The organism is Ensifer sp. ENS06, assembly GCF_014852205.1.
Classification (GTDB): Bacteria; Pseudomonadota; Alphaproteobacteria; order Rhizobiales; family Rhizobiaceae; genus Ensifer; species Ensifer adhaerens.
The window spans coordinates 954,948-1,065,707 of sequence record NZ_JACVBC010000001.1 but is presented as its reverse complement, the minus strand read 5'-3'; the positions used below and the strand labels follow the sequence as shown (position 1 = coordinate 1,065,707).

Below are 110,760 nucleotides of genomic sequence, written 5' to 3'. Positions count from 1 at the left end.
TTCGACTACGACATGGCGACGCGCGCGCGCACGCTCTTGAAAACCCAGGAAGTGCCTTCGGGCCACAACCCGGACGACTATGTCACCCGCCGCGTCTTCGCGCCGTCCTGGGATGGCACCGAAGTGCCGGTGACGCTGCTTTACCGCAAGGACACGCCGCTCGACGGTTCGGCGCCCTGCCTGCTCTATGGCTATGGCGCCTATGGCATCACCATTCCAGCCGGCTTCAACACCAATTGCCTGTCGCTGGCCGATCGCGGCTTCGTCTATGCCATCGCCCATATCCGCGGCGGCAAGGATCGCGGCTTTGCCTGGTACGAAGACGGCAAGATGGCCAAGAAGACCAATACCTTCAAGGATTTCATAGCGGCCGCTGACTATCTGAATCAACAGAAGTTCACGTCCTACGCGAAGATCGTCGCAGAAGGCGGCTCCGCCGGCGGCATGCTCATGGGCGCGATCGCCAATATGGCGCCGGAGAAGTTCACCGGCGTTATCGCGGCCGTACCCTTCGTCGACGTGCTCAACACCATGCTCGACGACACCCTGCCCCTGACCCCGCCGGAATGGCCGGAATGGGGCAACCCGATCGAGAGCCGCGAGTTCTACGACATCATCGCCGGCTACTCGCCCTACGACAATGTCGAGGCGAAGTCCTATCCCGCGATCCTGGCACTCGGCGGTCTCACCGATCCGCGCGTCACCTATTGGGAGCCGGCGAAGTGGGTCGCGCGGCTGCGCGAGAAGACGACGGGCAGCGCGCCGATCCTGTTGAAGACGAACATGGACGCCGGCCATGGCGGCGCTTCGGGTCGCTTCCAGCGGCTCGAGGAGATCGCCTTCGAATACGCCTTTGCCATCAAGGTCGCCGGCAAGATGTAAACGGATCGGGATGAGGAAACCTGTTTGCGTTTTTCTCATCCCATTGCCACCTGATGTGAAAGGTCCCGCCATGCCCGTCCACGTCGCCCTGCTGCGAGCCGTCAATGTCGGTGGTACGGGATCGCTTCCAATGGCCGACCTCAAGGCGATCTGCGAGGGGCTCGGCTTTGCCGACGTCAAGACCTACATCCAGAGCGGCAACGTGCTGTTCCGCTCCGATCTGCCGGCGGCAGACGCGGCGGCAATGCTGGACAGCGCACTTCAGGAAAAGCTCGGTAAGGCGCCAGGCGTGATGATCAGGACCGGCGCGCAATTGCAGGCGATCGCCGATCAGGCCCCCTTCCCGGACGCCAAGCCCAATCTGCTGCTTGTCGTTTTCCTGCGCGAGCCGGCACCATCAGACGCGCTCGACAAACTCGTGGCACCCGATGGCGAAGAAGCCCAGGTTGCCGGAGCTGAGATCTATATCCACTTCCCGAACGGCTCCGGCCGTTCGAAGTTCAAGCTGCCGGCCGCCAAGCCAGGCACCGCGCGCAACCTCAACACGGTGCGCAAGCTTGCTGCCTTGGCGCTTGAGATGGAAGGTTGACGCACCGCAAGGCGCCATTCCGGACGGAAAACCGCGCCACACTTTTCCTGGAATTGCTCAGGCTGCCGGCTGGAACAGCAGCCGGACGAAGGATCGGAGCACGAGCAGCTGCTGCGGCAGGCTTTCAGGCTGCTTCAGCGCCTTCGACAGGATGATGCCGCCTTCAAGCACGGTCGAAACCATATCGGCCAGCTGGTCGACGTCGAGCGGCTCGCGTGGCCGGTAGACTTGCATGATCGCCTCGAACATCGTGCCGAAACGCCGACGCCACATCAGCGCCGCCTGCCGGTTGATCTCCTGGATCTCGCGATCGAAAGCACGCTCCTGCGTGCACATCACCGCGACCAGGCAGCCGGGATGGCCGTTCGGCAGGTCAGCGAGAATTTCCGACAGCATCTTCAGTCCCAGAAGAAAAGCCTGCAGCGGGTCGTCTGACAATTGATGGGCGCGGCCGAAGATCTCGTCGTAGATGCGCTCGTCGTTCTCGATGTAGCGCTCGAGCAGAGCCCGCGCGAGTTCGTTCTTGTCGCGGAAATGGTAGAAGAATCCGCTCTTGGTGATGCCGGTCTCGGCGATCAGCTCGTCGATCGAAGTCGCGCCGAAACCCTTTGCAAGCACCGCCGCCTCGGCGACGTCGAGGATTCTGGCGCGCGTTTCCTCACCCTTTCGCATTAGCTGCTCCCTACCATTGGTACGGTTTCCAGCAATTACTCGGTGGCCAGCTCCTAGCGCAGCGGCGGCTGCAAGCCAGTAAGTCACTGATTTTTCGACAATAATTTAGTATATTAGCAATAGTATACCGCAAGTCGTCTAGTTTAGAAGATGATCATAAGGCAGAAATTTACTTGGTTCTGCGGTGTTGGAGGCATCCGCGGGCCCTTCAGCCAAGACTGAACCGGTGGAGACCGATATGGCCAAATACAGACGCAGCCTGCCGCTCTTGAAGGGTGGACTGTTCCTGAGTGACGGTGGCATCGAAACGACGCTGATCTTTCATGAGGGCATCTCCCTCCCGCATTTTGCCGCCTTCGTGCTCATTTCGACGGCGGACGGGCGCCGGCGCTTGCTCGACTACTACAAGCGATATCTCGCAATTGCACAGCAGCACGGCACCGGCTTCGTGCTCGACACACCCACCTGGCGCGCCAGCGCCGATTGGGGCGTGAAGCTCGGCTATGACGCCGCGGCCCTGGCCGAGGTCAACCAGAACGCCATCTACATGCTGGCGGAACTGCGCGCCGAGTACGAACGTCCGCAAGCGCCGATCGTGCTTAGCGGCGCCATCGGGCCGCGCGGCGACGGCTATCGCCTGGGCCGCATGAGCGCGGATGAGGCCGAGGATTATCACGGACCACAGATCTCCGCCTTTGCCGCCAGTGACGCCGATATCGTCGGCGCCTATACGCTGACCAGCATCGACGAGGCGACCGGCATTGCCCGGGCCGCCCAGAGCCATGGCATGCCCTGCTCGATTGCCTTCACGGTGGAAACCGACGGCCGGCTCCCAGACGGCCGAACCCTTCAGGCCGCGATCGAGACCGTTGATGCGGCGACCGGCGGCTATCCGCACTACTACATGATCAACTGTGCCCACCCCGATCATTTCGAGACCATCCTCGATACAGGGAGCGCCTGGGCGCAGCGCATTGCCGGTATCCGAGCCAACGCTTCCAGGATGAGCCATGCCGAGCTCGACAACAGCGAAATCCTGGATGCCGGGGATCCCCTCGACCTCGGCCAGCGTTATCGAACACTGACGACGCATTTGCCACGATTGCGCATTCTTGGCGGTTGCTGCGGCACCGACCATCGCCACATCGCGGCAATCTGCGAGGCCTGCCTTCCACCGACGGCGCTTAGCGCCTGAGGCGCGGGGCCTCGCCCTCCCGGCCCTCTCGCAAGCAATTGCGGGAGGGCGCCTTCTCGTCGCCACCCTCGCGAAAGCCACAGTGTTTGTGTAGACTTGAACGGAAAGGACGGCAGCCGGACATCCCGGCAAAGGCCGTTGACCGCCCTGTCATGAATTACGCTCCCGCCTCGCCGACCGGAAATGCCGAAGCCTTTGCCTTCGACAACAGCTACGCGCGCCTGCCGCAGCAGTTCTTCGCGCGCGTCGCGCCCACTCCGGTGGCGGAGCCCTGGCTGATCAAGCTCAACAAGCCATTGGCCGAGGAGCTCGGTCTCGACGTGGCGACGCTCGAACGCGAGGGCGCCGAGATCTTTTCGGGCAACCGCCTTCCCGCCGGTGCCGATCCGCTTGCCATGGCTTATGCCGGCCACCAGTTCGGCACCTTCGTGCCGCAACTCGGTGATGGCCGGGCGATCCTCCTTGGCGAGGTGATCGACCGCAACGGGAAGCGGCGCGACATCCAGCTCAAAGGACCGGGCCAGACTCCCTTCTCACGGCGCGGCGACGGGCGCGCGGCACTCGGTCCAGTCTTGCGCGAGTACATCGTCAGCGAGGCGATGTACGCGCTCGGCATTCCGACGACACGGGCGCTTGCCGCCGTCGTCACCGGGCAACCGGTCTATCGCGAACAGATCCTGCCGGGCGCCATCGTCACGCGGGTCGCGGCAAGCCATATGCGCGTCGGCACGTTCCAATTTTTCGCGGCGCGCGGCGATATGGAGTCGGTGAAGGTGCTTGCCGACTACGCGATCGATCGCCACTACCCTGAGGTCAGGGACGCTGAACGGCCCTATCTTGCCTTCTACAAGGCGGTTACCGCGCGCCAGGCGGAGCTGATCGCGCGCTGGCTGCACGTCGGCTTCATTCATGGCGTGATGAACACCGACAACATGACGATCTCGGGCGAGACAATCGACTTCGGCCCTTGCGCCTTCCTCGATGCCTATGATCCCAAGAAGGTGTTTTCCTCGATCGATCAGATCGGTCGTTATGCCTATGCGAGCCAGCCGGCGATCGGGCAATGGAACCTGGCGCGTCTGGCAGAAACCCTGGTGCCGCTCTTCGACGACAACCAGGATACGGCAGTGGAACTGGCCAATGATGCGCTCGGCGAGTACGGCGCGATCTTCCAGCGCCACTGGCTGGATGGCATGCGGCGCAAGATCGGATTGGCCATGAGCGAAAAGGGAGATCTCGACCTGTTGCAGGCGCTGCTGACGGCCATGCATCAGGGGGAAGCGGATTTCACCCTCACCTTCCGGCGGCTGTGCGACAGCGCCCGCGACCCGGCCGCCGATGCGGTGCTCGCCTCGACCTTTGCCTCTACCGGGGCAATCGGGCAGTGGCTGCAAGAGTGGCGTCAGCGTCTCAGCCGCGAGAAGGCGACGCCGGATGAACGCGCGACCGCGATGAGGGCGGTCAACCCGGCCTTTATTCCGCGTAACCACCGGATCGAAGAGGCGATCGCGGCCGCGACCGAGGATGCGGACTTCTCGCTCTTTGAGGCCCTGGTCGAAGTTACCGCCAACCCCTATACCGACCAGCCGCAGTTTGCCCGCTACCAGGCTCCGCCGAGCCCGGGAGAGGAAGTCCAGCGCACCTTCTGCGGCACATAGCCGTCTCGGGAATGCGGCATTCCGGTGCGACGTATTTCCGCGACCTTGCGCTTCTGCTGCCAGGCCGATTCATCAAATCGTTCTATGCCGCTGTTTTTACACGGTGACGGGCAACTGGCCGCCCTCAGCCAACGCGCCGCCAGCGGCGCTTGAACGCACCGGTCGTCCACGTTCGGTCGCCTTGACCGCAACTTTATTGCGGGCCTGCGAATATTTCCGCGTTGCGGAATGTGGCTATTGAAAGGCAGAGACGGCGCGTTAGGTGCTAACAGGACAGGCGCTCTGCGCCTTCCCTGACCGGGCGGCCGCGACAGGCTTGCGACCGCCGCTTCGAAGCCACCTGTCTCACGCGGTCCCGGCGACGGACCGCCGCAATGGAAAGAACCGTGCCACTGCACCGTTCTTCGATGCGGGAGTTCCCATCATGCTCGTTCTGACGGCCATCGTCTTTGCAATTATCGGCCTCGCGCTTGGCGGCGGCGGCGCCAAGCTGCTGATGCTTGGCGGCAGCCCCTATTACCTCGCAATAGGCATCGGCTTCCTGCTGACGGCGGTGCTGCTGTTCATGCGGAAATCGGCGGCGATCTGGCTCTATGCGTTCATGATCCTGGGCTCGCTCGGCTGGGCGGTATCTGAGGTCGGTTTCGACTGGTGGCAGCTTGGCCCGCGTGGCGGCGTCATCGTCCTTCTGGGGCTCTGGCTGATGTTGCCGGCCGTGCGCCGGCCGCTCGGCTTCGAAAGCCCGACGGGCGAGCGTTATGCCGTGAGTGGCTGGCCGCTGGCATTTGCGGTGCTGGTATCGGTTGGTGTCGCGGGCTACGCAATCATGCAGGACCCGCACGACATACGCGGCGATCTGCCGAGCGATGTCGTCGCTGAAAATCCACCGCTCGGCGGCTCGGTACCGCCAGACGAATGGCACCAGTACGGGCGCACCGCCTTCGGCCAGCGCTACTCGCCGCTCGATCAGATCACGCCTGAGAATGTCGGGGGGCTGAGGGTTGCCTGGCAATATCAGACCGGCGACATCAAGAGGCCCGACGACGTGGGCGAGACGACCTATCAGGTGACGCCGCTCAAGATCAAAGACACGCTCTATGCCTGCACACCGCACAACTGGGCGATCGCGCTCGATGCGGCAACCGGCGAAGAGAAATGGAAATATGACAGCAACTCGGGCATGAACCCGGACCGCCAGCACCAGACCTGCCGCGGCGTTACCTATTGGGCCGACCCGGCTGCAGCCCCGGGCAGCCCCTGCGCCGAACGGGTGTACCTTCCGACCTCCGACGCGCGGTTGATCGCGCTCGATGCGGCGACGGGGTCCGTCTGCACCAGCTTTGCCGACAATGGCGTCCTGCATCTCGAAACGGGCATGAAATACAACCCGGCCGGTTACTATTATTCGACGTCGCCGCCGGTTGCTGTCGCCGGCAAGCTGATCATCGGCGGTGCGGTCAACGACAACTATTCCACCCAGGAACAGTCCGGCGTCGTCCGCGCGTTCGACATCAACACCGGTGCGCTGATCTGGAACTGGGACAGCGGCAACCCTGATGTGACGGCACCGCTCCCAGAAGGCCAGACCTACACCACCAACTCGCCGAACAGCTGGTCGGTCTTCAGCTATGACGAGGGTCTCGGCCTCGTCTACATCCCCATGGGCAACCAGGTGCCCGACCAGCTCGGCATGGGCCGCAGCGAGCACGTCGAGAAATATTCCTCCTCGATCGTCGCGCTCGACATCAATTCGGGCGCGGTGCGCTGGGTTCGCCAGACCGTACATCACGACCTCTGGGACATGGACGTGCCGGCGCAGCCGGCGCTGCTTGACATCACCAAGGAGGACGGCACCGTCGTGCCAGCTTTGGTCGGACCGACGAAACAGGGCGACATCTACGTGCTCGACCGCAGGAGCGGCGAACCGATCATCCCGGTCGAGGAGGTGCAGGCGCCGGGTGGCGCGATCCCCGAGGACTTCACCGCCCCGACCCAGCCGGTCTCCGGCCTCACCTTCATGCCTGCACCGCTACAGGAAAAGGACATGTGGGGCGTCACGCTGTTCGACCAGCTTGCCTGCCGCATCGCGTTCCGCTCGCTGAAATATGAGGGACGCTACACGCCGCCGTCGATCGAGGGCACGCTCGTCTATCCCGGCAACTTCGGCACCTTCAACTGGGGTTCCGTCGCGATCGATCCGGAGCGGCAGGTGATGTTCGGCATGCCGACCTATCTCGCCTTCACCTCGCGGCTCGTGCCCCGCGACCAGGTGCCGCCGAAGGGCCAGGACGAGAAGGGGTCGGAGCAAGGGCTCAATCGCAACGATGGAGCGCCCTATGGCGTCTTCATGGGCCCCTTCCTTGGACCGCTCGGCATTCCCTGCCAGGCGCCGCCGTGGGGTTACGTCGCTGGAGCCGATCTCAGGACCGGCAAGATCGCCTACAAGCACAAGAACGGCACAGTCGAGGACATGACGCCGTTGCCGCTGCCGTTCAAGGTCGGCGTGCCGGGCATCGGCGGGCCGATGATCACCAAGGGGGGCGTCGCCTTCCTGGGTGCCGCTGTCGACGATTATCTGCGCGCCTATGACCTCACGACCGGACGCCAGCTCTGGGAGGCGCGCCTTCCCGCCGGCGGCCAGTCGACGCCGATGAGCTATGCGGTCGGCGACAAGCAATATGTGCTGATCGTTGCCGGCGGCCACGGCTCGGTCGGCACCAGGCCCGGTGACTACATCATCGCCTACACTCTGCCTTGACGCGCGCGAAGCATCCCTAATTCTCGCTAGAAGGTTGCAAAAGTAAGCTCCGCGCAAGCCCGCGACAGCAGCTTCCCCCGGACGACAGATTCCGGGGGATTCCCATGAAGATCGACAACAGCATCTCAAGCTACTACTTCTCCCAGCGCCGCCAGCAGGCGGGCACTATCGCGCCGATCGAGGAGAGCGGCGGTGATGCGCGCCCGCGCCAGGCCCCGACGATCGCGCCGCCTTCGACCTCGAACGCCCTTTCCAACGCGCTGTGGATGACGGCGGCGCGCGACGGCGAGAGCACGGCTTCGATTTCCGCCAAAGAAGGCCCTGCGGCCTCGGACGGTTCGGTCAGCGACGAGTTTCTGAAGGAAGCGAAGAAGAGCCTGGTTGAGAAAATCCGCGAACAGGTCCTCAAGGCGATGGGCCTGACCGAAGCGGATCTCAAGGAGATGCCCCCCGAGCGGCGGCAGGCCGCCGAGGAAGAGATCCGCAAGGCTGTCGAGCGCGCGATGGGTGTCGAGCAGCAGCGCGACGTGGCGACCGCCGATCTCGCCAACGGCGGCGACGACATCCCCTGAGAGGGCGGTTTGCGCCGATCGGCTTGTCTCGGTCGGACAATCGATGATATCCAGCGATCCTCCAAAGAGGACCGAGATCCATGCGCCTGATCCGTTAGCGACGTTCGCCGGCAGAAAACGACCGACGCCACAGCCGCCCTTCGGCGGTTTTTGGCATGGCTTTTTTTCGGCCGCCTGAACGTCCTGACACGAACATGACCGTTCACCGGCCATCGCTAGGATCATCCTCATGACCACCAAAGACGGATTTGTTTCCGAAGCCGGCAGCCTTGGCGCCGGCCCCTTCGACCTCGGCTATAGGATCGAAGGCAGTGGCACGCCGCTGCTCGTCATCGGCAGCGCCGCCTACTACCCCCGCACCTTCTCCCAAGCGCTTCGCGAGAGGTTGCGGCTGATCTTCATCGACCACCGCGGCTTCGCACCGGCGCGGACCAACTATGCCGCTGGCGACATCGGCTTCGAGTCGGTGCTCGATGATATCGAGCGAATGCGGGCGCATCTGGGGCTCGAACGCTTCGCCATTCTCGGACACTCCGACCATGGCTATATGGCCCTCGAATATGCCAAGCGGCACCCGGAGCGCGTCAGCCACGCGATCATGGTCGGCACCGGTCCGAGCCATTCGGCTCGTCATATGGCGCTCGCCGACCGGATCTGGGAAGAAACAGTGTCGCCGGCCCGAAAAGCGATCTTCGCACGGGAGATGGCCAAGCTTGGCGACGACATCACGGCGCGGCCTGAGGAACGTTTCAAAGCCCTGCTGATCCGGCTCGGCGCGAAGAGCTGGCATCAGCCGGACTTCGACGCAACGCCTCTTTGGCGAGATGTCACTGTCAACAACGCGGTATTCGACCATCTCTGGGGCGAGGTCTTTCGCGATATCGATATCCGCAAGGGTTTGAACAGGCTGGCAGCGCCGGTGCTGCTTGCGCTCGGCCGCTCGGACTATCTCGTCGCCCCGGCCTTCAGCTGGGACGAGTACCGGGCGGACTTCACGGACCTGACGGTGCGGCTCTTCGAACAGAGCGGGCATACGCCGCAGTTGGAAGAAAGCAATCTCTTCGACGAAGCCCTGCTCTCGTTCCTCGAAAACGACCGCGGCTAGGACAAGCCGCCCTCGCAGCGTCCAGCGTTCGGAGGGGCCGAGACCGGCCCCTCCCCTTCCCAACCATTGACACTTGGCCGCGCCCAACTATCTATTGCTCCAGAAGCTATAGGTTTGAGGCGAACATGTATTCCATCGGCGATCTCTCCCGGCGCACCGGCGTCAAAATCCCGACGATCCGCTACTACGAGCAGATGGGACTGATCGCAGCGCCCGAGCGCTCCGAAGGCAATCAGCGGCGGTACGAGAAAGGCGAACTTGAGCGACTGGCCTTTATCCGCCATGCGCGCGACCTCGGCTTGTCGATCGATTCGATCAAGGATCTGCTCGCCCTCAGCCAGCATCCGGAGCGACCTTGCGGCGAAGCCGACCGCATCGCCAGCGAGCACCTGGCAACGGTGCGCGAGAAGATCGCGCGATTGAGGAAGCTGGAGCAGGAACTGGAACGCATCGTCGCCTGCGACGGCAATCACACCGTCGGCGACTGCTACGTGATCCGGGCGCTCGCCGACCATTCCATGTGCGAGAGCGAGCACTGAGGCGGCAGCTTAATTAGTCGCCTTGAAAAATCCCCGTTGACAAAATCACGAAAACAAACAATCTAGCGCCCATGATCAAGAACGCACCCATTTGCCGCGTGTATTTTTGGCTGTTCCGATAGGAGCGGCCTGCTGATCATATTCAACAAGGCCGCCATCAGGCGGCTTTTGTTTTTCCGGCTCCTGATGGCGAGAAAACCCGAGGAGCCCAGACATGCTACAGACCGCCATCCCCACCCTTCATGCGACACCGGCGACGCGCCCGCCGATGGTGACGATCCGTTGCGCCAAGCAGCGCGACCTGCCGGAACTGCGCGACATGATCACCGAACTTTCGGCCCATCACGGCGACGCCGCCCCGATCACGCCCGAACAGCTGGAGCGTGACCTTTTCGGCCGTACGCCGTGGATTACGGCGCTCGTCGCCGAGGCCGGCAACCGGCTGATCGGCTACGCGATCCTCGTGCCGATCTACCGGGCCGCCGAAGGCGCACGCGGCATGGAGCTGCATCACCTCTTCGTTCGCCCGGAAAGCCGCGGCACCGGCATTGGCCGCCACCTGGTCGCCAAGGCGCGTGAGCAGGCGAAGATGGCCGGCTGCGACTTCCTTTCGGTCAGCGCCGCCACGGGCAACTTCCAGGCACACCATTTCTACGAATCCGAACGCTTCGTCCCTCGCCCGGTGACCGGCATGCGCTATATGCAGAAGCTTGGCTGAGGAGCTGCCGATGCGTCTTGCAATCGTCCTGTGCGAAGGCTTCGCCGATTGGGAATGTGCGCTGTTGATGGCGGCGGCGCGCACCCATCTCGGCGTCGATATCGAGGTTGCCACCGTCGACGGCGCGCGTGTCACCTCGATGGGCGGCCTCGACGTCTCGGCGCATCTCTCCGTCGATGCCCTCGACCCGGCCGGCTTCGACGGACTGGTGATCTGCGGCGGCGCAATCTGGGACACGAACGAGGCGCCCGATCTCTCCTCGACGATCCGTGCCTTCGATCGCAACAAGCGTGTGGTCGCAGCCATTTGCGGCGGCGTCCATGCCCTTGCGACATGCGGCCTTCTCGACCGTGTCGACCACACCGGCAACAGCGCCGAAAGCCTTGCGGCGCTGACCGGCTATCATGGTGCTTCGCACTATCGCGATCAGCCGCAGGCGATGCGCAGCGGCCACGTCGTCACCGCCGCCGGCACCGCGCCGATCAGCTTTTCCGGCGAGATCCTGCATGGCCTCGGTCTCGGCTCACCGGAGCTCGACGGATTTCTTGCACTCTACGGGCGGGAGCATCGGCCCGACGACAGCGGCAGCATCGGGTAAGCCGCCTTCCATTTCGGTGCAGAAAGCGGCCTCTCCACTTTTGGCAACAGGCCTAGAGCCAGTTGGAAATCTGATCGAGGGGCTTCTTCACCTTGCCGGCCACCGGCACGGTCGCATCCGGGGCTGGATAGCCGGCCACCAGAATCAGGAACGGCTTTTCACTGTCCGGCCTGCCGCAGATCTCGTTGAGGAAATTCATCGGCGCCGGCGTATGGGTCAGTGTCGCAACGCCCGCGTGATGCAGCGCCGTGATCAGGATGCCGGTGGCGATGCCGACGCTTTCGTTGATGTAGTAGTTCTTTTTCAGGTCGCCCGGATTGGGGCCACCGCGCTTCTGCGAGAAGACGACGACCAGGTAGGGAGCGGTCTCAAGAAAGGGCTTGTCTTCGTCGGTGCCGAGCGGCGCCAGCGCGTCGAGCCACTCCTGCGGCGCCTTGTCCCGATAGAAGATACGCTCCTCCTCTTCCGCCGCGTGGCGCACCTCGGCCTTGATCCGGGGGCTCTCGATCACGGTGAAATGCCAGGGCTGATGGTTGGCGCCGCTCGGCGCCGTGCCCGCCGCCTTCAGACAGGTTTCGATGACCTCACGCGGCACCGGACGATCGCTGAAGTAACGCGTGGTGCGGCGGCGGTTGACCTCTTCATAGAAGTCCGCAGCGCGGGCCACCATCTCCTCGGGGCTGCGTTCGATCCACTGGTCGTAGGGCGCGGTTTCGTGTGGGCGCATTCAGTCTCCTCCTCGTTATGAAGCCGAGTTGAGCGCGCCTTGCTACGAAGATCAAGCGTTAGAGCGCTGGTACCGCCTTCAGGTAGGCGGCGATCGCCTCGCGGTCGGCCGGCGTCAGTTTTGCCATGTTCTTCTGCACTTCCACCATGGAACCGCCGACGGAATCGAACTCCGGCGTGAAGCCGGTTTCCAGATAGGAGGCGATATCAGAGGCGCTCCAGCTGCCGATGCTCTTGGAGCCGGGCGTGATATCGGGAATACGGCCCTCGCCTTCCGGGTTCGGCGCGCCTGCGAGCCACTGATCCGGCTCGAAGCCTCCGAGCGCGTTTCTCGGCGTGTGGCATTCGCCGCAGTGGCCAAGCCCCTCGACGAGATATTGCCCGCGGGCGAGCTTCGGGTCGTTGGCGTCCACCGCGGCGCGTGGCTTGTCGGTCAGGAACAGCAGCTTCCAGCCACCCAAGGCTATCCGCATGTTGTAAGGGAATGGCAATTCGTGCGGCGGCGCCACCTCGGTGCTCTTCGGCAGCGTCTTCATGAAGCCCCAGAGGTCGTTGACGTCCTTGGCCGCCATGCGCGCATAGGAGCCATAGGGGAACGACGGATAGAGATGCTCGCCGTTGCGCCCGACGCCGCGGGTCATGGCGTTGCCGAACTCCGCGAGCGTCCAGGCGCCGATTCCGGCCGTTTCGTCCGGAGAGATGTTCGGCGCGTGGAAGGTGCCGAACGGACTCTTCAGCGGCGCGCCACCCGAAAGCGCCAGACGCGCGTCACCTTCGGCGCCCTTGTTGGCATGACAGCTGACGCAGCCGCCGGCCCAGAAGACCTGTTCGCCATTGGCAAGATCCGGTTCTCCGAGGCCCTCCCAATGGGAGGCGCTCCAGGGTGCCGGCTTCGTCAGCCACCAGAACGCGGCACCGCCGACGACGCCCAGCACCACAAGACCCGATATCAGCTTTCTCGCCCGACGACCCATAGTCTCCCCTCATGCCCTGCCGCAAACAGTGTGCTCAATACGAGTGAAGGCACGCGGCGGGACGTCGCGTGCCTCCTCTTTCAGCCGGATAGGACGTTGCCGCCGGTCAATTCTTCTTCAGGCGGTAGCTCTCATGACAGCTGCCGCAGTCCTTGCCGATGCCCCCGAGGGCCGCGCCAACGGCCGCCTGGTCAGCCGGCAGCTGCGCCAGAACCGCCTCGGCATCGGTGCCGAGCTTGGCGGCCTTGGCCTTGAAGTCATCCAGGTTTTCCCAGATCTTCGGGCTCGCCTCGGTCTCGTGGCCCGCTTCCGAGCCGGCCGGGAAATGGTCCGGGAAGGTCTTCATCGTCTCGCTGATCGTCGTCAGCGATGCCTTCACGACCTCCGCGTCATAGGGCTTCTCGCCCTTGGCGATGCCGGCAAGCGCGCCAGTCGCAGCGCCCACCTTCTTCATCGCCTGCTGGCGAACCACCTGCGGCTCGTCGGCTGCAGTCACGGCAGTAACACCCAGGCCCGCAAGAGCGGCAGCCAACATGAGTGCGCGTATTTTCATCAGGATCTCCCGGTCAATGAAATCTATTCGGCGAATCTGCCTGCCTGGCCTTCATGCCCAATGCGGCCGCATGATGTCATCTTGAGTATTCGACGGAAGTAACATTTTTTTGATGTGCTTGTTAGGACAAGGGAATTTCCGTCGGCCGGCGTAATTCCGGGATTTCAACAGGCCCGCCAATAACATGACTTTAAAATTCATGTTTATACTTTAGAGAAACCGGGACAGCTTCACTGTGCCGACCAGCCCTGCCACACAGTGAAAGCCGCGACCAGAACGAGCACCGCCCCGGCGGCCCGGCCGATCCACACGGTCGTCTCGGGGCTGCCGACCAGAAAATCCCGGCCGCGGCCGGCGGCAAGGGCAAGGCCGCCATAGACAGCGAGCTGCGTCGCCGCAATCATCGCGGCCATGACCAGGGCCTGCGACCAGATCGGCCCGAACTGCGGCTTGAGGAACTGGGGATAGACCGCCAGCATGAAGAGATAGGCCTTCGGGTTCATCAGGCTCGTCAGCGCGCCCTGGCGAAAACTCGCCCAGCGCGACAGCCGGTCCGCGCCGTCGATGCCGCCGATGGTGATCGAGCTTTTGACCAGGGAAAAGCCGATCCAGGCGATATAGGCAGCACCCGCGACGAGCAGCACGTTGAAGAGGCCGGGCACCAGATGCAGGATGACGCTGACGCCGAGTGCCGCATAGAGCGTGTGCAGCACGCCGCCCGCCATGATGCCGGCCGTCGCCGACAGACCGGAGGCCCGCCCTCCCGTCAGCGAGTTCGCCAGGACGAAGACCATGTCCATACCCGGCACGATGATGATGCCGAACAGAAGGGTGAAGAAGAGCCAGAGGTTTTCCGTGTAGGTCATGTCAGTTGTCCGTCGTGCGGGTTTTCACTTCTCAAACGAATTGCTGTTTTTTCAATCCGTTGGCTGATGGTATAAATCCGGTCAACTGACAAGGTAGTGTCAGGAGCGTTGACGACGGGGGAGGTTTTCGATGCGCAAGGCGGCACGGCTTTTCGAGATCATCCAGATCCTCCGGCTTGCGAGAAAGCCCGTGACCGGCGCGCAAATGGCCGAGACGCTGGAGGTGACGGTGCGCTCGATCTACCGCGATATCGCGGCACTCCAGGCGATGCGCGTGCCGATCGAAGGCGGCCGCGGCATCGGCTATATTCTTAGGCCCGGCTTCGACCTGCCGCCGCTGATGTTTTCGATCGAGGAAACGGAAGCGATCGCCTTGGCTCTGGCGCTGCTGGCACGAACCGGCGACGAGGAACTGAAGGCAGCCGCCGGCCGCGTCAACCAGAAAATCACTGCAGCCGTGCCCGAGCCGCTGAGACTGGCCTTTCGTTCGCGGGCGCTGCACGCCTGGGGAACGATCGCCCCCTCGCCCGCCGGCATCGATCTCGCTCTGGTACGCCGGGCGATCCGCGACGAGCAGAAGCTCGAACTCGACTATCGCGACGAACTCGGCCGCGCCACAGAACGCACGATCCGGCCGGTGGCGCTGATCTACTATTCGGAAACTGCCAACATCGTCGGCTGGTGCGAGTTGCGCCAGGCGATCCGCAATTTTCGCGCCGACCGTGTCGAGCACTGCGAGGCGGTCGGCGCCTATTTTCCAGGCGAGGGAAACCGCCTCAGGGAACTCTGGATCAGCGGCTGGAAGACCACCTGAGCCTGGCCTCATCGGTACCCAGCACAAACGAAAAGACCCGGCGCAAGCGCCGGGTCCAAACGTCATGCATCGAAGACGGGCAGCTTACTTGGAAGCCGCTTCGTACATTTCGAGCACGTAATCCCAGTTGATCAGGCTGTCGACGAAGGCTTCGAGGTACTTCGGACGGGCGTTGCGGTAGTCGATATAGTAGGAGTGTTCCCAGACATCGACACCGAGGATCGGCGAGGCGCCGTGAACGAGCGGATTTTCGCCGTTCGGGGTCTTGGAGATTTCGAGCTTGCCGTTCTTGACCGAGAGCCAGGCCCAGCCCGAGCCGAACTGGCCGGTGCCGGCGGCGATGAAATCGGCGCGGAACTTGTCGTAGCCGCCGAGGTCGGACTTGATGGCCGCGTCGAGCTTGGCCGGCAGGCTGGTGCCGCCGCCGCCCTTCTTCATCCACTTCCAGAAATGGATGTGGTTGTAGTGCTGGCCGGCATTGTTGAACAGCGGCTGGTTGGTGCCGTAGGACTTCTTGACGACTTCCTCCAGCGACAGGTCGGAGAGGCCGGCCTCTTCAGCAAGCTTGTTGCCGTTGGTCACGTAAGCCAGGTGGTGCTTGTCGTGGTGGTACTCGAGCGTCTCGCGCGACATGTAGGGCGCCAGCGCATCGTAGTCATAGGGAAGGTTCGGCAATTCGAAAGCCATGTGGGCATCTCCTCTTGGCATGGAATTTCGTCGGGAAATCCGTGAACGGGAACATAGGCACCGACCCTCATGGAGGCAACCGATGCAATGCCAATTTTTCCTCAACCCACGGAATATACTTTCAACATCATTTTGAAAGCATGACACTTTCAAGCACATTCATGCCACGGTTTGGCTGCAGCTTCGCGACCGTTGCAACCATGCATAAAGGACAGTCCATGCCGCAGCGTCTCATCCCTGCCCTCGCCCTTTCCGCCATCGCCGCTTTTGCTGCGTCCAGTGCAGCAGCCTCTTCCGGCGACGCGTGGGAGACATTCCGGGCAGAGGTTTCGAAGAAGTGCCTCGCCGCCGCCACCTCGCTGCAAAAACCCAGCGTCGTCGTCGACCCCTTCGGCTCGCAGAGCTTCGGGCTGGCGCTGGTGATCGGCACGCCCAAGGGCTCCAAGGTCGCCGTCACGCAGATCTGCGTCTTCGACAAGCAGAAGAAGACGGTCGAGCTCGGTGGTGAGCTTGCACCCGACGCGGTCAAGGTGGGCGTGCCGGCAAAGAAGATATAGCGCGCGCGACCCGGCGCAAGCCGTCCAGTTGCCGTCCACGTCGGCCCCGGTCACTGCATATGTGGACTGCTCCTCACTTGAGCTTCGACCGACCGGTTGATAGATCTTGCTCATGGTGAGCGATACTTCCGAACGAATCCTGGACGCAACCGAACGCCTGATGGTGTCGCGGGGCTACAGCGCGTTCAGCTACGCGGACATCTCGGCCGTGGTCGGCATCGGCAAGGCGACGATCCACCATCACTTCCCGACCAAGGCGGACCTGGCCGCAGCCGTGCTTGCCCGCTACCGCAAGAACAATCGCCGCAGCGTTGAAGGACTGCTAGCAGCTGTCGGCGATCCGGCGGCCCGGCTCGAGGCCTATGTCGGCTTCTGGGAAGAATGTATCGCCAAACGGGACATGCCCTTCTGTATCGGCGCCCTTCTGGCCTCGGAAATACCTTCGCTTCCCGATATTGTCGTCGCGCAAGTGCGCGGTCATTTTGCCGACCTTTCCGGCTGGCTCGGAGCCGTGATCGAGGATGGCGTAGCGAAGGGATCCCTGAGGACCGCTCACGGCCCCAAGGCGGCCGCCGAGGCGCTCATGGCGACGGTCCACGGCGCAATGCTCGCGGCCCGCGTCGCCGGCTCGGATCAAGCCACGTTTTCGGCGATCGCACGGCCCGCCTTGGCACAACTTCAGGCGCCAAGCGATGCCTGACCCCGAAGCTCCGACCCTTCGAAGCGACACCGGTCGAAAAAGACAGTTGTTCCCGTGGGAACGGCGGGCCACATTTGCGAGCACTAGAAATCAAACCGAACGGACGCGATGGCAGGTGAAATCATCGCGTTTCTTTTTCGAACACATCCCGACCAACTAGTCGGTTGAATGAAGGAGGAAAATCATGGCAAATCCGCTTTCCACACTCGGCATCATCCATACCGTCATCAGCCTCGCCCCCGTCGTGGCGGGCCTCTATGGCTTTGCCCGGTATGGTGCGATTGTTCCCGGCACGCGCTCCGGCAAGCTTTACCTCGCCGCGATCATCCTGGCGGTGCTGACGTCCGCGGGGCTTTCGAGCACCGGCGGCTTCAACGCGGGCCATGCGCTCGGGATCGTCACGCTGCTCGTCATCGGTGGGAGCCTTGCAGCACAAAGGCTCGAATTTTTCGGCCGCCTGCGCCCCTACCTGGCAACGCTTGGCCTTTCGTTCAGCTATTTCCTGCTGATCGTGCCGGCGATCGCCGAGACGTTGAAGCGCCTGCCCGCCTCGCAGCCACTTGCCAGCGGCCCGGAATCGCCGATCGTGCAGACGACGCTGCTTGCCTGGCTGGTGATCTTCCTCGCAGGCCTCTCCGTCCAGGCCTACCTGATCCACAGGCGCGCCGTGGTCGGTGCGCGCGCGCGCCGCTCGCGCTGAGTGCCTGAACCGAGGGCCATCTTGCCCCGGCGCAGCGGGTACGACCGTGCGCCGGGGTTTTGCGCGCGGTTCAGACGTCGCGGGCCGCGTGCGCCCAGTCCATATAAAGATCGCGCGCCTTGGCGGCGACCGGGCCGGCCTGCAGGTCGCGGCTTTCGAGACGCGTCACAGGCAGCACCTTGGAGTAGTTGCCGGACGTGAAGATCTCGTCGGCCGCTTGGAAGTCCGCCATCGTCAGCGTCGCCTCGACCACTTCGAAACCGGCTTCGCGCAGCAGCGTCATGACGCGGAAGCGGGTGATGCCGGCAAGGAAGGTGCGGTTGGCGGCCGGCGTAAAGACGACACCGTCCTTGACCAGGAAGACGTTGGAAGAACCGGTCTCGGCGATGTTGCCGAGCATGTCGCGCACCAGCGCATTGTCGAAGCCGCGCGAACGGGCCTCGGTCAGGATGCGCGCGTTGTTGGGATAGAGGCAGCCGGCCTTGGCGTCGGTCGGCATCGATTCCAGTGTCGGACGGCGGAAGGGCGACAGCGTCAGCGACGAGCCGCCGTGGCCGTTGCCCATCGGCGCCTCGAACAGGCAGAGCGCAAAACGGGTCGATTCCGGGTCGATGGCGACGACACCGGCCGCGCCGTGCTCGGCCCAGTACATCGGCTTCACATAAAGCGCCGTCTTGCCGTCGAACTTCTTGGCGCCTTCCCAGGTCAGCGCCTCGATCTCTTCCGCCGCCATCGTCGGCTTCAGGCCAAGCGCGGCGGCCGAGCGGTTGACGCGCTGGCAATGCAGGTCGAGGTCGGGAGCGACGCCGTCGAAAACGCGGGCGCCGTCGAACACCGTCGAGCCCAGCCACATCGCATGCGAGGTCGGGCCGATCAGCGGCGGATTGCCCGAGAGCCATTCACCATCGACATAGGTCCAGGTCACTGAGCGGGGGGATGTATCGACGGCCATCTGCGTCTCCTTGAGGTTTTTATTCTAGTCTTTCCGCATACCCCGAAAAAACAGCATCGGGGTGAATGGGTCTATCAAAAAATGTCATGTCGGCCGTTCTGGTACCGCGAAGGCCTCTCGCTTAGTCTCTTCGCCAAAGAAAAGGGAAAGCCGTGCGCATCAAGCATCTCGACGCTGACGACGTGGACATCTTCCGCCGCATCAGGCTGGAAGCGCTCAAGCGCGAGCCGCAGGCCTTCGCCTCGACAGCGGCCGACTGGGAGCGCCTTTCGGCTGAGGAATGGCGCGCGCGGCTAACCGCCAACGCCGTATTCGTGGCCTTCGACAGCGATGAGCCGGTCGGCATCATGGGCCTGATGCGCGAGCGTGCGAGCCGGCTGGCGCATCGGGGCACGATCATCATGGTCTATGTGTGCGACGAGGCCCGCGGGTCCGGCGTTGCGCGGCAGCTGCTTGCGCAACTGACCGACCATGCGCGCTCGGCCGGCATCCGACTGCTCGAACTCGTGGTGCGTGCCGACAATCCGACGGCGATCCGCTTTTATGAACGTGCGGGTTTCTACAAGATCGGGCACGTTCCCGGCGGCATGCTCGACGGCGACCGGGAGGTCGACGAATTTCTGATGGCGCGCCACATCGACGGCCGCGCCCCACCCATTGAGACATTGCAAGGAGCGACCCGATGAAAGCCATGTATTACGACGCCTTCGAGAAGATGCCGGAAATCCGTACCCTTCCCGATCCGACACCGACGGAGAACGGCGTGGTCATCAAGGTCGAGGCGACAGGGCTTTGCCGGTCCGACTGGCACGGCTGGATGGGCCATGACGCCGATATCCGCCTGCCGCATGTGCCCGGCCACGAGCTGGCGGGCGTGGTGACCGCCACCGGCCGCGGCGTCATGCGCTACAAGGTCGGCGATCGGGTGACCGTGCCCTTCGTTTCCGGATGCGGCCGTTGCGGCGAGTGCCGCTCCGGAAACCAGCAGGTCTGCGAGGCGCAGTTCCAGCCGGGCTTTACCCATTGGGGCTCGTTTGCCGAATATGTCGCGCTCGACTTTGCCGACCAGAACCTCGTGCATCTGCCTGAAAGCATGGACTTCACCACGGCTGCGAGCCTCGGCTGCCGCTTCGCAACGTCGTTCCGCGCCATCGCCGACCAGGCCAAGGTCAAGGGCGGCGAGTGGGTGGCGGTGCATGGCTGCGGCGGCGTCGGCCTCTCGGCAATCATGATCGCGGCGGCCCTCGGCGCCCAGCCGATCGCGATCGACATCGCCGAAGACAAGCTCGCCTTCGCCAAAAAACTCGGCGCGGTCGCTGTCATCAATGGCCGTGACGTGGAGGACGTGGCAGCGGCGGTAAAGGATATCACCGGCGGTGGCGCCCATGTCTCGATCGACGCGCTCGGCAATCCCGTGACCTGCTTCAACTCGATCAAGAACTTGCGCCGGCGCGGCCGCCACGTCCAGGTTGGCCTGATGCTCGGCGACCAGGCCACGCCACAGATCCCGATGGCGCAGGTGATCGGCCACGAACTCGAAATCTATGGCAGCCACGGCATGCAGGCCTGGCGCTACGACGCCATGCTGGCGATGATCGCCGACGGCAAGCTGAAGCCGCAGCAACTGATCGGCCGGGAAATTTCTCTTGAAGAGGCGATCCCTGCCCTCGTCGCCATGGACCGCGCCACCGATCTCGGCATCAGCGTCATCACGCGCTTCTGACGGCCACGGCAAGCCGTGAGCGCCGCAGCCGGCAGGCAATATGATGACCGCCCATTCCGACTCACCATCCGCATGCGCTAGCCTTGTCCCCAATCGGAGGCAAGGCAGATGACCATTGCGAGACGGCGAAGACTGATCAAGCGGCAGCGCACCGGCACGGCGCTGGCCGTCGCCGCGACGATCTCGTTTCTCGCCGGGATGACCGACGCGATCGGGCTCTTGAGCATCGGTGACTTCGTCTCCTTCATGAGCGGCAACACGACGCGGGCGGCGATCGCGCTAGGCGACGGCGACTTCACCGGCGCCCTGCTGCTCGTCGGCGCGCTTGGAGCGTTCATCATCGGCAACGCGCTCGGCGTGATTGCGGCCGCACGCCTCGGCGTCGTCGGCGTCCTCTCGATGGTCAGTTTGGTGTTAATGCTCTGCGCCGGCTTCGGAACCTCGATGCCAAAGCCCTTCTATTTCTACGGCATCGTGCTTGCCATGGGCCTGGTTAATGCCGCCGTCGAGCACATCGAGGGCCTGCCGATCGGGCTCACCTACGTGACTGGTGCCCTTTCCCGTTTCGGGCGCGGCCTCGGCCGCTGGCTGCTCGGCAACACAAACCGCCAATGGCTCATGCAGATCGTGCCCTGGCTTGGCATGTTCTCTGGCGCTGTCGCCGGCGCCGTCCTGCAGCGCCATTTCGGCCCGGCGTCTCTTTGGGCTTCCTTCGCGCTTAGCGCCGGGCTCACGCTGGCCACCATTCTGGTGCCGTCGCGCTGGTCGAAGCGCTACATCCATCCGGGCTGATCCCGCTCCGGCCACAGCTTTTCGCCTCCCCCCAAGATTTTGCCCTTAAGCCCGGACGGGTTTCAGGGCAAAATCCGCGCTGAAGAATCACAAGCGAGGTCCTGCCATGGCGCTTGCGGCAGCCGTTACTGCGGATGAACTTTACCATCCCATCCTCAACGCCAATTCGGCGCATCCGGCCGGCTGGCCGATCCGGGTCATCGTCAGCTCGCAGACCGAGGCGCGGCACAATCGTGCACTTTGGGCGCCGACGCATCTCATCTCCATGCGCGCGCCCGGCAGCCGGCTTTTGTCGATGATCGAGCTGCCGCCGGAAAACCACCTGGAACTCTTTTTCGGCGACACCACCGATCCTGACGAACCGGATGCGGCGCGTCCGCAGGCGATCGACGCCGCCTTCGCTTTCATCGACCGCTTGCCCGAGGACGCGCATCTGCTCGTCCATTGCCTGCGGGGCATTGGCCGCGCGACGGCGCTGACGCTGGGCATTCTGGCACGCTACATGCCGCCGGAAGAGGCAGCCGCGGCCCTGCATGCGCTTCGCCCGGAAGCCAAGCCGAACCGGCATGTGGTCAACCTGTGCGACACGGCGCTCGGGTTCAAGGGCAAGCTCGCCAAGCAGGCGCTACGCTTCCCGGCAAAAGTCTGGAAACCGGCCAAGGGCTAAGGCAGGAAACCTGCCTTTGAGCGGCCGGCCGTTGTGCGACGCACAAATATTTGACATGATCCGCGTAAAGAACGGTGACAGCGGGCTGTCCGATCGGGCGTGATGCTGTAAGCCTTTGTTTTCGGATAGGCTTTGACGTGGCATGTTCGCCATGTCAGCCGGCACCGAAGACAACTGACGGGAGGAAACGATGTCCCACGCGGCCTATGTGTTTGACGCCTACGGCACGCTCTTCGACGTGCATGCGGCCGTCAGACGCCACGCTGAGGAGATCGGTCCGGACGGACAGGCTTTTTCCGAACTCTGGCGCGCCAAGCAGCTCGAATATTCCTGGGTGCGCTCGCTGATGGGCAGCTACCAGGATTTCTGGAAGCTGACCGAACAGGCGCTCGACTTTGCCTTCGCGCGCTTTCCCTCCGCCGACCCGAAGCTGCGCAAGCGGTTGCTGGACGCCTACTGGACGCTCGACTGCTATCCGGAAGTGCCGGCCGTTCTGAAAGGTCTCAAGGAGCGCGGGGCGCGGATCGCCATCCTCTCCAACGGTTCGCCGGCCATGCTCGCGTCGGCCGTGCGCAACGCCGCACTCGATATCGTCATCGACGACGTCTTTTCGGTCGACGCGGTGAAGGCGTTCAAGACGGCGCCTGCCGTCTACGATCTCGTTACCACCAGCTACCGGCTCTACCCGCACGCAGTCTCGTTCCAGTCGTCGAACCGCTGGGACATTGCCGGGGCGACGAAATTCGGCTTCCGCACCGTGTGGATCAATCGGGCAGACATGCCGGACGAATACCGCGATCATGGGCCTGCCTTGATCCTGCCCTCTCTCGAAAGCCTGCAATTCGGTATCTGAAGGAGTTCTTTGATGGTCTGGTCGCCCGCGCAGTATCTCAAGTTCGAAGACGAACGCACCCGACCAGCCAGAGACCTTCTCGCCCAAGTGCCTGACCTGCCAGAAGGCCTCGCCTTCGACCTCGGCTGCGGCCCGGGGAACTCGACCGAGCTCATCCGCGACCGGTTTCCCTGGACCACGCTTTCCGGCCTCGACAGCGACGAGAACATGCTCCTTGCCGCCGCCAAGCGGCTTCCCGGGGTATCCTTCGAAAAGGCGGATCTTGCGGCCTGGGTTCCTCCCGCCGGCGCCTCGCTGTTTTACGGCAACGCGGTCTTCCAGTGGCTTCCGAACCATCTCACTATCTTCGAAAGGCTGATGAAGGCGCTTGCCTCCGGCGGTACGCTCGCGGTGCAGATGCCGGACAACCTCGGAGAGCCGAGCCACCTCCTGATGGAAGAGACCGCGCGCAGCCCGGCTTTCGCTGAAACCTTTGCCGGCAAGGCTATCCGCCGCAACCCGATGCCGCCGCCGGCAACCTATGTCGAATGCCTGGTTCCGTGGGCAGCGCGCATCGAGGTCTGGCATACGATCTACTATCATCGCCTCGCCAATGCCGAAGCGATCGTCGAGTGGGTAAAGGGGACCGGCCTCAGACCTTATCTCGATACCTTGCCCGAGGACCGGCGGAGCGCCTTTCTCGCCGATTACACCGACCGGATACGCGCGGCCTATCCGGCAACGAGCGACGGCAAGGTACTCTTGCGTTTTCCGAGGTTCTTCATCGTGGCGGTCAAGGCGGGCTGAGTTCGTCTGCCCGCCGGGCGCTTACATGCGCTCCGCCAGAAAATCGATAAAGGCGCGGATACGGGCAGCGAGATGCTCGTGGCCGGCATAGACGGCGTAGACCGTCTCGATCTCGCCCGACTGATAGTCCTCGAGCAGCGGCACCAGCGTTCCAGCCTCGAAATCCGGCTCGACATGGAAACGACCGATGCGCCCGATGCCGACGCTGGCAAGGCAAAGCTGGCGGACGATCGAACCGCTCGATACCTGCATATTGCCGGAGACGGTTCGGTGCGCGATCTGAGACTGGCCCGGCCCGCGAAACGCCCACTCGTCGACGCTGCGTCGGAAGTTGAAGCGAACGCAGTTGTGGCCGTCGAGATCGTCAGGGGTTTGCGGGATCCCATACTTTTCAAGATAGGCGGGCGAGGCGATCACCACCGGCCGGGTTTCCATCAGCTTGCGCGCCTTCAGGGATGAATCACGCAGCGGTCCGGTGCGGATCGCCACGTCCGTGCGTTCGCCGACGACATCGATCATGCTGTCGGTCAGCGTCAGGTCGAGCTGGACCTCCGGGTATCGCGCCAGGAACTCCGGCGCGAGCGGCATGATGTAGCGCTCGCCGAAGCCGACGGCGGCGTTCACCCGCAAGAGCCCACGCGGCGCCATGCGTCCGCCGGCGGCAACGACATGCTCGGTCTCGGCGATATCTCCGAGGATCCGTTGCGCCCGCTGGAAATAGACTTCGCCTTCCGGGGTCAGCTGCAAGGTCCGGGTCGAGCGCACGAGCAGGCGCGTGCCAAGCCGGTCCTCGATGCGGGTCACCAGCTTGCTGACGGCCGACGGCGACAATTTCAGGCGCCGCGCCGCAGCGGAGAAGCTGCGGGTCTCCGACACGGCGACAAAAACCTCCATCTCACCGGCTCGGTTGTCCATGCGCTTCCCTTTGAACTCAATTCACAAACGTTTGTCTGATTATGCGTATTATCGTGATGAGTGCAAAGGCTCATATTCCACCCGACTTCAACAACAACCACACGCCCGGTGCTCCCAGCCGGGTGGGAAAGGTCTCGTCGTGCCTATTGCCATACTTGCGCTGACGATCGCGGCCTATGCGATCGGAACAACGGAATTCGTGATCGTCGGCCTCCTGCCGACGGTAGCCACCGACCTCAATGTCACCCTGCCGCTCGCCGGCCTGATCGTCAGCGTCTACGCGCTCGGCGTCACCTTCGGCGCGCCAGTTCTCACCGCGCTCACCGGCCGGATCGAGCGCAAACCGCTGCTGATCGGCCTGATGGCGCTGTTCATCGTCGGCAATGCCGCCGCAGCATTGTCGCCGAGCTATGAACCGCTGCTCGTCGCCCGCGTCATTTCTGCCTTTGCCCATGGCGTGTTCTTCTCGGTCGGCTCGACCATTGCCGCCGACCTCGTACCGGAAGACCGCCGCGCCTCGGCCATTGCCATGATGTTCATGGGCCTGACCGTCGCGATCGTCACCGGTGTGCCGCTCGGCACCTGGATCGGCCAGACCTTCGGCTGGCGCGCCACCTTCTGGGCCGTCACCGGTCTCGGCGTCGTCGCTCTTGTCGCGATCGCAGCCCTGTTGCCGAACACGCTGTCCAAGGCGCCGCCGGCAAAGCTCATCGACCAGGTGCGCGTGCTCGGCTCCGGCCGCCTGCTGATCGTCTTTGCCATGACCGCGCTCGGCTACGGCGGCACCTTCGTCGCCTTCACCTTCCTGGCGCCGATCCTGCAGGACATCACCGGCTTTTCGGAAAGCGCCGTCAGCCTGATCCTGGTGCTCTACGGCATCGCGATTGCCATCGGCAACATTGCCGGCGGCAAGATCGCCAACCGCGACCCGGTCAAGGCGCTGGTCGGCCTGTTCCTGGCGCAGGCGGCGGTGCTCGTGCTCTTCACCTTCACGGCCCCCTCGCCGGTGCTGACGCTGGTCACGCTTGCAGCCCTTGGCTTCCTGTCCTTCGCCAATGTGCCGGGCTTGCAGCTCTATGTCGTGCAGCTTGCTAAGCAACATCGTCCGGGCGCCGTTGATGTCGCCTCGGCGCTCAACATCGCGGCCTTCAACCTCGGCATCGCCGTCGGCGCCTGGCTCGGTGGCGTCATCGTCGCCTCGCCGCTCGGCCTTGGCATGACGCCCGTGATCGGTGCCCTGCTCGTCGCCGCAGCCCTGCTGCTCACGCTCCTGAGCGGCGCCCTTGATCGTCGCACCGGGGCGGCCTACCAAACGGCTTGAACCGCCGTCTGCGAGGACCACCTATAGCCTCATTCCTTTTTCGCCCGGCTAGGTGGCCGGGCGCTTATCAAGCATAACATGCCCAGTACAAGGAGTTACCCACGATGCATTCCGTCAATTCCAACGGCGCCAACATTCCGGCGCTCGGCTTCGGCACTTTCCGCATGCCCGGCGCCGATGTGCTGCGCGTTCTGCCGGAAGCCCTGAAGCTCGGATTCCATCACGTCGATACGGCGCAGATCTACGGCAACGAGGCCGAAGTCGGCGAGGCCATCCATAATTCCGGCGTGTCACGCGCCGATATCTTCCTCACCACCAAGGTCTGGGTCGACAAATATGCCCATCGCGACTTCCTCGCCTCGGTCGACGAAAGCCTGAAGAAGCTGCGGACCGACCATGTCGACCTGCTTCTCCTGCACTGGCCGGGCGGCAGCGACGTGCCGATGGCCGAGCGCATCGGCGCTCTCAACGAAGTGCACAAGGCCGGCAAGGTTCGCCACATCGGCGTCAGCAACTTCAACACGGCGCAGATGGAAGAGGCCGTGAAGCTGAGCGACGCCCCGATCGCCACCAACCAGGTCGAGTACCACCCGTATCTCGATCAGACCAAGGTGCTTCAGACCGCCCGCAAGCACGGCATGTCGATCACCGCCTACTATGCGATGGCGAACGGCAAGGTGCCGAGCGATCCACTCTTGAAGGAGATCGGTGCCCGCCACGGCAAGACGGCCGCGCAAGTAGCGCTGCGCTGGCTCGTGCAGCAGAAGGACGTGATCACCCTTTCAAAGACCGCGACGATCGATCGCCTGAAGGAAAATTTCGCGATCTTCGACTTTGCGCTCGGCGACGGCGAAATGGCCGAAATCCACGCCCTTGCGCGTGCCGACGGCCGCATCGTCAACCCGGAAGGCCTTGCCCCCGTCTGGGACAAGGCTGCTTAACGAACGCAATCATTTCGCCGCCGGCCAATTCCCTGCCGGCGGCGGATACGATATGGACATCGCCTCAAGGACACGGATCGTAGGGAGGGGGCGATGTCGTTGCACGAGGCACAGGCGAGCGATTTTGCTCCCGACTGGCCGGCGATTATCGCCGTCGTTCTCGGTGTCACCGCCTTCTCGGTGGCGCAGGGGCTCACCTATCCGCTGATCTCGCTTTCGCTTGAGAGCCGCGGCGTTTCGGCCGGCATGATCGGCCTCAATGCCATGGGCTTTGCCGCCGGTCTCGGTGTTGCGACGCTTATTCTCGGGCGGCTGACGCGACTCGCCTCGGCCGACAAGCTGATCATCGCCAGCCTCATCGGCTGTTCCATCTGTCTCGCGACACTTGCCTCGACGTCGGAACTCGTCATCTGGTTTATCGCCCGCTTTGCCCTGGGTTTCTTCGTCAGCATGGTCTTCATGCTTGGTGAAGCGTGGCTGAACACCGCCTGCCCGGACCGCCTGCGCGGCCGCGTCTCCGGCCTCTATGGCGCCGGCATGTGCGGCGGCTTTGCGGCCGGTCCGCTGGCGATCCCGTTGCTCGGCACCAGCGGCGGTCTCGGCTTTGCCCTCTTGGCGATCTATATCGCACTCGTCGCCTTCCTCACGGGGCTGCTGACCATGGGCGCCCGCACCCGGCCCGAGCCGTCCTCGACGCGGGACCTCTTCGCCTTTTTCGGGAAGGCGCCGATGCTGATCCTGATGGTGCTGATGTTCGGATTTGCCGATATCGCCGCGATCTCGGCGATGCCGGTCTATTTCGTCAAGACCGGCCACAGCCAGGCCTTTGCCGCGCTGAGCGTAACGGCGCTGGCGATACCGACAGCTGTGGCACAGCCTTTCATCGGCGTGCTTCTCGACCGCCTGCCGCGCCGTCGGGTGGCGATCTCGGCGGCCGCGGTCGCTGCCAGCGGCTATCTGCTCGTGCCGTTGCTGTCGTCCGATATCGCTCTGCTCCTGACCTTCGCCTTCATCGGCGCGGCGAGCTTCGCGCTCTATACGGCGGCGCTCACCATGCTCGGGGAAGAGTATCGCGGCAGCATGCTGGTTGCCGGCAGTGCCGCCTTTTCGCTCGCCTATGCCGCCGGCAGCGCGGCTGGCTCCGGCGCGACCGGCGCGCTGATGAACTTCATCAACCCGATCGCTGGCCCGATCGGCGTGGGCGTCGTGCTGGTGGTCTTCACGCTTGCCTTCGCGCTCAACGGCCGACGCTAGCCCTCCGCGCAGATCCGGGCGAGAGCCTCGTTGAAGACGCGGGCGGCCGGCCCGAGCGGCTCGTCGATCCGGTGAACGAGATAGGCTTCGGCCCCCACCTGGCTGTTGCGGCCAAGGGCGGCCGTCGGCATGCGCACGAGCCGGCCTTCCGCAAGGTCGCGCTCCACCTGCCAGAACGGCAATCGACCCCAGCCGAGGCCCGAGCGGATCATCGCATGTTTCGTGTCCTGGCTGCTGACACGGCAGGTTTGCGGCGAGAGCACGCCGAAGTCGCGCCCGACCGTGCGCTGCGACTGATCCGACAGGACGATCTGCAGATGGTCTGCAAGCTCGGCGTTGTCGAGCACGTCGCCCCCCGCGAGGAGACCTAGAGGATGATGGGCGGCAACGACCGCAACGAGTTCGACCGTCGACAGTGCCCGGCGGGCGATCGCCGGATCGCGGAAATCCTCGCCGACGGTGATGCCGAGCGTGAAACGGCGATCGACTAGCCCATCGAGCGGACCACCCAGCGGCAGGACCGCGAGGCGGATCGACACGTCGGGATAGGTGCCCCGCATCTCTTTCAGCGCCAGGCCGACCGTCTCGATCGGAAACAGCGTATCGACGACCAGAGAAAGCTCAAGCTCGATGCCTTCGCCGAGGCCGCGTGCCCGGGCGCGCATCGCGTCCACCCGCAACAGGATGTCGCGCGCATTGGCGAGCAGCGCATGCCCTTCCGCCGTCAGGACCGGCCGGTGGCCGGACCGGTCGAAAAGGCCGACCCCCAGTTCGGCCTCCATGTTGGCGATGGCGTGGCTGACGGCCGATTGCACCCGTGAGAGCCTGGCGGCGCCGGCGCGGAAGCTTCCGCTTTCGGCGACGGTCACGAAGGTCCGCATCTGATCGAGAGTAAGGGCATCGAGCATGATCGATTCCATAGATCATCTTGATGAAAATTATATCACTCCAAGAGATCGAGAAAAGCACCCATCTTTTCAGTGAACGGCAATGCCGCCCACAAAAAGGAAACCGAAATGACCAAGGTGCTCGTGCTCTACTATTCCTCCTACGGCCACATCGAGACCATGGCGAAGGCCGTCGCCGAGGGTGCGCGCACCGCCGGCGCCACCGTCGCGCTCAAGCGCGTGCCGGAAATCGTCCCGGAAGCCGTGGCCGTCAAGGCCGGCTACAAGCGCAACCACGATGCGCCGGTGGCAACAATCGCCGAACTGCCCGATTATGACGCGATCATCATCGGCACGCCGACACGCTTCGGCAACATGGCCGCCCAGATGAAGAACTTTCTCGACCAGGCGGGTGGGATCTGGGCGCGCGATGCCCTGGTCGGGCGCATCGGCAGCGTTTTTACCTCGACCGGAAGCCAGCATGGCGGCCAGGAATCGACGATACTCGCGACGCATACCGTGCTGCTGCATCTCGGCATGGTGATCACCGGCCTTCCCTACAGCTTCAAAGGCCAGATGCGCATGGACGAAATCACCGGCGGATCACCCTATGGCGCCTCGACGCTGGCCGATGACGGCAACGGCGGCGACCGGCAGCCGAGCGCCAACGAACTGGAAGGCGCACGCTTCCAGGGGCGCCACGTGGCGGAACTGGCAACAGCGCTGGTTGCCGGACGCACCCGCGTTGCGGAGATCGCCTGATGGCCATGGCCGCAGCCTTTGTTCGCGAAAGAACCGATTGGTCGGGCGTGATGACCGTTGTTGCGGCCGGCGTGGTCGCGGCGATGCAGGTGGGCAAGGGGCTGATTGCCGGCCCGCTGCTTCAGTCCGATCTTGGGCTCGACCTCTCCGCCCTCGGCTGGATCACCTCCGTCTTCGCCGTAGTAGGTGTCGTCGGGGGCATGGCAGCCGGCGCGTTCGTCACAGCTGTCGGCGACCGGCGCCTGCTTGGCATCGGCATGGCGCTGCTGGCGTTCGGTTCCTTTGCCGGCGCGGCGAGCCCAGCATTCACGCTGCTTCTGCTGTCGCGCATCATCGAGGGCTTCGGCTTTCTGCTTGTCGTCGTCGCCGGCCCCGCCATCCTCATGCGTCTGGTGACGCAGGAGCGCCGCGACCTCGTCTTTGCGCTCTGGAGCTGTTTCATGCCCGCGGGCATGGCGATCGCCATGCTGACGGGGCCTGCCTTTGCCGGTTGGCAGGCGATCTGGTGGAGCAATGGGCTGCTCACGCTTGTGAGCCTCGCCTCCATCTTCCTGGCCGTGTCGCCACCCCGGCAAACGCCCCGTGTCGCCACCCGCTTCCGGGATGATGCCGCGGAAACGCTGACGAGCCGCGGGCCCGTGCTGCTCTTCGCGCTGTTTTCGCTCTACAGCCTGATGAGCTTCACGCTTTCCAGCTTTCTGCCGATCCTGCTGATCGAGCGCCTGCAGGTCTCGCTTGGAACCGTTGGCCTGTTGAGCGCCATCATCACGCTGGTGAACGTCTTCGGCAATCTGGCCGCCGGCCATCTTCTGTCCCGCGGTTTCGCCCGCGGCAGACTGGTCGCAAGCGCCGCGCTGCTGACCGGCGTATCCGGCCTTTGGATCTTCCTGAGCCCTTCAGGCGGACATCTGATCCTGGCGCTCTGCCTCCTGTTTTCCGCGATCGGCGGGCTCATTCCGGCGACGCTGATCTCATCGGTGCCGCTCCTGTCGCCACGTCCGGCGCTTGCGCCGATGGCGATGGGCCTGCTGATGCAGGGCAGCAATCTCGGGCAACTCGTCGGCCCCGTCGCGGTCGGAACCGCGATCGAACGCTACGGATGGACATCGGGTGCGGCTTTTATCGGCGCCAGTGCCGTTCTTTGCATCGGGCTGACGCCCACACTCGAACGGACGCTACGGGAAAGCAGGCCGGAACGCTGACGGCCGCCGCAGGCAACAAAAAACCCACCGGCAGACGCCGGTGGGCTTCGTTTTTTAGATTCGAGTTGCCGGTATCAGACGAACTGGCTGAGACCCGGAACCGAAGCGACGACTTCGTCGACCACGTCTGCGCCGGCCTTCTCCTTGGCGAACGCGATGGTTTCCTTTGCAAGTCCGGTGATTTCACCCATGCCGAGGCCCTGGCTCATCAGCTGCTGGCCGAGCGCCATGACGCCGCCACCACCGATCGCCGACATCAGACCGCCGAGCAGGCCGCCGCCGCCGGTGCCTTCGCCGTTGTACTGAGCGATCAGTTCGGACGCGCCCGGGATCGCTTCAATCATCTGGGCAACCGGACCGTCGGCGGCTTCGCGCTGCAGGAAGCCGAGGATCATGCCGACAGCCTTTTCGGCGGTTGCCGGCTCGATGCCGACATTTTCAGCAACGCGCGTGACCAGTTCATTCATGGAGAAACTCCCTCATTTTGGATTTTTGACGTTGACGTCAAGGTAAATGATCGCCCACCAAATAACAAGCCGTGAGCCGTGACTATCGACCTATCGATATCGCCGCATTCCGGTCGCGGATAGGCACAGCCTTGTTGCCGGGCGCAACCGCACCACCTATAACAGAAATCCAGGCACATTTCGATGACGGCGCGCCCCTGCGACACTGCGAACCGCCCGCTTTCATTGATGAAACGGAGATGAAGCCCACATGTTGGAAGAAGGCAAGCTCTTTATCGGCACCAGCCGCAAGCCTGATGATTCGATCAACAAGGGCGAGTATCTGGAGCTCAAGTTCGGCAATCGACACGGCCTGGTCACCGGCGCCACCGGCACCGGCAAGACGATCACCCTGCAGGTGCTTGCCGAAGGCTTTTCCAACGCTGGCGTCCCGGTCTTCTGCGCCGACGTCAAGGGCGACCTCTCCGGCATCGGCGCGATCGGCGAGGCCAAGGATTTCATCCTGAAGCGTGCCGAACAGATCGGCCTGCCGACCAATCCTTACGAGTTTCAGGAATTCCCGGTCATCTTCTGGGATATCTACGGCGAGAAGGGCCATCGCGTTCGCACCACCATGTCGGAGATGGGCCCGCTGCTCCTGTCGCGGCTTATGAACGCGACCGACGCGCAGGAAGGCGTGCTCAACATCGCCTTCAAGATCGCCGATGAGGGCGGACTGCCGCTGCTCGACCTCAAGGATCTGCAGGCGCTGCTCAACTACATGGGCGACAATGCCAGCACGCTCTCCAATCAGTTCGGTTTCATTTCCAAGTCCTCGGTCGGCTCGCTTCAGCGCGAGCTGCTGATCCTCGAACAGCAGGGCGCCGAACATTTCTTCGGCGAGCCGGCGCTGAAGATTTCCGACATCATGCGCACCACCAATGACGGCCGCGGCGCGATCTCGGTGCTGGCGGCCGACAAGCTGATGATGAACCCGCGGCTCTACGCCACCTTCCTGCTCTGGCTACTGTCGGAACTGTTCGAGGAGCTGCCGGAAGTGGGCGACCCGGACAAGCCGAAGCTGGTCTTCTTCTTCGACGAGGCGCATCTGCTCTTCAACGACGCGCCGAAGGCACTGATCGAGCGCGTTGAACAGGTCGTGCGCCTCATCCGCTCCAAGGGCGTCGGCGTCTATTTCGTCACCCAGAACCCGCTCGACGTGCCCGACACGGTTCTCGGTCAGCTCGGAAACCGCGTTCAGCACGCGCTGCGCGCCTATACGCCGCGCGACCAGAAGGCGGTGAAGACCGCCGCCGACACCTTCCGCCCGAACCCGGATTTCGACTGCGCCACGGTGATCACCAATCTCGGCACCGGCGAGGCTCTGGTCTCCACGCTCGAAGGCAAGGGCGCGCCCTCGATGGTCGAGCGTACGCTGGTGCGACCGCCACAGTCCCGCGTCGGTCCCCTGACGGAGGCCGAACGGAAGAAGGTCATGGACGTCAGCCCGGTCCGTGAGCTTTACGATGAGGATTTCGACCGTGAATCGGCCTACGAAATTCTGGCAGCGCGCGCCAAAAAGGCAGCCGACGCACAGGCCGAGGCACAGTCTCAGGCCGAGCAGCAGACGAGCGAGGCGAGCACCGGCGGCAGCCGCTGGACGCTGCCGGGCTTTGGCGACGACGATCAGGCGGCACCGGCCGGCAAGCAGGCGCGCCCGCGCAGCTCCGGCTACCAGCGCGAGACGGTCGTCGAAGCGGCGATGAAATCGGTCGCCCGCACAGTCGCGACCCAGGTCGGCCGCGCCCTGGTGCGCGGCATCCTCGGCAGCCTTAGCCGACGCTAACCAAGACCGGCCGACGCGGCCCATCCATTCCCACGCGCCCTGACCAAATCAGGGCGCGTCGTCATTTCTGGAACATCCGCATGGATGTGAAGGATTCAATCGGCGCCATCCTCAAGGACGGCGACAATGTCACCCTGATCAGAGACCTGAAAGGCAAGGGAACCGCGACGACGCTGAAGCGCGGGACGATGGTCAAGCGCATCCTCCCCCGATGAAGTCGAGTGCCGCGTCGAAAAGACCAAGGGTCGGGTGATGCGCACCGAATTTCTGAAGAAGGCTTAAGGCCCGCGCGGGATGCCGGAACGGCACGGCGAAATGACTCGACGGCCCGCCGTGCCGATCAATGCCGTGTCTTGTCAATGCCGTGTGTTGGGGAGGGTGAAGCGCTCAAGCGGCGCCCGCTCACCGCAACGGCGGCCCGCTGGGTGGCGGCGTATTCGTCCGTCAACTCCAGCAGAGCCAAGGCGATCTCGTCCCAATGCCACCCTACCCGCTCGGCGAGATCCGTCAGCAGTTGGAACTCCTCGCGCAATGCGGTCGCGCATTCGAGCTCTCGCTGCGCAAGCGCGCAGGTTCTGGTTTTCGGCCTGGCGATCATCCTATTTTACCTCCTGCTCATCAACTCCTCAGCCCGAGCATAGGTTCCAGCAGCTCCCAGTCGAAGCATAGGTTCCCGCGCCGCGGCAGGGGAACCAATCGGTCGCCGGACCGTTGGCTAGGGACAGGAGGTACTGTCATGAAGAAAATCATCCTAGCCGGTTTTGTGGCAAGCCTTGCCTTTTCCGGCGTCGCCCTGGCTCAGACCACGACGGTCATCGTTCCCGGCGAGGTCAAAACCTACGTCCTTCAGCAAACCAGCCCATCCGTGACCTATGACGGCACTGTCGTCGTGGGCGAACCCCTGCCCGACACGGTCGAGGTCTACCCGATCCCGCAGCAACCGACCTACGGCTATGTCGTCGTCAACCAGCAAAGGGTGCTGGTTGATCCGCAGAGCAGGCGGGTCATCGAGGTTTTGCAGTAGACCGGCACAGCATGCCTGAAAAAAGAAGCCCGACGGAGACCGCCGGGCTTCTTTCAACAGGGGATCTGAGAGAACTCAATCTGAGAAACTCACGCGACGGTCAGCTTGACGTCGATGTTGCCCTTGGTTGCATGGCTGTAGGGGCAAACGATATGCGCCTTCTGGACGAGATCTTCGAGCACGGCCTTGTCGACGCCCGGCGAAGTGATTTCGAGCGCAGCATCGATGCCGAAGCCGGTGCCATCCTCGCGCGGACCAATGCCGACGGTTCCCGTCACCGTGGTGTCTTCCGGAAGCTTTACCTTCTCCTTGCCGGCCACGAATTTCAGCGCGCCGAGGAAGCAGGCCGAGTAGCCGGCTGCAAAGAGCTGCTCGGGATTGGTGCCGCGGGCGCCGTCGCCGCCAAGTTCCTTCGGAACGGTGAGCGTGACGTCGAGCACGCCGTCGGCGCTTTTGGCCTGGCCGGCGCGGCCACCGGTTGCGGATGCAGTGGTGCGGTAAAGAATGGGCATTGGCGGGGTCTCCTTTGCGTTTCCTGAGTGAATGCGATTTAGATAGCGCAAAATTCAATTGTACGCAAATTAATTTTGCAAATTGCATTTCGAGCGTCTTTTTGCGACAATGGCGCATGACGAACAAGGCGGCACATAGCGACACCATTCCCGAGGAAGCACTCGCGCTCGGCAAGCAGCTGTGTTTTGCGGTCTACTCTGCGGCGCATGCATTCAACCGCGCCTACAAGCCGCTGCTCGATCGTTTCGGCCTCACCTATCCCCAATATCTCGTGCTCCTGGCGCTCTGGCAACAGGACGAGATGACGGTCAAGCGGATCGGCGAGGAGATCGGTCTGGATTCAGGCACGTTGTCGCCGCTTCTCAAGCGCCTGGAGGCAGCCGGTTATGTCGGTCGCCAGCGCGACCCGAGCGACGAACGTCAGGTGATCGTGCGGCTGACGGACAAGGGCCAGGACCTGAAAAACGAGGCCTTCGGCATCCTGATCGGCATCAGCAAGGCCTCGGGATGCAGCCTGAAGCAAGCAGAAGACATTCGCGAGACGCTGCATCAGCTGACGCGGCAGCTCAATGCCGGCCCCGGCGAGGATTGACCGACCTGCCTTCCGCTCCACGCGGTGGGTGCTGTGCGGAAACGTGAGGGGCGGATATCCGTCCCTGACCGTCATCAGATAACGAGGATCGGCGCCTTGCCGCGGACGCGATCGTAGAGATCCATGACATCCTGGTTGAGCATGCGCACGCAGCCCGACGAGACCGCCTTGCCGATCGACTTCCATTCCGGCGTGCCGTGAACTCGGTAAAGCGTGTCCTGGCCGTTCTGGAAGATGTAGAGCGCGCGCGAACCAAGCGGATTGTTGAGGCCTGGGGCCATACCGCCGTTCTGGGCCGAATAGGGCTTTAGCTGTGGCTGGCGGGCGACCATGCTGTCCGGCGGGGTCCAGCGCGGCCACTTCTGTTTCCACTGGATGACGCCGCGACCCGACCAGGCAAAACCCTCGCGACCGAGGCCGACGCCGTAACGCAGCGCCCGGCCACCCGGCTGGATCAGATAGAGGTAGCGGTCGCCGGTATCGACGACGATCGTGCCCGGCTGCTCGCCGAAGGGATCGCTGACCTCCTGGCGGTAGAAGCGCGCGTCGATCTGGCGATAGGGAATTTCCGGCACCTGATAGCCACTGTCGCTCACAGAGGCATAGATGTCCGAGACATAGAGGCCCTGCGGCGGAAGACCGGTTGGAACTGGCCCTGGGCCATCCTGCCTTTCATAGATGCCTTCGGCGCGCGGATCGGTAAACCGTCCCTCGACCGCTGGATTGCGGAACACCGGCGCCGTCTCATAGCGAAAGACATCCGTGTTCATCGACGAAGTGCAGCTCGCAAGACCGGCGGAGGCGAGCGCCACGCCGGACGAGCGAAGAAACTGGCGACGGGAGAAAAGGACTGAAGAGGACATCGAACTCTGGGGGCTTGAGTGCGGCATGAGGAGTGCTGCATGAATTTGCTTAACGAAATGCTACGCACAGCCCCCACGGATTGGGGCGATGCTTGCATTTACGGCTGGAACGAAGCTTGCGTCGCGAGGGTGGCAGGGCTCAAACGCTGTGGATACTGAACCGCGGCTGCAGCATCAGCGCCTCGAAATCCGGAGCCGAGAGCGGCCGGCTGAAGAAGTAGCCCTGAATTTCGTCGCAACCGCTCTGGCGCAGGAATTCCACCTGGGCCTGGTTTTCCACACCCTCGGCAATGACACGAAGGCCGAGGTTCCGCGCAAGCGAAATGATCGCGGCGGTGATCGCGTTGTCGTCGAGATCCGTCGGAATGTCGGCGACGAAGGACCGGTCGATCTTCAGTCGGCGCACCGGGAAGCGCTTGAGCGCGCTCAAGCTCGAATAGCCGGTGCCGAAATCATCGATCGCCAGGTGCACCCCGATCGCCTGCAGCTCGTGCATGGTGGCGATCGCGCCAGGGACATCCTGCATGATCAGGCTCTCGGTCAGTTCCAGTTCGAGGCAGAACGGGTCAAGCCCGGTCTCTGTGAGAATTGCCGCGACATGGGCGGCCCAGTTGCGCTCACGGAACTGGCGCGCCGAAACGTTGACACTGATGATCAGCGGCGGCAGGCCGGCATCCTGCCAGGCCCTGGCCTGGCGGCAGGCCGCGCGCAGCACCCAGTCGCCGATCGGCACGATCAGCCCGGTTTCCTCGGCGAGCGGAATGAACGCCGCCGGCGAGACCGTGCCGCGTTCGGGGTGGCGCCAGCGCAGCAAGGCTTCGGCCGCGAAAACGCGGCCAGTCGCCAGATTCATCTGCGGCTGGAACTGCAGGAAGAACTCTTGCCGCGCGAGCGCCTGGCGCAGCTCCTCCTGCTGCTTGAGCTTCTCATGCGCCTTGGCGGCCATCTCTTCGGTGAAGACCTGCAGGTTGTTGCGGCCGAGCTCCTTGGCCCGGTACATCGCCATGTCGGCATTGGCGAGCAGTTCGCCGACCGTCTTGCCCTGATTGGGAAAACAGGCGACCCCCATGCTGCAGGTGACCTGCAGGCTGCGGCCCTCGATCTGCATCGGCGCGGCGATCGCTCGCCGGATATCCTCGAGCCGAGCCAGCACGATATCGCGCTCGCAGGGAAGCCCGTTCAAAAGCAGGATGAATTCATCGCCGCCGACCCGCACGACCATGTCGGACTTACGCACCGAAGCGCGCATGCGCGAGGCCGTGACCTTCAAGAGTTCGTCGCCGGCGGCGTGGCCGAGCGTATCGTTGACCAGCTTGAAATTGTCGAGATCGAGGAAGGCGAGCACCGCCCACTGGCCGCTGCCGCGCAGGGCTTCCAGCGCCTCGGCGACCTGTTCCTCGAACTGTGCGCGGTTGGGCAGACCGGTCAGCGCGTCGTGGTGCGCCATGAAGCTGATGCGATCGTCCGCCTGCTTGCGCTCGATCGCGATGCCGGCGAGATGCGCCGCCATGGCGATCAGTTCCTTTTGTCCGTCGTCGGGCACGCCGACGACATCGGAATAGAGCGCGAAGGTGCCGAGCACCTTGCGCTCACGCGAATGGATCGGGGTCGACCAACAGGAGCGGAAGCCGTAGGGAAGCACCAGCTCGCGATAATCGTCCCAGAGCGGATCGACCTGAATATCCGAGACGATCACCTGCTCGCCGCGCCAGGCGGCCGTGCCGCAGGAGCCCATGCGCGGGCCGATCTCGACGCCGTGGATGGTCGCGCAATAGGCCTCGTCGAGGCTTGGCGCTGCGCCGTGGAAGAGATAGCGGCCATCGGGCGACAGCAGCAGCACCGAGCCCTTGATGCCCGGCATCAAGGCTTCGATCAACAGGATCATGTCGCGGAAGAAGGCGTCGAGCGGCCGGCCGTTGGCGATCATCTCAAGCAGGCGCGCCTGCCCTTCGAGCAGCCGCTCGGCCGCCTTGCGGTCGGAGATGTCACGCGAAACGCCGACGATGCCGACGATCTTGCCGCTCTTGTTGCGCAGCGGCACCTTGGAGGTCATCAGCCAGCGATCGCGGCCCTTGCTAACGATGGCCCGTTCCTCGATGCCGAAGATCGGCTCGCCGGTTTCGATGACGCGACGCTCAATGTCGGCAATCGCCTTGGCCATCTGCGGCGGATGGAGATCGAAATCGGTCTTGCCGACGATATCCTTCATGGCTTCGAGCCCGTTGTCGGCAACCGTCACCTGATTGGCGATCAGGAACCGCCCCTCCACATCCTTGGCGTAGATGTAGTCCGGCACGTGGTTGATGATCGTCTCCAACCAGTAGTGGCGATCGGCGATATCGGGTTCGCTCGGAAAGATGCGCGCGACCTCCTCGGCCAGCCGATTGCTGGCGTCGATCAGGCGGCGCGTTTCCGCGTTGCCGCCGGCATTGAGAGCGGCATATCGCGGATTGCGGGACGTGTTCTTCGCCAAGCAAGGCCTCCCGACGCTCTTCGCCGCGTCGCTGGTCGATCTTTCCCCACTTCACGTTAGACGAGCAAGAGTTAGCTCTTCCTAAATAACTGTAGAAAAATCGTGTAGAGGTTGCAACGGTCAAGTTGCAAGAGGCGATAGAAGGGGTGGATGACGCCACCCCTTAATGCCCGTTCAGGACAACCGTCGGCGCACCGGTGCAACGCGCATCAGCAATTGATCGACGATCACCATGACGACGATCGCGATGCCCGTCAACGGAAACGCCAGCCCGAAGACAATGGCCATGAGCCACAAGCCCACATAGACGCTGCGCCGCGGCGGCATCGGGGGCACGCCGATGCGTCCCGCCGGGCGCCGCTTCCACCACATGATGACGGCGGAAAGGGAAACGAGCACGATAGAAATGCAGGCGGCCAGCATCAGGAGCTGGTTGAAGCGCCCCCATTCCTGCCCCTTGTGCACGTTGATGCTCCATTCGATGGCCTTGCCGAACGCCGGGTAATCGCCAAAGGAAATGTCGACGAGCGGCTTGCCGGAATATTGATCGATATGGATCGTGCGCTCCCGCGCAAGGTCGGCGGGAAAGATGGCGGCCGTATAGACGGCAGTCTCGTCGAGCGGGATCGCGAGCTCGTAGCCGGGCAGCATGCCCTCAGCATCCGCGATCGCGACGGCGCGATCGATCCCGATCGGCTCGCCCGCGCCACCGCTGGACGCCGGAACCGGCGCGTTTTCCATCAGCCAATTGGCCCTGGGCAGCACGTCGGTCGACACCTTGCTGGAGGTCGGGACCTCATCCCAAAGCGCTGCCGGATAGCCGAGCCCCATCGCCGTCAGCTTGCCGTTGACCGTTGCACCCCAATAGCCGGACCACAGAAGCCCGGAGAAGGCGAGAAAGACGATCAGCAGGCCGGCGCCGATACCGGTCACCGCATGGAGATCGCGCCAGAACACCCGGCGTGCCGGCGTGCCGCGCACGGTCAACACACCGCCGGTCTGCTGGCGCGGCCACCAGAGATAGATGCCGGTGAAGACCAACAGGATGGCAAAGCCCGCAACGATCTCGATGCTTGTTTCGACCGACTTGCCGAAATAATCGAGGCTGTGCAGGTCCTCGACCACCTGGTTGAACTCCTCCGATGGCGCGACCCGGTCGAGGATCGAGCCGGTGTAGGGATCGACGAAGACCAGCATGCGCGCCTTGCCGATGCCGACGGTGACGCGTGCGGAGCGATCCGCACCGGCCGGCGTGCGATAGGACACGGCAGCGCTGCCCGGCACGGACTCCACCGCCGTCGCGACGATCGCCGAGGGCGACATCCGTTCGGCGCCCACTGGCACGACGTTGCGGTAGGCAAAGACGGTATCGTCGATCTCGTCGTTGAACAGATAAAGCCCCCCGGTCAGCGCCAGGCTGATCATAAAGGGGATGACGAGCAGGCCGGCAAAGAAGTGCCAGCGCCAGATGGCACGGTAGAGCGAGATGCCGCGCTCTGTGGCCGCGGGGCTGTCCACGGCATTGGTGAAGGATGCGGTTGTCATGGTTTTCTCCGGGAAGGACCGTTTGCACGGCTTCGCCTCTTGGTAATCGGGACGACCGCCGATCACGGCAATGCGCGTCGAAGAGCGACGCCCCAAGGCCAATCAGCTGTCGTTCAAGCGCGTATCAGGCGGAGAAAACCGTTGGTGGCGCCCTTGGCCCTGCTCCGGTTAAGAGCACCGAGCGAACGAAACCAAAATCGCCGGCCGGAACGGAAAGCGGGCGCGCGCGGGCTTGCGACGGCAAGACGATCGGGTAAGGCGCCGGCAGGTCGGCGGGCGCAACCAGGCAGCAGGACTGGCAGCCGTGGCCCTTCGTGCCACCTTTTCCATCGGGATCGTCGTGGCCAGAGAGGCAAAGATCGGCAAGGCTGCCATCCGGGAGGACGTAGGCGATCGCATCCGGCGACCGCGGCATGGCGGCGGCCGGTTGCTGGATCAAGGCCGAAACGACGAGGACCAGCGCGCAAAGCATGCGCGCCGCCAAGTTCGTCAACCGATCCCCTAAAAGCCTTGCCAAACGCATCCCCAAATCGACGTGCGACAGCTAAAGATCTGCGTCCGCAAACGCAAGTCGGCAAAGCGCCGCACGGACCATCAAAAGATTTCATGTGTGCTATCAGCGCCGCCCGCTTCCGTCACTCCCGGTGCTTGCCTAAGACAGGCGACAACACAGGACGGGAGGAACACGGCATGCTGACGATCTATGGGGTTTATCGCTCGCGCGCATCGCGCAATTACTGGATGGCGCGGGAACTCGGCATCCCTTTCCAATCGGTACCGGTCATCCAGGCACGCCGCGTCGCCGATCCGTTGGCTGCTGATGCGCCGATCAACACCAAGTCGCTCGCCTTCCTCGCCGTCAATCCGATGGGGCTGATCCCGGCGATCGAGGATGATGGCGTGGTGCTGACGGAATCGCTTGCCAACAATCTCTATCTCGCGCGCAAGTATGGCGGCCCACTGGCGCCTGCCGATATCGCCGAGGAAGGCTTGATCGGCAACTGGACGATGTGGGCGGCGACCGAGGTCGAGCCGCACACCGTCGAGATCATCCTGACCTACGACTACGGCGCCGAGAACACGGATGAAGGCAAGGCGATGATCGCCAGATGCGTGACGTCGCTCGACAAGGTCTTTGCCCGCATGGAAAGCCACCTCGACGGACGCGACTATCTCGTCGGCGATCGCTTCACCGTCGCCGACCTCAATCTTGCGGAGGTCTTCCGCTACGCCATGAGCCAGACGCAGCTGTTCGACAAGCATCCGCGGGTTTCGGCCTGGCTTGCCCGTTGCCATGCCCGCCCGGCCTTCAAGGCGATGATGGAAGAACGCCTGAAAGAACTGGCGGACTGAGCGGTCAATAAGGGGGGGCCTCCCTGCGATCAGCCCATGGTCGCCGCGTCGAAGCGAACGCGCGGCGCCTTGATGTCGAGCAGGCGCATGCCCTCCTCCACCTCATCACGAACCCAGCGCTTGAACGCCTTGGCGGCCTTGCTTTCGCGCCGTGACGGCGCGCTGACGAAGTAGTGGCCGAAGCCCGTCGGCACCCGGATGCCGAACGGTACCACAAGGCTGCCCTGCGCGATCGCAAAGCCGGCGAGTGTCTGCCAGGCGAGCATCACCCCCTGGCCGGAGATCGCGGCATCGAGCACCAGCGACGCCTCATTGAAGGTGTGGCGCACGTTCACTTCCGCGCCCGAGAGCCCGACTTCGCGGAGCCACACCTCCCAGCTGAACATCGAATGGCCGTCAATAACAGCGGGCAGTTTTAGAATATCTGCAGGCTTCCGAAGCCCTTCGGCCATGGCCGGCGAACAGACCGGAAAAACCTCCTGCTGCAACAGCGGCTCGGATTTCACGCCCGGCCACTCGCCCGTACCAACGCGAATGCCGACATCCATATCCGACGTGTCGAGATTGACGAGCTTTGTGGTCGCGTCGATGCGCAGGCGAATGTCGGGATGGCGTTCGGCAAAACGGTTGAGCCGATAGACCAGCCAGCGGGCGGCAAAGACCGGCGCGACCGAGATGGTCAGCACCGACTCGTCGCGGCGGCGCGCTGAAGCCACGGCCTCTGCCAGCTCGTGAAAGGCGTTGCTGATGCGCGCGAGGAAGCGCTGGCCGAAATCGGTGGGCACGAGGCCGCGCGGGGTGCGCTCGAACAACACGCGGCCGAGCTGGGCCTCCGCCTTGGCAATCTGCTGGCTGACGGCGCCAGGGGTCACGCCCAATTCGTCCGCCGCGGCGGCCAGCGATCCCAGCCTGCCGGCAGCCTCGACGGCGCGCAGCCCGTTCAAATGTACCGTGTTCAAATCTCTCATATAGTTTTTCTAAACACGATCTCTGCCATTCTCAATTGAAAAGATGACAGGACAGGCGGATCATCCAAGCATCGAAAGGATGGTCCGCCATGTTGAGGCTTCTCTCGAAACTGACGCCGCTCAAAACATCCGACGACCGAAAGGACGACGCGCCGCTCGCCTGGGCGCGCGATCCGCTGCAGCATCCGGATCTCGAACGGATGGATGGGCGCGAACTCGGTGACCTGCCCTTCCCGGGCTGGCCGTGGCCACGCATGGCGGACTGCACCGGCAGCCGCCTCTAGGACCTGCGGCTTTGAAGCTGCACTATGATATGCTGGCCGGATGAGCGACGATCTCGAGCGCAACTTCATCCGTGTCGTCAGGCTGGCGGAGGCCGCAGGCCTGCCCGAAGTGACGATCGGCACGTCCTACGGTACGCCGGCGCTGCTGGTGAAAGACAAGAGTTTTGTGCGCATGAAGGATGGCGAGACGCTGGTCGTCATGTGCGCGCTCGAAGAAAAGGAAATGCTGCTGGAGCTCGACCCGGGGCTCTACTTTCAAACGGATCACTACAAGGGCTGGCCCGCTATGCTGGTGCGGCTTTCGGAAATCGACGACCAAAGCCTAACCGGGCGGCTGGTTGCCGCCTGGCGCGAGAAGGCGCCAAGGCGGCTCGCCGCGAGCTTCCTCGAGCCAGGTCAGGCTCTGCCGCCGACCTTGTAGACCAGGCAGACCTTGCCACCATCCAGTCGCTTCACGTTATCGAGCTGCACATGATGGCGCTCCGCCACGGTGTCGAACAGCGCCTTGCCCTTGCCGACCACGAGCGGGTGGATGGTGAGACGCAGTTCGTCGATCAGGCCGTGGTCCATCAGGCTCGACACCGTGCGCGCGCCGCCGACGACATAGATAGTGCGGCCCGGCGCCTGCCTGAGCGTCTCGATTTCGGAGACGTCGCGCACGATCCTGGCGTTTTCCCATTCGACGTCGGAACGGGTTTTCGAGAGGACATAATGCTGCGTGCCAAGCGCAAAGTCCGCGTATTCGATTTCTTCGGGCGTCGGCAACTGGCCGGTGAACTCCAGCGGCGCATGCGGGTCGCGCTTGATCGCGCTCCAATACTGCTCGTAGCCCGAATACATGCCGTTCCCCAGGACGCAGGCGTCGATCTCGGGCAGGACGTCGAACGTATCCGACCAGGAATCGACCCAGTCCGTATAGCCATCCGGCCCGTCGATCAGACCGTCGATGGACATCTGCATGCCTGCAACCACCTTGCGCATCATCATTGTCTCCCTGTTGGCGTTACACGCCAAGGACGCGCGGCAGACAGGAAGCCCGACATCCCAGGCAAAATAATCCTGGCTACGCGGGGGACGTCGCCCAACGGACGGCTCTTCCATTTCCAAGCCAGCGCCTATACCGGTTAAGCGAACAGCCGGACAGGTATTTCCATGATCGTTCGCAACCGCCCCACCCTTTTGAAACTCTTCTTCATCCTCCGGGGTTCGGTCATCCAGCGGATCTTTCCGCAAGTGCTGTTCGTCTTTGCGCTCTCCGCCTTCGTCGTCTGGGCGCACCGCGTCGATCCCGGCCTGGTGCCGAGCGTCAGCAGCGGCCCCTTCGCGTTGCTCGGCATCGCGCTCTCCGTGTTTCTCGGCTTCCGCAACAATGCCTGCTACGACCGCTGGTGGGAGGCGCGGAAGGACTGGGGACAGTTGATCTTCACCGCACGCGACCTCGCCCGCCAGACGCTGATCCTTGCCGGAACCGAGCGGCAGCGCCTGCTCGACATCACGATCGCCTTTGGCCACGCACTGGTCTGCCATCTGCGGCCGGGAAGCGATGTCGGCAGACCGCTAGCGCGGCTGCCGACAGATCTCGTTGCCGGCTACAAGGCAAGCCGCAACGGACCGGACTTTCTGCTGCGCGAAATGGGCGGCATTCTCGCCGGACTGCACGGAACCGGCACGATCAGCGACTTTCAGTGGGCGCAGCTGGATGGCACGCTCGGCAAGATGTCGGCCATGCTTGCGGCCTGCGAGCGGATCCGCAACACCCCCGTGCCGTTCGGCTATACGCTGCTCCTGCACCGCACCGCCTATCTCTTCTGCTTTCTGCTGCCCTTCGGCTTTGCCGATGCGCTCGGCTGGGCGACGCCCTTCGTCACCGCGCTTGTCGCATACACCTTCTTCGGCCTCGACGCGCTCGGCGACGAGCTGGAGGAGCCGTTCGGCGTGTTGCCGAACGACTTGCCGATCGTTGCGCTTGCCGAGACCATCGAAATCAACCTGCGCGAGGCGCTGGGCGAGACCAACCTTCCACCTCTACCGCAGCCGAAGAACTACATCCTGATGTAGCCGCAACTGCCGAGGCGTCAGACCTTCAGCATCGCCAGCACCCGGGCGACGGCTGGACGTGCGGTCATGCGGTTGCGATGATCGACGATTTTTGGGAAGCGCGCGGGATCCACACCGTCCGACTCGATCCAGCCGGCGACGGTGAAGAGATAGGGATCGGCGATCGAATAGCTGTCGCCAAAAACGAACGGCCCTTCGAACATCTTGCTTTCGATCAGTTCGTAGCAGGCGGTCATGTTGGAGGCGACCTTGGCCTTCATCGCCTCATGCGCGGCCGGATCGTCGGCCCAGCGTGCGCCACGGCGGCCATGGGCGTGGGCAATATGCACCGTCGAGCAGAGGTAATTCAGAAACGACTGCAACTGCGCGAAGGCGAAGGCGTCGTTCGCCGGAGCGAGCTTCGCAGCTGGAAAGGCCTGCGCGATATAGGTCAGGATTGCCGGCGTTTCGGTGATGACGCCCCTGTCGGTCACGAGCGCTGGGACCCGCGCCTTCGGGTTCACCGCGAGATAGTCGGGCTTGGTCTGCTCGGCTGTCGAAAAATCGACACGGCGCGCCTCGTATTCGGCGCCCGCTTCTTCCAGCGCGATATGCGAAGCCAGTGAACAGGTTGCGGGGGCGTAGAACAGTTTCAACACTTTGAGCTCTCCTCTGCGATCATGCGGACCGGTTGACGTGATGTCGATGGACCGAACCGGCTCTGTCAATTCCATGGATAGAAGCGGCATGCGCGCGGAGAACCGCACGCTTCCTGCCGTGTCGCTCCAAAGCAAAGACCGGCTGCAGAAGAAAGGAAGTCACCCCGATTGACAAGCAGAAGTGGCAAGGCGCCACAGATCGCTGCCGTCCGCCGTCGTTTAGGGGTGCCCGGCAGGCTACAACTGCCGGGCCTGCACGTTCACGCGACCAGCGGCTCGCTGCAGCCGGGTACGTCCTCCAGGCGATAATAGACGGGAATGCCGCGCTCGCGGGCAATGCGCACGTCGTTATCGGCCCCCTTGCTGTCGCCCGGCAGGCGCAGAACCGCCTCGCAAAGCGCCAGCAACCGGCCCGCCACAGGATGAAAAATCTCCTCATAGAGATCGTCACCGATCCGCGCACCGCCAGCCGCATGCCACACCGGCAGCGCCACCCACTCGCCGATCATCGGCACGTGGCCTGCCTTGAACAGCGCATAGGACGGCTCTTCCAGCCGCTTCAGGTTGGCGGCCATTTTCGCCGGGTCGTCCCCGGTTCCCGAACGATAGGGGCCTGCGATCAAGATCAGCATTTTCTCTCCCGAGATGCTATGAACGATCCAGATTATTCTGGAATAATCGTGATATTTCGTGCAATATCGTGAAGAGTCAAGGAGACATTTCATGCTGACGATACAGAGGCGGGCTTTGATTTCGGCGCGGCTGGCGCGAGATGGCGAGGTCGTCGCCAAGCGCATGGCTGACGAGTTGGACCTGTCCGAGGACACGATCCGGCGCGATCTGCGCGAAATGGCGGCGGAGGGACTGCTGAAGCGCGTGCACGGCGGCGCGCTGCCTCTGGTGCCGCCGCTGCCCAACTTTGCGGCGCGTCAGGAGATCGCCGGCGACGTCAAACGCCGGCTCGGACGAAAGGCGGCTGCGATGATCGAAGCCGGTCAGACAATCTTTCTCGATGGCGGCACCAGCAATGCAGAGATTGCCCGGGCGATGTCGCGCGACATGCGGCTGACCGTCGTCACCCACAGCCCGACGATCGCCGCCGAACTCGAGCGCCACGAAGCGGAGGTTATCCTGATCGGCGGGCGGCTCTACAAGCATTCGATGGTCGCGACGGGAGCAGCAGCGCTTGCAGCGATTGCCGGCATCCGAGCCGACCTGTTCTTCCTCGGCGTCACCGCCATTCACCCGGCCCACGGTGTTTCAACCGGCGACTTCGAGGAGGCGGCCGTCAAGCGGGCGATCCTCGGCCAGGCCGCGGAAACCTACGTGCTCGCAACGGTGGAAAAATTCGATGCGGTCTCGCCGCACCACGTGGCCGCGATCCCTGAGCTCTCGGGCTTCATCGTTCCCAACGAGATCAGCGACGGCATGCTCGCCCCTTATGACGGCACGGACATTGCGATCATCGGCGCTTGATGGCGCACTGCGCCGACAGCGGAACGTCGGGAAAGTGAGCGGGCCGAGACGGCCCGCCACAGTTCAGGCGGCGAAAGCGTCGGTCACTCTGACGTCGCCGACATGGATGCCGTTCCAGTTGTGCATGGAATGGTTGGCCTGCGCCATCAGCGCCGCGTGCAGCTCGGGCTCGTCCCTGAAGAAGCGGGCAAGCGTTGCCGCGACCATGGCTTCGGCAGCCCGGGTCGTACCATCTTCGCACTTCAAAGCGATCGCGATGCCTTTTTCCGGAATGGCGGCGCAGAACACACCTTCCGCCCCGGTCTTGGCAAAGATGCGGCCGGGCGCCGTCTTCATCAGCCGCGTGCAGGCGCGCTTGGTGCCAGCAACGAAGAAGGGTTCGGCCATGCAGGCCTCGATCAGCCGCCGCGAGACGCGGGCGCGCTCGGCTTCAAGGCCGACGCCGGTCGCCATCTTCGCGAAACCGTGTGCGAGCCCCTTCAGCGGCACCGCATAGGTCGGGATCGAGCAGCCGTCGACGCCGCAATTGTCCTTGGCAAGGATCGCGCCCGTCAGGCTTTCCATAGCGCCGCGGATTTCGCGCTGCAGCGGATGGTCGTAGCCGACATAACCCTTCACCTCCGTGCCCGAATGGCAGCAGGCACAGATGAAGCCGGAATGTTTGCCGGAGCAATTGTTGTGCAGCGCCGTCGGCGCTTCCAGGCTGCGGGCCTGGCCGATCAGGGTCTTCTGGTCGGACGACCAATGGGCGCCGCATTCGAGCGCCGAGACATCGCGGCCTGCGGCGGCCAGCATCTTGGCGGCCAGTTCCACATGTTCCGGCTCACCGGAATGGGACGAACAGGCAAGCGCCAGTTCCCGGTTGCCGAAGCCGTAGGCGTCGGCCGCGCCGCTTTCCATCAGCGGCAGCGCCTGCATCGCCTTGCAGGCCGAGCGCGGGAAGACGGCGCTGTCGGTTTCGCCCAGCGAGAAGACGGTCCGGCCGTCGCCGTCGACGGCAATGACCACGCCGCGGTGGCGGCTTTCGACGAGGTTTCCGCGGGTAACTTCGACGAGAACGGGATTTGACATGCCTTGCCCTCAAATATCCGAAATTGCTCCGTGCATTTAGCAGGATTTTACCGGCAAGGAACGGAGTTTTCATGAAATTCGCCCGCAGGCTGGCCGCTGCTTTTCTCGTCATCTACCTGCTGCCGGCGTTGGCCTCGGCCGGCTGGTGGTACATGCAGGACCGGCCGCAAAGCTGGCGCGACGCCGATTGGTCCTCGGCCGGGATCCTGCCGAAGGCAACGGAAAGCGCGGACGCGGCGATCTACGTGTTCTCGGCGACCACGGGCGGCATGAAGGGTGCTGTCGCGAGCCACGCCTGGATCGTGACCAAGAATGAGGGCGCTGCCACCTACGATCGCTACGACAAGGTCGGCTGGGGCAAACCGATCCGCAGGAACGGCTATCCGGCGGATGCACGCTGGTACTCGAACGAGCCGCGGCTGGTCGTCTCGGTGACCGGCGCTGACGCCACGCGGCTGATCCCGAAGATCGAGGCGGCGATCGCCAGCTACCCTTACGCTTCGCCTGGCGGCTACCGGATCTGGCCCGGCCCGAACTCCAACACCTTCGTCGCCCACGTGCTGCGAACCGTACCGGAACTCGGCGCCGTGCTGCCGCCGGACGCAGTCGGCCGCGACTATCTGCCGGAGGGAAAGCTGTTCCAGATCGATGCCGACGGGCGCGACCTGCACGCGACGCTCTATGGCCTGGCCGGTATCTCCGCGGGTGTTCGCAGCGGCCTCGAGCTGCATTTCTTCGGCCTTGTCGCCGGTTTCGACTTCGCCAGTCCCGGCATCAAGGTTCCGGCGATCGGACGCATCGGCATATGATGGTCCAGGCTTGACGGGCCATCGCTTAGGTTGAGCGCCGGTGGTTTGCATTGCATGGTGCGCCGGTCGAATCAGGAGGACGCGCCCGCATGCATGAAATACCGATCAGGAGCTTTGCTGTTTCGGTTGTCGTTCTCCGCCCGGCTGGGAGCACCTTCGAGGTTCTCCTTCTCAAGCGCACCGGAACACTTGCGGGAACCTGGTGCCAAGTCGCCGGCGCGATCGAAGCGAATGAAACGGCCTGGCAGGCGGGCCTGCGCGAAGTCGAGGAGGAAACGGGCCTGCGGCCCGACCGTTTCTATTCCGCCGACATCTGCGAGCAGTTTTACGAGGCCGACCGCAATGCCATCAGCCTGCTGCCCGTCTTCGTCAGCTTTGCAGCCAAGGGCGCCACGGTCCGGCTCAATGCCGAACACAGCGCGTTTCGCTGGGTGAGCTTTGACGAAGCGCTCCGCATGGTGCCCTTTGCCGGGCAAAGGAAAGTGCTGAAGCATATCCGGGACGAGTTCGTCGACAACGAACCGAACCCTTGGCTGCTGATCCAGGAAACGGCGCCGGTCGGATCGGCCGGTTAGGCGAGGCTTGATGCTGAGCCAAGTGCTAAAAATGGAAAAGGGCCGCGCGAGGCGACCCTTCCATGAGTTTTGGCCGTATGACTGGCCCGGGCTTCCAGACCCGAAGGAAGGCGGGGATTATGCCGAGGGCTGCCTCGACACCTTCACCTCTTCCATGCCCTTCACCAAGACCGAAATCTCATTAGACATTGGACCACCTTCCTTTCTGTTCGTTGCTGATGATTTGAAGGTAAGCGATCCACCAGCGATTACAAGGGCGACGATGGTCGAAGACGTTTTCCTCTTCGCCGCCGATCACAGGCCTGACGATCGTTCCGATCACAGGGACATGATGATCTTGCCGACATGGTCGCCCTGCTCCATCTGGCGATGGCCGTCGGCAACCGCGCTGAAGGGCAGGACGGAATGGATGACCGGCGCGACCTTGCCAGTTTCCAGCAGCGGCCAGACCTTCTCAACCAGACCGTCGCGGATCGCCTGCTTTTCCGCCGCAGTGCGCGGACGTAAGGCCGAGCCCATGACATGCAGCCGCTTGGTCAGGATCGGCGCGATGTTCGCCCCTTCAACCTTGGCGCCGCCGAGGAAGGCGATGATCGACAGACGGCCGTCCTTGGCGAGCGAACCGATGTTGCGGTCGAAATAGCGGCCGCCGACCATGTCGAGAATGACATCGACGCCACGCCCGCCGGTCTCTTCGAGAACGACCGTCTTGAAGTCCTCGTCGCGATAGTTGATCGCGCGCTTGGCGCCGAGCGCTTCGCAGGCGCGGCATTTCTCGGTGCTGCCGGCGGTGACGAAGACCTCGGCGCCGAAGGCCTTGGCGAGCTGGATCGCCGTCGTGCCGATGCCGCTGGAGCCGCCATGGATGAGGATGGTTTCGCCCGCTTTCAGCCCGGCCATATCGAAGACATTGGCCCAGACGGTGAAGAACGTTTCCGGCAGGGCGGCCGCCTTCACGGCGTCATAACCCCTAGGCCAGGCGAGCGCCTGGGTCGCGGGCACCGCCGTATATTCCGCATAGCCGCCGCCATTGGCGAGCGCGCAGACCTTGTCGCCGATCCGGAACCCTTTAGCCCCCTCGCGGAGCGCCACGACTTCGCCCGCCACTTCCAGGCCGAGGATCGGGCTTGCGCCCGGCGGCGGCGGATAGTCGCCCTTGCGCTGCAAAACGTCGGGACGGTTGATGCCCGCCGCCTCCACCCGAACGAGGATGTCGCCCGGCTTGAGCTCTGGCAACGGCCCCTTCGCGAGCACCATGTTTTCAGGCCCGCCCGGGGCTGGAAGGTCGATGAATTGCATTTCCAATGGAAGAGACATGGCACTACCTCGCGAATTCTCAAGGCGCATAGGTAGCGCCGGAAACGCGAGGCGAAAAGGCTGATTGTCGAACGAGCGGTCGTCGAAAGCGCAGCTCAGCCGCCGAGTGCATCCATGACAAGACCGGTATCGCTCGCCTTGGCGCGCGACTTGATCTCGGCGATGCGGGCGCTGACGGCCTGGGCGTCGGAGAAAACAAAGCCTTCGGGCAGCCCCAGGACGGCAATCGAGCAGCGCATCAGCGGAAAATCCTTCGCCGAGCCGTCACGGCCGTAGCCGCTGATGCGGCCCTCCGCCTGATGCTCCGGCGAATAGAGCTGGCCTACGTCGGAGCGAAAATCGTCGAGCAGGCGGTTCAGCACCGCTTCCAGCTCCTCGACCGAACAGCCGCTGACACCGACGAAGAAGTCGTCGCCGCCGACATGACCGAGGAATTTCTCCTCGCCGATGAAATGGCGGCGCAGCAGGGCGGCAAAGAGCGTGATCGCGAGATCGCCCTTCTGGAAACCGTAGGTATCGTTGAAGGGCTTGAAGTCGTCGAAATCGCAATAGCAGAAGTAACGCGCATGATCGCCGTCGAGGATCGCGTCCTGGACATAGTCGCGGATGGCGCGGTTGCCGGGCAGACCCGTCAGCGGATTCTGCTCCTGCGCCATCTTCAATTGTTTTTCGTTGATAATCTTCAAAAGCGACGAGGCCGAGAGCGTGCCGGCGTAGCGCATGTTCTCCGTCAGGATCAGGCAATCGCTGCCGTCCATTCCGGCGAAGATCTTCAGCATTTCATCCGCTGGCGTGTCGAGATCGGCGATCGGCGCCGGGCTGGCGAAGTGCGAAATCCGCCGCTGGTAGATCCGGTTCTTCAGGAGATCGCGGCCGAAAGGGTGATAGATCAACTCCTTGACGTGATACTCGTGCAGGATGCCGCGCGGCTCGCCATTGGCGTTCAGGACCGGGAAGAATCCCTGGCGCGGATTGCGCCGGAAGAGATCGAAGACGGAATCGAGTTCGTCACTTTCGCGAACGGTCGGCAGTTGCTCGATCTGCTTGCGGATCAGGATGCCGTCCAGCGTCGACGAGGACCGCCGGCTGGCGACGCTCTGGTCGAGATGCGGATAGGCAGGCAGAAGTTCGCTCAGATGCGTCGTCGGCCGGGCGACGTAATAACCCTGCACCAGATCGCAGCCGAGGTCGCGACAGGTCAGAAACTCCGCCTCCGTCTCCACACCTTCGGCGATCACCCGCGTGCCGAGCACATGGGCGGTGTTGACCGTGTGGCGGACGAGATGGCGCTTGCGGGCATCGGCCTCGATGCCCGAGACGAAGTGTCTGTCGATCTTCACATAGTCGACCGGCTGGTCGCAGAGCAGCTTCAGCCCGTTGAAGCCGGCGCCGAAATCGTCAATCGCCAGCTTGAAACCGGCAAGCCGGAGATCACGCACGAGGGCCGAGAAATCCGGCATCTTGCCGCCATCGAAGCGCTCGGAAAGCTCGAAACAGAGTGACGACGGGGCGATATTGGCGCGCTTCAAGTGGTTGACGAGGCGTTCGACGATGTCGCCTTCACCGCCAACGAGGCGTGAGTCGAAGTTGAGGAACAGCGTGCGTGCGGAATGATCGGGCAGCGTCGCAAAGCCGGCGACGGCGCGACTGTTGATCATGTGTTCGAGCGCCAGCAGCTGCCCTTCTTCTTCCGCCTTGTCGAGCAGCTCCAGCGGCGAGGCAAAGCCGAGTTTCTGAAAGCCGCGCATCAGGGATTCGTAGCCGAAGACGGTGCCGGTCGCCGCTTCTGCGATCGGCTGGAAGGCGGTTTCGATCACCAGCTTGGCGAGCGTTACGATCTGGTCGTCGCCGAACCGGCGCAACGAGAGAATTTCGGCGGGGGCGGCGGACATGCCGGGCTCCAGAAATATGGGACGGACGGTCGAACGCCGGCAGCATGGCCAGCAAGCGTCAACGAAGTCTTTCCCCATTATGAAGCTTTGATGAAAGCTATGTGACAGCCGCAACTGCGCCAATCAGATGCAAACACTCTAATGAAATCAGTAGTTTCATGAGCAAGTCCTGCGATCGGTCGGCGTCTGCCCCATCCTGACCGTCGCGCCAGGATGGTTCAGACGAGAACGAGCAATGTCAGGTATCCGGCACCGATGACCAGGCAGAGCGGACCGTAGATGCGACGGTCGAGCGTCACGAAGGGCTCCGTGCCGTGGCGTTGGTGGAACGCGGTGGTGAAGGCCAGGAGGCCACGGGCGACGAAGATGGCGGCAAGCCCCGCAAGGCCGACATGGCCGAGGATCGGCGGCAAAAGCCCTGCAAAGACGGGCGTCACGGACAATGGCAGGAGCGCCGCCGCAAAGAGGAGTACGACGACGACCAGCGTCAGCCAGACCGGCGGCATCGCCGACCGGTGCTTCGTGCCGACCACCGTGCGGACAAGCGTTTCTTCGTCGTCACAGGGCCAAAGTCCGCCGAACGCCCAGTAGGCATGCAGCCCGGCGATACCGGAAAGAACGAGGAAAAGCAGGATCGCGATTGCCGCCAACATGATGGGTTCCTTGCTTGCCTGTGGGCGGACCGCCTCAAGCGGTCACGGTTGACGGAGACCCTTTGCCCGACCGCACGCCGATCGCCGCAAGCGCGGCCATGAGGAGAAAGGCCGCCCATTGCGGCGTGGTCGAGAGAGAACCGAGATAGGCAAGCCCGTAGCCGATGAAGAGCACCGCATAGGCGAGATATTGCACGATCACCGCAGCGGCCAGCGGCGCACGGTAACGCCCGTTCACGGCGGCAAACAGCAGGGCGATACTGTTGATCAGGAGGATGGCGCTCGTCGCGTGCCAGAGAAGCGAGACATAGGTTTTAAGCAGCGCCGAGGGGCTGCTTGCAAGCAAAGGCACATGCACCTCCGGCCCGCCGGCAAAGAGATGAATGCCCGTTGTCGCCAGGGACAGGATGCCCGCTGCCAGAAGCCATTTGCTCATGCCTTCGCCTCCAATCTTCACCATACGGCAGCGTATGTACGCGACCTGGTTGCATCAGTCAATACGGTGACGTATGGAAGGCCATGACGACAAAAAGTACCCTCACGAGCGATGATTGGATCAAGGCCGCCTTCCGCGCACTGACGACCGGCGGCGTGCAGGCGATCCGGGCCGAGGCGATCGCCCGCGACCTGAAGGTGAGCAAGGGCTCCTTCTACTGGCATTTCAAGGATGTGCCGGATCTGAAGGCAAAGATGCTAGCCCATTGGGCGCGCGAAGCGACAGACGCGATCATCGCAGAAATCGAAGCCGTGGAAGTAACGGCGCAGGAGCGATTGCGGTTGCTGGTGCATGCCGCGACCGACGAACGCAGCCTTCCCTATGGCGGCTTGCTGACGGACAGCGCGGTCCGCGAATGGGCGCGCTTCGACGCCATGGCCGCCATGACCATTAAGTCCGTCGACGAACGCCGCCTTGGCTACATTGCCGACCTGCTCGGTCATTGCGGATTTTCGCCAAGTGAGAGCCGCAGCGGCGCCAGCGCGCTCTACGGCGCGCTGATCGGACTTGAGGCGCTCGCTGCAAACGGTCTTGCTGATCTTCGCGGCGATCTGCTCCGGCTGCTCGAGGCGCTGCTCGGCAGCACCTCGCGCTAAACTCAGCCCTTGGCCAGAACGCCGAAGGCGATCAGCGACAAGCCCTGCATTACGAGGTCGACGGCGAGAAACAGGCCGAGGATCCAGAGGCTGTTGACCGGCCAGCCGGCAGCGATGATCAGGCCGGCCACAAGCGTGACCAGACCGCCGAGTGCAACCCAGCCCCAGCCCTGCAGCGGCCTGAGCTTCAGGCCAACCCAGATGCGGAAGCAACCGGCGACGATCAAGGCGATCGCCATGACAAAGGTGAGGAAGGACGAGGCGAGCACGGGATTGATGAAGGCAAAAAGGCCGGCGATCGTATAGCAGGCGCCGCTCAGGCCCCAGTAGAGCACGCTGTCCCAGCCCTTTACCTGAAAGGCGTGGGCGAGATTGAACAGCCCGCCGACCAGCATGATGATCCCGACATAATAGACAGACGCGACCGTCGCCATCAGCAGATTGCCGAAGGCAAGGCCGCCGCACATGATCAACAGCACGCCGAGGGCGACGAACCACCCCCATTTACCGGCAACCGCTGACTTGTCGGCTCGATCGAATGCGTGGGTCATCTCAACCTCCAGTCCTTTGCAACGCGAGATCGCTAACGCGGGGATTGAGCCGGATTTCTGCACAAAAGGAAAGCGAAAACACCGCCGATTTTTATTGATTGATGAGTCAATCAAAAATAGACTGATCATCGTCAAGGGAGAGACGGATGCCGAAGGTCGGGATGGAACCGGTGCGCCGCAAGGCGCTGGTCGACGCAGCGCTGCGCGTGATCGGCGATCAGGGCACGCTTGCCGTCACCATGTCCGAGATCGCCCGCCACGCCGGCGTTTCCCCTGCCCTTGCCCACCACTATTTCGGCAGCAAGGAACAATTGCTGATCGAGACCATCCGCAGCCTTCTACGGCAATTGCGCGACGACACGGTAACGGCGCTCAGCACCGTGGCAGGCCCGCGCGAAAGGCTGAGCGCGCTCATCCGCGTCTCCTTCCAGGCAAGCCAGTTCGCCCCTGATACGATCGCCGCCTGGCTTGCCTTTTACTCGGAAGCGCAGCGCTCGGAAGAGGTGCGGCGGCTGCTCGTGGTCTATGCCCGGCGCCTGCGATCCAATCTGCTGGCGAGCCTCAAGACGCTTTGTGCCGATGATGACGCGGAACGCATTGCCGAAGGCGCAGCTGCGATGATCGACGGGCTCTATATCCGCCAGAGTCTGCGCTCCGCGCCGATCAGCATCGAAGCTTCGATCGCGCTTACCGAAGACTATGTCACCTCGCACATCGATCGGCTCACATACCAGGGAACGGCCGCATGACCGCAAGACCGAACATCCTGATCATCATGGTCGACCAGCTGAACGGAAAGTTCTTTCCCGACGGACCGGCCGCGTTCCTGCATGCGCCGCACCTGAAGGCACTCGCCGCCCGCTCGGCCCGGTTCCGCAACAATTACACCTCGTCGCCGCTCTGCGCCCCTGCCCGCGCCTCGTTCATGGCCGGCCAGTTGCCGAGCCGCACCCGCGTCTACGACAACGCCGCCGAGTATCAGTCCTCGATCCCGACCTATGCACATCACCTGCGCCGCGCCGGCTACTACACGGCGCTGTCGGGCAAAATGCATTTCGTCGGCCCGGACCAGCTGCACGGCTTCGAGGAACGGCTGACGACCGACATCTACCCGGCCGATTTCGGCTGGACGCCGGACTATCGCAAGCCCGGCGAGCGCATCGACTGGTGGTACCACAATCTCGGCTCGGTCACCGGCGCCGGCGTCGCCGAGATCACCAACCAGATGGAATATGACGACGAGGTCGCCTTCCTTGCCAACCAGAAGCTCTACCAGCTGTCGCGCGAAAACGACGACGCGGAGCGCCGCCCCTGGTGCCTGACGGTCTCGTTCACCCACCCGCACGACCCTTACGTGGCGCGAAAGAAGTTCTGGGACCTCTACGAGGATTGCGAGCATCTGTTGCCCGAGGTCGGCATGCTGCCGGACGACCGGCAGGATCCGCATTCCAAGCGCATCATGCATTCCTGCGACTACGTCAATTTTGACCTGACGGAAGACAACATCCGCCGCTCGCGCCGCGCCTATTTCGCCAACATTTCCTATCTTGACGAAAAAGTCGGCGAACTTCTGGATACGTTGACGCGCACCCGCATGCTCGACGACACGCTGATCCTCTTCTGCTCGGATCACGGCGATATGCTTGGCGAGCGCGGACTGTGGTTCAAGATGAACTTCTTTGAGGGTTCTGCCCGCGTGCCGCTGATGGTCGCCGGCCCCGGCGTCGCAGCCGGCCTGCATCTGGCGCCGACCTCCAATCTCGACGTGACGCCGACGCTTGCCGACCTCGCCGGCATTACCATGGACGAGGTCAAGCCCTGGACCGATGGCATCAGCCTGGTGCCCATGATCAACGGCGAGGAGCGCTCAGAGCCGGTGCTGATGGAATATGCGGCGGAAGCCTCCTACGCGCCGCTGGTCGCCATCCGCGAAGGCAAATGGAAATACATCCACTGTGCGCTCGATCCCGACCAGCTCTACGATCTCGAAGCGGATCCGCTGGAACTGACAAACCTCGCTGCCAAGCCCGAAACGCCGGTACAGGCGGCAACCCTGCAGGCGTTCCAGGACATGTGCGCCGCCCATTGGGACATGGAAGGTTTCGATGCGGCCGTGCGTGAAAGCCAGGCCAGGCGCTGGGTGGTCTACGAGGCGCTCCGGAACGGCGCCTATTACCCTTGGGATCACCAGCCGCTGCAGAAGGCATCCGAGCGCTACATGCGCAACCATATGAACCTCGACAATCTCGAGGAATCCAAACGCTATCCGCGGGGAGAATGACATGAAAGCCCAACCGCAAGCCTCGCATTTCATCGACGGCGAATATGTCGAGGACATCGAAGGCACTGTCATCGAGAGCATCTACCCGGCGACCGGCGAAGTGATCGCCCGGCTGCATGCGGCAACGCCGGCGATCGTCGAAAAGGCGATTGCCGCTGCCAAGCGCGCCCAGCCGGAATGGGCGGCTATGAGCCCGACGGCGCGCGGCCGGGTCCTTAAGCGCGCCGCCGAGATCATGCGCGAGCGCAACCGCGAGCTCTCCGAGCTCGAAACGCTCGACACCGGCAAGCCGATCCAGGAGACGATCGTCGCGGATCCGACCTCCGGCGCCGACAGTTTCGAGTTCTTCGGCGGCGTCATCGCCACCGCCCTCAATGGCGACTACATCCCGCTCGGTGGCGACTTCGCCTACACCAAGCGCGTGCCGCTCGGCGTATGCGTCGGCATCGGCGCCTGGAACTATCCGCAGCAGATCGCCTGCTGGAAGGGCGCACCGGCGCTTGCCGCCGGCAACGCCATGGTCTTCAAGCCCTCGGAAAACACGCCGCTCGGCGCCCTGAAGATCGCCGAAATTCTCGTCGAAGCCGGCCTGCCGAAGGGCCTCTACAATGTCATCCAGGGCGATCGCACCACCGGGCCCCTGCTCGTCAACCATCCCGACGTCGCCAAGGTATCGCTGACAGGCTCGGTCCCGACCGGCAAGAAGGTGGCAGGGGCGGCCGCCGCCGAACTCAAGCACGTCACGATGGAACTCGGCGGCAAGTCGCCGCTGATCGTCTTCGACGATGCCGACCTCGAAAGCGCCATCGGCGGCGCCATGCTCGGCAACTTCTATTCGACCGGCCAGGTCTGCTCGAACGGCACCCGCGTCTTCGTGCACAAGGGTATCAAGGAACAGTTCCTGACGCGGCTCAAAGCCCGCACCGAGGCGATCGTCATCGGCGACCCGATGGACGAGGCAACGCAGCTCGGGCCGATGGTCTCGGCGCCACAGCGCGACAAGGTCTTTTCCTATATCGAGAAGGGCAAGGCCGAAGGTGCGCGACTGGTGACCGGTGGCGGCATCCCGAACGCCGTGAACAGTGAAGGCACCTATATCCAGCCGACGGTCTTTGCCGACGTCACCGACGGCATGACGATCGCGCGCGAGGAAATCTTCGGGCCTGTCATGTGCGTGCTCGACTTCGACGACGAGGCCGAGGTGATCGCCCGCGCCAATGCCACCGAATTCGGCCTTTCGGCCGGCGTCTTCACCGCCGACATTACCCGCGCCCACCGCGTCGTCGACCAGCTGGAGGCCGGTACGCTGTGGATCAACACCTACAATCTCTGCCCGGTGGAAATCCCCTTCGGCGGCTCCAAGCAATCCGGCTTCGGCCGCGAGAATTCGGTCGCGGCGCTCAACCATTATAGTGAGCTGAAGACCGTCTATGTCGGCATGGGGCCGGTGCAGGCGCCGTATTGAGATTGTTGATTTGCCGCTCCCCCTAGCCCTCCCCCGCTCGCGGGGAGAGGGGACGAGGCCTGCTCGCCAGACCACACGCGGCAACGCATAAGGACGTCAGAGAGGGAGCAAGACATATCCGCGTTTTCCTTCTCCCCGCCTGCGGGGAGAAGGTGGCGGCAGCCGGATGAGGGGCGGATCCCTCACCGTGCGTATGAGCGGCGCATCCCGTCACTGCGGATGAGAGGCATGCCGAGGGGCAACGATTAAAAGAAAGACGACGCTTATGCAGGCAGATTACATCATCATCGGCTCCGGCTCCGCCGGCTCGGCGCTCGCCTATCGCCTCTCAGAAGACGGCAAGAATACCGTCCTGGTGCTGGAATATGGCGGAACGGATGCGGGGCCGTTCATCCAGATGCCGGCAGCGCTTGCCTGGCCGATGAGCATGAAGCGCTATAACTGGGGCTATCTGTCTGAGCCTGAGCCGAACCTCAACAACCGCCGCATCACCGCGCCGCGCGGCAAGGTGATCGGCGGTTCCTCTTCGATCAACGGTCTCGTCTATGTGCGCGGCCATGCGGAAGACTTCAACCGCTGGGAAGAACTCGGCGCGCGCGGCTGGGCCTATGCGGATGTGCTGCCCTATTTCAAGCGCATGGAAAACAGCCACGGCGGCGAAGCCGGCTGGCGCGGAACCGACGGACCGCTGCACGTTAAACGCGGCCCGGTCCACAATCCGCTGTTCCATGCCTTTATCGAGGCCGGCCAGCAAGCCGGCTTCGAACTCACCGATGACTATAACGGCTCGAAGCAGGAAGGCTTCGGGCTGATGGAGCAGACCGTCTGGCAGGGCCGGCGCTGGTCGGCGGCAAACGCCTATCTGAAGCCGGCGATGAAGCGGCAGAACGTATCGCTCGTGCGTTGCTTCGCCCGTCGGATCATCATCGAGAACGGCCGGGCGACCGGGGTCGAGATCGAGCGTGGCGGCAAGATCGAGGTCGTCAAGGCCAACCGTGAGGTCGTCGTCTCGGCCTCCTCGTTCAATTCGCCGAAGCTCTTGATGCTCTCGGGCATCGGCCCGGCCGAGCACCTGAAGGACATGGGCATCGAGGTGAAGGTTGACCGACCAGGCGTCGGCGCAAACCTGCAGGACCATATGGAGTTCTATTTCCAGCAGATTTCGACCAAGCCCGTGTCGCTCTATTCCTGGCTGCCCTGGTTCTGGCAGGGCGTTGCCGGCGCGCAGTGGCTGTTCTTCAAGAAGGGCCTCGGCATCTCCAACCAGTTCGAGGCCTGCGCCTTCCTGCGCTCGGCCCCCGGCGTCAAGCAGCCAGATATCCAGTACCACTTCCTGCCGGTGGCGATCAGCTACGACGGCAAGGCGGCCGCCAACACCCACGGCTTCCAGGTGCATGTCGGCTACAACCTCTCGAAGTCGCGCGGCAACGTCACGCTGCGCTCCTCCGATCCGATGGCCGACCCCGTCATCCGCTTCAACTATATGAGCCACCCGGAGGACTGGGAGAAGTTCCGCCACTGCGTGCGCCTCACCCGCGAGATCTTCGGCCAGAAAGCCTTCGACCACTATCGCGGTCCGGAGATCCAGCCGGGCGAGAAAGTCCAGTCGGACGAACAGATCGACGCGTTCCTGCGCGAGCATCTGGAAAGCGCCTACCACCCCTGCGGCACCTGCCGGATGGGTGCCAAGGACGACCCGATGGCGGTGGTCGATCCGGAGACCCGCGTCATTGGTGTCGAAGGCCTTCGTGTCGCCGACAGCTCGATCTTCCCACACGTGACCTACGGCAACTTGAACAGCCCGTCGATCATGACCGGCGAGAAGGCGGCCGACCACATTCTCGGCAAGCAGCCCCTCGCCAGATCGAACCAGGAACCGTGGATCAATCCGCGCTGGCAGGTCAGCGACAGATAGTTTGCCGCAAGGCGAACTTTTTTGCCGGCGACCGACAGCCGCATGTCACATTCGCCGGTGTTATCTTGTCTTGCCTTCTCGAGTGCTTGAGATGAAGGAGACGAAGATGACAGCGAAGCCCGATCCGCATGGGACTGCCGCAGCGGTGATGCCATCATGGCCCCTTGTGCGCGCAAGCCATTTCGTGGCCGGCCGCGCCATATCGCAGCGGGGCGCGTGATGGCCGGGATGACCGACGAAGACGTCAGAACGACCTTCGGCGCGGTACGCCCGCGACTGATCCGCATCGCCTATCGCATGCTGGGCTCCGTCAGCGAAGCCGAAGATGTCGTACAGGAAGCATTCCTGCGCTGGCTGAACGCCGACCGTGCGGCCGTCAAAGAACCATCGGCGTTTCTGGGCCGGATCGTGACACGCCTTTGCCTCAACCAGTTGAAGTCGGCACGGCGGCGGCGCGAAACCTACCTCGGGCCATGGCTGCCGGAACCGGTCGTCGAGCAGTGCGACGAACTAGACGACATTACCCTGCCTCTGATGATTGCACTGGAACGCCTGTCGCCGCTGGAACGAGCGGCCTTCCTGCTGCACGACGTCTTCGGTGTCAGCTTCGATGAAATCGGCGAGACGCTCGGCCGCAAGGCAGCAACCTGCCGTCAACTGGCCAGCCGTGCCCGTGTCAATGTCCGCGAGACCCGCCCGCGATTTGCGATGCCACGGGAACAGGGCATGGAAATCGCCGCCGCCTTCTTTGCCGCTTCCCGTGGCGGCGATTTGCACAAGCTTCGTTCGCTGCTTGCGACCGGCGCGATCGTCTATGCGGACGGCGGCGGCAAGACAGTGGCGCCAAGACGGCCGATCGTCGGAATAGACGAGGTGATAATGCTGCACGCCTCGCTGAGGCTGATCTTTGCCCGGGCGATGTCGCGGCTCGTGCGTTACGAATTCATCAATGGGCTGCCTGGTTTTATCACCATCGAAGACGGGGTCCTGCAGACCACCGCGATCGAGATCGAGCGGGATCGGATCACCGCCATCTATGTCACGCGCAATCCGGACAAGCTAAAACACCTCCCGGAAATGCTGACATATCTCGGTGCTCCTGCCGTTCACTGAGCGACAGGTGACCGCGCCCTACGATCGCGCTCCCGCACACAGGCACCAGAGCCGACAGCTCTGCTGATCGCCCCTGCCCACCCAATCTCAACCTGCCACGCGCCGATCGCGCGCGCCTCTACGCGTGCGGCAGGCCCAACGCCAAACCATAGGAGACCAAACCATGAGCAACATATGCATAGCCGTCATCTACCACAGCGGATACGGGCACACGGCACGCCAGGCCCAGGCTGTTAAAGCCGGTATCGAGCGCGTCGACGGCGCACAAGGTCTGCTCCTAGCTGTTGAGGATGCACCGGCACGGTGGAACGATCTCCGCTCGGCCGAGGCGATCATTTTCGGCACGCCGACCTATGTCGGAGGCCAGTCAGCCGCGTTCAAGTCATTTCAGGAAGCGAGTTCCAGTGCCGTGATGGCCAAAGGCTACCTTTGGAAAAACAAGTTTGCTGCCGGTTTCACCAACTCGGGAACCGCCTCGGGCGATAAACTCGCGACGCTGATGCAACTTGCTCTCTTTGCTGCCCAGCATGGCATGCACTGGATCAACCTCGACCTACCACCGGCCAACCACTCGACCAAAGGATCACCTGACGATCTCAACCGGCTTGGCTTCTGGCTGGGCGCCGGCGCTCAGTCCTATGTCGACCAGGGCGCCGATCTGGCGCCGCCACCATCCGATCTTGAGACGGCAAGTCATCTCGGCCAACGCGTGGCCGAGACAACGCTGCAGTTCGTGCGAGGAAGAACGGTCGAACAGGAGCCTGCCCTTCCCGCGTGGAGAACGGCAGGCGAGCGATAGGATCAGCGTCAGAGAAAGCCGATCCAGCGGCCGGCGAGCAGAGCACCCAGCCATGTGACCAAGGAGGCAAGCGCCTGCGCACGCAGGCGCAACGCAACGGCTCCACCTGCGCGCGCGACCGACCAGGCCGTACCCACGCGGACCGACAGTGCATTGAGCGTTCCGATTGCCAGTAGTGCGAGCTTGGTCAGAAACGCCGGATTGGCGAGATAGGCCGAAGGCCTGACGCTGAAGAGGCAAAAGCCGGTGACGATCGCCATCGCCAGGCCGATCGCAGCCGCTTGCGCCAGAAAGGGTCCAAGCACCGCGACGGGCGCATCACGGACAAGCCCGAGCAGCCTCAGATCAAGCGGTACGATCGCGCCGATGAGCAGGCCGATCGCGAGAATATGAGCCGCGTTGACCACGAGATAGAGGATCGCCGAGCGTCTGAGCGCCGCGCCCACCGGCCAGCCGGCGATCCACTCGACGAGTTCCGCGCCGCTCATCCACCGGCCCGGATGCGTTCCGGATAGATGTCATAGGTCTTGCCGGCGACCGTGATGCGCACCGCCTTCATGCGCTTTTCGTTCGGGTCGAGCGAACGGTTGCCGAGAACGATGATCTCGTCACCGGCCTTGGCTGAGCCCTCGACAAAGCCTGAGCGCTCCGTCTGGCGGGGATTGCCGAGTTCGACGTGCCACATGCCATCCGCGGACGCCTCCACCTGTAAGGTCGGGTGCGGCGGCGCCATCGAGATCTCGCGGATGATGCCCTTGAGCTCGATCTGGTCGGCCTCGGCCCAGGACCATCCGTGATGGGCATAGGCGCCGGTAACCAGAAGCCCCGTCAGGATGATTGCGACAACGCCACGGCGTGAAACGGCATTCAACATGTCCCTGCTCCTTCGCCTGTTTCGGAGAGGTGGCAGCTTGAACCCGAAGAGCAGATTGCGAAAGGACGCGGTCTTCAACACTTCTTGAGCATCGCACCCGCACACCGCCTGTGGTTGCGATTATCTTGGGTTGCGCGAACCTTAAGCAACAGCTTAGAATTTAGCCATTCTTAATCTCCGGTTGTTATGTCTAGATGAGACGGAGTGAACGCTGGGCGAATGTGCCATGACGGCAGTTTCGCCGCGTGAGATCGCGTGCTCCATCCCATCATCGACATCACTCCCCTGCCAAGGCGAGCTTGCTTACCGATGCCTTTGCGGCCTGTCCGCGGCGATCGGCCGAGGATGATTTGCCTTGCGGGCAACCGAGGAGCGTTATTCATGACAATCAAAGCACGCCTGCTCGTGTGCTTGTCCCTGCTCGCCGTCGCCATGCTGGTCATGATCGTCACGGCGTTCAGTGCGATGACTTCCATCTCCAAACGCACCGAATCGATCGTCGCCGACCGGCTTCTGCCGGTCGATCACTTGAAGACGGTGTCCGACACGTATGCGGTCGAAATCGTCGACACGAGCCATAAGGTTCGCAGCGGCGCTCTGGACTGGGCTGCCGGCGCGAAAGCGATCGACACGGCGCTTTCGACCATCGATACGCGCTGGCGCACCTATGAGGCCACGTGGCTTACGCCCGAGGAGAAGACGCTTACCGAGATTTTCGACAAGGCGCGCGTCGCAAGTGATGCGTCGATCCGCGATCTCGTGCAGATCATGCAGCGTCGGGACAAGGCCGAACTCGAACGTTTCATCGATACCAGGCTCTACTCATCCGTCGACCCCCTCGCCGCGCCGATCAGCGACCTGATCAAGCTGCAGCTTTCCGAAGCCAACAGCGAGCTCGAAGCGGCGAATGCCGAGAAGGACAACCTGACACTCTGGCAAAGCGTGATTGCAGGCTTCGCCCTGCTCATGCTTGGCGCGACCGTCTGGTTCGTCATTGCCGGCCTGCTGCGCCCGCTGACAAGCCTGCGCGAAGCCATGCGCCAGCTTGCCGCCGGCAATCTCAAGGCATTGATCTTCGGCGAAGGTCGCCGCGACGAAATCGGCCAGATGGCCGGCGCTGTCGCCGTCTTCCGAGACAATGCGCTGGAACGCGAGCGGCTGGAGCAAGAGGCCGAAGCCGGTCGTTCGCTGTCGGAACGCGAGCGCGAACAGCGCGAAGCGCAGAAGGCGAAAGAGGCGGCCGAGGTCCAGGCGGCAGTCAGCGCGCTCGGCTTTGGTCTCGATCGCCTTGCCGAAGGTGATCTGACCTTCCGCATCGACACGCCGCTTGCCGAACGGCTCGACGCGCTGCGAACCAACTTCAACAGCTCGGTCACCAACCTCGAAGAGGCACTGCGCTCGGTCGGGGAGAACGCTCGCAGCATCAATGCCGGCGCCAGCGAAATCCGCTCCGCCGCCGGCGACCTCTCCAAGCGCACGGAACAACAGGCCGCCTCGGTCGAGGAAACAGCAGCGGCACTCGACCAGATCGCCACCACCGTCGCCGATGCCAGCCGGCGCGCGGAAGAGGCGGGCACGCTCGTCACCCGCACCCGAGGTGCTGCGGAGAAATCCGGCGAAATCGTCGGCAATGCCGTCACCGCCATGAGCGGCATCGAAGCGTCGTCGCGGGAGATCTCCAGCATCATCGGCGTGATCGACGACATCGCCTTCCAGACGAACCTGCTGGCGCTCAACGCCGGCGTCGAGGCGGCCCGCGCCGGTGAGGCGGGCAAGGGTTTTGCCGTCGTCGCCCAGGAAGTGCGCGAGCTTGCCCAGCGCTCGGCGCAAGCCGCCAAGGAGATCAAGGTGCTGATCGCCACATCCGGCCAGCAGGTCAAATCCGGCGTCACCCTGGTGCGAGAGACCGGCGCGGCACTCGAAAGCATCATCGTCGAGGTCAAGGAGATCAGCAACCACGTGACGGCGATCGTCGAAAGCGCCCGCGAACAGGCAGCCGGCATCCAGCAGATCAATACGGCGGTGAATGCCATCGACCAGGGCACGCAGCAGAATGCGGCGATGGTGGAGCAATCGACCGCCGCCAGCCACAGCCTTGCCCGCGAGGCCGGCGCGCTCAACGACCTCCTGATGCGCTTCAGGACCGGCATCGGCTCTTCGGCAGGACCACGCCTCGTGGCAAGTGGTGCCACGGAAAGTGCAGCCCCCTCGCCCGCACGTGCGTTGACCCGCAAGCTCGCCGGCGCTTATCGCGGCGGCGCGCGACCACAGGAGGACGGCTGGGCGGAGTTCTGACGATCAGGCTTCGGCCGCAAAACAAGGAGACGCGAGCCGCAGAGTTCGCGTCTCTAGCTTTTGCCACATACAGTATTAAATCTAGTAAATTACTAGTCTATATTCGGTTTTTCGCTGCTTTTCGATCTGAGAGGCAGATTTGCTCCAAACAAACAGCATTAGAAACCGCTATTTCTGTCCATTGTCCTGTTCGGCTGCGATATTCCGCCCAAGTTGGAACAGGACGCAGCCATGACCACGTCATCCCTCGAAACCACCGCCAAGGCACTGAACGAGAGGCTCGAAAGCCTGGATCTCGCCGGGCGGCTGGCGCTCGTTGCAAGCCTTGAAGGGCGGGCAGTCTTCACGACCTCGCTCGGCATCGAGGATCAGGTGATTACCGCCGCGATCGGCAAGAACAAGCTTGCCGTCGATGTCGTCACGCTTCAGACCGGTCGTCTCTTCGATGAGACCGCGGCGCTGATCGACAAGACAGAAGAAGCCTACGACATCCTGATCAAGCGCTACCATCCGGAAAAGGCCGACATCGACGCCTATGCGGCGCGCTACGGTCTCAACGGTTTCTATGAAAGCGTCGAAGCGCGACATGCCTGTTGCGACGTGCGCAAGCTGAAGCCGCTTGCGCGCGCACTCGAAGGAGCAAGCTTCTGGGTTACCGGGCTGCGCCGCGGCCAGTCGGGCAACCGTGCCTCCACGCCCTTTGCCGAGGCAGATGCCGAACGCGGCCTGATCAAGATCAATCCGCTGGCCGACTGGGACATCGAGACCATCAACAGCTACGTCGACACGCACGCCGTTCCGGTCAACCCGCTGCACGCCCGCGGCTATCCGTCGATCGGCTGTGAGCCCTGCACCCGCGCCATCAAGCCCGGCGAGCCCGAGCGCGCCGGCCGCTGGTGGTGGGAGAACGACGAGAAGCGCGAATGTGGTCTGCATGTTCCCGAGGCCGCCGCAAGCTCCATCATCCCCAATTCGAGCAGCGCCGCCTGAGGCTGGTGCGCTCATCCGAAGACAAATCCTCCCGGAGACTGAAATGCCCCACATCCATCCGGAAACGGAACTGCATAATCCGCAGAGTGCCAAGCCGCCGCTCGATCCGCATCTGAAGGCGCTGGAAAACGAAGCGATCCACATCTTCCGCGAAGTGGCCGCCGAGTTCGAGCGCCCGGTCATGCTTTATTCGATCGGCAAGGATTCCTCGGTTCTCTTGCATCTGGCACGCAAGGCCTTCTATCCCGGCCGCGTTCCGTTCCCGCTGCTGCACGTCAACACCGGCTGGAAATTCGCCGAGATGATCGCGTTCCGCAACGAGATCGTCGAGCGCTACGACCTTGACCTGATCGAGCACGTCAATCCGCGCGGTGCCGCCGAGAACGTCACGCCGTTCACCCACGGCTCGGCGCTCTATACGGACATCATGAAGACCGAGGCGCTGCGCCAGGCGCTCGACGCCGGCCAGTTCGATGCTGCCTTCGGCGGCGCGCGTCGCGACGAAGAGGCGAGCCGCGCCAAGGAGCGCATCTACTCCTTCCGCACGCCCGACCACCGCTGGGACCCGCGCAACCAGCGTCCGGAACTCTGGAACGTCTACAACGGCATGATCCGCAAGGGCGAGAGCGTGCGCGCCTTCCCGCTGTCCAACTGGACCGAGGTCGATATCTGGCGCTACATCCAGGCCGAAGACATTCCGATCGTGCCGCTCTACTTTGCTGAAAAGCGCCCGATCGTCGAACGCGACGGCATGATGATCCTTGCCGAAGACCCGCGCCTCGAACTTTTGCTTGGCGAGACCAAGCGCGAAGAAGTCATCCGCTTCCGCACGCTCGGCTGCTTCCCGCTGACCGGCGCCATCCGTTCGACCGCGACGACGCTCGACGACATCATCTCCGAACTCGAAACCGCGACCGTTTCCGAACGCCAGGGCCGCGCCATCGACCGTGACCAATCCGGCTCGATGGAAAAGAAGAAGCGCGAAGGATATTTCTGATGACCGCACCCGCAACCGCGAATGCCGTCGAGCACGTTGCAGCTGGCGAAGTTCTCGCTTTCCCGGCGCAGGAGCCGGCGCGCGCCACCCGTGACAGCCGTCCCCTTCGGCTCATCACCTGCGGCTCGGTCGACGACGGCAAGTCGACACTGATCGGCCGCCTGCTCTGGGACACCAAGGCGGTCAAGGAAGACCAGGCAGCGACGCTTCAGCGCGATTCCAAAGGCAAGCAGAACGATCTTGGCCTTCCCGATTTCGCGCTGCTGCTCGACGGGCTGCAGGCCGAGCGCGAACAGGGCATCACCATTGATGTCGCCTATCGCTACTTCTCGACCGACAAGCGCTCGTTCATCGTCGCCGACACGCCCGGTCATGAGCAATATACCCGCAACATGGCGACCGGCGCCTCGACCGCCGATCTCGCCGTGCTGCTCGTCGACGCACGCGTCGGACTGCTCGAACAGACCCGCCGGCATGCGACGATCGCGACGCTGATGGGCATCAAGCAATTCGTGCTGGCGGTCAACAAGATCGACCTCACCGACTACGACCGCGCCCGTTTCGAAGAGATCAGCCACGAGTTCCGCGAGCTGGCGCTGTCGCTTGGCGTGCGCCAGGTCATCGCCATCCCGGTCTCGGCGCTAAAGGGCGAGAACGTCGTCTATGACGGCCGCGCCTCGATGCCCTGGTATGACGGCCCGACGCTGATCGAGGTACTGGAGCTGGCAACCACTCGTTCGGCCCAGACCGTTGGTTTCCGCCTGCCGGTGCAGCGCGTCTCGCGGCCCGGCGAAAGCTTCCGCGGCTATCAGGGCACGGTTGCCGGCGGCTCGGTGAAGCCCGGCGACAGTGTTGTCATCCTGCCCTCGGGCATGGTTGCCAACGTCACCAAGATCGTCACCTTCGATCTCGTGCGCAACGCAGCGGTCGCCGGCGACGCGATCACGCTCGTGCTCGACCGCCAGGTGGACGTCTCGCGCGGCGACATGATCGTCGCGATCGACAGCCAGCCGCTGACTGGTCTTTCCTTCGACGCCCAGCTCGTCGCGCTGCAGGCCGAAGGCATCCAGCCCGGCAAGCGCTACTGGCTGAAGAGTGGCAGCCGACGCCAGCGCGTCCAGGTGCAGCCGGCAAGCCAGCTTGACCTCCAGACCGGTAAGTGGAACCAGGCCGATCAGCTGCCGATGAACGCCATCGGCAAGGTGCATCTTGCCTTCGACGAGCAGGCGATCTTCGACACCTACGAGCAGAACCGCACCACCGGCGCGTTCATCCTGATCGATCCGGACACCAACAACACGGTGGCGGGCGGCATGATCACCGCCAAGCGCTCGGCGCTCGGCGGCATCCACACGGAAGACGCCCGCGTCATCCTCTCGCTGCCGGCCGACCTTGCCGACCAGCTGATGGCGACCGAACTTTTCGCCGGTCGCCGCGAGGAAGCCGAAGTCCGCCGCGTCTCCGCCGGCAGGGCCGTGGAGATCATCGACGACATCGACGGGTGAGCGACATCACACGCAGCAAAAAGGGGCCGGAGCGGCCCCTTTTTATTTTGCATGGACGGCTGAGAACCAGTGGTGATCGCCGTGGACGCATTTCGACAGCTTGCCGGAGGCGCAACTCCGCAGGCATCCATCAAAGCTGCTGCTCGATCGCAGGAAGAGTGATCGTCAGCGGCGCAGGATCGGCGTGCTGCCAAAGCTGGTAGCCGACGACGCTGCCAAGAATAGCGGACCAAATGGCGATCTCGCGAAAGGTAAAAATTGGTTCCTTCAACATCTGAGCCTCTCGGGCAAAAACAAGTGTTGATGGAAATATCGCCCCGATTGTTCACACTGATAAGACACCAATCTGCGAACACGTCGTTTCCATGTGAACAATAAACGGCCTGCGTCAGCGCCGCGATCGCCGAGGTCAAGGTTCCGTTGCGGCGTTATCGAGCCGGAGAGGCGTTGCGTCAAAATGAAACAACGCTGGTAATCGCTTCACCATGGCGCAAGCCTCGCGCGATCACGACTATCAATCCAACGCCGCATTCGTAACTTGGCGCGTCGATCATGAGGATCGATAGGGCTGTTTCACCGTTTCCGAACGCCGTGGGACAGTCCGCCTGACCATGGACGAATGAAAGCGGACGCGACGTTCGCCTTCACCCCCTCGCCCGGAACATTTGCATCGACGGTCGCGCACCCTGCGGTGGACAGAACCGCTCTCCTCGGCGTATCTGGGCGGCCTTGGCGCAAGAATGCCGAATCAGGGAGACGACAGGGTGAGCACCGACAAGCAACCGGAAACCACCGTAAAGGTCGAGAAACGCATCAACGGCAAATGGTGCTTCGTCATCAAGTTCCGCGGCGTCACCTACCCCGCCCAAGGCAACTTCACGTCGATGCTGGAGGCGCAGGCCGCCGCGCAATCCGTGCTGAACGGCCTGGAAAAGCGGGGCTGACCGAGCGCATGGCTGGCGGCGGTGCTATGCGGCCCGCGCCGCACTGCCGCTACACAAGTCAAGCGCAGCTACCGAGCAAACGCCGAGAGCCACTGCCACTTCTTTCTGATCGATAGCAGCAGCGTGCGAATGCGCCGGTCGCGATTTGTGATTAGTCGCGCCGAACGCCAGGGCGTTTGTTTCCGGTACTCCAGAAACGTCGCCTTCTCCGGGTGCTCGCATTCTTTCGTGTTCGGCTTGGCGTGAGTGAAGTGCACGATGGAAGCTTGAGAATAGTCTTCCCACCCCTTCTGCGCATTCCAGTGGCCGGGGAGATGAACGAAACTCCCTTCGGTCGTAAGGTTCAGTACGTCCTGATCCAAGAAGTCGAACGAACGCGCCTGAAGCAGCCTGGCAATGCGAGCGGTATAGTCCTGCGCGTTCCAGGCATCGATATCGACCAGCAGGACTCCCGCGTTGAAGTAGGGTGTGTTCGCCTCTCGGCCGAACGACGGATTGAAACGCGTCGGGTCATCATAGGGAACGGCTGCAACGGCCCTGCCTTCAAACGACAGATCGGCCAGTGGTGCCAGGCTCTTTTTGATCAGCGTGTCAGCATCCAGGTAGAGCAGACGGTCGTGCCGGTCGGCTAGCAATTCCGGCAGATACAGTCGAGCGTAGGTAGCGCGGCTCCAGTAGCTCGTCGTCTTCAGGCCTGAGATTTTTGAGAGAATGTCGCCTTCGACATCGATGAAGCACAGCTTCCGTTTGGCACAGGCTTGCAGCATTTCCTTGTCGGACGCCCGCAGCCCGTCACCCAGGATAAAGACCTGCGCATCTGGAATGCCACCGTTCTTTTCGAGCGAGTAAAGCATGACACCCGCGAGTTCCGCGAAGCGCCTGTCGATCGAGCATGCAACAATCATTTAAAGTCAATTTCAGCAATGCAACGCGCAGCCACAGGGCCGCATGCAGTGTCCAGGCCAAAAGCAAGATCTCGCTCGACCGCACATACCGGTAGACGCTTTGATTGCTTTCATTTGAAATGGCGTGACCCTCGCCAAGCGAGGGCCACGCTCATGGTGTCGCGCAATATGCGACGGAAGTATCAATGAAATTAATAGGTCATCTCTTACCCGAAAACACGCGGATGCACTGGTGTGCTTCTCTTCATGGCGAATGACTTCGCACACCATGCTTCCGCGTCAAGTGGGCAGAGCAGATAATAGTTGTTTGTCCGCAGAATCTCGCGCAAATCGTGTAAAAGACCTGCGCGCGGCACCTATTCGGTCGCGGACCGGATGATGTTGCAAAGGCCTTCCTGCACCACCTGCTTGGTGGCCACCTGCCCCACCTGAATATCAAACATCGCATCAACCCGCGTGCCTGAACCGCGCTTGCGGGCGACGACTCGCAATGTCTGCAGCCGCCCGGAGCCTGCCGTATCCTGGTAAGCTTCGATGGTTCCGAGTGCCTTGTTGATCTCGATCCCGGAAAAGCCTTCCGCCGCGACGCCACGCGCCATCCGCTGCAGAGCGGTCTCGGGCTTCAGCTTCGGGAACTCCTGCCAGGTCTTATAGAAAACAGGCGTCACCAGCGGAACGCCGCTCGCCTTGAAATTCTTCTCGCAGCTCTGCGCCGCCGCCACCGAATGGCCGGCCACCAGCAGTACCGTCGCAATGGATAGATGCTTGATCGACATTCCCGTTCCCCGTCGTCCGTGATTGAATGGCGGGAACCTAGAGGCTTCGCCCGCATGCCGACAGAGCAACCCCGTTGCGAATACACCTCTATTCGACCAACGGCTTTTAAGCGGCGACGAACGGCATTTGCGCAGACATTAAGGCACCGGAGTGCAGCGTCGCGAATAGCCATCTCAAACAACCCAAACCGGTTGCGTCACAAAAATGTGCAGCACTGGTTGTGAATCCACCGGCGAGGCTCTAAAGCTGCCTCAAAGGCTCCCTGTAACAGGATTGCGCTCATGAAGCTGGTGACCGGTAACTCCAACCGCGCCCTTGCCGAAGCCATTGCCAGATATCTCAATCTTCCCCTCACGGACTGTACGGTCGGGCGCTTCGCCGACCAGGAAGTCAACGTTCAACTTCACGAGAACGTGCGCGGCGAGGATGTCTATATCCTCCAGTCGACCAGTGCTCCTGCCGACGGCAACCTCATGGAACTGTTGATCCTGACCGATGCGCTGCGCCGTTCGTCTGCGCGCCGGATCACCGCCGTCATCCCCTATTTCGGCTATGCCCGTCAGGACCGCCGCGCCACCGGCCGCACACCGATTTCGGCGAAGCTGGTCGCCAACATGATCGCCGGCGCGGGTGTTAACCGCGTTATGACGCTCGATCTGCATACGGACCAGATTCAGGGCTTTTTCGATATCCCGACCGACAACCTTTATTCGGCGCCGGTGACGACCCGCGACATCAAAGAGCGCTACGACGTCGGGAATCTCATGGTCGTTTCGCCTGACGTGGGCGGCGTGGCGCGGGCTCGCGGCATCGCCAAGCGCATTGGCACCGATCTTGCGATCGTCGACAAGAGGCGCCCCCGCGCCGGCGTGTCGGAGGTCATGAACATCATTGGTGACGTCTTCGGGAAGACCTGCCTCTTGATCGACGACATCATCGATAGCGGCGGAACCTTGATCAATGCGGCTGACGCCTTGCTGGAAGCGGGCGCCAGAGAGGTCTCGGCATACATCACCCACGGCGTGCTTTCCGAGGGGGCTTGCGAGCGTATTGGCGCCAGCAACCTCAGGGAACTGGTGCTGACCGATTCCATTCAAGACACCGAATCGCAACGGCAGACCGCCAAGATCCGCCGCGTCACCGTCGCGCCGCTGCTCGGAGAGGCCCTTGCCCGAACCGCCCGAGAGCAAAGTGTTTCAAGCCTTTTCAACTGACCCACGCGAACAGTGCAAGGCCGTTTCGATTGAGCCAGGCGACTCTTGCCGGTGGGAAAAGAACGTAATCCGCTCGTCCATCCGAAAAGACCACAGCGTCACGCGGCGCAAGCTACCAATGCATTATAGAAGTGATGATTGAAGCAGTCCGCAGTCGATCCGCGCTTTGGCGCATATTTCGGGAAAGATCGGCTAAGCGGTTGATTTGGCTGGTCGGAGTGGCAAGATTCGAACTTGCGACCCCCACGTCCCGAACGTGGTGCGCTACCAGACTGCGCTACACTCCGTGACCAGCGGCGCCTCTATAGAACAGGCATTTTGATTTCACAAGCGCCTATCTCGAAAAACATTGCGCCTTTTCCAAAAAAATCGTGACGGTGGAAAACGTAGGCGCAAAATGGTCCTGGTCGGCACCAACGGCGCCCCGGAGATGCGCGTGATAGGGACTTTCTGCAACGCTTCATAATTTCCTGGAACAGGAACCGCTGCGTGCATTTCCTTTCGTCTCTTTTGGCGCTAGAGGCTCAACGGAAAGCGCGGAAAGCCAGGGGATACGGGCTTCCGTGCCATGCCGATTTCAGAACGAGAGCCAAAGGGGCAGAAACATGAACTTCCGCATGATGACGGTGGCGGGCCTCGCGCTCGTGCTCGCCGGCTGCACGACGACCGGGACGGGGATTTCCAGGAACGCAGTCGAAGCCCGTTGGCTCGGCCAGCCGGCCGGCGGCTTCTTCGCCCAGTACGGTCCGCCGATCTCCGACGTCGAAAGCGGCAGCTCCACGGTCTATAGCTGGAAGGGCGGCTACAAGACCCGCAAGATCCCGGCGCAGTACGAAACCACCAAGGACGGCAAGCGCGGCAAGCGCATTTCCTCGGCGCGCACCGAGTATCTCAGCTGCGCGGTGCAACTGACCGTCTCGTCCGACTACGTCATCCGCTCGATCCACATTGCCGGCGACCGCAAGCGCGCCGAAGGCCCGAGCTGGTGCGAAGAGTTCCTCGGCGCCCCGGCCCAGACCAAGCCGGCGGCAACCGCAGGCTAAACCAACAAACAAAAAAACCCGCCGGTGAAAATCGGCGGGTTTTTTCTAGGAGGTTGCGTCGAACTCAGCCGGCGCTGTTGTCCTCGACGGGCGCGTCGGGACCGTTCTTCTTGATCGAGTCGATGGCGTTCTGCGCGCTGGCCTTGGTCTTGTAGCCCTCGGTCGAGAACATCACTTCGCTGTTGTACTTGAAGCGAACACGGAACTCGCCAGCCTTGTCTTTGTAGATTTCGAATTTGTGAGCCATCTTCTCCCTCACACATGTTGGAATCAACGAAACTAGCGTGTCAGTTGCAAGATGACTTGACAAGAGTGCATGCAAATCCGGCGCGCGCGATCGCCCGCCCAATGGATCAACTGCCTGGAAAAATGTGGCTGGGGCGCCAGGATTCGAACCTGGGAATGCCGGTACCAAAAACCGGTGCCTTACCGCTTGGCGACGCCCCAACAGATTGACGGGACAATACGTCCGCCAAATCGAGCGCCTGATTATCAAAGCTCGCCGCCCGTCACAATCACTAAGTTGGCACTAAGTTGAATTTTCGGCGGATTTGTTGGCGACGACGCCGAAGGGCGCTCGCCGCTGGTACCGGATGTACCCTTCCCTTCGCTGACCGCACCTCCTATTGTCCCGGAAGATGGAGAATTTCATGAGCCAGTTTCGCGCCCGCCCCCCTGCCGTTCCAACCGTACTCGTCGACGACACGGTCGTCAGGATCACCCGTTGGGATTTCGAGCCCGGCGCCGACACCGGTCACCATGTGCACGGGCTCGGCTATGTGGTGGTGCCGATGACCGACTGCCAGTTCCTGCTCGAGGAAGAGGCGGGCAGCCGGCGGGTCGATATCGCCAAGGGAGCCGCCTACCGCCGTGAGGCGGGCATGGCGCACAACGTCGTCAATGCCGGCAAAGAGCCGATGTCGTTCATCGAGATCGAATACAAGTGAAATCCAGGAAGAGACGCATGCAGGGCCCGGACTTCGATCTCGATTTCAAGCCGGCCCATGGCGAGGCCGTGACGGTTGCGGACGATGTGCAGCGCATCACGGTCAACAATCCCGGCCCCTTCACCTTTCACGGAACCAACAGCTATATCGTCGGAAGACGTTCCGTTGCCATCATCGATCCCGGCCCCGATGACGAGGCGCATTTCCAGGCGCTGATGGCGGCGCTCGCCGGCCGTGAGGTCACCCATATCGCCGTCAGCCACACGCATCGCGACCACTCGCCGCTGGCGCGACGGCTGAAGGCTGCCACCGGTGCGGTGGTCGTCGGCGAAGGCCCGCATCGCTCCGCCCGTCCCTTGCATGCGGGCGAGAGCAATCCTTTCGCCGAGAGTTCCGACATGGAGTTCGTCCCCGATCTCGGGCTTGCCGACGGCGGGCGCATCGAGGGCGACGGCTGGAGCCTGACGGGGCTTACGACGCCCGGCCATACGGCCAACCACATGGCCTTCGCGCTCGATGGCACCGGCATTCTCTTTTCCGCCGACCACGTCATGGCCTGGGCGACGACGATCGTCGCGCCGCCCGATGGCGCCATGGCCGATTACATGGCCTCGCTCGAAAAGCTGCTTTCCCGCGACGAGCATCTCTACCTGCCCGGCCATGGCGGACCTGTGATCGAGCCTGCCTCCTTCCTTCGCGGCCTGCGCGCCCACCGCAAGATGCGCGAGCGTGCCGTGCTCGAACGCATCCGCGCCGGCGACAGCCATATCCCTGACATGGTCAAGGTCATCTATGCGTCCACCGACGTGCGGCTGCATGGGGCGGCGGCACTTTCGGTGCTCGCCCATCTCGAAGACCTGATCGAACAGGGACGGATCGAGACCGATGGCCCGCCCTCGCTTCTCGGCGCCTACCGGCTGGCGCCCGGCGGAGCGGGCTGATCATGCGGCGCAAGGCCTACAGCTATCGCAATGATGCTTCCGTGCCCGCCTTTGCCGACGACATGCCGGTGATCGTCTTCGACGGCGAATGCATCTTCTGTTCCGGCTGGGTGCGCTTTCTGCTTCGCCACGACCGACGGGCGCAATATCGCTATTTGACAGCACAGTCGCCGCTTGGCCAGGCGCTCTACCGGCACTACGGGTTTGATACCGTCCATTTCGAGAGCAACATGCTGATCGAGGAGGGCATCGCCCGCATCAAATCCGACGGATCGATCCGCACGCTTGCGCGGCTGGGTCTGCCGTGGTCGCTCGCCAACATCTGCCGGATCCTGCCCGCTGCCCTTCGCGATCCGCTCTATGAGCTCGTGGCGAGAAACCGCTACCGCATCGCCGGCCGCCGCCAGAGCTGCATGGTGCCGACGCCTGAGGAGCGTGGGCGCTTCATCGCATGACGATTGAAGACATGGTCCAAAAACAGAGCCTTTACCGCCAGATCCTCGGCCGGCAATGGAACCACCTGCCCGCGTCGATCCGCGCCCTGCACCACCTGTCAGAGGGGCATGCCACCTTTCGCGGACGTGCGGTCATCGAGCGCGGCAGCTCGATAGGGGCTCGGCTCGTCGCCTCCATGCTCGGCTTTCCCGGTGCAGGCGCTGACGTCCCTGTTGAAATCCACTTTGCATGCAGCAATGGTCGGGAAGTCTGGACCCGACGCTTCGGTGGGAAAGTCCTGCGCAGCTCGCAACGAAAGGCCGAGAGGCAGAACGAACCACTGCTCGCGGAAGATTTCGGACCGTTCCGTGTCCTGTGCGCGCTTGAGCCCGCCGAAAACCGCCTGCATCTCTTGGTTCGCGCCTGGTCCTTCCTCGGCCTTCCGCTTCCTCTACTGCTTGCGCCGGGTGGCCGGACGTTCGAGGAGGATCGTGACGGCCTGTTTCATTTCCACGTGGAGGTCGCAAGCCCGTTGACCGGCCTGATCGTGCGTTATCGCGGCTGGCTACGGCCAGTGGGCGAGCCGACAGCCGACTTGGGTGGTCGCAAAGCCCTCGTAGACGAATGACGTTTTCTGGCGGGCACTCCGCCGATCAGTCGCCGGCAATGCCCAACAGCTCGGCATCGAGCGCCCGCAGAAATTGATCGGCGAAGGCGGCGCCCATGCCGAGATCATGAGGCCCGTAACGCGAGGCGACGCGCAGGTCGACGAAGGTGGTCTCCGCCTCTTCGCGCAGCCGGATCAATACATCGAAACGAAAACCCGCGATCAGCGTGCGCCACTCGCCCTGCAGCACGACATCGCTGGCGCGGCGCCCTGCAATCGCGCCTTCGAGAGCCATCTCCGGGCGCGCCGCCGGAACGGGTACATTTTCCGGTTCGGCGTTCGTATCCGCGCCCGCATTCGGCCTTACTGCCAGATCCTCCAGATCGGCGCGGGCGTTCTCGACACCAAGTTCTTCGGTGATGCCGACGCGGCTCTGTTCGATGACGTTGCGCACCCCCTGATAGACGCGGTCGAGTGCGCCATCGTAGCGCCGGCCGGTCAGAGCCGGATAGGCGAGGATCTGCGCTTCACGGTCCTGAGGCGTTACCGCCGCCCTGCGCTTCAGCCAGCTCTCTTCCGCCTGCGGCACCTTGAGCCACGGCGGCGGCGTCACCGTATCCGTGCTGACGTCGTAGATTTCCGGGCGGGTCAGATATTGGACGACGCCATAGCCGATAAAGCCGAGCGTCGGCGCGGCGTAGACAAGCGCCGCAGCAGACGCCAGGCCACCAATCGCCGCAACCTGCCACAAGCGCGCCAACCCGACGACGGCAAACAGCACGCCCAACAGCGCAAAGGCGCCGGCGAGGCCAACAAGGGCGAAGAAATGCGGTGTCGTCAGCGGACCGAAGCGGTGCGCCAGCAGCGAGAGCGCAAAAAGCAGGAACGAGACACGGGCGAAGCGGCGCGCCCAGTGGGCGGCAAAGGAATAGGGGCGCTCGTACCGGACCATCATATAGTTGAATCAATTCCCTGCCGCGAAACAGACCGCATTCTTAGACCATGCCCCGTGCCGAGGGAACAGGCAATGCGGCAGTCCGCCACCGCGCTCCGGGCCTACCTTACAGTTCGCCGCAAAATCGCCATTCTCGTTAACCACCTATCAACACATGGGAATGTGCCCGCGCGCCCGGGATTCAAAGGGCACGCGGAGTTTCAATCGGAGGCAACGGCCAGCGCGCAACATCTAACGAGGGCGCTCGGCAATCGACGGAGAACCGACATGGGCGCATCGCAAGCAGCCGTGGCCATCGCCACCCCCTCTGCCTTACCGGCCGGAGACGGCGGCATCCCCATGGGGCTCCTTGAGCTCGAACTCTCCCTCGATGGTTTCTCCGGCAACAATGCCGATTTCACCAGCTTCGTCCGCACGGTTGCTGACAACGTCGGCGGTGAGTTTCTGTTTGCCCTGCCCGCTTCTGATCTGATCGAAGACTGCCGCAGCATTGCCGTGCTCCGTTGGGCTGATGCCGGAGGCGACGCTTCGATCCTGTTTGCCTGTCTCGACGAACAAGGCCGAGCCGTCCGTATCGAACATCCGAGCGACACCACGCGCGACCTCGAGCGCTTCGCCGAATCCTTTGTCGGCGTGCTCGAACGCATGTAGCACTGCAGGCCTCTCACAGGGACAACTCCAACCACATCCCTGGGCGAGGCAGCGAGCGACGTGAATGCGTTTTGGCAGCGGATTACGCGCAATCGGACCATCGCACAGGATCACACCCCGACACCCCTCCGGAACAGGCTCACACACACACGTCAACGACGGGTGTGAGGTGCCCTCGCCTACAACCGCGACATGGCACAGAATTGGCATCGTTCGTTTCGATTCTCGATACAAGTCCCTATATTGATTGTGATTCGAGGCGTTGAGTGGTGTGCCGCTCGATTGCTCACGGCGAGACGCAGACCGGTACGGCCTCACACGACCCGGTTGCGCCCAGGAGGCGCGAGAACCATGATGAAACGACTGTCCATCCTTATCGCAGCCGCGCTTCTCTTGACGGCATGCCAGACGATGACGCCGGAGGAACGGCGCATCGCCGACGGCAACACCTGCGCGTCCTACGGCTTCCGCCGCGGCACCGATGCGTTTGCCACCTGCCTGCAGCGGATCGAACTCGACCGCCGCGCCGAATCGCGCGCATTCCGCTACCAGAACGACATGATGATGTGGGGCTGGGACCGGCCGGTCATCGTCTCACGACCGGTGATCGTCCAGGCCAGGTAAAGCGGATCATGCCGAGCCAACGCCGCTTGGGCGGCGTTGGCGATAGACGTTACCCCTTGCCGTTGATCGCGGCCTGGGCCGCGGCGAGCCGGGCGATCGGCACGCGGAAGGGTGAACAGGAGACGTAGTCGAGGCCGGCGTCCTCGCAGAAGCGGATCGAGGCCGGATCCCCGCCGTGTTCGCCGCAGATGCCGAGTTTCAGACCGTTCTTGGTGCGACGACCACGCTCGGCTGCGATCTGGATCAGTTCGCCGACGCCGTCGAAATCGAGCGAGACAAAGGGGTCCTGCTCGATGATGCCCTTCTGCTGGTAGGTCGCCAGGAACTGCGAGGCGTCGTCGCGCGAGATGCCGAAAGTCGTCTGCGTCAGGTCGTTGGTGCCGAAGGAGAAGAAGTCGGCCGCTTCGGCAATCACACCGGCGCGCAGGGCTGCACGCGGCAATTCGATCATGGTACCGACGAGATAGTCGATGTCGATACCCGCCTCACCGATCACCTCCTTGGCGACCGCATCGATGCGCGCCTTGACGTAATCGAGCTCTGCCTTGAGGCCGACAAGCGGCACCATGATTTCGGGAACGACGGCCGCTCCGGTCTCGTGCGCCGCTTCAACGGCGGCTTCGAAGATGGCACGCGCCTGCATCTCGGCGATCTCCGGATAGGAGATGGCCAGCCGGCAACCACGGTGGCCGAGCATCGGATTGAATTCGTGCAGTTCATCGACGCGCTGGCGCAGTTCCGACGGATCGAGCGAGAGCGCGCCGGCAACGTCGGCGATCTCCTCGTCGGTCTTCGGCAGGAACTCGTGCAGAGGCGGGTCGAGCAGGCGGATCGTTACCGGAAGGCCGTGCATGATCGAGAACAGCTCGGCGAAATCCGAGCGCTGCATCGGCAGAAGCTTGGCGAGCGCTGAACGGCGACCTTCTTCGTCGTCGGCGAGGATCATTTCGCGCATGACATTGATGCGGTCGTCCTCGAAGAACATGTGTTCCGTGCGGCAGAGGCCGATGCCCTCCGCACCGAAGGAGCGCGCGGCGCGTGCGTCCGCCGGCGTTTCGGCGTTGGTCCTGACGGTCATCCGGCGGGTGGCGTCCGCCCAGGCCATGATCTTGCCGAAGTCCCCGGAAAGTTCCGGTTGCAGCATGGCGATCGCGCCCTTCAGCACCTGGCCGGACGAGCCGTCGATGGTGATGACGTCGCCCTTCCTGAGCGTCACGCCTCCGGCGGTCAGCGTTTCGTTGCGAAGGTCGACACGAATGCTGCCGGCGCCGGAAACGCAAGGGGTACCCATGCCGCGGGCAACCACGGCGGCGTGGCTGGTCATGCCGCCGCGGGTCGTCAGAATGCCTTCGGCGGCATGCATGCCGTGGATATCTTCAGGGCTGGTCTCGACGCGGACGAGGATGACCTTGCGGCCTTCCTTGTCGGCCTGCACCGCTTCCTCCGAGGTAAAGACGATCTCGCCCGTCGCAGCCCCCGGCGAGGCCGGAAGGCCCGAGCCGATGATGTCGCGGCGCGCATGTGGATCGATCGTCGGGTGCAGCAGCTGGTCGAGCGAGGCGGGATCGATGCGGGCAACGGCCTCCTGTTCGGAGATCAGCCCCTCCTCCGCCATATCGACCGCGACCTTCAGCGCCGCCTTGGCGGTGCGCTTGCCGGAGCGCGTCTGCAGCATCCAGAGCGTGCCGCGCTCGATGGTGAATTCCAGATCCTGCATATCGCGATAGTGGCGTTCGAGCGTATCGCAGATCGAGCGAAACTCGGCGAAGGCTTCCGGCATCAGCTTTTCGAGCGAGGGCTTGTCGGAGCCGGAGCCAAGGCGCGCCGCTTCGGTAATGTTCTGCGGCGTGCGGATGCCGGCAACGACGTCCTCGCCCTGTGCATTGACCAGAAACTCGCCGTAAAGCTCGTTCTCGCCGGTCGAGGGGTTGCGGGTGAAGGCAACGCCAGTCGCCGACGAATTGCCGAGATTGCCGAAGACCATCGCCTGGACGTTAACGGCGGTGCCCCAGGCGGCGGGGATGGCGTGCAGGTGGCGATAGGTGATCGCCCGCGGGTTCATCCAGCTCGAAAACACGGCGCCGATCGCGCCCCAGAGCTGCACTTCCGGATCCTGCGGAAAGGGTTCGCCCAGCGCTTCCTCGATCGCTTCCTTGTAACGGGCAATGACGCTCTGCCACTCCACCGCCGAAAGCTCGGTATCCTGCTCATGGCCGAGGCGCGCCTTCTCGTCCTCGAGGATTTCCTCGAAGACGTCGTGGTCGACGCCCATGACGACGTCGCCATACATCTGGATGAAGCGACGATAGCTGTCCCAGGCAAAACGGGCATCACCGGCGTCATGGCCAAGCGCATGTACCGACTGATCGTTGAGACCGAGGTTGAGAACCGTGTCCATCATGCCGGGCATGGACGCGCGCGCGCCTGAGCGAACCGAAAGCAGCAGCGGACGGGAGGTGTCGCCGAAGACGCGGCCGGTCACCTCTTCCATCCGGCTGATCCCCTCGCGCACCTGGTCGCGCAGGCCATCCGGCATCTGCCTGTCATTGTCGAAGAAGCTGTTGCAGGCATCGGTGATGATCGTCAGGCCCGGCGGAACCGGCAGGCCGAGGTTGCACATCTCGGCAAGGTTGGCGCCCTTGCCACCCAAGCGCTCACGATCACCCGCACGTCCCTCGGCCTTGCCCCCACCGAAGGTGTAAACCCATTTCGTCATGCCTGCTCTCCACCCAGAAACAGTCTTTAATGACGATTTACAGTATATGCTTCAGGCTGAAAATGCACCCGGCGAAGATTTATGCTGCAGCGCATCATTTTCTGTAACATTGCTACACATCGCGCTTGACCTCCCACAAATCGTGTCGGTGGCTTTAAATTGCAGCCGAAATTCCTGAAAAGGCTGCGCCGGGCGGCCCGATCCGACATTGCCCGAAACATAACAATTATCTAATATACAGATGTGCGATGGGGGTGCATCCAGGAATATCCCGTCATGGCAATCCGTTTCCGTCTCGATGGCTCGGAGGGTCGGTCATGAGGTGGCGTGCAAATCTGACAACCTGGCTCCTTTCGGCGGCGCTCATGGTCCTTTTCACCATGGGAAACGCCTTTGCCGAAGGAAACGGCAAGCGGCTGGCGCTCGTCGTCGGCATGAGTAACTACGTGCTCGCTGGAACGCTGCCCAATGCTTCACGCGATGCAGAAGCCTTCAACACCTTTCTCAAGGACCAGGGCTTCGAAACGAACCTCGTGCTCAACGCCGATCGCCGCGGCCTTGCCGGTGCACTTTCAAACTTCTCGCGCAAGATCGGGCCTGACGATACCGCCCTGTTTTACTACGCCGGCCACGGCATGCAGTTGCACGGCGAGAATTTCCTTGTTGGCACCGATGCCAAGCTCGAAAGCGAGTTCGACGTGCCGGCCGAGACCGTGGCGCTGTCCGAGATCATCGGCGCGATGGAAAAACGTGCCCGCATCTCGATGGTCTTCCTCGATGCCTGCCGCAACAATCCGCTCGCCGAGCGGCTAACACGCGAAGTCGAAGGTGCGACCCGCGGTGCGGCGACCCGCGGGCTAGCGCCGATCGAAACGCAGGGCGGCGGCACGCTCGTCGCCTTTGCCGCAGCCCCGGGACAGGTCGCCGCCGACGGCACCGACGGGCATTCGCCCTTTACGCGGGCGCTGATCGCCAATCTCTCGGGCGCCGGCCTCGAAGTCGGCACCGCCTTCAAGCGGGTCGTGCGTGACGTGCGCAAGGAGACGCAGGGCAAGCAGCAGCCGCAGATCCTGTCATCCCTGTCGCTGGAGTTCTACTTCGGGCCGGAAACCGCAGCGCCCCAGACGACCCCGACGGTACAAACCCCGGCGGTACAGATGCCGCAGACTGCGGCGGTTCAGCCGGTGCAGCCGGCACTCACTGTGCCGGCCATGGATCCCGAAGCGCTTGAGGCAGAGAAGGACTTCAAAAAGGCGCTGAAGATCGGAACGGCGCGCATCTGGCACTTCTTCGTCGAAAAACACCGCACCGGCGAATATGCCGACCTCGGACGCCAGGCGCTGGCGCAAATCGAACCCGCCGCCGTGCGCAACCAGTCGCATCTGCCTCAGTCCGTCGAAGCGCGGCTATTGCCGGACAAGGACAAGCGACGAAACGTCCAGGTGGCACTCGCCTCGCGCGGATTTGCGGCGGGCACGGCCGATGGTGTTTTCGGTGGACAGACGCGCGAAGCGATCAAGCGGTTCCAGAGCACCAACCAGCAGCCAGCAAGCGGCTTCATCACAGAGCGCACGGCAGAAGCCCTCGGCATCAAAATCAACGACAGAGCCGAGGGCATGTACAGCTCTCCGAAGGCCCGACGCTATGATGTTGCCAACCTCGAGGGTCTGGAAACCGATCAAACCGTCCTGCGGGCGCTGACCTGCCTGCGCCACTTCGAAACCGTATATGGCGTGTTCGAAGGGCACCTCTATGTCGCAGTGCGGACGGGAATAATTTTGGCCGTTTATGCGCGGGGGATCGCCGGCGGTTGCGGCGCGCACCTCGCGTCGATTTCGTCTCAAGAGGAGAACGCCTTCGTCGCATCGCTTTTCAACGCCGATCAGACCTTTTTCAACACCGGCTACGACCCCTCAGGCAACGTCAGCTACAAGATGGGCCCCTGGATCGGCCTGACGCAGGACCCACAGGGCAAGGAGCCCAGAGGCGGCTGGCGCTGGGACACCGGCGCGCCCCTGACCTACACGAAATGGTTCCAGGACATGCCGAACGAAGGCAAGAAGGGCGACGATATCGGCATGTACTACGCCCATCGCAACGGCAGAGCCGACACGAAATCCGTCTACGTCGATAGCTGGGACGATATGGGGCCAACCGATGGAACGGGCGGTCTGATCCTCGAATTCGAGTGACCGCTTGGGGCAAATCAACACCTGCACGGCTGAGTCAATCATAAGCAGGAGGCAAGGTCATGAACTGGCGTGTGAGGCTGCTATGGCTGGTTCTTTGCGCTCTGATCGTGCCCTTCACCACAGGGAATGCCCCCGCCGAAGGAAACGGCAAGCGGCTGGCGCTCGTCATCGGCATGAGCAACTATGTGCTTGCGGGAACCCTGCCCAACGCCTCGCGCGACGCTGAAGCGTTCAATGTCTTTCTCAAAGGCCAGGGTTTTGAAACCGACTTGATCCTCAACGCCGATCGCCGTGGTCTTGCCGGCGCACTTTCAAACTTCTCGCGCAAGATCGGGCCTGACGATGTCGCCCTGTTTTACTACGCCGGCCACGGCATGCAGTTGCGCGGCGAGAATTTCCTTGTTGGCACCGATGCGCGGCTCGAAAGCGAGTTTGACGTTCCGGCAGAAACCATGCCGCTGTCGGAGATCATGAACGCGCTGGAACAACGCGCGAAAATCTCGCTGATATTCCTCGACGCCTGCCGCAACAATCCGCTCGCAGACAGACTCAATCGTGACGTGGCGGGCACAAGCCGCGGCGGCGCCACCAGAGGTCTGGCACCGATCGAGACACAGGGCGCCGGCACGCTCGTTGCCTTTGCTGCGGCGCCCGGACAGGTGGCGGCTGACGGAACCGACGGGCATTCGCCCTTCACCCGGGCGCTGATAACCAACCTCTCCGGCCCAGGGATCGAAATCGGCACCGCCTTCAAGCGCGTGATCCGTGAGGTGCGCTCGGCAACGGGCGGCAAACAGTCGCCGCAGATCCTCTCCTCTCTCGATCTGGAATTCTACCTCGACGGCAGCGCCACGCTTGAAGCGCCGCGACCCTTGAAAGTTGACAACGTCGATATCGCCGCGCTCGACTTCAACAAGGCGATGCGCGTGGACACGGCCAGGACCTGGAAGCGCTTCATCGCCAAACATGGCGAGAGCAGCTACACCGACGCGGCGCGTCAATCCATTCAGCGGCTCGGCAAAAGCGACGACTTCAGATCATCCCTGGCTGCGATGGCACAGGAACAGAAGATGCTCGATAGCAAGGACAAGCGCGCAGCCGCGCAACAGGCCCTGCAGAGCAAGGGTTTTGACACGGGCGCGACGGACGGCGCCTTCGGTGGCCAGACACGCAGGGCGGTCACGGCATTTCAGGCGGCCCGCGGGCTAAAGCAATCCGGATTTCTCGATCAGGAGACCGGAGCGAGCCTGGGTCTCGCCTTTGCCCGGATCGATCAGGACATTCTCTCGGCTACCAGCGCACGTCGCTATGACGCCACCGATCTCGAGGGACTGGAGGACGAACCGGTGATCGCCATGGTGCGGTGTCTTTCGCCTCTACCACTGACCTATGGCACCTTTGCCAGACACCTCTATGCAGCGGTCTATGACGGGCAGCAAGTCGGCTGGCAGGAAGCGAAGGCGATCGTCGAGCGCTGCGGCGGTCACCTTGCCACGATCGATTCCAGCGATGAAAATACGTTCGTCGCCTCACTCGTGAATACGGATGACCGGTTCTTCAGCAGTTCGTTCGAAGGCGGCGAGCACCGGCGGGTCGGGCCATGGCTCGGGCTCTCCAACGAGAACGGCAGTGCCGAAGGGTGGAGATGGACGACGGGCGCTGCCGTCACCTTCGGCAGGTGGTTCAGGAGGCCGCCGGAAAAGGCTGGGGCGGCAACGCTTTACGCAGCCTATCGAGCAAACAAGGTCCCCCTCGCCGCCTACGTCGACACCTGGGAAGCGCGCGACCCATCGCGGCCGGTATCCGGTTTCATCGCCGAATTTGAGTGAATCAGACGACTTCGCGCAGGCGTTCCGCCGTCTGCAGGTCAACGGAGACGAGTTGGGATACGCCCTGCTCGGCCATGGTCACGCCGAACAGGCGGTTCATGCGGGCCATGGTGATCGGGTTGTGGGTGATGATGATGAAGCGTGTCTCGGTCGACGCCGCCATTTCGTCCATCAGGTTGCAGTAGCGCTCGACATTGTGGTCGTCGAGCGGGGCGTCGACTTCGTCGAGCACGCAGATTGGCGCGGGATTGGTCAGGAACACGGCGAAGATCAATGCCATCGCCGTCAGCGCCTGCTCGCCGCCGGAAAGCAACGTCATGGTCTGTGGCTTCTTGCCCGGCGGGCGGGCGAGAATTTCAAGGCCGGCCTCCAGTGGATCGTCGCTCTCGATCAGTTGCAGCTCGGCCGTGCCACCCCCGAAGAGGTGGGTGAACAGCCGTTGGAACTGTACGTTGACGACGTCGAATGCGGCGATCAGGCGCTCGCGGCCCTCGCGGTTCAGGTTCTGGATGGCGCTCCTGAGCTTGCGGATCGCCTCGATGACGTCGTCGCGCTCTCTGAGCAGCAGGGCGAGCTTTTCCGAAAGCTCCTTCTGTTCTTCTTCGGCACGCAGGTTGGCGGCGCCAAGCCGCTCGCGCTCGATCTTCAGCCGTTCGAGTTCGCGCTCGATGTTGCGCATGTCCGGCAGTGCCTCGTCGACGGCAAGCCCCGTCAATCGCATGACCTCGTGCGGCGCGCAGGAGAGCGCTTCCTGAATGCGGGCCTCGATCTCGACGCGGCGTTCGCGGGCGGAGACCAGCCGCTCTTCGGCGCGGCCGCGCTTTTCGCGCGATTCCGCCAGTTCGGAGAGCGCGGTTGCCGCCAACCGGTCCGCCTCGCGCTGACGGTTTTCAGCCTCGGCAAGCAGATCGGCCGCTTCGCGTCGGGCCGCTTCCGCCTTCTGCAACTCGTTCATCAGCGCCCGGCGCTTGTCCTCGAACTCGTCGGGCGCATCGATCAGCTCTTCGACCTCGTCGCGGGCTTCTGCCTCGCGGTCGCGCAGGGTCGCGATGTGCTCATCGGCGCTCGCCGCGCGCGCCTTCCAGGTCTGTCGTTCATTGGCAATCGCCGCGATGCGCCGCTGACGCGCCTCGTTCTCGCGCGCCAGGCCATCATGCGCAGCACGGGCCTCGGCGACGGCGGCACGATCGGCTGCGACATCGGCCGCCTGGGTGCGCAGCGTCAGTTCCAGTTCGGAGAGATCGGGCGCATCGGCGAGCGCGTCGTTGGCCGTCTCGATCTGCTCGGCCACCTCTTCGACCTGCGCCTCGATCTGGCTGCGCGATTCGGCAAGCACCGCGCGGCGGCGGGCAAGGTCGCCCGAGGCGCGTTCAGCTGCGGCGAGCGCGTCGCGGGCTTCGCCGAGCTGTCGGGTGATCATGCGCTGCGCGTCGCGGGCAAGCCGCAGCCGCTCGTCCTCGGCGCGGATGCGACTGCCCGCAGAGGCAAGTTCGGCCTCCGCGAGGCGCAGCGCCTCAGCGGCGCCGTCGGCCTCGGTATCGAGTTCGGCCAACCGGTTCTTCTGCGCCAGCCGCAATGCGGCAGCACTTGGCGCCTCGGAGCCGGTCACGTGGCCGTCCCAGCGCCAGACGGAGCCCTGCTTGGTGACAAGGCTCTGGCCGGGTTTCAGCAGGGGCAGCAGCCGCTCGGCTTCCGCCTCGCTTGCGACGATGCCGATCTGCTTCAGGGCGCGGGTCAGCGCGTCGGGCGCCTTCACATGGGCAATCAGCGGGCTCACGCCTTCCGGCAATCCGTCGTCCCCGACATGATCCCCCGGCGCGCGCCAATGGGCCGGCGCGTCGGTTTCGAGCGGCGAGTCGAGATCGTCGCCAAGGGCCGCGCCCAATGCGGTCTCGAAGCCCCGGTCGACCTTCATCTCCTCGACGACGGCGGGATAGGCGCCACCGGCCACCGCCTCCAGCATGCGCCGGATGGTGCGTGCCTCGGTCTCGATGCCGTTCAGCGTCGCGCGCGTCCGATCGACGGGCTGACGCGCCTCGACCTCCATGCGCCGCGCGTCAGCGAGGCTTTCCTCGATCGCGAGCACATTGCTTTCGGCTTCTTCCAGCGCAGCTTCTGCGACCTCGACCTGACCCTGCTTTTCGTGCGGATCGGGAAGGGCCGCCATCTGGCGGTCGAGTTCGTCGAGATCGCGCGACTGGTCGCCAAGTTGGCGGGCAAGACGTGCCTGGCGCTCCGACAGGTCGCGCAGCGTGCGCTCCAGCTGGTTGCGGCCGGCCTGTGCCTCGGCGCGTTCCGCCGTTAGACGCGCCAATAGCGCCTCGCTGCCGGCGAGCTTTTCGTTTGCGTCTTCGAGGCGCTCACGCGCTTCCGTCGCACGGTCGTCGGCCTCGGCGAGCATGTCGCTGAGTTCGGCTTCCTCTTCGTCGAGACGCGAAAGAATGCCGGCATTGTCGGCGACAAGGCGCTCCTCGCGGGCGATATCCTCGGCAAGCTGCGCCAGCCGGCGCTGCAACTCGTCGCGGCGCCTGAGGATGCGGCCGGCATCCTCTTCGAGCTGTGAGCGGGCAATCTGCAGACGCTGGAGGGCGGCGGCGAACTTCGCTTCGTTTTCGCGCAGCTCCGGCAGCTTCAGGCTGGCGATCGCCTGGTCCTTGGCCGCCTGCATCTGCTGCTGCGCCTTTTCCGCGACCAGCGCAGTCACCTGGTTGAGCTGGCTCGTCGCCTCGCCCTCCGCCTCCTTGGCCTGCACCCAGCGAATATGGAACAGGATCGCCTCGTGCTTGCGGATATCGGCCGAGAGCATTTTGAAGCGGTTGGCCTGGCGCGCTTGGCGCTTGAGGCTCTCGATCTGGCTTTCGAGCTGCGAGGTGACGTCGTCGAGACGCTCGAGATTGGTCTCGGCGGCACGCAGACGCAGCTCCGCTTCGTGGCGGCGAGAGTGCAGGCCGGAGATGCCGGCCGCCTCTTCCAGGAGCTGGCGACGGGCCTGCGGCTTGGCGGCAATCAGTTCGCCGATGCGCCCTTGCCCGACCATCGACGGCGAGCGTGCACCAGTCGACGCGTCGGCGAAGAGAAGCTGTACATCCTTGGCGCGCGCTTCCTTGCCGTTGATGCGGTAGACCGAGCCCTGCTCGCGCTCGATGCGGCGGCTGACCTGGATCTCGTCGCTGTCGTTGAAGGCAGCGGGTGCCGTGCGGTCGCTGTTGTCGAGATAGAGGCCGACCTCGGCCGTGTTACGCGCGGGACGATTGCCGGATCCGGAAAAGATCACGTCGTCCATGCCGGAAGCGCGCATGTTCTTGTAGGAGTTCTCCCCCATCACCCAGCGCAAGGCTTCGACGAGGTTCGACTTGCCGCAACCGTTCGGTCCGACGACACCGGTCAATCCGCGCTCGATGATGAATTCGGTCGGTTCGACGAAGGACTTGAAGCCGAGCAGGCGAAGCTTGTTGAACTTCATGGAGCGGACGCTGGGGCTACGAGGTCCCCCCCTCTACCATCAGCCCAGACAAGAAAAACGGGCGCACAGCTGCTGCCGTCGCCCGTTTTCAGGAAAAGCGAAGGATCAGAGCTTGCTGTCGATGAGGGCCGACATAACGTCAACCGACATGTCCCCCGAATAGTGCTCGCCATTGACAAAGAAGGTCGGCGTCGACTGAACCCCGAATTCCTTGGCGCCCCGTTGCATAACAGTGTTCACATCATCCAGAAGTTTTTGGTTCGTCAAGCAGGCCTCGAAGCTCTCCTGTGTAAAACCAGCGAGTTTGGACATCTGCAGCAGAGCGTCGCGACCATTCTGGGCTGCGGCCCACTGCTGCTGTTGCTTGAACAGCATCGAGATCATCGGGAAGTACTGGCCTTCCGGAGCGCAGCGCGCCAGCATGAAGGCGGCCGCCGCGCGCGGATCGAACGGGAATTCGCGCAGCACGAAGCGGACCTTGCCGCTGTCGACATACTTGGTCTTGATCGCCTCGAAGGTGTTGTTGTGAAAGGCGGCGCAGTGCGGGCAGGTCATCGACATGTATTCGACGATCGTCACCGGCGCGTTGGCGTCGCCGATCGCCATTTCCGGCAGGGCGCCCGGTTCCATCAGCTTGGCGACGTCGACGGACCCTTCCGACGAGGGGAGCTCGACCTTGACGGGAGCAGCCGTCGTCTGGGCGACTTCGGTGCCGGCAGAGGGCTTGGCTTCGGTGGTGGCCGGGGTCGCGGTCGTCGATGCAGTCGTGGTCGCGTCCGTTGCCGGCTTGGTTTCAGCCTTGGCGGCTTCGGTGGTCGCGGCCGGTGCGGTGGAGGCCGTTTCCTTCTTTTCGTCGCTGCAGGCAGCAAGCACCAGGGCGACAGTTGCGATGGCGGCACCGCTGAGCAGGCGCTTGGTAAGGTTCATTGCGGAAGCGGACATGATTTGACCCGTGTTCGGAGGGAATTGCAGTGCGGATTCGATATCTTGCCCCGCGCAGGGCGGCAAGTGGCGCGGCGTCAACAGAATTCAAAGAATTGTGACCGAGCGATGGCCGCCCAAAAGCGCGTCGCGATCTTTCCGATTCGCTGCTTGCGCTTTAAGCCTCTGGTTTTCGCGTCTCGTAGTCGCGAAAACCGCTGCATAGTTTTGCGCGCCGTGCCTTAGCGGCGCCGGGGATTGAGCACGGCGGTCCCCAGCCGACGCAAGGCCGCCTTCAGCTCCTCGCTTTCGATGCCTTCGACCATGGTCTCGAGCCGCCGTGCAGGTTCACCGGTCAGCGGCTTGGGCTTGCCACGGTGTTTCGGCTGCTGGGAGACGGGCTTTTGAACGATGCGCAGCTGCCCGATCGCATAGAAGCCGAAGAAGCCGTTGATGCGCTGGATCAATTCGCCCTGGGCGTGGGTCAAAAACAGGGCGCGCGCGCCCTCGCAGGCAACCGTCAGGACGCCGGGCTGGTGGCCGCCCTCGCCCATGATCTCGGAGGCCCGGCGCGGCCAGGCGATCTTTTCGGGCCGCGTGCAATCGGCAAAGTCCTCGCCGGCGATTTCGTCCCAGGAGCCGAGCAGCATGGTGTTGATGCCTGCCCGCTTGGCGAGCACCGGGTCGATCAGGCCGTTCGCGACTTCGCTGATCTGGACGACGCCCTTCCGGGTCTTCTGCTCGCTCACGTATGGACTTTCTGTAGGCAATGTCGATTGAGCCTTGATGCCGCGGCTCCGCTTCGCCAAGTATAGGCCGGAAACGGAACTCCCGGCAAATCATGCACGATACGATACCGGCGGCGGACGCCGCACCCCTGCTTTTGGAATGGTACGACAGGCACCATCGCGACCTGCCCTGGCGGGTTTCGCCGCCGATGGCGCGCCGAGGCATCGTCGCCGATCCCTACCATGTCTGGCTTTCCGAAGTGATGCTGCAGCAGACGACGGTGCAGGCGGTAAAAGCCTATTTCGAAAAGTTCCTGTCACTGTGGCCGACCGTCGAGGACCTTGCGCGCGCCGACAATGAGGACGTGATGAAGGCATGGGCCGGGCTCGGCTATTATGCGCGCGCCCGCAACCTGAAGAAATGCGCCGAGGCCGTCGCGAACGATCATGGCGGCCGCTTTCCCGACACGGAGGACGGGCTGAAGTCCCTTCCCGGCATCGGCGACTATACCGCCGCCGCGGTCGCGGCGATCGCCTTCAATCGCAGAAGCGCCGTGCTCGACGGCAATGTCGAGCGGGTGATTTCCCGCCTCTATGCAATCGAAACGCCGCTGCCGGCGGCAAAGCCCGAGATGCGGGCCCGCGTCGCCGCACTCACCCCTGAGAGCAGGCCGGGCGATTTCGCCCAGGCGATGATGGATCTCGGCGCGACGATCTGCACGCCGAAACGGCCCGCCTGCTCGCTCTGTCCCTTCCGCGCCCACTGTCGCGCGCTTGCCGTCGCAGACCCGGAAACCTTTCCGCGCAAGGCGCAGAAGAAGGACAAGCCGCTTCGGCGCGGCGCCGCCTACGTCGCGATCGACGCCGACAACGCGGTCTATCTGCGCAAGCGGGCCGAGACAGGCCTGCTTGGCGGCATGACCGAAGTGCCCGGCACTGACTGGACGTCGCGGCAGGACGGCGACACTTCGCTTGCCTCGCAGCCCTTTGCAGCGGCCTGGGAAGATTGCGGCACCATCAGCCACGTGTTCACGCATTTCGAGTTGCGTCTCTCCGTCTACCGCGCCAATGTCGCGCGCGCCGGAACGCAGGGCAACGGCTGGTGGGAGCCAGTTCACTCGCTGAGTGCCCAGGCGCTGCCGACGGTGATGAAGAAGGCGATCGCCCAAGCGATCCCGCATGCCTTCAAGGCGGAACGCTAGCGCGGTACGGGGCCACCCGTCCCGCTCCAACTCCGAAAGTTCAAGCAGGGAATACGTTCATGAGCAGCATCGACATCCGCCACATCGTCTTCGACATCGGCAAGGTGCTGATCCACTACGACCCCAACCTGCCCTATAGCCGCCTCATCCCCGACGAGGCCGAGCGCGAGTGGTTCTTTGCCAATGTCTGCACCCACGACTGGAACATCGAGCAGGACCGCGGCCGTTCCTGGGAAGAGGCGGAAGCGCTGCTGATCAAGGACTTTCCCGAGCGTGAAGAACAGATCCGCGCCTTCCGCAAATATTGGCAGGAGATGGTGCCGCACGCCTATGTGGAGACGGTGTCGCTCCTGGAGCGACTGATCGCCGAAGGACGCGACGTGACGATGCTGACCAACTTCGCCTCCGATACGTTCCGCGAGGCGCAGGTCCTTTATCCCTTCCTGACGCTGCCACGCGGCGTCACCGTTTCGGGCGACGTCAAGCTGATCAAGCCCGATATCGCCATCTATGAGACGCACACGCGGACCTTCGATCTCGACCCATCGGCCACCCTCTTCATCGACGACAGCATTCCCAACGTCGAAGCCGCGCGGCTTGCCGGCTGGCATGCGGTGCATTTCGTCGATCCGGAAAAGCTGAAGGCCGATCTCGCCGGCTACGGCATTCATCCGTAGGCTGAAACTGCCGGTCGAGGATGGCTCCTGCTCGTGGCGGCACGATTCCGCCACGAATCATATTTACTACCTGCGATTGCGTAATCGCAGAGGTAATATATGAATAGTTTAGAATTTTCAGTAATTCCAGACGGCGTCGCCAAGGACGCCTTCATCGACGAGCTCTACGCGACGACCGAGGCCAGCTTTCGCGACGAGGTGCCTCCGGAAGAGTTTGGAGAACGGTTTTCAGATACCCGTTTCGTCGTCGCCAGACGCGATGCCAAACTGGCGGGCTGGCTCAGCCTTCGGCCGCCGACTGAAGGCGACGACAAGAGAGCGGCCGATCGAGGCTGGCACGCCATGCCGTCGCACGACCTGCACGACGCCGAAATTCTCGCGCGGCTCTTTCGGCTTGCAGCCGTAGAGGCCGGTTCAGAAGGCATCATCTGGCACTCCCGAAAAACCGCCCTCAACCAGCAGGTCGTCGAAATGACCGGCGCGACCGCGCTTCGGGATCTGTTCAGGACCTGGCAGGCATCACCCAAGCGCTGGCCGGCCGCAATCGCAAAACCCAAGGACGGTGCCGTCGTTTACGCCGTCCAGGCGCCTCTCCCAGAAAATCTCCTCGCAAAGTTCGTGGACTTCCTCACACGCGCGGGGATATCGGACTGCAGTGGAGAAACCTGCACCACGACCTGGGACGCGGACTCCGTCGCCCAACGTATCGCTGACTGGGATGAGGGCGGGCTGCTGATGCAGTGGCTGGAACATCACGACCTCGTGGTCGCCGAGGCCTACGCCTTTGTCTGGAGCGATGAAATGATGATCCACATCACCGAACACCATGCCCCGTCTTCCGGGCTGATTGCCCTGGTTGCCGCACTGCTTCAGCGCATACCCGCGGCCTATCCCGATATCAGGGTCGCCACCGTCGAGTTACAGGAAGACGAAAGAGCACGCCTCGAGCCTGTGCTCGCCAGTTGCGGCTTCGAGGATAAGGGCGCCCGAACCCTCTACCACTTGCGCCCACAGGGGACGCCGGCTCTCTAAAGGCGGCGTATCCTCCATTCGGCGCGCGGCGGCGGCACGGGTCGCCGCCGCCCATTGTCAGGGCCTGGCCGCGATGAAGCCCCATGCCAGCCAGGCCGCAATGACTGCGGCCACGAACCAGATGCTCAGGATCGCGAGGAGGCCGCTGCGGCTGGACGGGCGTCCTTCCAATGCCGCCGCCCGCTCTCGGAATTCTTCCATCAGCGCTGGCGGCACCAGACGTACGGCCAAGAGGATGCCGAGCGGAACGAGAATAAGATCATCGAGGTAGCCGAGTATCGGAATGAAATCGGGGATCAGGTCAACCGGCGAAAGTGCGTAGGCCGCCACAGTGCCGGCAACGAATTTCGCCGAAAACGGCGTTCGACGATCTCGCGCGGCGAACCAGAGCGCAACGACGTCGCGTTTGATTTGCCGCGCCCATTGCTTCACGCGCTGGAGACGATCGGGCACGGCCATGCGGTTAACACTCTTGTTCGGATGAAGTTGCTCTGTCCGAACCCTATGAGCGGATGCGAAGATTGGCAATCGACCTCAGGGCCCTGCCGGGCGCTTCAAACGCTCCGTCGGATGGCCCAAACATACAAATGCCCGGAATCCTCACATTGAGGATTCCGGGCACTTAAAGCTCTCTTTCCGGGACTGAAGGTACAAAAACCGGTTAGAGCGCTTTTCGAAGGATCCGGCGGAACTGGTTGATCAGTTCAGTTTTGCCAGATCATTTCGAATGACGCTTCTGAGTTCGTCGATGGGCTTCAGGGTGTTCCCCTCTTCGAAGTGCCAGAATGTCCATCCGTTGCAGGCATCAAGCCCCTGGACCTTGGCGCCCAGGCGATGAATTGAACCGGCCTCGCCGCCGGAGGCGACCGTGCCGTCGGCACGAACGATCGCGCTGTAGCGGCGCTTGGCGTCCGTCAGAACCGTGCCGGGCTTGATCAGCCCGCTTTCGATCAGCGTGTTGAAGGCGACGCGCGGCTCAGCCTTCTTGCCGGTCATGACAGAGAGCATCGCCTTGCCGAGCGGTTCGACCGCGTCGATGCGTGCCGATGCCGCGTCGATGTAATCCTGCTCGCGCTCGATGCCGACGAAGTGGCGGCCGAGGCGTTTGGCGACGGCACCGGTCGTGCCGGAACCGAAGAAGGGATCGAGAATGACGTCGCCCGGCTTGGTCGAAGCCATCATGATACGGGCGAGCAGCGCTTCCGGCTTCTGGGTCGGATGCACCTTCTTGCCGTCGTCACCTTTCAGGCGCTCGTGACCGGAGCAGATCGGGAACAGCCAATCGGAGCGCATCTGCACGTCGTCATTGGCCGCCTTCATCGCATCGTAGTTGAAGGTGTAGCCCTTGGCATTGGCGTTCGGCGTCGCCCAGATCAGCGTCTCATGAGCGTTCTGGAACCGGCGGCCCTTGAAATTCGGCATCGGGTTGGTCTTGCGCCAGATGATGTCGTTGAGGATCCAGAAGTGCAGATCCTGCAGGATGGCGCCGACGCGGAAGATGTTGTGGTACGAGCCGATCACCCAAAGGGTGCCGGTCGGCTTCAGCACGCGGCGGCAGGCGAGCAACCAGGCGCGGGTGAAGGCGTCGTAAGCTTCGAACGATGCGAACTGGTCCCATTCGTCGTCGACGGCGTCGACCACCGACTGATCGGGACGGGTCAGCATGCCGCCGAGCTGGAGGTTGTAGGGCGGGTCGGCGAAAACGACGTCGACCGAATTGTCGGGAAGCGCATTGAGCGCGGCAACGCAGTCACCCTTGATGATGCTGTCGAGCCAGCCCAACGGACGGGTGGAACGGGAGACTTCGGCAAGCGAAACAACTGAAGACATGGACAACTCGCAAATACGCTTACTCGGAACGGATCATGGAGCGTATGGTTACCGAAGATGGTTACCAAAGCCTGAAGGCCGTTTCGAAAAAGTGCGTAGTCGCGCTATGTTAGAGAGGTCTTCTGGAGTGGACAGGAAAGGCGGGAACGGGCGTTCACCCGCCTCCCGCCGCCCCGTTCAAGCGTCGCGGACGCCGTTTCACCGGGCATCGTGAAAGGCGCGGCTGTCTGAGGGGGCCTCATGGCGCTCGTTCAGCCCGTAGTCGCGGATCACGGAGGCGATGCGCAGGCGGTAATCGGCAAAGACGCCGTGACGCCCCGCATCCTGGGCGGCACGATGTTCGGCGCCGTTCCGCCAGGCCTTCACCGCCTCCTCGTCGCGCCAGAAAGACAGGGACAACACCTTGTCGGGATTGGCCAGACTCTGGAACCGCTCGATCGAGATGAAGCCATCGATGTCGTCGAGCAGCGGGCGCAGGTCGGCGGCAATGCCGAGATAGGCGTCACGCCGGCCCTCGGCCGGCAGGACTTCGAAGATGACGGCAATCATGTTTCACTTTGCTCCGATGGGCGTCGAGACGTTCTTCAGGAAAATACGATCCTCCTTCAGGATAAACCGCTCGCGGCGGGAGAAGGCATAATTTTCCCGGCCGAGCGGATCGGCGGCAAGCCGGGCGCGATAGGCCTCGTAGGCCGCGAGGCTCTCGATGTTGTAAACGCCGTAAGCCGTTGTCGCCGACCCCTCATGCGGGCCGAAATAGCCGACAAGATCGGCGCCGCAGCGCGGGATCGCCTCGCCCCAGTTGCGCGAATAGGTGGCGAACTCCTCCTTTTTGAAGGGATCGATTTCGTAGCGGATGAAACAGGTGATCATCATCATCTCCAGGTCTTTTGGGGCCTTTCGCCCGATCTTCGATGAAGTGACTATGCCTGCTTGAAGTGCGAGAATGCTTCGATTACGATCGAAGTATGAAGGAAGGCCCAGACATCGCTCTCATCGGATCGCTGATCGGCGATCCCGCCCGCGCCAACATGCTGACGGCGCTGATGGGGGGACGTGCGCTGACCGCAACCGAACTTGCGACACATGCCGGCATCACGCTACAGACCGCCAGTTCCCATCTGGCCAAGCTCGAGGCCGGCGGTCTGCTCAGCCAGCGCAAGCAAGGCCGTCACCGATATTTTCAGCTGGCAGAAGACGAAGTCGGGCTGATGCTCGAGAACCTGATGGGCTTTGCCGCCAGCCGCGGCATGAACCGGCACCGCCCCGGGCCGAAGGATCCGGCGCTGAGAAAAGCGCGCGTCTGCTACAATCACCTGGCCGGCGACTATGGCGTGCGCATGTATGACAGCCTGATTGCCGAAAAGCAGATCGAAGTCACCGGCGACGACCTGGCGCTGACGCCCGACGGGCAGAACCGGATCGAGGCGCTCGGCATCGACTATGCGGCGCTGAAAAAATCCCGCCGCCCGATCTGCCGCACCTGCCTCGACTGGAGCGAGCGCCGCTCGCATCTGGCCGGTTCGCTTGGCGAAGCGCTGCTGACGCTATTCATCGACAAGGGCTGGGCGAAGCGCGAGGCGAACAGCCGCGCCATCCGCTTCACCGCCAATGGCGAGAAGGCTTTCTCCGAGCTGTTTCCGCAGTAGCTGCTGCCAGCAAAACCACTCTAGCCGACGATGGAAAAGGCCTCGCGGGTTTCGCCCGCGGCGGTCCTGACCGGCGTCTTGCCGATCCAGCCCACATGGCGTTCGAGGATCTTTGCCGCCTCGTCGCCTCGGCCTTCGCGCAAGGCGGCGAGGATCGCGCGGTGATCGTGGTCGGTGCGTGCCTCCCAGCTCGTGCGCCAGGCGGAAAACAGGAAGCGGGCGCTCGCTGCATGCAGATCATCGATCGCCGCCAGCAGCCGCGGCATGCCGCAGGGTTCGAGGATCAGCCGATGGAAGGCGCGGTTTGCCGCCTCCCAGGAGCGCACGTCGCGCGAAGTATCGGCGGCGGCCGTGGCCATCTCGGCCCGATCGAGGATCGCCGGCGTCAGATGCGGGATGGCATGGCGAAGCGCCAGAACCTCCAGCACCGCGCGCATTTCGGCGACCTCCCTCACCTCCTTCAGGTCGAAGGAGGCGACGCGAACGCCGCGGCGCGGCTCGCTGACGGCAAGGCCCTGGGCCTCCAGCCGTCGAAAGGCTTCGCGAACGGGAACGTGGCTCGCGCCGAATTCCTCGGCGATATGATCCTGCCGCAAGCGCTCCCCGGGCATCAGCATACCGGAGATGATCCGCTCGGCCAGGGCCTTGCTGATGCGACTTGCGAGCGTGTCGTCCTGCTGCTTTTCCATCGCCTACTGATAGAGCCGCGAAACAATACTGTCGAGCAAGCGCACGGGCGGTTTCGATAATTTCCAATGGTTGAGCTTTGGCCTACCATCGTATAAAAGCTCTGCCGTACGAAAGCCCCGCGCCGCGCGAAGATTCCTCCCCCCGCCTGCGGCGCCTCTCCTCCCAGGGAACTGTTCCATATGACCGGTATCGATCTCATCATTTTTGATTGCGACGGCGTTCTCGTCGATTCCGAAATCATCGCGTCGGAAGTCGAAGCAGCACTGCTGACAGAAGCGGGTTACCCGATCAGCGTCGAGGAAATGGCGGAGCGTTTTGCCGGCATGACCTGGCACAACACGCTGCTGCAAATCGAGAAGGAAGCAAGCATCCCGCTTTCGGCCCAGCTCATCAGCAAGGTCGACGTCATCCTCGACGAGCGCCTTGCCCGCGACCTCAACATCATCGACGGCGTCAAGCCGATGCTGGCGCAACTGACGCTGCCGCACTGCATCTGCTCCAACTCGACCTCGGCGCGGCTTGCCATGATGCTCGGCAAGGTCGGCATCAAGGACCATTTCGGCCGACACATCTATTCCGCGCGCGACCTCGGCGCCGACCTCGTCAAGCCGAAGCCGGATATCTTCCTGCACGGCGCCAAGCAGATGGGCGTCGACCCGTCGCGGGTGCTGGTGATCGAGGACTCCGTGCACGGCATCCACGGTGCACGTGCCGCTGGCATGCGCGTCGTCGGCTTCACCGGCGGTTCGCACACCCATCCCTCGCATGCCGACCAGCTGACCGAAGCGGGTGCGGAAACGGTGATTTCGCGCATGACGGCGTTGCCGGGCGTGATCGCGGCCCTTTCCGCATGGTCGGAGTCGATGACGGCCTGACTGGCCGCAGGCGGTCGCACACCGCCATGCCCCTTTCGCTCCGGCTTTCGGCCGGAGCGGGAAAGAAGCCTTCGGCCAACACGGCAGACGTCCAATTAGACGCCGAGGGACATGATGACACATTGCAGTGGCGTCACGTCCCCTAGAAAATCTTCCCGGTTTTCGAGGAGCCGCGCACGAGGGCCGTACCAAGCAAGCCCCATCGGGGTATTTTTAGGAGGAAACACAATGCGTCTTTCAATGTTGACCGGCCTGACCCTGGCGGCCAGCGTCGCCTTTGGCCCGCTCGCCTTCGCCGACATCACCATTGGCGTGATCACGCCGCTCACCGGCCCGGTCGCGGCCTATGGCGAGCAGGTGAAGAACGGCGCGGAAACGGCTGCAGACGAGATCAACAAGGCTGGCGGCATCAATGGCGAGAAGATCGTGCTGAAGATGCTCGACGACGCCGGCGATCCGAAGCAGGCCGTTTCGGTTGCCAACCAGGCTGCTGGTGAAGGCATCCGCTACGTCGTCGGCCCGGTTCTGTCGGGCACCTCGATGGCGGCTTCGGACATCCTTGCCGAAAACGGCATCCTGATGGTGACGCCGACAGCAACCACGCCTGACCTCACCACCCGCGGTCTCTGGAACGTGCTGCGCACCTGCGGCCGCGACGACCAGCAGGCCGAAGTCGCCGCTGCCTATGTGGTCAAGAACCTCAAGGACAAGAAGATCGCCGTCCTCCACGACAAGGCGCCTTACGGCAAGGGCCTTGCTGACGGCTTCAAGAAGGCGATCAATGCCGGCGGCATCACCGAAGTCGTTTATGAAGGCCTGAACCCGGGCGACAAGGACTTCAGCGCGATCGTTACCCGCCTGAAGTCGGAAAACGTCGACGTCGTCTACTTCGGCGGCTACCATCCGGAAGGTGGCCTGCTGGCACGCCAGATGCACGACCAGGGCGTGAAGGCGCAGATCTTCGGCGGCGACGGCCTGTCCAACACCGAGTTCTGGGCAATCGGCGGCGAAGCTGCGACCGGCACGGTCTACACCAATGCCAGCGACGCGACCAGCAACCCCGCCTCGGCTCCGGCTGTCGAAGCGCTGAAGGCAAAGAACATCCCGGCCGAAGCCTTCACGCTCAACGCCTATGCTGCCGTCCAGGTGCTGAAGGCCGGCATCGAGAAGGCAGGCTCCGCCGAAGACGCGACCGCGGTTGCAACTGCGATCAAGTCTGGCGAAGCCATCGACACGGTTCTCGGCAAGCTGACCTACAGCGAAGCCGGCGACCTGACCTCGCAGGCTTTCTCGCTCTACAAGTGGGAAGGCGGCAAGAGCGTTCCGGCTGAATAAGCCGCACACGACGGAAATGAAAACGCCGGGGCAAGCCCCGGCGTTTTTTTTGCGGCATAGGCCGCTGCTTACTTCTTCTTGCCCTTGGCCGGCGGGCCTTCGTCGAAGCCCACATAGACGGTGACATTGGATCCGGCGCCGGCCGGCAGCGTGACGTCGGCCTTGGTGAAGACGAACTGGGCCGAACCGGTTGCAGGGATTTCCACCGCATGCTGCGTCAGTTCGGAATAGAGCGTCTTGTCTTCGTCGGTTGCAGCCACGCGGATCGGCATGGTGACCTTGCCGGGACCACCGGCAGGACCGCTGACGACGCGGCCCTGGACCACGACGGTTATCGTCAACGCGCTCTCGCTCTGCACGCATTGCCGCGTGGTGTCTGCCAGGGAGGCCTGATAGACGAGCTTCGTCGGGTCGTTCTTGGCCCCCTTTGCGTAGCTGGCATGCACATTTGTGCCGTCACGAATGACGACCTGCGGGCATGCGGCCTGAACGACGGCCGGCGTCGGAGCAGCGGCACTGCCGCCTGCGTCGATCGCCCCACCGGATTGCGTCTTATTGCAGCCGGCTAGGACTGCGAGAAAAGATATTGCGAGAACAGGCCGGGAAACTTTGCCAAACACGTTGAACAACCTCTGCTGGACCGGTTGAAACTCCTTGACCGAAATCTCGGCCGGAAGACCTTTCATGGCCTTCGGGCATCGTCTATAGCAGCGACAAACTGAAAAATCGATTGGGTCAGTCCGTCCCTTCCGAATTTTCCGAAGCTAGTTTTGCGACCGGAAATTGGGTCGGTGACAAGAATAGATGCAGACTTTGTCAAGGACTGACGCAATAAGACGAGCGTGTCGCGACGACGTTTCCCAAGGTCGCCGCAATCCTTGAGGTGGGACGAAGGACAACGATGGTGAAGTATATCTCGACGCGCGGCGAAGCCGCTCCTCTCGGCTTCTGCGACGCGCTGCTTGCCGGTCTTGCGCGCGATGGCGGTCTCTATCTCCCCAAGGAATGGCCGAAGTTTTCCAAGAAGGAAATTCGCGGCCTGCGCGGCAAATCCTACCAGGACATTGCCTTTACCGTGCTCGAACCCTTCATCAATGGCGAGATCCCGGCGGCCAAGTTCCACGAAATGATCGACGAGGCCTATGCCACCTTCCGCCACCCGGCGGTGGCGCCGCTGGTGCAGACCGGACCGAACGCCTTCGTCATGGAGCTCTTCCACGGCTCGACGCTCGCCTTCAAGGACGTGGCGATGCAACTGCTCGCCCGGCTGATGGACTATGTGCTTTCCGAACGCGGCGAGCGCGCCACCATCGTCGGCGCGACTTCGGGTGACACCGGGGGCGCCGCCATCGACGCCTTTGCCGGTCGTGAGCGCACCGACATCTTCATTCTTTTCCCGCACGGCAAAGTCTCGCCGGTGCAGCAGCGGCAGATGACGACCTCGAGCGCATCGAACGTCCATGCGATTGCAGTCAACGGCAACTTCGACGACTGCCAGAACCTCGTCAAAGCGATGTTCAACGACGCCGCCTTCCGCGACCGCGTCAAGCTTTCGGGTGTCAACTCGATCAACTGGGCGCGCATCATGGCCCAGATCGTCTATTACTTCACGACGGCGGTCGCGCTCGGCGGCCCAGACCGCAAGATCTCTTTCACGGTCCCCACCGGTAACTTCGGCGATATCTTCGCCGGCTACGTCGCCAAGCGCATGGGCCTGCCGATCGACAAGCTGATCATCGCCACCAACGAAAACGACATTCTCGCCCGCACGCTGAAGACCGGCCGCTACGAGATGCGCGACGTCAAGGCGACCTCCGCACCGTCGATGGACATCCAGATCTCGTCGAACTTCGAACGGCTTCTGTTCGAGGCAAACGACCGCGACCCGGGCGAAATCCGCTCGGCGATGGACGGGCTGAAGCAGTCCGGTTCCTTCACCATCCGCGAAAAGGCGCTGAAGGCGATCCGCAAGGAGTTCCGCGCCGGTCGCGCCTCGGAGAAAGAAGTCGCCAAGACGATCGCAAAGACGCTTGCAGACACGGGCTATCTGCTCGATCCGCATAGCGCCGTCGGCGTCTTCGTCGCCGCCAAACACGAGAAGGCATCCGCTCCCATGGTGACGCTTGCCACCGCCCATCCGGCGAAATTCCCGGACGCGGTAAAATCGGCAAGTGGTATTGACCCGGCGCTTCCGACGTGGCTTGCTGACCTGATGAACAGGGAGGAGCGTTTCGATATCCTGGATCCGGACCTGAAAACCGTCGAAACCTTTATCGGCGAGCGTACCCGTCTCCGGGGGTAAGAACGAGAAGAAACGTATGATGAAAGTTGAGTGCACCCGGCTCCCTTCCGGGTTGACGGTGGTAACCGAGCACATGCCGCATCTCGAAAGTGTGGCGCTCGGCGTGTGGATCAAGTCCGGTTCGCGCAATGAAACTCTCGGCGAACATGGCATTGCCCATCTGCTGGAGCACATGGCTTTCAAGGGCACCGCGCGGCGCACCGCCCGCCAGATTGCCGAAGAGATCGAAAACGTCGGTGGCGAGGTCAATGCTGCGACCTCCACCGAAACGACCTCCTATTATGCCAGGGTTCTCAAGGACCACGTGCCGCTTGCTGTCGATATTCTCGCCGACATTCTGACCGAGTCCAGCTTCGACGAGGAAGAACTGCGCCGCGAGAAGCACGTGATCCTGCAGGAGATCGGCGCTGCCGACGACACACCCGACGATGTCGTCTTCGACCGCTTCGCCGAGACCGCCTATCGCAATCAGACCGTCGGCCGGCCGATCCTCGGCACGCCGGACACGGTCATGTCGTTCTCCGCCGACCAGATCCGGCACTATCTCGGCCGCAACTACACGACCGACCGCATGTTCGTGGTCGCCGCCGGCGCCGTCGAACACGAATCCTTTGTTCGCCAGGTCGAAGAACGCTTCTCGTCATTGCCGCGCACACCGATCGCAACGCCCGTGCTCGAAACTGCCCTCTACACCGGCGGCGAGAGCCGCGAAACCCGCGACCTGATGGACGCGCAGGTGCTGCTCGGCTTTGAAGGCAAGGCCTACCACGCGCGCGACTTCTATTGCTCGCAGATCCTCGCCAACATTCTCGGCGGCGGCATGTCCTCGCGCCTTTTCCAGGAAGTGCGCGAGCATCGTGGCCTCTGTTATTCGGTCTATGCTTTCCACTGGGGTTTCTCCGACACCGGCATCTTCGGCGTGCATGCTGCGACCGGCGGCGAGAACCTGCCGGAGCTGATGCCCGTCATCGTCGATGAACTGCGCAAATCCTCGATGAACATCGAGCAGCAGGAAATCGAGCGCGCCCGTGCCCAGATCCGCGCACAGCTTTTGATGGGGCAGGAAAGCCCGGCGGCCCGCGCCGGCCAGATCGCCCGTCAGATGATGCTCTACGGTCGCCCGATCCCGAATGAAGAACTGATGGAGCGCCTCTCCGGCATCACCATCGAGCGCCTGACCGACCTTGCCGGTCGGCTGTTCTTCGACACCACGCCGACGCTTTCGGCGATCGGCCCGCTGGAACAGCTTGCCCCGATGGGCGACATCCTGTCGTCGCTGACCAGCAAGGCCGCCGTCCCGCACGCCGTCGCAAGCTAAGCCGAAGGCTGAACGGCCGGGCTCCATTTCATCAAAACGATGAAGCGATCCCGGCCTCCCAAACATTGCGCAATTTCGCACGGAAGGCGCTTTCCAGCGTCGCCTGGAAACTGCGTTCGGCCAGCCGGCGCGCCACGGATGATGACCGCATGTCCGAATGGTGAAGTCTTTGCGACTTTTCGCAAAATCGGATTCGATTTGCGCGCAAAGTTGTGCAACGTTTCGATTTGTGACGGCGCAAAGACGTGCCGTCGGGCGGATGGTATAAGGTCCTCGCGCGTAAACGGAACGGCCTCGGAGGCAGCTATGACACGATCGGTTTTTCGGTTCCTGTCGCGGCAGCCGGAGACGGTCGAAATCGCCGACCAGAATTACCTGCTTCGCCTCCCCCGCTATTCCGATTATCGCCAGTGGTATCAGCTCAGAAGCGACAGCCGCGCCTTCCTGGAGCCGTGGGAGCCGACCTGGCGCACCGACGAAATGACCGAAAGCGCCTTCCGCGGCCGGGTCGTCCGCAACGAGCAGGAATATGCCTCCGGCCAGGCGGTGCCGCTCTTCCTTTTCCACAAGCCAGGCAAGGTCCTGCTCGGCGGACTGACGATCGGCCACATTCGCCGCGGCGCCGGGCAAAACTGCATGATCGGCTACTGGATGGGCGCGCGCCACGCGGGCAAAGGCCACATGTTTGCGGCCCTCAGGCTCGCGATCCCCTACATCTTTTCGACCCTTGAGTTGCACCGTATTGAAGCAGCCTGTATTCCGGACAACTCAAGAAGCATCCGGCTCCTTGAAAAGGCCGGTTTTGAGCGTGAAGGCTATTTAAGACAGTACTTGAGAATCAACGGCCAGTGGCGAGACCATCTGCTCTTTTCTCTCCTGTCCGACGATGCCCTACCGAACAGGAATATGCCCCTTTGATGCCTCTAGCCCGCTCGCACTTCGCCTGGTCAGCCTCCAAGCTGGCAGCGTTTCTGATAACGCTCACGACGATTTTCTGTGCGCTCGGCGGCGCGGCCCAGGCTTTGGAGCCGGTCAAGATTTCGCGTGAAGACACGGCGCTCGACCTGACGGCAACGACCGAAATCTACAGCGGCCGCAACGAAGCCTTTCAGGTTTCGACAGCACCCGGAACCGACGGCATCGTGCGCCGCATCGAAGTGCGCTCCAACAGTGCGGACCATCAGGGCGACTGGGCTGTGTTCGCGCTCGCCAACGTTTCGGCCGAGCCGCTCGACCGCGTGATCGTCGCACCGCATTTCCGACTGGTGAATTCCAAGCTCTTCTGGCCGGACCTCGGCTCCAAGCGCATTCTTTCGATCACGCCAAGCGAAGGCTCCGCGCTCAGCCGCGAACCGAGCGACGAGGCGGACGTTTTCCGCATCACACTGGCGCCGGGCGTCATCATCACCTTCGTCGCCGAGCTGGCAACACCGGAACTGCCGCAGATCTATCTCTGGGAGCCGGACTCCTACAAGGATACGGTCAACGCCTTCACGCTCTATCGCGGCATCGTGCTCGGCATTGCCGGCCTGCTTGCGGTGTTCCTGACCATCCTTTTCGTCGTCAAGGGAACCTCGATGCTGCCGGCAACGGCCGCCCTTGCCTGGGCCGTTCTCGCCTATATCTGCGTCGACTTCGGCTTCCTGTCGAAGCTCATCAGCGTGACGGCCGGGGACGAGCGAATATGGCGCGCGGGCACAGAGGTCTTCCTTGCGGCCGGCCTCGTGATCTTCCTGTTCACCTACCTCAATCTCAACCGCTGGCACCAGCATCTCGGCTATGCGACGCTCGCCTGGATCCTCGGCCTCGGCCTGCTCTTCGGCGTCGCCGTCTACGACCCGGCGATCGCATCTGGCATCGCCCGCCTCTCCTTCGCGCTGACCGGCACGGTCGGCATCGTCCTGATCGCCTATCTCGGCTTCAACCGCTACGACCGCGCGATCCTTCTCGTTCCCGCCTGGCTGCTGATCCTCGTCTGGCTCTTCGGCGCCTGGCTGACGGTCACCGGCCAGCTCGCCAACGACATCGTGCAGCCGGCGCTCGGCGGTGGTCTCGTGCTGATCGTACTGTTGATCGGCTTTACCGTCATGCAGCACGCGGTCGCCGGCAGCGGCTACCAGCAGGGCCTGTTCTCCGATCTCGAGCGCCAGTCGCTGGCGCTCACCGGCTCCGGCGACACCGTCTGGGACTGGGACGTCGCCCGCGACCGGGTGGTGACGATGCCCGATATCTCGACGCAGCTCGGCCTGTCGCTCGGCAGCATGCACGGCCCCTTGCGCAACTGGCTTCCGCGGCTTCACCCTGACGATCGCGACCGCTTCCGCGCCACGCTCGACGTGTTGCTGGAACGCCGCCGCGGCAAGCTGAACCATGAATTCCGCGTACGCGCCGAGGACGGCCACTATCACTGGCTCTCGATCCGTGCCCGGCCGGTGCTTGGTGCCAACGGCGAAATCATCCGCTGCGTCGGCACGATCATCGACATTACCGAACAGCGCAACTCGGTCGAACGGCTGCTGCACAACGCCCTGCTCGACAATCTGACCGGGCTTCCGAACCGTCAGGTCTTCCTCGACCGGCTGCAGGCGATGCTCTTGATGGCCGACGGCAGCAACTCGGTCCGCCCGACGGTGCTTGCGATCGACATCGACCGCTACAAGCAGGTCAACGATCTCTTGGGCATTGCCGCCGGCGATAACATCCTCATCGCGCTGACGCGACGCCTGCGCCGGCTGCTGCGCCCGCAGGATACGCTGGCTCGCCTCGGTGGCGACCAGTTCGGCCTGATCCTGATGTCCGAGCGCGATCCGGCCAAAGTCGCCGATTTCGCCGATGCGGTGAGCAAGGCGATCATGGTGCCCCTCAACTACGGCAACCGCGAAATCAACCTGACCGCATCGATCGGGCTCGTCTCCTGGCTCGACCAGGAACAGAGTGCGACCGGCCTTCTCGACGATGCAGAGCTCGCGATGTTTCGGGCCAAGAAGGAAGGCGGCAACCGCGTCGAGCCTTTCCGCCCGGCCTTCCGCACCTCCGGCTCGGACCGCATGCAGCTTGAAGCCGATCTCAAGAAGGCAATCGAGCGCAAGGAACTTTCTCTCGTCTACCAGCCGATCGTGCGGTTGAACGATGCCGAGATCGCCGGCTTCGAGGCCCTGATGCGCTGGGATCACCCCAAGCGTGGCAACATCTCGCCGACCGAGTTCATCCCGATCGCCGAGAATTCCGACCTCATCAACCAGCTCGGCATGTTCGCCTTCGACCGGGCGACCAGTGACCTGACGGAATGGCAGCTACAGACCGGCGACCTGCCGATCTTCGTCTCGATCAACCTTTCGAGCGCGCAGCTTCTCAACAATGAGCTTTATGACGACGTCCGTGCCATTCTCACCAAGAACCGCTGCGACCCGGGCAAGGTGAAGATGGAGCTGACGGAATCGCTGGTAATGGAAAATCCGGAGCAGGCCCGTCTCGTTCTCGAAAAGCTGAAGGAAGCCGGTCTCAAGCTGGCACTCGACGACTTCGGCACAGGCCACTCGTCGCTCTCCTACCTCACCCGCTTCCCCTTCGACACGATCAAGATCGACAAGGCGCTGGTGCGCGACCCAAGCGACAAGCGCGGCATCCTCTTGCGCTCCGTCATCACGATGGCGCGCGAGCTCGACATGCAGGTGGTGGCCGAGGGCATCGAATCCGAGGACGACGCAATCCAGCTGTCGCAGATGGGCTGCGACTATGGGCAGAGCTTCCTCTTCGGTCCGCCGATCGGTTCGGAATCGATCCAGCGCCTGCTGAAGGAACGCTTTCCACTGATGAAGCGGGCGTAATCGCCAAGGCGACGCCGCTCAGCGCGCAAACCAACGTCTCCAGGCCCGTCGGTTACAATCCGACGGGCTTTTCATTTCTGCATCAAGGATCTGGGAAAGGTCGGTCAGCCGCCAATCAGGCGTGACCGGCATCCATGGAGAGCATCGCGGCCGAAACACCCATCAGCGCCAGCGCCCGATCGTATTTGTCGTCGAGCGCCTTGTCGAAGATCAGTTCATCGCGCGCCGGGCATGTGAGCCAGCCATTCTGGGTGATTTCCGATTCGAGCTGGCCCGGTCCCCACCCGGCGTAGCCGAGCATCATTGTCGCGCGCACAGGCCCCTCCCCGCGCGAAATGGCGCGGACGATGTCGAGCGTCGCCGTCAGGCAGATATCGTCGCTGACGGGAATGCTGGAATCGCTCAGATAATCGTCGGAATGCAGCACGAAGCCGCGCCCGGTCTCGACCGGACCGCCCGCCTGAATCTGGAAATCCCGTGTTACCTGCGGGAGTCGGATCGCTTCGTCCTCATCGAGAAGATCGAGGTGAAGCAGCACGTCGGGGAAGGTCAGTTGCTGCGGCCGGTTGAGAATGAAGCCCATGGCGCCATCGTCCGAATGGGCGCAGATGAAGATGACCGTGCGAGCGAAATTGGCGTCAAACATCCCGGGCATGGCGATCAGGAACTGACCGTCAAGAAAGCCTCGCTCGCGTCTCTTTTGCGCCATCGGAGTAGCCATCATGCGCACAGCCTATCAATTCGCCGCGAAATGAAAAGCGCCTCAGCGTCGCGGCCCATAATTATTGCACGCACGGCGTTCACTTCGCCGTGTCCGATCAAGCAATTATGATCGTTGCGTCCGTCGCAGCGTCTGGAGCGGTTTTGGCAAAAGCGATATTGCTTGCCATATGATCCAGTGCTTCACCCACCAGAAAATGGCCCAGTTCATCGGCGCGGCAAGCCTTGCCGGCTGTTTTTTTCTCCCCTCCGGCGCCAACGCGGCCACCAGCGAGTGGGTCACCTCCCCCGGCGGCATGATCCGTCTGGTCGCCGCCCAGCCCAAAGAGGATGGCACGATCCCGGCGACGCTGGAGGTCAAGCTCAACCCTGGCTGGAAGACCTATTGGCGCGAGCCGGGTGCAAGCGGCATTCCCCCGCAGGTGACGCTCGACCCGGCAGGCGACGTGGAGCTGGAAAAGATCGGCTTCCCGGTGCCCAAGACGTTCGACGACGGCGTCGTGCGCTACATCGGCTATGACAGGCCGGTCGCCTTTCCGCTGACCTTGAAGCGCGTCCACGGCAGCGGCGACGTTACCATTCGCGCCTCCGTGTTCCTCGGCATCTGCGAGGACATCTGCATACCGGTTCAGGGCGAGCTAACGCTCGCCATCAAGCAAGGCGGCTTCGACAATCCGCTCGACGGCGCGCGGATCGACGATGCCGTTGCCGCGTTGCCGGAGGCGCCGTCGGCTGATTTCTCGGTGACGGCGAGCCGCTACGATGCCGACAAGGCGCTGATGCATCTGTCGGTTCGCCTGCCCGCCGACGACAAGGATCCGGAACTCTTTCTCGCCGGACCTTCTGGTATTTCGTTCGGCAAGCCCGAGATCCAGCCTGCAGGCGACAAGGCGTTAAACGCAGCCGTTCCGGTGAGGCTCACGGGCAAGGACAGGGAACTCAAAGGCAAGCCGATCGTTTTGACTGTGCGCGCCCAGGGCCGCAGCATGGAGACGACCCTTGCCTTTGATTAGGGCGCATCTATAGTCCGCCGAGTTCTCCGACAAGTGCGGAGAAACGAGACGCAAGCAACGCAAGGAGAGTGCCGTGACCATTGCCGTCGGAGACAAGCTGCCAGCCGCAACCTTCAAGGAAAAGACCGCCGACGGTCCCGTCGAGGTCACCACCGATCAGCTCTTTGCCGGCAAGCGCGTCGTGCTCTTTGCCGTTCCCGGCGCGTTCACGCCCACCTGCTCGCTCAACCACCTGCCCGGCTATCTCGAAAACCGCGACGCGATCCTTGCCCGCGGTGTCGACGACATCGCCGTGGTCTCGGTCAACGACCTGCATGTGATGGGTGCCTGGGCGACCACGTCGGGCGGCATGGGCAAGATTCACTTCCTCTCGGACTGGAACGCCGCCTTCACCAAGGCGCTCGGTATGGACATCGACCTGTCGGCCGGCACGCTCGGTGTGCGCTCCAAGCGCTATTCGATGCTCGTCGAGGACGGCGTGGTGAAGTCGCTCAATCTCGAAGAAAGCCCTGGCCAGGCGACCGTTTCGGGCGCCGCCGCCATGCTCGAGCAGCTCTGAGCGCAGAAGCGAGTGCAAATGAAAAACGGGCCTCAGCGGCCCGTTTTTTTTCATTTCACGAGAAGTGAGTCCGAACGACGCCCCTTCTTGTAGGGTTCCATGCCCTTGCGGGCGAGCTCGTCGGCGCGTTCGTTTTCCGGATGACCGGCATGGCCCTTGACCCAGTGCCATGTCACCTTGTGGCGGCGATTGGCTTCGTCCAGCCGCTGCCAGAGCTCGCCGTTTTTCACCGGCTTCTTGTCCGCAGTCTTCCAGCCGTTCTTCTTCCAGCCGTGGATCCACTTGGAGATGCCGTCCATCACATATTTGCTGTCGGTGTAGAGATCGACCTCGCAGGCGCTCTTCAGGGCGTCGAGCGCCGAGATTGCCGCCAGCAGCTCCATGCGGTTGTTGGTGGTCTCGGCCTCGCCGCCGGACAGCTCCTTTTCCACCTCGCCATAGCGCAGCACAGCGCCCCAGCCGCCCGGCCCCGGATTGCCCGAGCAGGCACCGTCGGTGAAGATATCGACATGTTTCATGCCTGCCCCCCGTCCCGGCGCAGGCCATATTCGGCGCTGGACGTAATCGCCCGGTGGAAGCGGATCTTCGTCAGATATTCGAGCGGATCCTTCTTGACCACCAACGCGCCCGCGGGCGTCATCAGCCAGT

At 63.2% G+C, this 110,760-nt stretch carries 115 protein-coding genes, 2 tRNA genes and 1 pseudogene (2 of these 118 running past the window's edge); 70 read left to right on the top strand and 48 right to left on the bottom strand.

Features of this window, described 5'->3' with window-relative positions; genetic code table 11:
* Both IB279_RS05270 and IB279_RS05265 read left to right on the top strand, forming a co-directional pair.
* On the top strand, positions 1–882 hold the final stretch of the coding sequence (locus tag IB279_RS05270) for a S9 family peptidase (RefSeq protein ID WP_034789294.1). The gene continues 1,227 nt to the left of window position 1, outside the view; only the last 882 of its 2,109 coding nucleotides appear in the window; its start codon lies off the left edge, out of view; the stop codon is at positions 880–882.
* Between the two features lie 70 nt (positions 883–952).
* Positions 953–1,471, top strand: coding sequence for a DUF1697 domain-containing protein (locus IB279_RS05265; protein WP_060516230.1), 519 nt, complete (start codon positions 953–955; stop codon positions 1,469–1,471).
* Between the two features lie 57 nt (positions 1,472–1,528).
* Here IB279_RS05265 and IB279_RS05260 read toward each other — a convergent pair whose 3' ends face one another.
* A complete protein-coding gene (locus tag IB279_RS05260) occupies positions 1,529–2,143 on the bottom strand; it encodes a TetR/AcrR family transcriptional regulator (RefSeq protein ID WP_034789290.1) in 615 nt (204 codons plus the stop codon).
* 238 nt (positions 2,144–2,381) lie between these two features.
* On the opposite strand from IB279_RS05260, the gene IB279_RS05255 reads away from it, so the two are divergent.
* From IB279_RS05255 to IB279_RS05220, 8 genes are all read left to right on the top strand, one after another.
* Entirely contained in the window at positions 2,382–3,338 is a 957-nt protein-coding gene (locus IB279_RS05255) for a homocysteine S-methyltransferase family protein (RefSeq protein WP_162741108.1), read from the top strand.
* A 152-nt stretch (positions 3,339–3,490) separates the two neighbouring features.
* A complete protein-coding gene (locus IB279_RS05250; protein ID WP_113187081.1) occupies positions 3,491–4,996 on the top strand; it encodes a YdiU family protein in 1,506 nt (501 codons plus the stop codon).
* Between the two features lie 424 nt (positions 4,997–5,420).
* On the top strand, positions 5,421–7,754 hold the full coding sequence (locus IB279_RS05245) for a glucose/quinate/shikimate family membrane-bound PQQ-dependent dehydrogenase (RefSeq protein WP_210338589.1): 2,334 nt from the start codon (positions 5,421–5,423) through the stop codon (positions 7,752–7,754).
* 104 nt (positions 7,755–7,858) lie between these two features.
* Entirely contained in the window at positions 7,859–8,326 is a 468-nt protein-coding gene (locus IB279_RS05240) for a hypothetical protein (RefSeq protein ID WP_113187080.1), read from the top strand.
* 229 nt (positions 8,327–8,555) lie between these two features.
* Entirely contained in the window at positions 8,556–9,431 is an 876-nt protein-coding gene (locus IB279_RS05235; RefSeq protein ID WP_113187079.1) for an alpha/beta fold hydrolase, read from the top strand.
* Positions 9,432–9,556: 125 nt separating this feature from the next.
* Positions 9,557–9,970 carry a helix-turn-helix domain-containing protein gene (locus IB279_RS05230; protein WP_034789279.1) on the top strand — a complete coding sequence of 138 codons (414 nt, stop codon included), beginning with the start codon at positions 9,557–9,559 and terminating at the stop codon, positions 9,968–9,970.
* A 214-nt stretch (positions 9,971–10,184) separates the two neighbouring features.
* Complete coding sequence (locus IB279_RS05225; protein ID WP_060584276.1) at positions 10,185–10,688, top strand: GNAT family N-acetyltransferase; 504 nt, start codon at positions 10,185–10,187, stop codon at positions 10,686–10,688.
* Positions 10,689–10,698: 10 nt separating this feature from the next.
* Positions 10,699–11,286 (top strand): DJ-1/PfpI family protein, encoded by a 588-nt coding sequence (locus IB279_RS05220; protein WP_034789277.1) that lies wholly within the window; start codon positions 10,699–10,701, stop codon positions 11,284–11,286.
* 52 nt (positions 11,287–11,338) lie between these two features.
* On the opposite strand, the gene IB279_RS05215 is transcribed toward IB279_RS05220, so the two are convergent.
* The 4 genes from IB279_RS05215 to IB279_RS05200 form a co-directional block, all read right to left on the bottom strand.
* Complete coding sequence (locus IB279_RS05215; protein WP_192339114.1) at positions 11,339–12,013, bottom strand: nitroreductase family protein; 675 nt, start codon at positions 12,011–12,013, stop codon at positions 11,339–11,341.
* A 58-nt stretch (positions 12,014–12,071) separates the two neighbouring features.
* Positions 12,072–12,986 (bottom strand): cytochrome c, encoded by a 915-nt coding sequence (locus IB279_RS05210; protein ID WP_113187077.1) that lies wholly within the window; start codon positions 12,984–12,986, stop codon positions 12,072–12,074.
* Positions 12,987–13,092: 106 nt separating this feature from the next.
* A complete protein-coding gene (locus IB279_RS05205; protein ID WP_034789273.1) occupies positions 13,093–13,539 on the bottom strand; it encodes a cytochrome c in 447 nt (148 codons plus the stop codon).
* 230 nt (positions 13,540–13,769) lie between these two features.
* Complete coding sequence (locus tag IB279_RS05200) at positions 13,770–14,405, bottom strand: LysE family translocator (protein WP_060604012.1); 636 nt, start codon at positions 14,403–14,405, stop codon at positions 13,770–13,772.
* Positions 14,406–14,535: 130 nt separating this feature from the next.
* Here IB279_RS05200 and IB279_RS05195 point away from each other — a divergent pair, with 130 nt between their 5' ends.
* Positions 14,536–15,219 carry a YafY family protein gene (locus IB279_RS05195; RefSeq protein ID WP_060516239.1) on the top strand — a complete coding sequence of 228 codons (684 nt, stop codon included), beginning with the start codon at positions 14,536–14,538 and terminating at the stop codon, positions 15,217–15,219.
* Positions 15,220–15,303: 84 nt separating this feature from the next.
* Here the strand turns inward: IB279_RS05195 and IB279_RS05190 are convergent, their stop codons facing one another.
* Entirely contained in the window at positions 15,304–15,906 is a 603-nt protein-coding gene (locus IB279_RS05190) for a superoxide dismutase (protein WP_060516240.1), read from the bottom strand.
* Positions 15,907–16,124: 218 nt separating this feature from the next.
* Here IB279_RS05190 and IB279_RS05185 point away from each other — a divergent pair, with 218 nt between their 5' ends.
* The 3 genes from IB279_RS05185 to IB279_RS05175 all read left to right on the top strand — a co-directional run bounded on the left by IB279_RS05185 (position 16,125) and on the right by IB279_RS05175 (position 17,863).
* Positions 16,125–16,463, top strand: a complete 339-nt coding sequence (locus IB279_RS05185) for a hypothetical protein (RefSeq protein ID WP_113187096.1) — start codon at positions 16,125–16,127, stop codon at positions 16,461–16,463.
* Between the two features lie 112 nt (positions 16,464–16,575).
* A complete protein-coding gene (locus IB279_RS05180) occupies positions 16,576–17,163 on the top strand; it encodes a TetR/AcrR family transcriptional regulator (RefSeq protein WP_060516242.1) in 588 nt (195 codons plus the stop codon).
* A 184-nt stretch (positions 17,164–17,347) separates the two neighbouring features.
* The gene (locus IB279_RS05175) at positions 17,348–17,863 is read left to right on the top strand and encodes a hypothetical protein (RefSeq protein ID WP_090294702.1); all 516 of its coding nucleotides are present in this window, start codon (positions 17,348–17,350) and stop codon (positions 17,861–17,863) included.
* A 70-nt stretch (positions 17,864–17,933) separates the two neighbouring features.
* Here the strand turns inward: IB279_RS05175 and IB279_RS05170 are convergent, their stop codons facing one another.
* Positions 17,934–18,815, bottom strand: a complete 882-nt coding sequence (locus tag IB279_RS05170; RefSeq protein WP_089043855.1) for a branched-chain amino acid aminotransferase — start codon at positions 18,813–18,815, stop codon at positions 17,934–17,936.
* A gap of 152 nt (positions 18,816–18,967) precedes the next feature.
* Between IB279_RS05170 and IB279_RS05165 the strand changes: the two genes are divergently transcribed.
* The 6 genes from IB279_RS05165 (at position 18,968) to tam (ending at position 23,636) form a co-directional block, all read left to right on the top strand.
* Positions 18,968–19,501 (top strand): GNAT family N-acetyltransferase, encoded by a 534-nt coding sequence (locus tag IB279_RS05165; protein WP_192339113.1) that lies wholly within the window; start codon positions 18,968–18,970, stop codon positions 19,499–19,501.
* On the top strand, positions 19,498–20,538 hold the full coding sequence (locus IB279_RS05160; RefSeq protein ID WP_112984136.1) for a zinc-dependent alcohol dehydrogenase family protein: 1,041 nt from the start codon (positions 19,498–19,500) through the stop codon (positions 20,536–20,538). The genes IB279_RS05165 and IB279_RS05160 overlap by 4 nt, the downstream gene beginning before the upstream one ends.
* A 108-nt stretch (positions 20,539–20,646) precedes the next feature.
* Positions 20,647–21,330, top strand: coding sequence for a YoaK family protein (locus IB279_RS05155; protein ID WP_034789257.1), 684 nt, complete (start codon positions 20,647–20,649; stop codon positions 21,328–21,330).
* Positions 21,331–21,436: 106 nt separating this feature from the next.
* On the top strand, positions 21,437–21,997 hold the full coding sequence (locus IB279_RS05150; RefSeq protein WP_112975655.1) for a phosphatase: 561 nt from the start codon (positions 21,437–21,439) through the stop codon (positions 21,995–21,997).
* A gap of 190 nt (positions 21,998–22,187) precedes the next feature.
* Positions 22,188–22,850: a haloacid dehalogenase type II gene (locus tag IB279_RS05145; protein WP_034789254.1), complete on the top strand. Its 663-nt coding sequence runs from the start codon at positions 22,188–22,190 to the stop codon at positions 22,848–22,850.
* A gap of 12 nt (positions 22,851–22,862) precedes the next feature.
* Entirely contained in the window at positions 22,863–23,636 is a 774-nt protein-coding gene (tam, locus tag IB279_RS05140) for a trans-aconitate 2-methyltransferase (protein ID WP_112975656.1), read from the top strand.
* A gap of 21 nt (positions 23,637–23,657) precedes the next feature.
* On the opposite strand, the gene IB279_RS05135 is transcribed toward tam, so the two are convergent.
* The gene (locus tag IB279_RS05135; protein ID WP_090294705.1) at positions 23,658–24,551 is read right to left on the bottom strand and encodes a LysR family transcriptional regulator; all 894 of its coding nucleotides are present in this window, start codon (positions 24,549–24,551) and stop codon (positions 23,658–23,660) included.
* Positions 24,552–24,690: 139 nt separating this feature from the next.
* On the opposite strand from IB279_RS05135, the gene IB279_RS05130 reads away from it, so the two are divergent.
* The 3 genes from IB279_RS05130 (at position 24,691) to IB279_RS05120 (ending at position 28,067) form a co-directional block, all read left to right on the top strand.
* Entirely contained in the window at positions 24,691–25,872 is a 1,182-nt protein-coding gene (locus IB279_RS05130; protein ID WP_060516246.1) for an MFS transporter, read from the top strand.
* Positions 25,873–25,976: 104 nt separating this feature from the next.
* Positions 25,977–26,813 carry an aldo/keto reductase gene (locus IB279_RS05125; RefSeq protein ID WP_090294708.1) on the top strand — a complete coding sequence of 279 codons (837 nt, stop codon included), beginning with the start codon at positions 25,977–25,979 and terminating at the stop codon, positions 26,811–26,813.
* Positions 26,814–26,906: 93 nt separating this feature from the next.
* Positions 26,907–28,067, top strand: coding sequence for an MFS transporter (locus IB279_RS05120; RefSeq protein ID WP_060516248.1), 1,161 nt, complete (start codon positions 26,907–26,909; stop codon positions 28,065–28,067).
* On the opposite strand, the gene IB279_RS05115 is transcribed toward IB279_RS05120, so the two are convergent.
* Positions 28,064–28,975: a LysR family transcriptional regulator gene (locus tag IB279_RS05115; protein ID WP_113187095.1), complete on the bottom strand. Its 912-nt coding sequence runs from the start codon at positions 28,973–28,975 to the stop codon at positions 28,064–28,066. The genes IB279_RS05120 and IB279_RS05115 overlap by 4 nt on opposite strands.
* Before the next feature lie 108 nt (positions 28,976–29,083).
* Here IB279_RS05115 and wrbA point away from each other — a divergent pair, with 108 nt between their 5' ends.
* Positions 29,084–29,716 (top strand): NAD(P)H:quinone oxidoreductase, encoded by a 633-nt coding sequence (wrbA, locus tag IB279_RS05110; protein WP_112975675.1) that lies wholly within the window; start codon positions 29,084–29,086, stop codon positions 29,714–29,716.
* Positions 29,716–30,918: a CynX/NimT family MFS transporter gene (locus tag IB279_RS05105; protein ID WP_210338587.1), complete on the top strand. Its 1,203-nt coding sequence runs from the start codon at positions 29,716–29,718 to the stop codon at positions 30,916–30,918. Before wrbA ends, IB279_RS05105 begins: the two co-directional genes overlap by 1 nt.
* Before the next feature lie 74 nt (positions 30,919–30,992).
* Here the strand turns inward: IB279_RS05105 and IB279_RS05100 are convergent, their stop codons facing one another.
* On the bottom strand, positions 30,993–31,385 hold the full coding sequence (locus IB279_RS05100) for a hypothetical protein (RefSeq protein WP_034789243.1): 393 nt from the start codon (positions 31,383–31,385) through the stop codon (positions 30,993–30,995).
* 250 nt (positions 31,386–31,635) lie between these two features.
* Between IB279_RS05100 and IB279_RS05095 the strand changes: the two genes are divergently transcribed.
* Together IB279_RS05095 and IB279_RS05090 are read left to right on the top strand one after the other, a co-directional pair.
* Entirely contained in the window at positions 31,636–33,210 is a 1,575-nt protein-coding gene (locus tag IB279_RS05095; RefSeq protein ID WP_060516251.1) for a helicase HerA-like C-terminal domain-containing protein, read from the top strand.
* An 80-nt stretch (positions 33,211–33,290) separates the two neighbouring features.
* Positions 33,291–33,492: pseudogene (locus tag IB279_RS05090) on the top strand (PhnA domain-containing protein).
* Between the two features lie 58 nt (positions 33,493–33,550).
* Here IB279_RS05090 and IB279_RS05085 read toward each other — a convergent pair.
* Entirely contained in the window at positions 33,551–33,808 is a 258-nt protein-coding gene (locus tag IB279_RS05085; protein ID WP_060516252.1) for a hypothetical protein, read from the bottom strand.
* 138 nt (positions 33,809–33,946) lie between these two features.
* Between IB279_RS05085 and IB279_RS05080 the strand changes: the two genes are divergently transcribed.
* A complete protein-coding gene (locus IB279_RS05080; RefSeq protein ID WP_060584245.1) occupies positions 33,947–34,234 on the top strand; it encodes a DUF1236 domain-containing protein in 288 nt (95 codons plus the stop codon).
* Positions 34,235–34,323: 89 nt separating this feature from the next.
* Here IB279_RS05080 and IB279_RS05075 read toward each other — a convergent pair whose 3' ends face one another.
* Positions 34,324–34,746 (bottom strand): organic hydroperoxide resistance protein, encoded by a 423-nt coding sequence (locus IB279_RS05075; RefSeq protein ID WP_060603983.1) that lies wholly within the window; start codon positions 34,744–34,746, stop codon positions 34,324–34,326.
* Positions 34,747–34,862: 116 nt separating this feature from the next.
* On the opposite strand from IB279_RS05075, the gene IB279_RS05070 reads away from it, so the two are divergent.
* The gene (locus tag IB279_RS05070; RefSeq protein WP_060584243.1) at positions 34,863–35,339 is read left to right on the top strand and encodes a MarR family winged helix-turn-helix transcriptional regulator; all 477 of its coding nucleotides are present in this window, start codon (positions 34,863–34,865) and stop codon (positions 35,337–35,339) included.
* 74 nt (positions 35,340–35,413) lie between these two features.
* On the opposite strand, the gene IB279_RS05065 is transcribed toward IB279_RS05070, so the two are convergent.
* From IB279_RS05065 to IB279_RS05050, 4 genes are all read right to left on the bottom strand, one after another.
* Positions 35,414–36,202: a L,D-transpeptidase family protein gene (locus tag IB279_RS05065; protein ID WP_034789236.1), complete on the bottom strand. Its 789-nt coding sequence runs from the start codon at positions 36,200–36,202 to the stop codon at positions 35,414–35,416.
* Positions 36,203–36,341: 139 nt separating this feature from the next.
* On the bottom strand, positions 36,342–38,675 hold the full coding sequence (locus IB279_RS05060) for a bifunctional diguanylate cyclase/phosphodiesterase (RefSeq protein ID WP_192339112.1): 2,334 nt from the start codon (positions 38,673–38,675) through the stop codon (positions 36,342–36,344).
* 174 nt (positions 38,676–38,849) lie between these two features.
* A complete protein-coding gene (locus IB279_RS05055; protein ID WP_192339111.1) occupies positions 38,850–40,220 on the bottom strand; it encodes a PepSY domain-containing protein in 1,371 nt (456 codons plus the stop codon).
* Positions 40,221–40,344: 124 nt separating this feature from the next.
* The gene (locus tag IB279_RS05050; RefSeq protein ID WP_113187075.1) at positions 40,345–40,713 is read right to left on the bottom strand and encodes a hypothetical protein; all 369 of its coding nucleotides are present in this window, start codon (positions 40,711–40,713) and stop codon (positions 40,345–40,347) included.
* A 197-nt stretch (positions 40,714–40,910) separates the two neighbouring features.
* Between IB279_RS05050 and IB279_RS05045 the strand changes: the two genes are divergently transcribed.
* Positions 40,911–41,573 (top strand): glutathione S-transferase family protein, encoded by a 663-nt coding sequence (locus IB279_RS05045; protein ID WP_090294718.1) that lies wholly within the window; start codon positions 40,911–40,913, stop codon positions 41,571–41,573.
* Between the two features lie 29 nt (positions 41,574–41,602).
* Here IB279_RS05045 and IB279_RS05040 read toward each other — a convergent pair whose 3' ends face one another.
* Entirely contained in the window at positions 41,603–42,541 is a 939-nt protein-coding gene (locus IB279_RS05040; protein WP_192339110.1) for a LysR substrate-binding domain-containing protein, read from the bottom strand.
* Positions 42,542–42,630: 89 nt separating this feature from the next.
* Here IB279_RS05040 and IB279_RS05035 point away from each other — a divergent pair, with 89 nt between their 5' ends.
* Entirely contained in the window at positions 42,631–42,825 is a 195-nt protein-coding gene (locus IB279_RS05035; RefSeq protein ID WP_113187074.1) for a hypothetical protein, read from the top strand.
* Between the two features lie 40 nt (positions 42,826–42,865).
* Complete coding sequence (locus tag IB279_RS05030) at positions 42,866–43,246, top strand: MmcQ/YjbR family DNA-binding protein (RefSeq protein ID WP_112975660.1); 381 nt, start codon at positions 42,866–42,868, stop codon at positions 43,244–43,246.
* Here the strand turns inward: IB279_RS05030 and IB279_RS05025 are convergent.
* Positions 43,222–43,809, bottom strand: coding sequence for a dihydrofolate reductase family protein (locus IB279_RS05025; protein ID WP_210338586.1), 588 nt, complete (start codon positions 43,807–43,809; stop codon positions 43,222–43,224). The two genes, IB279_RS05030 and IB279_RS05025, sit on opposite strands and share 25 nt — an antisense overlap.
* A 168-nt stretch (positions 43,810–43,977) precedes the next feature.
* Between IB279_RS05025 and IB279_RS05020 the strand changes: the two genes are divergently transcribed.
* The gene (locus tag IB279_RS05020) at positions 43,978–44,883 is read left to right on the top strand and encodes a bestrophin family protein (protein ID WP_060516261.1); all 906 of its coding nucleotides are present in this window, start codon (positions 43,978–43,980) and stop codon (positions 44,881–44,883) included.
* A gap of 17 nt (positions 44,884–44,900) precedes the next feature.
* On the opposite strand, the gene IB279_RS05015 is transcribed toward IB279_RS05020, so the two are convergent.
* Positions 44,901–45,521: a glutathione S-transferase family protein gene (locus tag IB279_RS05015; protein ID WP_113187091.1), complete on the bottom strand. Its 621-nt coding sequence runs from the start codon at positions 45,519–45,521 to the stop codon at positions 44,901–44,903.
* A 260-nt stretch (positions 45,522–45,781) separates the two neighbouring features.
* Positions 45,782–46,153, bottom strand: a complete 372-nt coding sequence (locus IB279_RS05010) for a hypothetical protein (protein WP_060516262.1) — start codon at positions 46,151–46,153, stop codon at positions 45,782–45,784.
* 91 nt (positions 46,154–46,244) lie between these two features.
* On the opposite strand from IB279_RS05010, the gene IB279_RS05005 reads away from it, so the two are divergent.
* Positions 46,245–46,997 (top strand): DeoR/GlpR family DNA-binding transcription regulator, encoded by a 753-nt coding sequence (locus IB279_RS05005; protein ID WP_112975662.1) that lies wholly within the window; start codon positions 46,245–46,247, stop codon positions 46,995–46,997.
* 63 nt (positions 46,998–47,060) lie between these two features.
* Here the strand turns inward: IB279_RS05005 and IB279_RS05000 are convergent, their stop codons facing one another.
* Complete coding sequence (locus IB279_RS05000; RefSeq protein WP_034789224.1) at positions 47,061–48,068, bottom strand: asparaginase; 1,008 nt, start codon at positions 48,066–48,068, stop codon at positions 47,061–47,063.
* Positions 48,069–48,139: 71 nt separating this feature from the next.
* On the opposite strand from IB279_RS05000, the gene IB279_RS04995 reads away from it, so the two are divergent.
* Both IB279_RS04995 and IB279_RS04990 read left to right on the top strand, forming a co-directional pair.
* The gene (locus IB279_RS04995; protein ID WP_113187073.1) at positions 48,140–48,877 is read left to right on the top strand and encodes a DUF3750 domain-containing protein; all 738 of its coding nucleotides are present in this window, start codon (positions 48,140–48,142) and stop codon (positions 48,875–48,877) included.
* 89 nt (positions 48,878–48,966) lie between these two features.
* On the top strand, positions 48,967–49,452 hold the full coding sequence (locus IB279_RS04990; protein ID WP_112975665.1) for an NUDIX pyrophosphatase: 486 nt from the start codon (positions 48,967–48,969) through the stop codon (positions 49,450–49,452).
* 318 nt (positions 49,453–49,770) lie between these two features.
* Here IB279_RS04990 and IB279_RS04985 read toward each other — a convergent pair whose 3' ends face one another.
* From IB279_RS04985 to IB279_RS04970, 4 genes are all read right to left on the bottom strand, one after another.
* Complete coding sequence (locus IB279_RS04985) at positions 49,771–50,769, bottom strand: NAD(P)H-quinone oxidoreductase (RefSeq protein WP_113187072.1); 999 nt, start codon at positions 50,767–50,769, stop codon at positions 49,771–49,773.
* A gap of 95 nt (positions 50,770–50,864) precedes the next feature.
* Positions 50,865–52,661, bottom strand: coding sequence for a GGDEF domain-containing protein (locus IB279_RS04980; RefSeq protein ID WP_034789215.1), 1,797 nt, complete (start codon positions 52,659–52,661; stop codon positions 50,865–50,867).
* Between the two features lie 218 nt (positions 52,662–52,879).
* The gene (locus IB279_RS04975; protein ID WP_113187071.1) at positions 52,880–53,314 is read right to left on the bottom strand and encodes a DUF3995 domain-containing protein; all 435 of its coding nucleotides are present in this window, start codon (positions 53,312–53,314) and stop codon (positions 52,880–52,882) included.
* A 34-nt stretch (positions 53,315–53,348) separates the two neighbouring features.
* The gene (locus tag IB279_RS04970) at positions 53,349–53,750 is read right to left on the bottom strand and encodes a hypothetical protein (protein ID WP_113135466.1); all 402 of its coding nucleotides are present in this window, start codon (positions 53,748–53,750) and stop codon (positions 53,349–53,351) included.
* 83 nt (positions 53,751–53,833) lie between these two features.
* Here IB279_RS04970 and IB279_RS04965 point away from each other — a divergent pair, with 83 nt between their 5' ends.
* Positions 53,834–54,406 carry a TetR/AcrR family transcriptional regulator gene (locus IB279_RS04965; protein ID WP_113187070.1) on the top strand — a complete coding sequence of 191 codons (573 nt, stop codon included), beginning with the start codon at positions 53,834–53,836 and terminating at the stop codon, positions 54,404–54,406.
* Between the two features lie 2 nt (positions 54,407–54,408).
* Here IB279_RS04965 and IB279_RS04960 read toward each other — a convergent pair whose 3' ends face one another.
* A complete protein-coding gene (locus tag IB279_RS04960) occupies positions 54,409–54,957 on the bottom strand; it encodes an HdeD family acid-resistance protein (protein WP_113187069.1) in 549 nt (182 codons plus the stop codon).
* Positions 54,958–55,103: 146 nt separating this feature from the next.
* On the opposite strand from IB279_RS04960, the gene betI reads away from it, so the two are divergent.
* From betI to IB279_RS04930, 6 genes are all read left to right on the top strand, one after another.
* On the top strand, positions 55,104–55,706 hold the full coding sequence (betI, locus tag IB279_RS04955; RefSeq protein WP_113187068.1) for a transcriptional regulator BetI: 603 nt from the start codon (positions 55,104–55,106) through the stop codon (positions 55,704–55,706).
* Entirely contained in the window at positions 55,703–57,238 is a 1,536-nt protein-coding gene (gene betC / locus IB279_RS04950; protein ID WP_060516270.1) for a choline-sulfatase, read from the top strand. The genes betI and betC overlap by 4 nt, the downstream gene beginning before the upstream one ends.
* Before the next feature lies 1 nt (position 57,239).
* The gene (gene betB / locus IB279_RS04945) at positions 57,240–58,703 is read left to right on the top strand and encodes a betaine-aldehyde dehydrogenase (protein WP_060584210.1); all 1,464 of its coding nucleotides are present in this window, start codon (positions 57,240–57,242) and stop codon (positions 58,701–58,703) included.
* A 265-nt stretch (positions 58,704–58,968) separates the two neighbouring features.
* Positions 58,969–60,618, top strand: coding sequence for a choline dehydrogenase (gene betA / locus IB279_RS04940; RefSeq protein WP_060603925.1), 1,650 nt, complete (start codon positions 58,969–58,971; stop codon positions 60,616–60,618).
* 219 nt (positions 60,619–60,837) lie between these two features.
* On the top strand, positions 60,838–61,731 hold the full coding sequence (locus IB279_RS04935; protein ID WP_113187067.1) for a sigma-70 family RNA polymerase sigma factor: 894 nt from the start codon (positions 60,838–60,840) through the stop codon (positions 61,729–61,731).
* Positions 61,732–61,894: 163 nt separating this feature from the next.
* A complete protein-coding gene (locus IB279_RS04930; RefSeq protein ID WP_113187066.1) occupies positions 61,895–62,530 on the top strand; it encodes a flavodoxin family protein in 636 nt (211 codons plus the stop codon).
* Positions 62,531–62,538: 8 nt separating this feature from the next.
* Here the strand turns inward: IB279_RS04930 and IB279_RS04925 are convergent, their stop codons facing one another.
* Positions 62,539–63,018 carry a DUF6644 family protein gene (locus IB279_RS04925; RefSeq protein WP_113187065.1) on the bottom strand — a complete coding sequence of 160 codons (480 nt, stop codon included), beginning with the start codon at positions 63,016–63,018 and terminating at the stop codon, positions 62,539–62,541.
* On the bottom strand, positions 63,015–63,404 hold the full coding sequence (locus IB279_RS04920) for a DUF6152 family protein (RefSeq protein ID WP_113187064.1): 390 nt from the start codon (positions 63,402–63,404) through the stop codon (positions 63,015–63,017). The genes IB279_RS04925 and IB279_RS04920 overlap by 4 nt, the downstream gene beginning before the upstream one ends.
* A 381-nt stretch (positions 63,405–63,785) precedes the next feature.
* Between IB279_RS04920 and IB279_RS04915 the strand changes: the two genes are divergently transcribed.
* From IB279_RS04915 to cysN, 4 genes are all read left to right on the top strand, one after another.
* Entirely contained in the window at positions 63,786–65,699 is a 1,914-nt protein-coding gene (locus IB279_RS04915) for a methyl-accepting chemotaxis protein (RefSeq protein ID WP_113187063.1), read from the top strand.
* A gap of 231 nt (positions 65,700–65,930) precedes the next feature.
* Positions 65,931–66,689 carry a phosphoadenylyl-sulfate reductase gene (locus tag IB279_RS04910; protein ID WP_113187090.1) on the top strand — a complete coding sequence of 253 codons (759 nt, stop codon included), beginning with the start codon at positions 65,931–65,933 and terminating at the stop codon, positions 66,687–66,689.
* Positions 66,690–66,732: 43 nt separating this feature from the next.
* A complete protein-coding gene (gene cysD / locus IB279_RS04905) occupies positions 66,733–67,686 on the top strand; it encodes a sulfate adenylyltransferase subunit CysD (protein WP_192339109.1) in 954 nt (317 codons plus the stop codon).
* Positions 67,686–69,191, top strand: a complete 1,506-nt coding sequence (gene cysN / locus IB279_RS04900) for a sulfate adenylyltransferase subunit CysN (RefSeq protein ID WP_034789186.1) — start codon at positions 67,686–67,688, stop codon at positions 69,189–69,191. Before cysD ends, cysN begins: the two co-directional genes overlap by 1 nt.
* Before the next feature lie 130 nt (positions 69,192–69,321).
* On the opposite strand, the gene IB279_RS04895 is transcribed toward cysN, so the two are convergent.
* On the bottom strand, positions 69,322–69,465 hold the full coding sequence (locus IB279_RS04895) for a hypothetical protein (RefSeq protein WP_089045238.1): 144 nt from the start codon (positions 69,463–69,465) through the stop codon (positions 69,322–69,324).
* A 490-nt stretch (positions 69,466–69,955) separates the two neighbouring features.
* Here IB279_RS04895 and IB279_RS04890 point away from each other — a divergent pair, with 490 nt between their 5' ends.
* Positions 69,956–70,135, top strand: a complete 180-nt coding sequence (locus tag IB279_RS04890; protein WP_034789185.1) for a hypothetical protein — start codon at positions 69,956–69,958, stop codon at positions 70,133–70,135.
* 68 nt (positions 70,136–70,203) lie between these two features.
* Here the strand turns inward: IB279_RS04890 and IB279_RS04885 are convergent, their stop codons facing one another.
* Both IB279_RS04885 and IB279_RS04880 read right to left on the bottom strand, forming a co-directional pair.
* Entirely contained in the window at positions 70,204–71,040 is an 837-nt protein-coding gene (locus IB279_RS04885; protein ID WP_192339108.1) for a glycosyltransferase family 8 protein, read from the bottom strand.
* Positions 71,041–71,396: 356 nt separating this feature from the next.
* A complete protein-coding gene (locus IB279_RS04880) occupies positions 71,397–71,810 on the bottom strand; it encodes a hypothetical protein (RefSeq protein ID WP_034789415.1) in 414 nt (137 codons plus the stop codon).
* A gap of 288 nt (positions 71,811–72,098) precedes the next feature.
* Between IB279_RS04880 and IB279_RS04875 the strand changes: the two genes are divergently transcribed.
* Positions 72,099–73,031: a ribose-phosphate pyrophosphokinase gene (locus IB279_RS04875; protein WP_113187061.1), complete on the top strand. Its 933-nt coding sequence runs from the start codon at positions 72,099–72,101 to the stop codon at positions 73,029–73,031.
* Between the two features lie 210 nt (positions 73,032–73,241).
* Here the strand turns inward: IB279_RS04875 and IB279_RS04870 are convergent.
* A tRNA-Pro gene (locus IB279_RS04870) sits at positions 73,242–73,318 on the bottom strand.
* A 318-nt stretch (positions 73,319–73,636) separates the two neighbouring features.
* On the opposite strand from IB279_RS04870, the gene IB279_RS04865 reads away from it, so the two are divergent.
* Positions 73,637–74,074, top strand: a complete 438-nt coding sequence (locus IB279_RS04865; protein ID WP_034801335.1) for a hypothetical protein — start codon at positions 73,637–73,639, stop codon at positions 74,072–74,074.
* 64 nt (positions 74,075–74,138) lie between these two features.
* On the opposite strand, the gene IB279_RS04860 is transcribed toward IB279_RS04865, so the two are convergent.
* The gene (locus IB279_RS04860; RefSeq protein ID WP_034801332.1) at positions 74,139–74,321 is read right to left on the bottom strand and encodes a YegP family protein; all 183 of its coding nucleotides are present in this window, start codon (positions 74,319–74,321) and stop codon (positions 74,139–74,141) included.
* Between the two features lie 125 nt (positions 74,322–74,446).
* A tRNA-Gln gene (locus IB279_RS04855) sits at positions 74,447–74,521 on the bottom strand.
* 203 nt (positions 74,522–74,724) lie between these two features.
* On the opposite strand from IB279_RS04855, the gene IB279_RS04850 reads away from it, so the two are divergent.
* The 4 genes from IB279_RS04850 to IB279_RS04835 are packed head-to-tail and all read left to right on the top strand — an operon-like array spanning position 74,725 to position 77,025.
* Positions 74,725–75,021 (top strand): cupin domain-containing protein, encoded by a 297-nt coding sequence (locus IB279_RS04850; protein ID WP_034801330.1) that lies wholly within the window; start codon positions 74,725–74,727, stop codon positions 75,019–75,021.
* A 17-nt stretch (positions 75,022–75,038) separates the two neighbouring features.
* Positions 75,039–75,962, top strand: a complete 924-nt coding sequence (locus IB279_RS04845) for an MBL fold metallo-hydrolase (protein WP_113187060.1) — start codon at positions 75,039–75,041, stop codon at positions 75,960–75,962.
* Between the two features lie 2 nt (positions 75,963–75,964).
* Positions 75,965–76,417, top strand: coding sequence for a thiol-disulfide oxidoreductase DCC family protein (locus tag IB279_RS04840; protein WP_113187059.1), 453 nt, complete (start codon positions 75,965–75,967; stop codon positions 76,415–76,417).
* Positions 76,414–77,025, top strand: a complete 612-nt coding sequence (locus IB279_RS04835) for a DUF4166 domain-containing protein (protein WP_113187058.1) — start codon at positions 76,414–76,416, stop codon at positions 77,023–77,025. The genes IB279_RS04840 and IB279_RS04835 overlap by 4 nt, the downstream gene beginning before the upstream one ends.
* A gap of 25 nt (positions 77,026–77,050) precedes the next feature.
* On the opposite strand, the gene IB279_RS04830 is transcribed toward IB279_RS04835, so the two are convergent.
* Positions 77,051–77,959 (bottom strand): DUF1499 domain-containing protein, encoded by a 909-nt coding sequence (locus tag IB279_RS04830; protein ID WP_113187057.1) that lies wholly within the window; start codon positions 77,957–77,959, stop codon positions 77,051–77,053.
* A gap of 267 nt (positions 77,960–78,226) precedes the next feature.
* Here IB279_RS04830 and IB279_RS04825 point away from each other — a divergent pair, with 267 nt between their 5' ends.
* On the top strand, positions 78,227–78,610 hold the full coding sequence (locus tag IB279_RS04825; protein WP_113187056.1) for a hypothetical protein: 384 nt from the start codon (positions 78,227–78,229) through the stop codon (positions 78,608–78,610).
* Between the two features lie 351 nt (positions 78,611–78,961).
* Complete coding sequence (locus IB279_RS04820; protein ID WP_034801317.1) at positions 78,962–79,234, top strand: hypothetical protein; 273 nt, start codon at positions 78,962–78,964, stop codon at positions 79,232–79,234.
* Between the two features lie 49 nt (positions 79,235–79,283).
* Here IB279_RS04820 and ppdK read toward each other — a convergent pair whose 3' ends face one another.
* Entirely contained in the window at positions 79,284–81,950 is a 2,667-nt protein-coding gene (gene ppdK / locus IB279_RS04815; protein ID WP_034801313.1) for a pyruvate, phosphate dikinase, read from the bottom strand.
* A 317-nt stretch (positions 81,951–82,267) separates the two neighbouring features.
* On the opposite strand from ppdK, the gene IB279_RS04810 reads away from it, so the two are divergent.
* Together IB279_RS04810 and IB279_RS04805 are read left to right on the top strand one after the other, a co-directional pair.
* Positions 82,268–84,142 carry a caspase family protein gene (locus tag IB279_RS04810; protein WP_162741107.1) on the top strand — a complete coding sequence of 625 codons (1,875 nt, stop codon included), beginning with the start codon at positions 82,268–82,270 and terminating at the stop codon, positions 84,140–84,142.
* A 59-nt stretch (positions 84,143–84,201) separates the two neighbouring features.
* The gene (locus IB279_RS04805) at positions 84,202–85,971 is read left to right on the top strand and encodes a caspase family protein (RefSeq protein WP_113187054.1); all 1,770 of its coding nucleotides are present in this window, start codon (positions 84,202–84,204) and stop codon (positions 85,969–85,971) included.
* Between the two features lies 1 nt (position 85,972).
* On the opposite strand, the gene IB279_RS04800 is transcribed toward IB279_RS04805, so the two are convergent.
* From IB279_RS04800 to IB279_RS04790, 3 genes are all read right to left on the bottom strand, one after another.
* Positions 85,973–89,434: a chromosome segregation SMC family protein gene (locus IB279_RS04800; RefSeq protein WP_192339107.1), complete on the bottom strand. Its 3,462-nt coding sequence runs from the start codon at positions 89,432–89,434 to the stop codon at positions 85,973–85,975.
* Positions 89,435–89,539: 105 nt separating this feature from the next.
* The gene (locus tag IB279_RS04795; RefSeq protein WP_113187052.1) at positions 89,540–90,376 is read right to left on the bottom strand and encodes a DsbA family protein; all 837 of its coding nucleotides are present in this window, start codon (positions 90,374–90,376) and stop codon (positions 89,540–89,542) included.
* 221 nt (positions 90,377–90,597) lie between these two features.
* Positions 90,598–91,104 carry a DUF721 domain-containing protein gene (locus IB279_RS04790; protein WP_060516289.1) on the bottom strand — a complete coding sequence of 169 codons (507 nt, stop codon included), beginning with the start codon at positions 91,102–91,104 and terminating at the stop codon, positions 90,598–90,600.
* A gap of 92 nt (positions 91,105–91,196) precedes the next feature.
* Here IB279_RS04790 and mutY point away from each other — a divergent pair, with 92 nt between their 5' ends.
* From mutY to IB279_RS04775, 3 genes are all read left to right on the top strand, one after another.
* On the top strand, positions 91,197–92,285 hold the full coding sequence (gene mutY / locus IB279_RS04785; protein WP_060603886.1) for an A/G-specific adenine glycosylase: 1,089 nt from the start codon (positions 91,197–91,199) through the stop codon (positions 92,283–92,285).
* A 59-nt stretch (positions 92,286–92,344) separates the two neighbouring features.
* Complete coding sequence (locus IB279_RS04780) at positions 92,345–92,962, top strand: HAD family phosphatase (RefSeq protein WP_060516291.1); 618 nt, start codon at positions 92,345–92,347, stop codon at positions 92,960–92,962.
* Positions 92,963–93,061: 99 nt separating this feature from the next.
* Positions 93,062–93,994 (top strand): hypothetical protein, encoded by a 933-nt coding sequence (locus tag IB279_RS04775; RefSeq protein WP_113187050.1) that lies wholly within the window; start codon positions 93,062–93,064, stop codon positions 93,992–93,994.
* 57 nt (positions 93,995–94,051) lie between these two features.
* On the opposite strand, the gene IB279_RS04770 is transcribed toward IB279_RS04775, so the two are convergent.
* The 4 genes from IB279_RS04770 to IB279_RS04755 form a co-directional block, all read right to left on the bottom strand.
* Positions 94,052–94,453 (bottom strand): YkvA family protein, encoded by a 402-nt coding sequence (locus tag IB279_RS04770; protein ID WP_060516293.1) that lies wholly within the window; start codon positions 94,451–94,453, stop codon positions 94,052–94,054.
* Positions 94,454–94,693: 240 nt separating this feature from the next.
* On the bottom strand, positions 94,694–95,824 hold the full coding sequence (locus IB279_RS04765; protein ID WP_034801293.1) for a site-specific DNA-methyltransferase: 1,131 nt from the start codon (positions 95,822–95,824) through the stop codon (positions 94,694–94,696).
* A 198-nt stretch (positions 95,825–96,022) separates the two neighbouring features.
* A complete protein-coding gene (locus tag IB279_RS04760; RefSeq protein ID WP_034801289.1) occupies positions 96,023–96,373 on the bottom strand; it encodes an antibiotic biosynthesis monooxygenase in 351 nt (116 codons plus the stop codon).
* A gap of 3 nt (positions 96,374–96,376) precedes the next feature.
* Positions 96,377–96,697 (bottom strand): NIPSNAP family protein, encoded by a 321-nt coding sequence (locus IB279_RS04755; RefSeq protein WP_113187089.1) that lies wholly within the window; start codon positions 96,695–96,697, stop codon positions 96,377–96,379.
* 95 nt (positions 96,698–96,792) lie between these two features.
* Here IB279_RS04755 and IB279_RS04750 point away from each other — a divergent pair, with 95 nt between their 5' ends.
* Positions 96,793–97,473, top strand: a complete 681-nt coding sequence (locus IB279_RS04750) for a helix-turn-helix transcriptional regulator (RefSeq protein ID WP_112984088.1) — start codon at positions 96,793–96,795, stop codon at positions 97,471–97,473.
* A gap of 20 nt (positions 97,474–97,493) precedes the next feature.
* Here the strand turns inward: IB279_RS04750 and IB279_RS04745 are convergent, their stop codons facing one another.
* Positions 97,494–98,162: a GntR family transcriptional regulator gene (locus tag IB279_RS04745; RefSeq protein WP_034801282.1), complete on the bottom strand. Its 669-nt coding sequence runs from the start codon at positions 98,160–98,162 to the stop codon at positions 97,494–97,496.
* A gap of 180 nt (positions 98,163–98,342) precedes the next feature.
* Between IB279_RS04745 and IB279_RS04740 the strand changes: the two genes are divergently transcribed.
* Together IB279_RS04740 and IB279_RS04735 are read left to right on the top strand one after the other, a co-directional pair.
* Complete coding sequence (locus IB279_RS04740; RefSeq protein WP_192339106.1) at positions 98,343–99,038, top strand: HAD family hydrolase; 696 nt, start codon at positions 98,343–98,345, stop codon at positions 99,036–99,038.
* Between the two features lie 228 nt (positions 99,039–99,266).
* Positions 99,267–100,373: an ABC transporter substrate-binding protein gene (locus IB279_RS04735; RefSeq protein ID WP_034801278.1), complete on the top strand. Its 1,107-nt coding sequence runs from the start codon at positions 99,267–99,269 to the stop codon at positions 100,371–100,373.
* Positions 100,374–100,441: 68 nt separating this feature from the next.
* Here the strand turns inward: IB279_RS04735 and IB279_RS04730 are convergent, their stop codons facing one another.
* Positions 100,442–100,993: a hypothetical protein gene (locus IB279_RS04730; protein WP_034801474.1), complete on the bottom strand. Its 552-nt coding sequence runs from the start codon at positions 100,991–100,993 to the stop codon at positions 100,442–100,444.
* Positions 100,994–101,274: 281 nt separating this feature from the next.
* Here IB279_RS04730 and thrC point away from each other — a divergent pair, with 281 nt between their 5' ends.
* From thrC to IB279_RS04710, 4 genes are all read left to right on the top strand, one after another.
* Complete coding sequence (gene thrC, locus IB279_RS04725) at positions 101,275–102,675, top strand: threonine synthase (protein WP_113187049.1); 1,401 nt, start codon at positions 101,275–101,277, stop codon at positions 102,673–102,675.
* 16 nt (positions 102,676–102,691) lie between these two features.
* Positions 102,692–103,993 (top strand): pitrilysin family protein, encoded by a 1,302-nt coding sequence (locus tag IB279_RS04720; RefSeq protein WP_192339105.1) that lies wholly within the window; start codon positions 102,692–102,694, stop codon positions 103,991–103,993.
* A gap of 306 nt (positions 103,994–104,299) precedes the next feature.
* The gene (locus tag IB279_RS04715; protein WP_192339104.1) at positions 104,300–104,911 is read left to right on the top strand and encodes a GNAT family N-acetyltransferase; all 612 of its coding nucleotides are present in this window, start codon (positions 104,300–104,302) and stop codon (positions 104,909–104,911) included.
* The gene (locus IB279_RS04710) at positions 104,911–107,820 is read left to right on the top strand and encodes an EAL domain-containing protein (RefSeq protein ID WP_113135459.1); all 2,910 of its coding nucleotides are present in this window, start codon (positions 104,911–104,913) and stop codon (positions 107,818–107,820) included. Before IB279_RS04715 ends, IB279_RS04710 begins: the two co-directional genes overlap by 1 nt.
* A 115-nt stretch (positions 107,821–107,935) precedes the next feature.
* Here the strand turns inward: IB279_RS04710 and IB279_RS04705 are convergent, their stop codons facing one another.
* Entirely contained in the window at positions 107,936–108,541 is a 606-nt protein-coding gene (locus IB279_RS04705) for a YqgE/AlgH family protein (RefSeq protein ID WP_034801471.1), read from the bottom strand.
* Between the two features lie 169 nt (positions 108,542–108,710).
* Here IB279_RS04705 and IB279_RS04700 point away from each other — a divergent pair, with 169 nt between their 5' ends.
* Both IB279_RS04700 and IB279_RS04695 read left to right on the top strand, forming a co-directional pair.
* On the top strand, positions 108,711–109,553 hold the full coding sequence (locus tag IB279_RS04700) for a protein-disulfide reductase DsbD domain-containing protein (protein ID WP_113187048.1): 843 nt from the start codon (positions 108,711–108,713) through the stop codon (positions 109,551–109,553).
* Between the two features lie 73 nt (positions 109,554–109,626).
* Entirely contained in the window at positions 109,627–110,112 is a 486-nt protein-coding gene (locus IB279_RS04695) for a peroxiredoxin (protein WP_034801256.1), read from the top strand.
* 50 nt (positions 110,113–110,162) lie between these two features.
* Here IB279_RS04695 and rnhA read toward each other — a convergent pair whose 3' ends face one another.
* Together rnhA and IB279_RS04685 are read right to left on the bottom strand one after the other, a co-directional pair.
* Complete coding sequence (gene rnhA, locus IB279_RS04690) at positions 110,163–110,630, bottom strand: ribonuclease HI (RefSeq protein ID WP_034801253.1); 468 nt, start codon at positions 110,628–110,630, stop codon at positions 110,163–110,165.
* Positions 110,627–110,760 carry the final stretch of a homoserine kinase gene (locus IB279_RS04685; protein ID WP_060516301.1) on the bottom strand. 847 nt of this gene lie beyond the right edge of the window, so only the last 134 of its 981 coding nucleotides appear in the window; the start codon falls outside the window, past its right edge; the stop codon is at positions 110,627–110,629. The genes rnhA and IB279_RS04685 overlap by 4 nt, the downstream gene beginning before the upstream one ends.

Coding starts and splice junctions, on each gene's coding strand:
- IB279_RS05265 (WP_060516230.1), top strand. CDS start 953: ATGCCCGTCCACGTCGCCCTGCTGCGAGCCGTCAATGTCGGTGGTACG.
- IB279_RS05260 (WP_034789290.1), bottom strand. CDS start 2,143: ATGCGAAAGGGTGAGGAAACGCGCGCCAGAATCCTCGACGTCGCCGAG.
- IB279_RS05255 (WP_162741108.1), top strand. CDS start 2,382: ATGGCCAAATACAGACGCAGCCTGCCGCTCTTGAAGGGTGGACTGTTC.
- IB279_RS05250 (WP_113187081.1), top strand. CDS start 3,491: ATGAATTACGCTCCCGCCTCGCCGACCGGAAATGCCGAAGCCTTTGCC.
- IB279_RS05245 (WP_210338589.1), top strand. CDS start 5,421: ATGCTCGTTCTGACGGCCATCGTCTTTGCAATTATCGGCCTCGCGCTT.
- IB279_RS05240 (WP_113187080.1), top strand. CDS start 7,859: ATGAAGATCGACAACAGCATCTCAAGCTACTACTTCTCCCAGCGCCGC.
- IB279_RS05235 (WP_113187079.1), top strand. CDS start 8,556: ATGACCACCAAAGACGGATTTGTTTCCGAAGCCGGCAGCCTTGGCGCC.
- IB279_RS05230 (WP_034789279.1), top strand. CDS start 9,557: ATGTATTCCATCGGCGATCTCTCCCGGCGCACCGGCGTCAAAATCCCG.
- IB279_RS05225 (WP_060584276.1), top strand. CDS start 10,185: ATGCTACAGACCGCCATCCCCACCCTTCATGCGACACCGGCGACGCGC.
- IB279_RS05220 (WP_034789277.1), top strand. CDS start 10,699: ATGCGTCTTGCAATCGTCCTGTGCGAAGGCTTCGCCGATTGGGAATGT.
- IB279_RS05215 (WP_192339114.1), bottom strand. CDS start 12,013: ATGCGCCCACACGAAACCGCGCCCTACGACCAGTGGATCGAACGCAGC.
- IB279_RS05210 (WP_113187077.1), bottom strand. CDS start 12,986: ATGGGTCGTCGGGCGAGAAAGCTGATATCGGGTCTTGTGGTGCTGGGC.
- IB279_RS05205 (WP_034789273.1), bottom strand. CDS start 13,539: ATGAAAATACGCGCACTCATGTTGGCTGCCGCTCTTGCGGGCCTGGGT.
- IB279_RS05200 (WP_060604012.1), bottom strand. CDS start 14,405: ATGACCTACACGGAAAACCTCTGGCTCTTCTTCACCCTTCTGTTCGGC.
- IB279_RS05195 (WP_060516239.1), top strand. CDS start 14,536: ATGCGCAAGGCGGCACGGCTTTTCGAGATCATCCAGATCCTCCGGCTT.
- IB279_RS05190 (WP_060516240.1), bottom strand. CDS start 15,906: ATGGCTTTCGAATTGCCGAACCTTCCCTATGACTACGATGCGCTGGCG.
- IB279_RS05185 (WP_113187096.1), top strand. CDS start 16,125: ATGCCGCAGCGTCTCATCCCTGCCCTCGCCCTTTCCGCCATCGCCGCT.
- IB279_RS05180 (WP_060516242.1), top strand. CDS start 16,576: ATGGTGAGCGATACTTCCGAACGAATCCTGGACGCAACCGAACGCCTG.
- IB279_RS05175 (WP_090294702.1), top strand. CDS start 17,348: ATGGCAAATCCGCTTTCCACACTCGGCATCATCCATACCGTCATCAGC.
- IB279_RS05170 (WP_089043855.1), bottom strand. CDS start 18,815: ATGGCCGTCGATACATCCCCCCGCTCAGTGACCTGGACCTATGTCGAT.
- IB279_RS05160 (WP_112984136.1), top strand. CDS start 19,498: ATGAAAGCCATGTATTACGACGCCTTCGAGAAGATGCCGGAAATCCGT.
- IB279_RS05155 (WP_034789257.1), top strand. CDS start 20,647: ATGACCATTGCGAGACGGCGAAGACTGATCAAGCGGCAGCGCACCGGC.
- IB279_RS05150 (WP_112975655.1), top strand. CDS start 21,437: ATGGCGCTTGCGGCAGCCGTTACTGCGGATGAACTTTACCATCCCATC.
- IB279_RS05145 (WP_034789254.1), top strand. CDS start 22,188: ATGTCCCACGCGGCCTATGTGTTTGACGCCTACGGCACGCTCTTCGAC.
- tam (WP_112975656.1), top strand. CDS start 22,863: ATGGTCTGGTCGCCCGCGCAGTATCTCAAGTTCGAAGACGAACGCACC.
- IB279_RS05135 (WP_090294705.1), bottom strand. CDS start 24,551: ATGGACAACCGAGCCGGTGAGATGGAGGTTTTTGTCGCCGTGTCGGAG.
- IB279_RS05125 (WP_090294708.1), top strand. CDS start 25,977: ATGCATTCCGTCAATTCCAACGGCGCCAACATTCCGGCGCTCGGCTTC.
- IB279_RS05120 (WP_060516248.1), top strand. CDS start 26,907: ATGTCGTTGCACGAGGCACAGGCGAGCGATTTTGCTCCCGACTGGCCG.
- IB279_RS05115 (WP_113187095.1), bottom strand. CDS start 28,975: ATGCTCGATGCCCTTACTCTCGATCAGATGCGGACCTTCGTGACCGTC.
- wrbA (WP_112975675.1), top strand. CDS start 29,084: ATGACCAAGGTGCTCGTGCTCTACTATTCCTCCTACGGCCACATCGAG.
- IB279_RS05105 (WP_210338587.1), top strand. CDS start 29,716: ATGGCCATGGCCGCAGCCTTTGTTCGCGAAAGAACCGATTGGTCGGGC.
- IB279_RS05100 (WP_034789243.1), bottom strand. CDS start 31,385: ATGAATGAACTGGTCACGCGCGTTGCTGAAAATGTCGGCATCGAGCCG.
- IB279_RS05095 (WP_060516251.1), top strand. CDS start 31,636: ATGTTGGAAGAAGGCAAGCTCTTTATCGGCACCAGCCGCAAGCCTGAT.
- IB279_RS05085 (WP_060516252.1), bottom strand. CDS start 33,808: ATGATCGCCAGGCCGAAAACCAGAACCTGCGCGCTTGCGCAGCGAGAG.
- IB279_RS05080 (WP_060584245.1), top strand. CDS start 33,947: ATGAAGAAAATCATCCTAGCCGGTTTTGTGGCAAGCCTTGCCTTTTCC.
- IB279_RS05075 (WP_060603983.1), bottom strand. CDS start 34,746: ATGCCCATTCTTTACCGCACCACTGCATCCGCAACCGGTGGCCGCGCC.
- IB279_RS05070 (WP_060584243.1), top strand. CDS start 34,863: ATGACGAACAAGGCGGCACATAGCGACACCATTCCCGAGGAAGCACTC.
- IB279_RS05065 (WP_034789236.1), bottom strand. CDS start 36,202: ATGTCCTCTTCAGTCCTTTTCTCCCGTCGCCAGTTTCTTCGCTCGTCC.
- IB279_RS05055 (WP_192339111.1), bottom strand. CDS start 40,220: ATGACAACCGCATCCTTCACCAATGCCGTGGACAGCCCCGCGGCCACA.
- IB279_RS05045 (WP_090294718.1), top strand. CDS start 40,911: ATGCTGACGATCTATGGGGTTTATCGCTCGCGCGCATCGCGCAATTAC.
- IB279_RS05040 (WP_192339110.1), bottom strand. CDS start 42,541: ATGAGAGATTTGAACACGGTACATTTGAACGGGCTGCGCGCCGTCGAG.
- IB279_RS05035 (WP_113187074.1), top strand. CDS start 42,631: ATGTTGAGGCTTCTCTCGAAACTGACGCCGCTCAAAACATCCGACGAC.
- IB279_RS05030 (WP_112975660.1), top strand. CDS start 42,866: ATGAGCGACGATCTCGAGCGCAACTTCATCCGTGTCGTCAGGCTGGCG.
- IB279_RS05025 (WP_210338586.1), bottom strand. CDS start 43,809: ATGATGCGCAAGGTGGTTGCAGGCATGCAGATGTCCATCGACGGTCTG.
- IB279_RS05020 (WP_060516261.1), top strand. CDS start 43,978: ATGATCGTTCGCAACCGCCCCACCCTTTTGAAACTCTTCTTCATCCTC.
- IB279_RS05010 (WP_060516262.1), bottom strand. CDS start 46,153: ATGCTGATCTTGATCGCAGGCCCCTATCGTTCGGGAACCGGGGACGAC.
- IB279_RS05005 (WP_112975662.1), top strand. CDS start 46,245: ATGCTGACGATACAGAGGCGGGCTTTGATTTCGGCGCGGCTGGCGCGA.
- IB279_RS05000 (WP_034789224.1), bottom strand. CDS start 48,068: ATGTCAAATCCCGTTCTCGTCGAAGTTACCCGCGGAAACCTCGTCGAA.
- IB279_RS04995 (WP_113187073.1), top strand. CDS start 48,140: ATGAAATTCGCCCGCAGGCTGGCCGCTGCTTTTCTCGTCATCTACCTG.
- IB279_RS04990 (WP_112975665.1), top strand. CDS start 48,967: ATGCATGAAATACCGATCAGGAGCTTTGCTGTTTCGGTTGTCGTTCTC.
- IB279_RS04985 (WP_113187072.1), bottom strand. CDS start 50,769: ATGTCTCTTCCATTGGAAATGCAATTCATCGACCTTCCAGCCCCGGGC.
- IB279_RS04980 (WP_034789215.1), bottom strand. CDS start 52,661: ATGTCCGCCGCCCCCGCCGAAATTCTCTCGTTGCGCCGGTTCGGCGAC.
- IB279_RS04975 (WP_113187071.1), bottom strand. CDS start 53,314: ATGTTGGCGGCAATCGCGATCCTGCTTTTCCTCGTTCTTTCCGGTATC.
- IB279_RS04970 (WP_113135466.1), bottom strand. CDS start 53,750: ATGAGCAAATGGCTTCTGGCAGCGGGCATCCTGTCCCTGGCGACAACG.
- IB279_RS04965 (WP_113187070.1), top strand. CDS start 53,834: ATGACGACAAAAAGTACCCTCACGAGCGATGATTGGATCAAGGCCGCC.
- IB279_RS04960 (WP_113187069.1), bottom strand. CDS start 54,957: ATGACCCACGCATTCGATCGAGCCGACAAGTCAGCGGTTGCCGGTAAA.
- betI (WP_113187068.1), top strand. CDS start 55,104: ATGCCGAAGGTCGGGATGGAACCGGTGCGCCGCAAGGCGCTGGTCGAC.
- betC (WP_060516270.1), top strand. CDS start 55,703: ATGACCGCAAGACCGAACATCCTGATCATCATGGTCGACCAGCTGAAC.
- betB (WP_060584210.1), top strand. CDS start 57,240: ATGAAAGCCCAACCGCAAGCCTCGCATTTCATCGACGGCGAATATGTC.
- betA (WP_060603925.1), top strand. CDS start 58,969: ATGCAGGCAGATTACATCATCATCGGCTCCGGCTCCGCCGGCTCGGCG.
- IB279_RS04935 (WP_113187067.1), top strand. CDS start 60,838: ATGGCCGGGATGACCGACGAAGACGTCAGAACGACCTTCGGCGCGGTA.
- IB279_RS04930 (WP_113187066.1), top strand. CDS start 61,895: ATGAGCAACATATGCATAGCCGTCATCTACCACAGCGGATACGGGCAC.
- IB279_RS04925 (WP_113187065.1), bottom strand. CDS start 63,018: ATGAGCGGCGCGGAACTCGTCGAGTGGATCGCCGGCTGGCCGGTGGGC.
- IB279_RS04920 (WP_113187064.1), bottom strand. CDS start 63,404: ATGTTGAATGCCGTTTCACGCCGTGGCGTTGTCGCAATCATCCTGACG.
- IB279_RS04915 (WP_113187063.1), top strand. CDS start 63,786: ATGACAATCAAAGCACGCCTGCTCGTGTGCTTGTCCCTGCTCGCCGTC.
- IB279_RS04910 (WP_113187090.1), top strand. CDS start 65,931: ATGACCACGTCATCCCTCGAAACCACCGCCAAGGCACTGAACGAGAGG.
- cysD (WP_192339109.1), top strand. CDS start 66,733: ATGCCCCACATCCATCCGGAAACGGAACTGCATAATCCGCAGAGTGCC.
- cysN (WP_034789186.1), top strand. CDS start 67,686: ATGACCGCACCCGCAACCGCGAATGCCGTCGAGCACGTTGCAGCTGGC.
- IB279_RS04895 (WP_089045238.1), bottom strand. CDS start 69,465: ATGTTGAAGGAACCAATTTTTACCTTTCGCGAGATCGCCATTTGGTCC.
- IB279_RS04885 (WP_192339108.1), bottom strand. CDS start 71,040: ATGATTGTTGCATGCTCGATCGACAGGCGCTTCGCGGAACTCGCGGGT.
- IB279_RS04875 (WP_113187061.1), top strand. CDS start 72,099: ATGAAGCTGGTGACCGGTAACTCCAACCGCGCCCTTGCCGAAGCCATT.
- IB279_RS04865 (WP_034801335.1), top strand. CDS start 73,637: ATGAACTTCCGCATGATGACGGTGGCGGGCCTCGCGCTCGTGCTCGCC.
- IB279_RS04860 (WP_034801332.1), bottom strand. CDS start 74,321: ATGGCTCACAAATTCGAAATCTACAAAGACAAGGCTGGCGAGTTCCGT.
- IB279_RS04850 (WP_034801330.1), top strand. CDS start 74,725: ATGAGCCAGTTTCGCGCCCGCCCCCCTGCCGTTCCAACCGTACTCGTC.
- IB279_RS04845 (WP_113187060.1), top strand. CDS start 75,039: ATGCAGGGCCCGGACTTCGATCTCGATTTCAAGCCGGCCCATGGCGAG.
- IB279_RS04840 (WP_113187059.1), top strand. CDS start 75,965: ATGCGGCGCAAGGCCTACAGCTATCGCAATGATGCTTCCGTGCCCGCC.
- IB279_RS04835 (WP_113187058.1), top strand. CDS start 76,414: ATGACGATTGAAGACATGGTCCAAAAACAGAGCCTTTACCGCCAGATC.
- IB279_RS04830 (WP_113187057.1), bottom strand. CDS start 77,959: ATGATGGTCCGGTACGAGCGCCCCTATTCCTTTGCCGCCCACTGGGCG.
- IB279_RS04825 (WP_113187056.1), top strand. CDS start 78,227: ATGGGCGCATCGCAAGCAGCCGTGGCCATCGCCACCCCCTCTGCCTTA.
- IB279_RS04820 (WP_034801317.1), top strand. CDS start 78,962: ATGATGAAACGACTGTCCATCCTTATCGCAGCCGCGCTTCTCTTGACG.
- ppdK (WP_034801313.1), bottom strand. CDS start 81,950: ATGACGAAATGGGTTTACACCTTCGGTGGGGGCAAGGCCGAGGGACGT.
- IB279_RS04810 (WP_162741107.1), top strand. CDS start 82,268: ATGAGGTGGCGTGCAAATCTGACAACCTGGCTCCTTTCGGCGGCGCTC.
- IB279_RS04805 (WP_113187054.1), top strand. CDS start 84,202: ATGAACTGGCGTGTGAGGCTGCTATGGCTGGTTCTTTGCGCTCTGATC.
- IB279_RS04800 (WP_192339107.1), bottom strand. CDS start 89,434: ATGAAGTTCAACAAGCTTCGCCTGCTCGGCTTCAAGTCCTTCGTCGAA.
- IB279_RS04795 (WP_113187052.1), bottom strand. CDS start 90,376: ATGTCCGCTTCCGCAATGAACCTTACCAAGCGCCTGCTCAGCGGTGCC.
- mutY (WP_060603886.1), top strand. CDS start 91,197: ATGCACGATACGATACCGGCGGCGGACGCCGCACCCCTGCTTTTGGAA.
- IB279_RS04780 (WP_060516291.1), top strand. CDS start 92,345: ATGAGCAGCATCGACATCCGCCACATCGTCTTCGACATCGGCAAGGTG.
- IB279_RS04775 (WP_113187050.1), top strand. CDS start 93,062: ATGAATAGTTTAGAATTTTCAGTAATTCCAGACGGCGTCGCCAAGGAC.
- IB279_RS04770 (WP_060516293.1), bottom strand. CDS start 94,453: ATGGCCGTGCCCGATCGTCTCCAGCGCGTGAAGCAATGGGCGCGGCAA.
- IB279_RS04765 (WP_034801293.1), bottom strand. CDS start 95,824: ATGTCTTCAGTTGTTTCGCTTGCCGAAGTCTCCCGTTCCACCCGTCCG.
- IB279_RS04760 (WP_034801289.1), bottom strand. CDS start 96,373: ATGATTGCCGTCATCTTCGAAGTCCTGCCGGCCGAGGGCCGGCGTGAC.
- IB279_RS04755 (WP_113187089.1), bottom strand. CDS start 96,697: ATGATCACCTGTTTCATCCGCTACGAAATCGATCCCTTCAAAAAGGAG.
- IB279_RS04750 (WP_112984088.1), top strand. CDS start 96,793: ATGAAGGAAGGCCCAGACATCGCTCTCATCGGATCGCTGATCGGCGAT.
- IB279_RS04745 (WP_034801282.1), bottom strand. CDS start 98,162: ATGGAAAAGCAGCAGGACGACACGCTCGCAAGTCGCATCAGCAAGGCC.
- IB279_RS04740 (WP_192339106.1), top strand. CDS start 98,343: ATGACCGGTATCGATCTCATCATTTTTGATTGCGACGGCGTTCTCGTC.
- IB279_RS04735 (WP_034801278.1), top strand. CDS start 99,267: ATGCGTCTTTCAATGTTGACCGGCCTGACCCTGGCGGCCAGCGTCGCC.
- thrC (WP_113187049.1), top strand. CDS start 101,275: ATGGTGAAGTATATCTCGACGCGCGGCGAAGCCGCTCCTCTCGGCTTC.
- IB279_RS04720 (WP_192339105.1), top strand. CDS start 102,692: ATGATGAAAGTTGAGTGCACCCGGCTCCCTTCCGGGTTGACGGTGGTA.
- IB279_RS04715 (WP_192339104.1), top strand. CDS start 104,300: ATGACACGATCGGTTTTTCGGTTCCTGTCGCGGCAGCCGGAGACGGTC.
- IB279_RS04710 (WP_113135459.1), top strand. CDS start 104,911: ATGCCTCTAGCCCGCTCGCACTTCGCCTGGTCAGCCTCCAAGCTGGCA.
- IB279_RS04705 (WP_034801471.1), bottom strand. CDS start 108,541: ATGGCTACTCCGATGGCGCAAAAGAGACGCGAGCGAGGCTTTCTTGAC.
- IB279_RS04700 (WP_113187048.1), top strand. CDS start 108,711: ATGATCCAGTGCTTCACCCACCAGAAAATGGCCCAGTTCATCGGCGCG.
- rnhA (WP_034801253.1), bottom strand. CDS start 110,630: ATGAAACATGTCGATATCTTCACCGACGGTGCCTGCTCGGGCAATCCG.